The organism is Streptomyces sp. NPDC059166, from assembly GCF_042755185.1.
Classification (GTDB): domain Bacteria; phylum Actinomycetota; class Actinomycetes; order Streptomycetales; family Streptomycetaceae; genus Streptomyces.
Genome location: NZ_JBHZCI010000033.1, coordinates 1 through 97,052, shown reverse-complemented (window position 1 = coordinate 97,052; position 97,052 = coordinate 1). Strand labels below are relative to the sequence as shown.

The window sequence follows — 97,052 nt, the reverse complement described above, 5'->3', positions numbered from 1 at the left end:
GGCCGGTACCGGCGCACGTGCCGGACGCCGCCGCACGGTACCGGCCCACGTGCCGGACGCCGCCGCACGGTACCGGCCCACGTGCCGGACGCCGCCGCACGGTACCGGCGCACGTGCCGGACGCCGCTGAACGGCACCGCCGCACCACCCCGCTGCGCGGGCCGGCTCGGCCCACGCGCCGGACCGGCCGGGCTGACCCGGCGGGCGGTCGGATCCCTGCTCCGTTCCTGCTGCCGCCGCTCCGCCCCTCGGCGCTCTCCACCGCCACGACCAGCGGCTCCGCAGCAACCCGGATCGGCGTTCCGTGGCGGACCCGGGTTCCGTTCACGACCGTTCCGCAGGCCGCCGCGAGGTGTTCATCCGGGGTTCGCGCCGGGGACGCCGTGGCGTGGCAGCCTCCCCTCTGCCGAGCCGTTCGCACGGCCCGCCGGGCGAGACCGGTGCGGGCGCCGCGATGTCGGCCGCGCCAGGGCGAGACCGGTGCCGGCCGTGGGAGAAGTTGAGGGGTACGGACATGGAGAGTGTCACCGCGGGATTCGCCGGTGCGACCTTCGTGCTGTTCGGTGCCGCGCTCCTCGTCTGGACAGGGGCGCGAACGGTCCGTCGCGCGCCGGTGGCACTCGGTGTGAGCCCCGTCGCTTCCACCGCTCTGGCCACGCTCTTCGGCGTACTCTTCCTCGTCCTCGGCGTGTGGTGCCTCACCCGCATCTGATCCACTTCGCCGGCAGCTGCGGGGCCCTCCGCGCGACCGCCCCGCAGCTCCGCCGAGAGCACCTCCGAACCCGCCGACGGCACGACCGCACGGGGCGGACCGGGCAGTCCGGGCGGCAGGAATGGCGGAAGTCGGGTTACCGTTCGAGTGGCCGTTGCGGGCTTTTGCCGTTTGACACGGGGGCGGGTTGTACCGTCACACTCCGCAGCGACAGCACCGCGGGCAGCCAGAGCGCCGCCCGGATGCACACGAGTGCCGACCGGAGAGAAGAGCGAAGTTGTCCCCGACCAGCGAGACCGCAGGCCGCCGACTCGTCATTGTCGAGTCGCCTGCCAAGGCGAAGACGATCAAGGGCTACCTCGGCCCCGGATACGTCGTCGAGGCGAGCGTCGGGCACATCCGCGACCTGCCGAACGGCGCCGCCGAGGTGCCGGACGAGTACACCGGTGAGGTGCGCCGCCTCGGTGTGGACGTCGAGAACGACTTCCAGCCGATCTACGTCGTCAACGCTGACAAGAAGGCCCAGGTCAGGAAGCTGAAGCAGCTCCTCGCCGAATCCGACGAACTCTTCCTCGCCACCGATGAGGACCGCGAGGGCGAAGCCATCGCGTGGCACCTGCAGGAAGTTCTCAGGCCCAAGGTCCCCGTCCACCGGATGGTCTTCCACGAGATCACCAAGGACGCGATCCGTTCCGCCGTGGCCAATCCGCGTGAGCTCAACCAGCGCATGGTCGACGCCCAGGAGACCCGCCGCATCCTCGACCGCCTCTACGGCTACGAGGTCTCGCCGGTCCTGTGGAAGAAGGTCATGCCGCGGCTCTCCGCGGGCCGTGTCCAGTCCGTGGCGACCCGTCTGGTCGTCGAGCGGGAGCGGGAGCGCATCGCCTTCCGCTCCGCCGAGTACTGGGACCTGACCGGGACCTTCGCCACCGGCCGTACCGGCGACGCCTCCGACCCCTCGACGCTCACCGCCCGCCTCAGCGCGGTCGACGGGCGCCGTATCGCCCAGGGCCGTGACTTCGGCGCCGACGGGCAGCTGAAGCAGGGCTCGGCCCAGACGCTGCACCTGGACGAGGCCAACGCCCGCGCACTGGCCGCGGCGCTCGCCGATTCCGCCTTCACGGTCCGTTCCGTGGAGTCGAAGCCCTACCGCCGCTCGCCGTACGCGCCCTTCCGCACGACGACCCTCCAGCAGGAGGCGAGCCGCAAGCTGGGCTTCGGGGCCAAGGCCACGATGCAGGTGGCGCAGAAGCTGTACGAGAACGGCTTCATCACCTACATGCGTACGGACTCCACGACCCTCTCGGACACCGCGGTCGCCGCGGCCCGGGCCCAGGTCACCCAGCTGTACGGTGCGAACTACCTGCCCGACAAGCCGCGCACGTACGCCGGCAAGGTCAAGAACGCCCAGGAGGCGCACGAGGCGATCCGCCCCTCCGGCGACCGCTTCCGCACCCCGGCCGAGACGGGCCTCACCGGTGACCAGTTCCGTCTGTACGAGCTCATCTGGAAGCGGACCGTCGCCTCCCAGATGAAGGACGCCACGGGTAACTCCGTCACGGTGAAGATCGGCGGCCGGGCGAGCGACGGCAGGGACGCCGAGTTCTCCGCCTCCGGCAAGACGATCACCTTCCACGGGTTCATGAAGGCGTACGTCGAGGGCGCCGACGACCCGAACGCCGAGCTGGACGACCGCGAGCGCAGGCTGCCGCAGGTCGCCGAGGGCGACGCGCTGACCGCCGACGAGGTCACTGTCGACGGACACGCGACCAAGCCTCCGGCCCGGTACACCGAGGCCTCGCTGGTCAAGGAGCTCGAAGAGCGTGAGATCGGCCGTCCGTCGACGTACGCGTCGATCATCGGGACGATCCTGGACCGCGGGTACGTGTTCAAGAAGGGCACGGCCCTCGTGCCGTCGTTCCTCTCGTTCGCCGTGGTCAACCTGCTGGAGAAGCACTTCGGCCGGCTCGTCGACTACGACTTCACCGCTCGTATGGAGGACGACCTCGACCGCATCGCGCGGGGCGAGGCCCAGTCCGTGCCGTGGCTGCGCCGCTTCTACTTCGGCGCCGGCGACGACACCCTGGGCGCGGGCGCGGCCTCCGACGCGGGCAACGGTGACGGCGACCACCTCGGCGGTCTGAAGGAACTCGTGACCGACCTGGGCGCCATCGACGCCCGGGAGATCTCCTCGTTCCCCGTCGGCAACGACATCAAGCTCCGCGTCGGCCGCTACGGCCCGTACATCGAGCGTGGCGAGAAGGACTCCGAGGGTCACCAGCGCGCGGACGTCCCGGACGACCTGGCGCCCGACGAGCTTTCGGTCGAGCTCGCGGAGGAGCTGCTGGCGAAGCCGAGCGGCGACTTCGAGCTCGGCGCCGACCCGGTGAGCGGCAACCAGATCATCGCGAAGGACGGACGGTACGGTCCGTACGTCACCGAGGTCCTGCCCGAGGGCACGCCGAAGACGGGCAAGAACGCGGTGAAGCCGCGGACCGCCTCGCTCTTCAAGTCGATGTCCCTCGACACAGTGACCCTGGCGGACGCGCTCAAGCTGATGTCGCTGCCGCGGGTCGTCGGTGAGGACGCCGAGGGCGTCGAGATCACCGCGCAGAACGGCCGGTACGGCCCGTACCTCAAGAAGGGCACCGACTCCCGGTCGCTGACCTCGGAGGATCAGCTCTTCGACATCACGCTCGAAGAGGCCCTCGCGATCTACGCGCAGCCGAAGCAGCGCGGCCGGGCCGCAGCCAAGCCGCCGCTCAAGGAGCTGGGCACGGATCCGGTGAGCGGTGCCCCGGTGGTGGTGAAAGACGGCCGCTTCGGCGCGTATGTCACCGACGGCGAGACCAACGCGACCCTGCGGACCGGCGACAGCGTCGAGGAGATCACGCCGGAGCGCGGCTACGAGTTGCTGGCGGAGAAGCGGGCCAAGGGCCCGGCCAAGAAGAAGACGGCGAAGAAGGCCCCGGCCAAGAAGACGGCCGCGAAGAAGACCACGACGGCCAAGAAGACGACCGCGAAGAAGACCACGGCGGCGAAGAAGACGACGGCCAAGACGACGGCGGCGAAGAAGACGACCGCGAAGAAGGCCACTGCGACGGCGAAGCGGGCTGCCGCGGAACCGTCCGAGGAGAGCTGACCGGGCGCGGAACGCCGCCGGGCCGAGACAGGAAGCGCGGCGGAGCCCGCAGATCCGGCACGGGCGGCCCGGGCCGTGGGAGCGGGCTCCGGATGCCGGCCGTACCCGAACGCCGGACGGGCCGGGGGACCCCCCGGCCCGTCCGGCGGTCCTGTGACCTGCGGACCGTGTTTCCGTGGGCATATGTTCGGACGCGGCCCCCGGTCACCTCACCGCTCCCGATAGGCTGGGCGGATGACGCGAGCCGAGCAGCCACCGGTCGTGAGCCCCACCTCCGACACACTTGCCGCAGACTCACGCGAGCGCGCCGTACGAGCCCTTCTGCGTGTTCCCCCGCTCCGGCGGTTGTGGAGCGCCCAGCTCGTCGGCAGTATCGGCGATTCACTCGCCCTTCTCGTGCTTGTGCTGCTGTCGCTGCAGGCGGCGGTCCTCGAGGGCTCATTCGGGCACGGATACCGCGGAGCGGCTTTCGCCGTCGCCGCGGTGTTCGGCGCCCGCATCCTTTCCACCGTGCTCTTCGGAGCCGTACTCCTGGGGCCCCTGACGGCCCTCGTCGCGCCGGGCGGTCCCGTCGACCGGCGGTGGCTGATGATCGGGGCGGACGGGCTTCGGCTCGCGCTGCTGGTCGTCGCGCCGCTGTGGATCGACTGGGTGCCCGACAAGGCGCTCATGATGATCCTCGTCACCGTATTCGTCGCCGGTGTCGCCGAGCGGCTCTGGTCGGTGGCCAAGGAGAGCGCGGCACCCGCGCTCCTTCCCCCACCGCCCCCCGAGGGCGCCGCGGTGCGCCCGCTGCCGGACCACCTCGACGCCCTGCGCAGGCTCTCCCTGCGCACGAACTTCCTGGCGGTCCCCACGGCCGCCGCCGTGCTCGTGGTCGCCGCTCTCATCGGTGAACTGCTCGGCACCGGCTTCGAATGGTTCTCCTTCCACCAGGCGGCCCTCGGGTCGTACGTCGCGGCGGGGCTCTTCTCCGCCTCCGTCTCGACCCTGTACTTCCTCGAACTCCCGAACACCCGCACACCCCGTCCGCGCTCGCCGCTGGAGGGTCTGCGCAGGCCGGCTGCCGGTGCCGGATCCGACAAGGGCCGCACAGGGAGCATCCCGCTGGTCGTCGCCGTGTGCGCGCTGGTGGCCGGTGCGATCTCCGCCGCCGGTGCCGTCTCGGTGCTGCACGCGGCAGACCTCGGTGGCGGCCCCGCCACCTTCGCCCTGCTGATCCTGGTCCTGACCGGAGGGACCGCGCTCGGCATCCGTACGGCACCCAAGGTGCTCCCCGCTCTGTCCCGACGCCGCCTGCTGGCCCTGGCCACCGCCGTCACCGGGGTGGCGCTCCTCGCGCTGGGCCTGGTGCCCGACACCGCGACCGGGCTGCTGATCGCCCTGCTCGCCGGATACGCGGCGGGGGTCGCCGCGCACATCGGGCACGCGATCATCGACCAGGAGGCCGAGGCTCCCCGCCAGGCCAGGGTCACCGAGCACCTCCAGGCCGTCGTCCGGCTGCTGATCGCGCTCGGCGCGGTGGGCGGACCGCTGCTGGCCGGAGCCATCGGGCGCCACCGGCTCGGTTCGGGGGACTTCGTCTTCGCGCACGGCGGCGCGGCCTTCGCGCTGATGCTGATCGGTGCCCTGCTGCTGCCCGTCGCGGTCATCGTCCTCGCGAAGACCGACGACCGGTCCGGTGTACCGCTCCGCCGCGACCTCCGTGAGGCGCTGCGCGGCGGTGATCCCGCGGTCGCACCCGCGGGGAACGGTTTCTTCCTCGCGCTCGAGGGCGGCGACGGAGCCGGCAAGTCCACCCAGGTGGAGGCGCTCGCGGAGTGGATCCGGGCCAAGGGCCACGAGGTCGTCGTGACCCGGGAACCGGGCGCCACCCCGATCGGCAAGCGGCTGCGTTCGATCCTGCTGGACGTCTCGTCGGCCGGCCTGTCGAACCGGGCCGAGGCACTGCTGTACGCCGCCGACCGGGCCGAGCACGTGGACTCCGTGGTCCGTCCCGCGCTGGAGCGCGGCGCGGTCGTGATCTCGGACCGGTACATCGACTCCTCCGTCGCCTACCAGGGCGCGGGCCGCGACCTGGCCCCCACGGAGATCGCACGGATCTCGCGCTGGGCCACGAGCGGTCTGGTGCCGCATCTGACGGTGCTCCTGGACGTCGATCCGGAGACCGCGCGGGAACGGTTCACCGAGGCCCCCGACAGGCTCGAGTCCGAGCCGGCCGACTTCCACCGGCGGGTGCGGTCGGGCTTCCTGACCCTCGCCGCCGCCGACCCGGCCCGCTACCTCGTGGTGGACGCCGGACAGGAACCCGAAGCGATCACCACGGTCGTGCGCCACCGGCTCGACCACCTCCTGCCGCTCTCCGAGGCCGAGATCAAGGCCAAGGAGGAGGCGCGCAAGGCCGCCGAGGAGGAGGCCAGGCGCAAGGCCGAGGAGGAGGCCGCCCGCAAGGCCGAGGAGGAACGCCTGGAGCGTGAGCGGCAGGCACAGCTGGCCAAGCTCCGTGCCGAGGAGGAGGAGCGCAAGCGCCGCGAGGAGGAAGAGGCGCGGCAGCGCGAGGCCGAACGGCAGGCGGAGGAGGCCCGGCAGCGCGCCGAGGACGCCCGCCGCCGGGCGGAGGAGGAGCGGGCCCGGATCGAGGCCGAGGACCGGGCACGCGAGGCCGAGCAGGAGCGGCTGCGGCGCCAGGCGCAGGAAGAGGCGAGGCTCCGCAAGGAGGCCGAGGAACTGCGCCTGGAGAAGCAGCGCAGGGCCGAGGAGGCGCTGATCCGCTCGGAGGAGACGCGCCGCCGGGCCGAGGCCGAGGCGGCCGCCAGGGCCGAGGAGGAGGCCGCCGCGCAGCGGTCGCACGACTCGGGGCGTCCGGATGCCGGGGAGCCCGGCAGGGCTGCCGGTTCCTCCGGTTCTTCGTCCGGTTCCTCCGCGTCCGACAACGAGTTGACCGTCCCGACGCCGGTGGTGAACCCGAACGAGATCACTCAGCCGGTGCCGGTCGCCAGGCCCGACCGGCCGGCGCGTGACGCGGACGAGACGGCGGTGCTCCGTCCGGTGCGCGACGCGGACGAGACGGCGGTGCTGCCCCCGGTACGGGACGAGGCCCCCGCGGACCGTGTGCCGCCCGGTGTGTTCCGTGACGAGCGCTCCGCATCCCCGGCCGAGGGCGAGAACGAGCGCACGCGTGAACTGCCGCAGATCAGCGATGATCCCCGGGCCGGACACGCGGACCAGGAGACGCGGGGCCGTCAGCAGCGGCCGCGCTCCGACTGGGCGGAGGAGACGCCGCTCGACGATCTGCCGTCCCTCGCCGACGAGCTCCTCGGCGGGCACGACGACGACCAGGACGACACGGGCCGGGGCGGGCGGCGGCCGCGCCGCTGACGTGGCCGCCCTGCCCACCGGGCGTACCGGGCCCGCCCCGGAGGGCGGCCCGGTGCGGATCGGGGCGGCAGGGCGGACTACGCCGGGATTGTCAGACGCTTCCCGCACAATGGGGAGGCGTCGGCGGTCCCGGCGTCTCCGTGTCGGGCGCCGTGACGCACCACCTGTCCCAGACACGACACACCACGCCATCGGAAGGGCGGTGACCATGACCGTATGGGACGACCTGGTCGGACAGGACCGGGTGCAGGAGCAGCTCGGTGCCGCCGCCAGGGACGCCGATGCGCTCGTCACCGCGGATTCCGAGGGGAAGCCGGTCCCTCCGGGATCGAAGATGACCCACGCCTGGCTGTTCACCGGACCGCCCGGTTCCGGTCGATCCACCGCCGCCCGCGCCTTCGCCGCCGCGCTCCAGTGCACCAGCCCCGACCGCGCTCTCGGCGGCGCGCCGGGCTGCGGGTTCTGCGACGGTTGCCACACGGCGCTGATCGGTACGCACGCCGACGTCGAGGTGATCCGCACGGACCTCCTCTCCATCGGTGTGAAGGAGACCCGTGAGCTGGTCCGCCGTGCTCAGCTGTCCCCCGCGGTGGGGCGCTGGCAGGTCATCGTCATGGAGGACGCCGACCGGCTGACCGAGGGCGCCGGGAACGTCCTGCTGAAGGCGGTGGAGGAGCCCGCGCCGCGGACGGTCTGGCTGCTCTGCGCCCCGTCCCTGGAGGACGTGCTGCCCACGATCCGGTCCCGGTGCCGCCACCTCACACTGCGTACACCGCCCGTCGACGCCGTGGCCGATGTCCTGATCCGGCGGGACGGCATCGATCCCGAGCGGGCCGCGTCCGCCGCCCGCGCCACCCAGGGGCACATCGGCCGGGCGCGCCGCCTGGCCACGGACGAGCGGGCACGCGCCCGCCGGGCAGCGGTGCTGAAGGTCCCGCTGCGGGTCCATGACGTGGGGGGCTGCCTCAAGGCCGCCCAGGAGCTGATCGACACCGCCACGGACGACGCGAAGCAGCTGGCCGAGGAGGTCGACGTCAAGGAGACGGACGACCTGAAGGCGGCGCTGGGCGCTGCCGCCGGCGGCCGGATGCCGCGGGGGACGGCGGGCGCGATGAAGGAGCTGGAGGACCGGCAGAAGCGCCGCAGGACGCGTACGCAGCGCGACAGCCTCGATCTCGCGCTGAGTGATCTCACCGGCTTCTACCGCGATGTGCTCGCCCTGCAGCTCGGTTCGGGGATCGCGTTGGCCAACACCGACGTGCGGGACGCCCTCGACCGGGTCGCCGAGGACTCCACCGCCGAGCGCACCCTGCGCCGCATCGAGGCGGTGATCGCCTGCCGCCGCGCCCTCGACCGGAACGTCGCGCCACTGCTCGCGGTGGAGGCGATGACTGTGGCGCTCCGGGCGGGCTGACCGCCGGGAGCACCGGGTGTGGCGCCCGACCGCCACGGTCCGGCGGTAGTCCGTACGGGTGGACGACGCACGCGAATTCACCCGTTTGAGCAGGGAATCGGTTCAGTCGTCGGGCGGCGGCTACGCTCCGGGAATGGACTCCAGGCGCCTGCTCCGCACCTTCGCCACCGCACTCGGTACTGCCGGCCTCCTCGTCTCCGGCTGCAGCAGCGGAGGTTCGGCGCCCAGCGCGTCGGCGACGGGATCTGCGGCGACGGAGGAACTTCAGCCCTACTACGGCCAGAAGCTGAGCTGGCGGGACTGCGGCGTCGAGGGCTTCCAGTGCGCCACGATGAAGGCCCCGCTGGACTACGAGAAGCCCGGCGGCGGCGACATCGACCTCGCGGTCTCCAGGAAGAAGGCCACCGGGCCGGGCAAGCGCATCGGTTCCCTGCTGGTGAACCCCGGCGGTCCGGGTGGCTCGGCCATCGGCTACCTCCAGGGCTACGCGGCCATCGGGTACCCGGCGCCGGTCCGGGCGAGGTACGACATGGTGGCCATCGATCCGCGGGGCGTGGCGCGCAGCGAACCGGTCGAGTGCCTCACCGGCAAGCAGATGGACGCCTACACACAGGTGGACCAGACGCCCGACGACGATGCCGAGATCACGAAGCTGACCAACGCCTTCGAGACCTTCGCGAACGGCTGCGAGAAGCGTTCGGGTGAGATCCTCCCGCACGTCTCCACGGTCGAGACGGCGCGCGACATGGACATCCTGCGTTCGCTGCTCGGTGACGAGAAGCTGCACTATGTCGGAGCCTCGTACGGCACCTTCCTCGGAGCGACGTACGCCGACCTGTTCCCCTCGCGGGTGGGACGCCTGGTTCTCGACGGGGCGATGGACCCGTCGCTTCCCGCGATCGACATCAACCGGGACCAGACCGCGGGTTTCGAGGCGGCCTTCCAGTCCTTCGCCGCGGACTGCGTGAAGCAGTCGGACTGCCCGTTGGGCACGACCTCCACCGAGGACGCCGCCGCAGCACTGAAGAAGCTGTTCCGCGATCTGGACGCCCAGCCCGCTCCGACCGGTGAGAGCCGGAAGCTGACCGAGTCCCTGGGAACCACAGGCGTCATCGCCGCGATGTACGACGAGGCCGCCTGGCCGCAGCTCCGTGAGGCGATCGCCGGCGCGCAGCGCGGAGACGGCTCGGGGCTCCTCGCCCTGGCCGACGGCTACTACGAGCGCGAGCCCAGCGGTAAGTACGCCAATCTGATGTTCGCGAACGCTGCCGTGAACTGCCTGGACCTAGCACCTGCCTTCACAGGGCCCGAAGCGGTGCGGAAGGCGCTCCCGGATTTCGAGAAGGCGTCCCCCGTCTTCGGCGAAGGCTTCGCCTGGGCGGCTCTCAACTGCACCTCCTGGCCCGTCGAGCCCACGGGCACTCCGCACCGCACGGATGCCAAGGGCGCCGCCCCGATCGTCGTGGTCGGCACGACCCGCGACCCCGCCACCCCCTACAGGTGGGCCGAATCCCTCGCGGAGCAGCTCTCCTCCGGTTCCCTGCTGACCTACGAGGGCGACGGGCACACGGCGTACGGCCGGGGCAGCGACTGCATCGACACGGCGGTCAACACCTACCTTCTGGACGGCACCCCGCCGAAGAACGGCAAGAAGTGCGGCTGACCAGCATGGACGGTGGAGCCGGAGGGTGGTGCGGAGCACTCCCGGAAACTGTGTAGACTTGGCGTCGCTGCTGATCGCACCATGGTGTGACAGAGCGTGCCGCCTTAGCTCAGATGGCCAGAGCAACGCACTCGTAATGCGTAGGTCTCGGGTTCGAATCCCGAAGGCGGCTCCATCGAAACCCCAGGCCGGAGGACTCCTGCCTGGGGTTTCCTGGGTTCTCGGCCCTGTGCCGGCGGGACCACGGGGTTCCGGGGCCTCAGAGGGCGGCGATGACCTCGGCGGACGTCATCGGCAGGGAGAACATCGGGTAGTCGTAGGCGAGTGCGTTGTCGTGCTCCTCCTGGGAGGTGGCGGCCACGCAGTCCTGGAGGGTGATGACCCGGAAGCCGTTCTCGTACCCGGTGCGCATCGTGGACTCGACGCAGCAGTTGGTGAGGAAGCCGCCGAGGATGATCGTCTCGATGCCCTTGTTCCGGAGGATGAAGTCGAGGTTCGTGCTGGCGAAGGTGTCGAGGCCCCGCTTGCCCTCGATCACGATGTCGCCGTCGACCGGAGCGAGGTCGTCCACGATCGCCGCGCCCCAGGTGCCCTTGATGAAGGCCGATCCGTCCACGACGCCCTTGAGGATGCCGTAGGGGCTGCGCGCCAGTTCGCCGTAGCCGGGGGCGAAGGTGATGGGGGCGTGCATGACGGTGACACCGGCGGCGCGCGCCGCCTCGGCCAGGGCCACCGTGTTCGCGAGCATGCCGGTCTTCTCCATCACTCCGGACACGGCTCTGTTGAGCACCCCGCCCGTGCTGGTGAAGTCGTTCTGGTACTCGATCAGGATGAGCGCGGTCTTCGCCGGATCGATGCGGAATGTCTCGGACATGTCGGCTCCTTGGCGTGCGGGGACTCATCAGCGACATCGCACAGCTTGCCCGACAAGAGGGGTAAGTGTCCGCGTAACGCGTCAGCTCCGGCGGCGGATCGCCGAAGCGCGTGGTGGGCGGCCCCGGCTCGCTGCTCCCTATGCTGCGGCTGTGCGCGGGAGCGCATGGCGGGTCGGGCCGGGTGATGGGGACGCTTGTGGGTGACGCGGGGTACGGGGATCCGGTGGCCGGTGCCGAGCCGGGCGGCCTGCCCAGTGCGCTGGTGCGTCCTGACCGGCTCGCCGCCCGGCTCGGTGGTACGTCCCCTGGGGCGCTCAGCAGGGACCAGGCCAACAGCCCGAGCCCGGTGAGCAGCACCGCGATACCTGCGAGCAGACGGCTCGGCGGGAGGTCCCGGGGGTCCACGGCGGGTCACCGCTCCCGGGCCCCGGGGCCCTCACCGAGCCGTACGACGAGTGCCGCCGCCCGTCCGACCGCGTCGGCCTCCCGCGGGGTCAGTCCGGGGTCCGCGGCGCGCAGGACGGTTGCGCGGTCGAGCGCCTCGGCGGGTATGCCGCCGTCGTCGTCGAACCGGGACAGCAGCGCCGTCAGCAGTGCGCGCACCCGTTCGCCGTCGGATGCGCGTGTGAGGGACACCTGGGCCAGGATCAGCGCCGTCATGGCCCGGTCGAGGGCGGGAGGTCCCTCGGACGCCGTCAGCCAGTCGATGACCACGGCGCCCTCGGGGGTGAGGACCACGTTCTCCGGGTGCAGGTCCATGTGCAGGATCCGGTGCCCGGGGTCCTGGGACAGCCGGGCGGGTATGGAGTGCAGTTCACGCAGGAGGCGTGCCATCAGTTCCGCGCCCTCGTCCGGGGTGAGGGTGCCCGCCAGGAGTGCCCCGGCCAGCGTGGGTCCGGTCAGCCGTTGCAGTACGAGGTCCATGGGCCGCGCGTCGTCGGCCGGTGGGCCGATGCGGGGCACCGGGAAGCCGGTGGCGGAGAGGTACGCCATCACGGCGAGTTCGCCGGTGGTGTCGATGCCGTTGCGGTATCGGCGCAGGACCCAGGTGCCGTCGAGTTCGTACACGTCGGCGGTGCGTCCCGAGCCCAGGAGCGGGCCTGTATGCATGGGGGGAACCTAACCCGCGCGGTCCTGCCCCGGGGAGTCGCCGGCGGGGCGGAGTCAGGCGCCCGCGAACGGCGGCCTCGGCCGGCCCGGAGGTCAGGGAACTGAGACCGGACGTCAGGGCACTGGGAGCAGCCCCTGCCGTCCGGGGGCGAAGGCGGCGCTGGGGCACCCCATAACGCCGTGACAGGGGGTGGAAGGGATCTCCTGCGCCGAGGCGCGCCCGGCTACTTTTTCGGCATTCCCCACTCGCGGTCTCCGCTCCCCCGGAGCCCGACGCCCCCGAACCCAAGGAGAGTGACGTGGAGACAACCGTGCTCCGCAGACGCGCCTTCGCCACCGGAGCCGCCGCCGTGGCCGTCGGCGCGCTCGCCCTCGCCGGCCTGACCGGTGTCGCCTCGGCCGACCCTGTCCAGGGCGCCGCGCCCACCGCAGACCGCCTCTCACCCGGACTGCTCGACGCCATGTGGCGGGACCTCGGGCTGGACGCCACGCAGGCGAAGGCCCGGATAGCCGACGAGCACCGCGCGGCGGCCGTGGCGGCGGCGCTGGAGAGGTCCCTCGGCACGGACTTCGCCGGAGCCCGGCTGAGCGGTGGCACCGCCGTCCTCACCGTCTCGACCACCGATCGCTCCGACGTCGGGCGGATCACCGCCGCAGGTGCCCGTGCCGAAGTGGTCGCCCACAGCCTGGGCCGCCTGGAGGCCGCTCAGGCGGCCCTGGACGCGGTGGCGCGTGAGAAGGCCCCGAAGGACGTACCTTCCTGGTACGTCGACATCAGCGGGAACCGCTTGGTGGTGAACGCCGCGGTCCCGCGTGCGGCGGACCGTCTCCTTGCCGCGGCGGGTGTCCCCCGCGACCTGGTGCGGATCGAGCGGTCGGACGAACAGCCCCGTGCCCTCGCGGATCTGCGGGGCGGTGACGCGTACTACATGAACGGTTCGGGCCGCTGTTCCATCGGCTTCCCCGTCAAGCGGGGCACCCAGAACGGCTTCGTCACCGCCGGACACTGCGGGACGGCCGGTGTCACCACCAGCGGGGTCAACCAGCAGGCGCAGGGAACCTTCCAGGGCTCCACCTTCCCCGGCCGCGACTACGCGTGGGTCGCCACCAACAGCAACTGGACGCCTCGCCCCCTGGTCAACGGGTACGGCAACGGCGACGTGACCGTCACCGGGTCCACCCAGGCCGTGGCCGGCTCCTCCGTCTGCCGCTCCGGTTCCACGACGGGTTGGCACTGCGGCACCATTCAGCAGCACAACAGCAGCGTCACCTACCCGGAGGGCACCATCACCGGGGTGACCCGGACCAGTGTCTGCGCCGAACCCGGTGACTCCGGCGGCTCGTTCATCTCCGGAAGCCAGGCCCAGGGCGTCACCTCCGGCGGCTCGGGCAACTGCTCCCAGGGCGGTACGACGTACTACCAGCCGGTCAACCCGGCGCTGTCCGCCTACGGGCTGACCCTCGTCACCAGCGGTACGCCGACCGACCCGCCCACCGACCCGCCGACCGACCCGCCGACCGAGCCGGGCGGCACCTGGGCCGCCGGCACCACCTACGCCGCCGGCGCGGTGGTCACCTACGGTGGCGCGAGCTACCGCTGCCTGCAGGGGCATCAGGCCCAGGCGGGCTGGCAGCCGCCGAACGTCCCCGCGCTCTGGCAGCGGATCTGACACACCCGGACGAGGGCTCGTCGCCGTACCCCGGAGGGCAGCGTCCAGGGACGGAGACGGGCCCGCAGGCGCGGTCATCCGGTGTCGGACGGGCCCGTGGGCGAGGGCACTTGGTGTCGGGCGGGCCCGCAGGCGCGGTCATCCGGTGTCGAACGGCCCCGCAGGCGCGGTCACTTGGTGTCGGACGGGTCGGCGGCGCGCCGTCACTTGGCGTCGGAGTACCGCTCGACGACCGCCGTGGTGAACGGGAACCGCACGGGCGTCTCCCCGAAGGCGATCCGCCCCGCCAGCTCACCGGCCTCCCGGATCGCCTCCACCACCCTGGGGGCCTCATCGGCCGGGCAGTGCACGATCACCTCGTCGTGCTGGAAGAAGACCAGCTCCCCGCGCATCCCTTCCACGGCCAGCGTCCGCCGCAGCGCCGCCAGGAGCAGCAGGGCCCATTCCGCCGCGCTGCCCTGGACCACGAAGTTGCGGGTGAAGCGTCCGCGCGCCCTGGTGTCCGACGAGGCGTATCCCGGCGTGAAGCCGTAGCCGCCGGTCTCTCGCGCGGAAGGTGCCTCCTCGCTCTCCTGGGGGATGCCGGCCTCCCCGGCCTCCTCGGCACCGACGGCGGGCGGGCTCGTGCGTCCCAGCCAGGTGCGGACGAGCCGTCCCTCCTCCCCGGCCTTCGCCGCATCGTCCACATACGCCACCGCCAGGGGGAACCGCCGCCGCAGCGCCGCGAGGTTCTTCAGCCCGTCGCCCGAGGTCTGGCCGTAGACGGCCCCCAGCAGGGCCAGCTTGGCGTGGTCGCGGTCGCCGTGGAACGCCCGGTCGGACAGGGCCTTGTAGAGGTCGCCGTCCTGTCCGGCGACCTCCATCAGCCCCGGGTCGCGGGAGATCGCGGCGAGGACCCGCGGCTCCATCTGGTCGGCGTCCGCCACGACCAGGCGCCAGCCGTCGTCGGCTACGACCGCCTGACGTATCACCTTCGGAATCTGCAGGGCTCCGCCGCCGTTGGTCGTCCAGCGCCCGGTGACCGTGCCTCCGGGCTGGTACTCCGGCCGGAAGCGGCCCTCACGGACCCAGCCCTGGAGCCAGCCCCAGCCGTGCGCCGTCCAGACGCGGTACAGCTTCTTGTAGCGGATCAGCGGTTCGACCGCCGGGTGGTCGACGTCCTCCAGTTCCCAGCGCCGGGTCGATCTCACCTTGATCCCCGCCTGGGCGAAGGCCTTCACCACGTCGGCGGGCAGATCGGGGCGCACCCGTCTGCCGAAGGCCGCCGACACCTCCTCCGCCGCCTCGGCCAGCAGGCGTGGCTCGCCGCCGCCCGCGTACCGCTCGCCGAGCAGGCCGGTCAGCACCTCCCGGTGCACGTCGGCCCGCCAGGGGAGGCCCGACCGGTTCATCTCGGCGGCGACCAGCATGCCGGCGGACTCCGAGGCCGTGAGCAGCCGCATCCTCGCGGGGTGCGTGGCCGCCTCGTGGCGGCGCGACTGCTCGGCGTAGACCTCCAGGAGCGCCTCGAAGGGCAGGTCGGTCCCGGAGCCCGGATCGAAGAGGTAGGACTGCGAGCCCGGCTCGGCCGAGCGGGGCGGCGGATCGGGCGGCACCGGTGCGTTGCGCAGCCGCGCCCACGCGGCCGCGGCCGAGCGGGGTTCCCCGAGCCGGCCCTCGTGGCCGAGGAGCAGGAGCTCGGCGCACTCGATGTCGTAACAGCGCTCGACCCTGACGCCGGCCGCGAGCAGCCGGGGGTAGACCCCGGCGGTCGAGCGCCAGACCCAGCGGCCCACGTCGGGGCGGGAGCGGACGGACTCGACGAGGTCGGGTTCGGCCAGGACCGGACCGGCGGGCAGGCCCTCAGGTGTCAGCGGCGCCAGGAGCGCACCCCCGCCCTCCGCGACGGCCAGAGCCCAGCGTTCGGTCATGGGGCCGAGTCTCGCACCGGCCACTGACAGCGCCCCGGCTCACCGGGCGCCCCGCCGTGCGGGCGTACCCGGCCGCGCCGGCCGGCGCGGCCGCGCAGGGCCTTAACCTGGCCGGATGGAATCGGTGACCGACCGGGCGTGTGCCGCGGCCCTGTACTCGGACGGCGACGCGGGCCTGGACACGGGCGCCTCCCTCCTCGCCGCGGACCCGTCGTCCGACGCGGAGCTGCACCGCCGGGGCGAGGAGTTCCTCCGGCGTGCCTGGGCGCGCGGCTGGCAGCCCGCCGACGTCGTACGGACCGTCCGTCGCGAGCTGGACGAGGGCGGGGCGGCGCTCGTCTCCGCACTGGTCACGGCGGAGACCGCCGGATACGGGCAGCTCCCGCCGCGCTGGCCGGAGCAGCTGGCCGCCATGCCGGCCCCCGCGCTCCGCAACCGCCCGGACCGTTTCACCTACTGCTCCGCGCTGCTGGAGCTGTACCGCCTCCTGCTGCGCCTCCCCGTCATCGAGCCCGTCGGGCCGGCGCCGGGGGCGGCGGCGGGGGATCCGTACAGGCCGCCCGTCCACGGCGAGTCCCGGATGCTGACCAGGATCCGGGCGCTGCTCGCCAAGGCGGAGGCGACCGGATTCCCCGAGGAGGCGGAGGCGCTCACCACCAAGGCACAGGAGCTGATGGCCCGCCACAGCATCGACGAGGCGGTCCTCGCCGCCCGCTCGCACGACGCCGCGACGCCGGGCGCCGTACGCATCGGGGTGGACCCGCCGTACGAGAGCGCGAAGGCGGTCCTGCTCGATGCCGTGGCCTCGGCGAACCGCTGCCGTGCGGTCTGGAACAGCGATCTCGGCTTCACCACGGTCGTGGGGTTCGAGCCCGACCTGGAGGCGGTGGAGCTGCTCTTCACCTCCCTGCTGGTCCAGGGGACGTCCGCGATGACGAAGGCGGAGGCAGGCCAGAGAGCGGGCGGACGCAAGCGGACCAAGACCTTCCGGCAGTCCTTCCTGCTGGCGTACGCCCAGCGTCTGGGCAGCCGTCTCGCGTCGGACACCGCACGGGTCACCGCCGCGGCGGGATCCGAGGCCGGTTCGGGCGGCGATGCGCCCGACGGCGGGCTGCTGCCGGTCCTGGCCGCCCGGGACGTCGCCGTCACCGACACCGCGGAGCGGATGTTCCCCCGGACCACCACCACGCGTCTGCGCGGGGCCACGGACGCCGAGGGGTGGAGCCACGGCACGGCCGCGGCGGACCGCGCACGGATGGGCGGATCAGGGCCGGAGATCCGGCGCTAGGGTTTTTCGTTCGGATCAGGCCGGATCAGGGTGCGGGGCCCGGAGCCGTGCATCGCGAGGCGGAGCAGGGAGGCGACGCTCGCGTCGGGGACCGGCGACAACACCGCGAGGTGCGGCACCGGGGCACGCGAGCCCGGCATGATCCGAACGAGAGGCCCTGGGTCCCACCGAGGGGCATAAGCCCGAGTTGTCCGGAAATCCGGATAGGCTCGGCCCATGAGCTGGCTCCGGGCGCTGAAGGAGACAGCCCGCTCAGGGTTGACCATCGAGCGGCGCCGTCTCGAACCGCTCGTCGCGTTGCGTGGAGCCGCGGGCCTCGCCCTCGTGATCGGGATCAGTTTCCTGCTGTTCGGGCCGGTGACCGCCGTGGGTTCCGCGTTCGGCGCGTTCCAGGCCGCGATCGCCACCTTCCAGCGCAGCTGGCGTCCCCGGCCCGTCCTCGCCCTGGTCTCCGGGGCCAGCCTCGCCGTCTCCACGTTCGTCGGGTATCTCACCGTGACCCACACGGTGCTCTTCCTCGCCCTGCTGGTGCTCTGGACGTTCGCCGCAGGGATGGCCTGGGCGGCGGGCCCGACGGGGGGCATCATCGCGGGCTCCAACGTCGCGATCATGCTGGTCACGGTCACCCTGCCCACGTCCGTGGCCGACGCGGCCCTGCACGCGCTGACGATCGCGTTCGGCGGGCTCGTCCAGGCGGCGCTGATCGTGCTGTTCCCGGTACGCCGGTGGGGCGCCCAGCGGGACGCGCTGGCCGACGCGCTGGCCGCCGAGGCCGACTACGCGCGCAGGCTGCGCGACGACCCCGTAGCGCCCTTCGACCCCGTCCCGCTGATGACCGCGCGCAGTGCCGCCGCCGTCACGCCCCGGCAGGCACGCAACCGTCCCGCCGACCTGCACGGAGCGCGAGGGGTGGCCGAACGGCTGCGGCCGGTTCTCGCCTCGCTGGCGGATCCCGCCCTGGGGGTGCCGGCGGAGGGGCCCGAACGCTACTGGGTCTGGGAGATCCTCGGCTCCGCCGGGTCGCTGCTGGACTCCGCGTCCCGGGCGGTACGCCACGGCGACCCGGTGCAGCTGGAGGAGACCGCCCTGTCCGTACTGAAGTCACCGGACACCGACGTCATCCTCACCGGCCCGCCCCGCCGCGCCGCCGACCGGCTCGTCTCCCTGCTGGCCGACGTCGTCGAGATCGCAGAGGGCACCGGGACCGACGACCGGACGCCCGGCGAACCGCTCGTGCCGCACCGCCGCCGGCCCACCCTGCTGAAGCTGGTCCCGGTCGTCTACCGCTCCGTCCGACGGGAGATGCGACGCGGGTCGATGATCCTCCGGCACGCCGAACGGGTGACCGCGGTGGCCGCGGCGGGCTATGTCATCGGCACCGCGCTGCCCCTCGGCCACGGCTACTGGGCGCCCATGACCGCGGTGATGGTGATGCGCCCTGAGTTCACCCAGACGTACTCGCGCTCGGTGGCCCGTTTCCTGGGCACCGTGGTCGGCGTGGCCGTCGCGGGCGCGGTCGTCCAGGCGGCCCCGGCGGTGGGGGTCTCGGCCCTGCTCGCCGTGGTCAGCGCGGGGCTGATGTACCTGCTGATGCGCACCGGATACGCGGTCGGGCAGGTGTGCGCGTCGGCCTACGTCGTGTTCCTGCTGGGCATGGCCGGCGACGACTGGTCGCAGAACGTCGTGGAACGGGTCGTCCTGACCCTCCTCGGCGGGCTGCTCGCCATGCTCGCCTACGCCGTGTACCCCGCCTGGGAGACCCCGAGGCTCCGTGACCGGCTGGCCGGCTGGGTGACCACGGACGGACGGTACGCCGCCACGGTCCTGGACAGGTACGCGGACCCCTCGTCCCGGAGCCTGGACGAGGTGCGGGCCGCCCTGCTCACCACAAGGGAGGCCCGCATGGTGTGGCAGGAGGCGCTGGAGCGGGCCCAGCTCGAACCGGTCCGCCATCGCGGGATCTCCCGGACGTCCGCCGCCGACGCGCAGGACGCGCTCGCCCAGTTCGGCCGGGTCGCGATGCTGATGGAAGCCCATCTGCCCGCCGCGTCCGCCACACCGGTGCCCGAGGCGGCGGAACTGTCCGATGCGCTGCGCCTGGCCACCGAGGAGGGGGCCAAGGCGGTGCGGGAGCGCCGGGTGCCGGACTGGGAGCCGGTGCGGGCGGCGCTGGCCCGGCAGGCCGGGGCTCAGGGGCCTCCGCCCGACTCCTTCGTGCGCAACGGCGCCATCCTGCTCCTGCGGGCCCTGGAGGACTTCTCCCGCGCCCTGGAGATCAGCAGCGGACGGGCCTGAGACCCGTCAGGGCGACGGAGGCCCACTCGGTGTGCTGCCGCCGGGGTCGGTCTTCGTCAGGGGGTCCTCGGTCCCGCCGTCCCAGGCGACCACCAGTTTCCTCCCGTCGTTGGATCCGACGGTTCCGCGGGTCCGGTCGGTGTCCCCGTCGAGGCACTCGAGGGTGAACACCACCGCGCCCCTGTCCTTCACCTCGCCCTGGCACAGGTGCGGCCCGGCCGCGAGGGCCACCTTGCCCGAGGTGACCGACAGGGCGACGGGCTCCCCGCCGGACGTCCCGGTCCAGCTGCCCTGGAGCGCCGCGATGTCCGGGGCCGCCGTCGCCGTGTCCTCGCCGCCGCCCACCGGGGGCGCGCTTCCCGTCGAGGCCGGCCCGAGGTCCGGGTCCGGCCGGGCGGAGGGGGAGTCACCTCCGCAGGCGGTCAGGGTGAGAGCCGACAGGAGACCGGTGGCGACGAGGGCACCGGAGCGTTGGAGGCTGTCCAATGGAGTTTCCTCTCGTCAGGATTCCCGGCCCGGAGTCGGCGCCAAGCTACCAGGGCGTATCGAACAACGCGGTGCGACGGGAGCCGAATTGGCGATCCGTTCGTCTGTTACCCATAGAGGCGGAGGAAGGGTGGGCACCCGGGCGGAAAACCTGTAATCACCCGCGCACCGCCCGTGCACGTGCATCTGCTCATGCATCGGCATATGAACACAGCTATGATCCGTGGTAGTTGACTTTTGCACCTTGCAACTCGGGAGCGTCCTGTGCACCACGTGTACAACGGCATGGCGGCCACAGAGCTTCGCGGAGTCGTCTGGCAGAAGAGCAGGCACAGCAACTCCCAGGGTTCATGCGTGGAGTTCGCGAAACTGCCCGGGGGGAATGTGGCGATGCGGAACTCGCGCCACCCCGACGGGCCGGCGCTCGTCTATACGCCGGCGGAGATAGAGGCGCTGCTTCTGGGCGCCAAGGACGGGGAGTTCGACCACTTGGCGACCGGCGCCTGAGCGCGGGTGCGGCCGTTCCGGCCAGAGCGTGCGGCAGACCGGCCGGGGCGTGCGGCGGACGGTCCCCGGTGGGGCCCGCGGTACCCGGGGTGCCCGGGGTGCCGCGGGGCCGTCGGTCGGAGGGAGCCGGTCAGAGGGAGCCGGGAAGCGCGTCCAGCGTGACGCACTCGGGTATCGGGGCGGGGTGGTCGGTCAGCCGGAAGAGAGCCCAGACCACCTTGCCGAGCCCGCCGTCGGGCGCCTTGTCCCCGACGGGCACGGGGGAGGGGTGCCAGCCCCAGGAGTCGCTGAAGGACTCGACGAGGAACAGGCCCCGGCCCGACTCCGCGGAATCGGGCGCCTCCCCGGCGACCGGCCCCCGCTCGCTCGGGTCACGTACCGCGCACACCAGGCGTGAACTCCAGCGCATGAGGTGCAGGCGCACGGTGTCGTCCTGGCGTTCCCGGGCGGCCTCCGAGGGCAGGGCGTGCCGGAGGGCGTTGGTGACCAGCTCGGACACGACCAGCGCGACGTCGTCGAAGTGGTCACCCAGGTCCCAGGAGCACAGGGTCGTACGGGTGAACCGCCGCGCCCCGCGAACCGCTTCGTACCGGGCCGGAAGCGTGCAGGACGCCGATCCCGCGACCGCCGACGGGTCGATGGGGGGAAGGCCCTGCCGTAACGGCTCGAGCATCGTCGATCCATTCGTCCCCATGCGAGGCACTCCCGGGATTCGCGGCTGTAGCGGCACTGCTTCTGGCGGGCACTGCGGGTACAGCGGCACAACACGAACGAGCACGCAGGTGCGCAGGGGCCATGGTTCCGAATGCGCACGGCAGATGCAAGGGCAGATGCACGTGCACGTGACGGTTCTGACCGGAACCGTGCCGTTAAGGGATCATTTCTTCCGCTTCATAGTTTTGAAGCTTTCGGAAAGTCTTCCCGTCTCTGTAATCGAATGAGTACGGGCTGAAGCGTTTTGGTGGCAGAATCCGCCTCCGGGGTTCGGGGGAACCCCGGTGCACGGGAAGCGATGGGGAGGGTCGGTAAGCCGGTGTCGGCAGGCGAGTCGAGTGGTTCTGTGGTGCGGCGCATCCTGCTGGGCTCACAGCTCAGACGTCTGCGCGAGTCGCGCGGCATCACCCGTGAGGCGGCCGGCTACTCCATCCGCGCCTCCGAATCGAAGATCAGCCGCATGGAGTTGGGACGGGTGAGCTTCAAGGCCAGGGACGTCGAGGACCTTCTCACGCTCTACGGTGTCACGGACGACGCGGAGCGGGACTCGCTCCTCGGTCTCGCCCGTGAGGCCAACGTGGCGGGCTGGTGGCACAGTTACGGGGACGTGCTGCCCGGATGGTTCCAGACGTATATCGGTCTGGAGGGGGCGGCCTCGCTCATCCGGATCTACGAAGTCCAGTTCGTCCACGGGCTGTTGCAGACCGAGGCCTACGCCCACGCGGTGGTCGCCCGGGGCATGCCCGGCGCGTCCGCGGCCGAGATCGACCGCCGGGTCGCGCTGAGGCTGGCGAGGCAGAAGGCGCTCGTCTCCGAGCGGGCTCCCCGGTTCCACGCCGTCCTCGACGAGGCTGCGCTGCGTCGCCCGTACGGCGACCGCGAGGTGATGCGCGCGCAGTTGAGGCATCTCATCGACATGTCGGAGCAGCCGAACATCACGCTCCAGGTGATGCCGTTCAGTTTCGGCGGTCACGCCGGGGAGAGCGGCGCTTTCACCATGCTGCGTTTCCCGGAATCCGATCTGTCGGACATCGTCTATCTGGAACAGCTGACGAGCGCTCTCTATCTGGACAAGGCCGAGGAAGTCGCCCAGTACGAAAAGGCCATGGTCCGGCTCCACGAGGACAGCCCGGGCCCGGACGAGAGCCGGGATCTTCTTCGCGGACTCCTCCAACTGGTCTGATCCGACAGTACGATGGGCCTCCGACAGGAGTCTGCGCCTGCAGTAAGGGATTGCATGTCCTTCCTCAGTGAACTGGCCCACCAGTACATCGACGGTGAGTGGCTGACCGGCGACGGTGAGTGGGACATCATTGATTTCGATCCCCGCGACGGCGAAAAACTCTGTTCCATCACCGTGGCCACGACGGCGCAGGTCGATTCGGCCTACCGTGCGGCGGAACGCGCGCAGTCCGCATGGGCCGGCGCCGGTCATTCCGAACGCCGCGCCGTTCTGGAGAAGGCCGCACTGCTGCTGGACGAACGCCGAGACGAGACAGCCGAATTGCTGGTCGCCGAAGCCGGTGTCTCCCGGGCCGCCGCCGAGCACGAGATACGTGCCACGGGCCGTCTCCTCCGGGCGGCCGTGCGGCTGACGGACGAAGCCGTGGCGGAACTCCTGCCGTCGCTCGGCGACGGCAGGGAGAACCGGGTCCACCGTGTGCCCGTCGGGGTCGTGGGTGTGATCGGAGCCTGTGACCTCCCCCTCGCGGTGACGGTCAGGACGGTGGCTCCCGCCCTCGCCCTGGGCAACGCCGCGGTGGTGAAACCGCATCAGAGCGCCCCGGTCGCCGGCGGGACTCTCGTCGCCCGGATCCTCGAGGACGCGGGGCTGCCCGCCGGGCTCCTCAACGTGCTGATCACCGACAGCTCGGAGATCGGGGACAGCTTCATCGAGCACCCCGTGCCCAAGGTCCTCTCCTTCACCGGCTCGGAACGTGTCGGGCGCCGTGTCGCCGCTGTCGCGGCCGGACTGTTCAAGCGGACCGTCCTCGACCTGGCGGGCGGGAGCGCCCTGGTCGTCCTGGACGACGCCGACCTCGACCAGGCCGTGCGTGCGGCCGTCCACGGCCGCTCCCGCTTCCGGGGGCGGAGCGGTGAGGCCGCCGCCGGACGCGTACTGGTGGACCGGACGGTGGAGGCCGAGTTCACCCGCCGGTTCACCGCCGCGCTGTCCGCCCTTCCCACCGGCGACGCGTACGGCCGGGAGTCCGGGGGCGAGCCGTCCGCGCCGGTGTCCTTCGACGGCGAGGACGAGGCGCTACGCGTCGTCAACGACGGACCCCGCGGCCTCTGCGGCGCGGTCCACACGGCGGACACCGAGCGCGGCGTGCGGTTCGCCCGCCGGATATCCAGGGGCGGTGTGTTCCACGTCAACGGTCCTGTCGTCCACGACGATCCGGCGGTGGCCTTCGGCGGCGAGACGGGGTCCGGGACGGTACGTCTGGACGGTTCGGCGGCCAGGGACGCCTTCACCACCCGCAAGTGGATCTCCGTGCAGCACGGGCGAACGTCCTTTCCCTTCTGACCCGCCGGATGGCGGACCGTATCCGACCTGATGGGGCCGTACGTTGACCGGGAAGTCGGTCGGCACGTCACAGGAGGCGCCCTCATGGTCACCCACGTTCCCGCAGAGAAGCCCGGAGACGAGCGCGGAGCCCTCCTCGCCTTCGTCGAGGCCCAGCGAGGGGCTGTGCGGCGATCGGTTCTCGGCCTCACCGAGGAACAGGCGGCGAGCCGTCCGGGCGTGAGCGAGCTCTCCCTCTCGGGGCTGCTCAAGCACGTCGCCGAGATGGAGCTGAACTGGCTTCGGCTCGCTCAGCGGCGTCCGAACGAGAGGCAGCGCGACGAGGCGACCTGGGGAGACAGTTTCCGGCTCGTGGGTGAGGAGACGGTCCCGGAGACGCTGGAGTTCTGGGCGCGGGTGGCGGCGGAGACGGAGTCGTTCATCCGCGACGACGTCGCGAGCATGGACGACACCTTCCCCCTCCCCCCGGCCCCCTGGTACCCGCAGGACGAGCACTGCTCGATGCGCTGGCTGCTCGTCCATCTCGTCGAGGAGATCGCCCGCCACGCGGGCCACGCCGACATCCTCCGCGAGACGCTGGACGGCAGGACCGCGCTCGACCTGGTCGCGGAGGAGGCCCGGAGCTGAAGCGACCGCCGCCGAGCGCTGCTCCAGGCCCGGGCCCCCGGCTCAGTGGTGGAACGCCGTGCCGGCCCCCTTGTCCCGGCTCAGCGGGTGCGCCTGTTCCCTCAGCTCCGGCAGCAGACCGCGCAGGTCGTCCAGGAGCAGCTCGGCGAGGTCCGAGGAGAAGCCGTTGCGGCAGACGACGCGCAGTACCGAGAGGTCCTGGCGGTTCGCCGGGAAGGTGTACGCGGGGACCAGCCACCCGCGCTCGCGCAGCCGCCGCGACACGTCGAAGACGTCGTAGGCCCGCACCTCCGGTGCCGTCGTCACCGCGAAGACGGGGAGTTCGTCGCCGCGCGTCAGCAGCCGGAAGTCCTCCAGGGCCTCGAAATCCCCGGCCAGCCGCATCGCGATGTCCCGGGACGCCTGCTGCACCGCCCGGTAGCCCTCCCTGCCCAGCCGGAGGAACGTGTAGTACTGCGCGACCACCTGCGCTCCGGGGCGGGAGAAGTTCAGGGCGAAGGTCGGCATGTCGCCGCCGAGGTAGTTGACCCGGAACACCAGCTCCTCGGGCAGTTCGGCCTGTGAGCGCCACAGCGCCCACCCCACGCCCGGGTAGACCAGCCCGTACTTGTGCCCGGAGGTGTTGATGGAGGAGACCCGGGGGAGCCGGAAGTCCCACACCAGGTCCGGGTCGAGGAACGGTGCCACCATGGCCCCGGACGCCCCGTCCACATGTACGGGTACGTCGAGCCCGGTGCGCTCCTGGAGGTCGTCGAGCGCCGCGCAGAGCTCCGCGATCGGCTCGTAGGAGCCGTCGAAGGTGGAGCCGAGGATCCCCACCACGCCGATGGTGTTCTCGTCGCACAGTTCGGCGGCCGCCTGCGGGTCCAGATGGAAGCGTTCCCCGTCCATCGGCACCTGGCGGGGCTCGACCTCCCAGAAGGTGCAGAACTTCTCCCAGCAGACCTGGACGTTGACGCCCATCACCAGGTTGGGGCGGGCGGACGACGGATAGCGGTCGGTGTTCCTCGCGGCCCAGCGGCGTTTCAGCGCCATCCCCGCCAGCATGCAGGCCTCGCTGGAGCCGGTGGTGGAGCAGCCCACGGCCGCTGAGGGGTCGGGGGCGTTCCAGAGGTCGGCGAGCATCGCCGTGCAGCGCCGCTCCAGCTCGGCGGTCCTCGGGTACTCGTCCTTGTCGATCATGTTCTTGTCCCGGCACTCACCCATCAGCACGCCTGCCTGGGGCTCCATCCAGGTGGTGACGAAGGTGGCGAGGTTGAGCCGGGAATTGCCGTCGAGCATCAGCTCGTCGTGCACCAGCCGGTAGGCCGTCGAAGGCGGGAGCGGGCCGTCCGGGAGGACGTGCGTCGGGGGAGCCGCGACCATCGGCGCGGTCGGGTCGGCCTCCCCGAAGAACGGGTTGAGGGCCAGTCTGCGGTGCTCGTCGGAGGGAGCGGGCTTGCCGTGCGAACCCTGGTGGAGCGGCATCGAAGGGTGTCCCCTCAGTTCTCGGACGCGAGTCCGGTCTTGATGGCCCGGGTGAACTTCACGACGCGCTCCGCCTGGACCCGTGCGGCGGTCAGGGTCTGCTCGGCGACCGGGATGTCGCCCTGCCCGGACACGTGGGAGGTGCCGTACGGATTGCCGTCGACGAACTTCGAGGGATCGGTGTAGCCGGGAGCGACGAGGATGCCGCCGAAGTGGTGGATCGTGTTGTACAGCGCCAGCAGGGTGGACTCCTGGCCCCCGTGGGCGGTGCTGCTCGCGGTGAAGCCGCTGTAGACCTTGTCGGCGAGCTTGCCCGCCTGCCAGAGCCCGCCGAGCGTGTCGAGGAACTGCTTGAGCTGGGCCGCCACGTTGCCGTAACGGGTGGGCGTGCCGAGGATCACCGCGTCCGCCCATTCCATGTCGTCCGGCGAGACCTCGGGGATGCCCGCCGTGGCCCTCGCGTGCTCGGCCCAGGCCGGATTGGCGTCGATCGCTGCCTGAGGTGCGAGTTCGGCGGCCTTGCGCAGCCGCACCTGGGCGCCCGCGTTCTCGGCGTCCTTCGCGATGGCCTCGGCGATGGCGGAGATGGTGCCGGTGGAGGAGTAGTAGATGACGGCGACGTTCACGGACGTGGGCATGGAGGACTCCGGAGCGGTGGAAGTGTGGGGTGGGGAGTGCCTGTCAGGAGCGCGGGTCAGGACCTGCTGATCACGGCGGCCGTGCCGTAGGCGCAGACCTCGGTGCCCACGTCGGCGGCCTCGCTGACGTCGAAGCGCATCATCAGCACGGCGTTCGCCCCGCGGGCCCTGGCCTGGTCGACGAGCCGCTCCATCGCCTGGTTGCGGGTCTCGACGAGCGTCTTGGTCAGTCCCTTGAGTTCGCCGCCGATCATCGACTTCAGTCCGGCGCCGATCTGACTGCCGAGATGGCGGGAGCGGACGGTGAGTCCGAACACCTCGCCGATGACCTGGGTCACCTGGTGGCCGGGCACGTCGTTCGTGGTGACGACCAGCACATCCGCCTGGGGGGTCTGTCCGCCGCCGAAGTCCTCGATGCTCATGGTGTGGCACCTCCTGACCAGAAGCCTGGCGCCGGTCCGGCCGGTGCGCATCCCCGCTTACGCCGGTGGAACCCAGCCGTCCTCTCCGGCGTTGATAGCTTGGGACGGCCACGCAGCCGCCGCACATCGACCGACCCTGGAGCCCGGACCCTTGAATACGCTTGCGCTCGGCCCGAGCTGGCTGGACCCGGATTACCTGCTCAACACCTTCGGGCTCCCCGGCCTCCTGCTCATCGTGTTCGCCGAGTCGGGGCTGCTCATCGGCTTCTTCCTCCCCGGCGACTCCCTGCTCTTCACCACGGGTCTCCTGGTGACGACCGGCGACCTGAAGTACCCCCTGTGGCTGGTGTGCGTCCTGGTCGCGCTGGCGGCGATCATCGGTGACCAGGTCGGCTACCTCTTCGGCCGCAAGGTGGGGCCCGCCCTCTTCAAGCGCCCGGACTCCCGGCTCTTCAAGCAGGAGAACGTCGAGAAGGCCCACGAGTTCTTCGAGAAGTACGGCCCGAAGTCGCTGGTGCTGGCGCGCTTCGTCCCCATCGTCCGTACGTTCACGCCGATCATCGCCGGTGTGAGCCGGATGAACTACCGCTCGTTCATCACCTTCAACATCATCGGCGGTGTGCTCTGGGGCGTCGGGGTCACGCTGCTCGGGGCGGCTCTGGGCCAGATCGACTTCGTGCACCAGAACATCGAGATGATCCTGATCCTCATCGTGCTCGTCTCGGTGGTTCCGATCGCGATCGAGTTCCTGCGGGCGCGCAGCAGGTCGAAGAAGGAGGGCGCCGATGGCCAGGAGGGCCGTGGCCCCTCCGACGGCGCCCCGGGTTCCGGCCCGCGGGACGGGGCGGGCGACGGCGGCCAGGACTCCACCGCCCACCGCTTCAGGAACGAGCAGGCGGCCCCCTTCGGCGGCGGAGGGTACGCCGCGGACCAGTACGGCCAGGGCGGCGGGTACGACACCCGGGACACCGCCCTCGGCGCCCCCCAGGGCGGCGCCCCGTACGGAGGCGCGCAGGACGGCCGGCAGGCTCCGTACGGCGGCCAGTACGGCCAGTACCCCCAGCAGGGGCAGCAGGCTCCGTACGGACAGCAGGGCCAGGCGGGCGGGTACGGCGCGGCGGGCCAGTACGGACAGCAGGGCCAAGCGGGCGGGTACGGCGCGGCGGACCAGTACGGACAGCAGGGCCAAGCGGGCGGGTACGGCGCGGCGGACCAGTACGGACAGCAGGCCCGGCAGGGCCAGTACGGCCCCGCCGACCACCACGGTCAGCAGGGCCAGGCGGGCCACTACGGGCAGCAGGGCCAGTACGGCGGCCAGGCGGACCAGTACGGCCGGCAGGACCAGTACGGCCGACCGGGTGAGTACGGCGCGGTTCAGGGCGCTCCGTACGGCGGTGCACATGACGGTGGATACGGCGTCGCACGTGAGGGCGGATACGGCGATGCCCGGCAGCCCGGCCCGTATGCCGAGGGCGCGGACGGCCAGGACGAGGACCCCGGCCGGTACGGGCGGCAGAACGGTCGCTGACCGCGCGCCCGCACAGCCGCGGCGCTCCGGACCCCTGAGGGGGCCCGGGGCGCCTTTCGTCCGTCAGAAGCCCCTGGTCCGCTTCGCGGCCCGGCGCGCCCCGCCCTCGACCGCACCCGGCACCCGCATGAAGAGCCGGGAGATCTCGCTCCCGAGATTGACCCCGATGGCGATCGCCAGCGCGGTCGCCACGGCCGTGGAGAGCGAGGCGAGTCCGGTGTCCACCTGGTTCTGCGCGACGCCCAGCAGACCGAAGTACGTCGCGGAACCGGGCAGCAGCGGGCCGATGGCCGCAGTGATGTACGGCAGCGACGAGTTGAAGCGGTAGCGGGAGAGCAACTGGCCGAACAGGCCGACCAGCCCGGCCGCGACCGCCGTGGCGGCCACCGGGGAGATCCCGCCGGTGCGGGACATCGCTCCGAAGATCACCCAGGCCACACCCCCGTTGAGGGTCACCGCCAGCACCGTGGACCGCTCCTGCTGGAGGAGGACCGCGAAGGCCAGCGTCAGCGCCATCGCGGCCAGGATCTGGATTCCCGGCCTGTCGTTGGCCACCAACCGTTCCTCCGGGTTGAGCGCCGCACCGAGCTGGACCCCGAGGTAGAGCATCAGCAGCACACCCGCCACGATGCCGATGACCAGGTACATGACCTCAAGGAGCCGGGCCCCCGCGGTCAGGTAGTAGCCGGTCAGGCCGTCCTGAACCCCGGCGACCAGCGCCCGCCCCGGCAGCAGGGCGAACAGCCCACCGGTGATCACCGCGGAGGGCCGTACGTCGGTCGAGTGGGTCAGGGTGAGAGCGATGCCCATCGCCGCCGGAGGCATGGCCGCCACGGTGAACTGGTAGAACTCCGGCAGTCCTCGGCCGGCGCACAGCCAGGCCAGCCGGTCACCGAGCATCGCACCCGCCGCCGCCACCAGGAAGACCAGCACCCCACCGCCCACCAGCATCGAGGCCGAGCCGGCGAGCAGCCCCGCGGCGGCCGTCAGCACCCACCCGGGGTACGGGTGGCGGTTACGGCGGATCTCGGCGAGACGCCGGTAGGCCTCCTCCAGCGAGACCTCGACGTGCTCCGCGGTGGTGATGTCGTCGATCAGCCGGAACACCGCGGCCAGCCGGGTGTAGTCGGTGCCCCTCCGGCGTACCGTGCGGCTCGCCGTCACCGGGTCGTCGACCAGGGAGGGCTGGTGCGAGATGGACAGCAGCGTGAAGGTCACCGTCGGCTCGCAGCGGTCGAGCCCGTAGGAGTGCGCCACCGCGAACATGGCCGCCTCGACGTCCTCGGCCCCCTCGCCGCCGGCGAGCAGCAGCTCGCCGATACGCAGCGTCAGGTCGAGGACGCGTGGTACCGCGGGCCCGGAGTCGTCCGTCTTCTGGATGCTCTCGGGGGCCGGACGCTCGAACACCGGCATCCGCAGCATGGTCCGCATCCGGTCCTGCCAAGGTGCCTCCTTGGTGAGCCGGACCATCGGGATGCCGTGCGCGGGGGTGAAGGTGGGCGGCTGCTGCTGCGCGTTGTACCCGCTCGGAGGGACGAAGGCGGACGACAGCGTGTCGGAGCCCGAGCCGCTGCCCGGGCCGGAAGCGGAACCCTGACCAGGGCCGGACGGCGCCGACGGGTCCGTCTGCACGCCCGCCGGAAGAGCGAATTCCGACGTCGGGTGGTCGTCGTCGGAGGGGGCTGTCGGCTGCTCCACACCGGCGGGTGGGACGAACGCGCTGCGCGCCTCGTCGGACTGGGGCTTCTGGTCCTCGGGACCGCCCTGTTCCGCCACCACTCGACCTCGTTCCTGCTCGACCGCCCGTTCCGGGTGCGCTTCTGCCCAGTATGAGCACGGTCATGGGCCGTCACACGCGACGGGCGGCGCACCGGTGAAGGTGCGCCGCCCGTCGTCCGTACGGTCAGCGGGGCCGCCAGGCCCTCAGCGCCGCGATCCCCCGTCCCCCGCCCTCAAGCGGAATCCGGGGAGAAGCGGTGTCAGTGCTTGCCGCCCTGCGCCTCGAGGCGCTTGTAGGAGGCCTCGATCTCGGCCTCGGCCTCGGCGCGGCCGACCCAGTCGGCGCCCTCGACGGACTTGCCGGGCTCCAGGTCCTTGTAGACCTCGAAGAAGTGCTGGATCTCCAGGCGGTCGAACTCCGACACGTGGTGGATGTCGCGCAGGTGCTCCACCCGGGGGTCGGACGCGGGGACGCACAGCAGCTTGTCGTCGCCGCCGGCCTCGTCGGTCATCCGGAACATGCCGATGGCGCGGCACTTGATGAGGCAGCCCGGGAAGGTCGGCTCGTCCAGGATGACCAGCGCGTCCAGCGGGTCGCCGTCCTCGCCGAGGGTGTTCTCCACGAACCCGTAGTCGGCCGGGTAGCTGGTCGAGGTGAAGAGTCGACGGTCCAGGCGGATCCGACCGGTCTCGTGGTCCACCTCGTACTTGTTCCGCGAACCCTTCGGGATCTCGATGGTGACGTCGAACTCCACGGGTGGCTCCTCCATGATCAACACATACGACTGGTGGTTAAGTGTCCCTCACGCAGACGAGTGCTCGCGAAAGGGGCTGGTCAACGGTGGCCGAGCCGGTGGAACGACCCACGGACGAACCGTTGAACAGGTGGGGCGGGTGGAAAACCCCGAAGTACCTGAAGCGCGGGAGCGGACCGGACGACCTGCGGCTCGTCGCGGGTTCCGCGGTGCTGGGCCTGGTGGTCGCCGCCGGTGCCGTCCTCGCCGCCGGTCCCTGGGACTCCGGTCAGCGTAAGGCCGAGCGGGACCTGGTGGCCGTCCAGCGGCGCGCAGGTGGCGCACATCACCAGGAGCGGGCGCCCGACGGGCCTGCGCCCGCCCCCAGCGCACCGGCCGTCCTCGGCGCCCTCGGCGTCTCGGAGGGGCTCACCACCGCGGCGGGCACGGGCAGTCTGAAGGCCGCTCTGGCTCCTCTCCTGGACGTCCCCGCGCTCGGCACCGTACGCACCGGCGTCGTCATCGACACCGCCACCGGCAAGCAGCTGTACGCGCGGGGGGCCGGCACGCCCATGACCCCGGCGTCCACGGTGAAGATCGCCACCGCCGCCGCCGCGCTCTCGGCGCTCGGCCCCGACCACCGGATCGCCACCGAGGCCGTGCTCTCGCCGGACTCCCGGACACTCACCCTCGTCGGCGGCGGCGACCCCACCCTGGACGCGACGGCTCTGCGGGCCCTCGCCAGGGACACCGCCAAGGCCCTGCGGGACGGCGGGACCACGTCCGTCCGGCTGACGTACGACACGTCGCGGTACTCGGGCCCGGCCCTCCACCCCATCGGCCCCAACGAGAACATCGCGCCCGTCAGCGCGCTCATGGCCGACGAGGGCCGGCTCGACGAGAGCCGCAAGGGCCCGGCCCCCCGCTCCGGCGACCCGGCCGGCGACGCCGCACGCACCTTCTCCGGCCTGCTGGAGGACGCCGGGGTCACGGTCCGGTCCGCCCCCGCGTCCGGACGCGCCGCGCCGGGGTCCCGGACCACGGCCACCCACCTGTCGAAGCCGCTCTCCGCCCTCGTCGAACGGGCACTGACCAACAGCGACAACGACATCGCCGAGGCCCTGGCCAGGCAGACCGCGCTGAAGGCGGGCGAGCCCGCGTCCTTCGCCGGAGGGCGCCGCGCGGTCACCGCGACGCTGAAGGCCCTGGGCCTCCCCCTGGCCGGGACCCGGTTCGCGGACGGAAGCGGGCTCGACCGCGCGGACAAGGTGACGGCCGACGTCCTGGCCCGGCTGCTCGCGCTCGCCGCGGCGCCTGACCACCCCGAGCTCGGGCCCGTCCTCTCCGGCCTGCCCATCGCGGGATTCAGCGGGACGCTGGGCGACCGATACACCGCCACCTCCCCGGCGACCGGCCTGGTCAGGGCCAAGACCGGCACCCTCACAGGGGTCAACAGCCTCGCCGGGACAGCGGTGGACGCCCAGGGCCGGCTGCTGTCCTTCGCCTTCCTCGCCTCGGGAACCACGTCCCCCGGCGAGGCGGAGGCCTCACTCGACACACTGGCCACGACTCTCACCGAGGGCGGCCGGTGAGCGGCTGACACCCCACCACGGAGCGACCTCCTCACGTACGGTTGACGCATGACGAGCATCGGTGGTGCCGAGATGGTCGACTGGAATCTCGCGGTCGCGACCGCGACCCGGTTCGTGCGGCCGGGTCCCGAGATCAGCCGCGAGGAGGCCCGCGCGGTCGTCGCGGAGCTCCGCAGGCATGCCAAGGCCTCGGAAGAGCACGTCCGTTCGTTCACCCGGATGATCCCGGAGGGCCACGAACCCGAGGACACCCCCGTCCTGGTCGTCGACCGGGCGGGCTGGATCAGGGCCAACGTCGCGGGCTTCCGCGAGCTGCTGCGCCCTCTTCTGGGCAAGATGCAGGACCGTCGCGGCAGCGGCCCCGGCAACGCGGTGCTCGGCGCGGTCGGCGGCAAGGTCACCGGCGTCGAACTCGGCATGCTGCTCTCGTTCCTGTCCTCCCGCGTCCTCGGGCAGTACGAGACCTTCGCCCCGGCGACCCGGGAGTTCCCCGCGTCCTCCAAGGGCGGAGGACGGCTCCTGCTCGTCGCCCCCAACATCGTCCACGTCGAGCGGGAACTCGAGGTCGACCCGCACGACTTCAGGCTCTGGGTGGCGCTCCACGAGGAGACCCACCGCACGCAGTTCACCGGCGTCCCCTGGCTCCGCGACCACCTGCAGGGTGAGATCCAGGCTTTCCTCGACGAGACCGACGTCGACCCGATGACCGTCCTGGAACGCCTCAGGGAGGCCGTGCAGGCCTTCTCCGGCGGCAGCCGCCCGGAGGGGGAGCGCGGGGAGGAGGGCGACGACGCCGGGCGCAGCCTCGTCGAGATCGTCCAGACACCCTCCCAGCGGGAGATCCTGGGGCGGCTCACCGCGGTGATGTCGCTGCTCGAAGGGCACGCGGACTTCGTGATGGACGGGGTGGGCCCCGACGTGGTCGCCTCCGTCGGCGAGATCAGGGAGAAGTTCCAGCAGCGCAGGGCGCGCGGCGCGGGACGTCTGGACCTGGCGCTGCGCAAGCTCCTGGGGCTGGACGCGAAGCTGCGCCAGTACCGCGACGGCGAGAAGTTCGTCCGTGCCGTCGTCGACGAGGTGGGGATGGACGGGTTCAACCGGGTGTGGACCTCGCCCAACACCCTTCCCACCAAGGCGGAGATCGCGGCGCCCGCGGAGTGGGTGGCACGGGTGCACCGCAAGGCCGATTCCTGATACGGATCCGGTCCGGCGGCAAGGAGATTGCCTCTCCAATCACCCATCCGGGGGACCATGGAGGCATGGGAGGGCGTGCAATGCTCGATGAACAGCTTGGCTCTGTCACCATCGACGCACTCTGAGTGACGGGACTCCGTCCCGCGCGCTCCGAGGCAGCCCCCGAAACTCCACCCGAAGGGCACCGGACATGGGTCCCCATCCTGCGGTCGCGGCGATACGCCTGGCGGTCCGCCGCGTACTCCACGACGTCGTCGCCGAACACAACCGTCACATCGAACAGGCCGGGCGCGCCGAGTTCGCCGAAGCAGGGGCCGGGGGACGGTGTTCCACGCTCCCCGAGCGGCCCGGCACCCCGCTGGTGCTCGTCGCCTGCTCCGGCGGCGCCGACTCCATGGCCCTGGCCTCGGCGCTGGCCTTCGAGTCGCGCAAACTGCCGGTCCGGGCCGGCGGCGTCACCGTCGACCACAACCTCCAGCCCGGCTCAGGGCTCCGCGCCGACGAGGTCGTCGCCCGCCTCGCCGAGATGGACCTCGACCCCGTCGAGGCCGTCGCCGTGCACGTCGGACGCGAGGGCGGGCCCGAGGCCGCCGCGCGGGACGCGCGCTACGCCGCTCTGGACGCCGCCGCCGAGCGCCTCGGAGCCGCCGCGGTCCTCCTCGGACACACCCGTGACGACCAGGCCGAGACGGTCCTGCTGGGCCTCGCCCGAGGGTCCGGCATCCGTTCGCTCTCCGGGATGGCCGCCGCGTCCGGTCCCGCGGGGCGGTACCGGCGGCCCTTCCTCCAGCTCGACCGGCAGACCGCCCGCAAGGCCTGCATGGTCCAGTCGATCCCCGTCTGGGACGACCCCCACAACATCGACCCGGCCTACACCCGCTCCCGGTTGCGTCACGAGGGCCTGCCCGCGCTCGAGAAGGCGCTGGGGAAGGGTGTGGTGGAGGCGCTCGCCCGTACGGCCCAGCTCTCCCGCGACGACGCGGACGCCCTGGACACCTGGGCCGCCGACGCCGCCCGCTCGGTGTACGACGACGCCGGTCACCTGGAGTGCGGCAAGCTCTCCGTCCTGCCGCCCGCGGTACGCCGCCGGGTGCTGCGCCGCGCCGTGATCGACGCCGGATCCCCGGCCGGTTCGCTCTTCGCCCGCCACATCGAGGAAGTCGACCGGCTCATCACCGGCTGGCGCGGCCAGGGGGCCATCAACCTGCCCGGCCGCGTCGAGGTGCGGCGGCAGGGTGGCAGACTGGTGATCCGGCAGAGCTGAAGCGCGGCTGAAGTGCAGGCGAGACGCCGTTCCGGCCCGGGCGAGAGTCCCGGTCCGGCGGGGCAGAGAAAGAGATGCGGGTGAACGAGAAGGACATGGGCACCGACCTCCAGTCGGTGCTCCTCACCAAGGAAGAGATCGACGCGAAGCTGGTCGAGCTCGCGGCGAAGATCGACGCGGAGTATGCGGGCAAGGACCTCCTCATCATCGGTGTGCTCAAGGGCGCCGTGATGGTCATGGCCGATCTGGCCCGCGCGCTGTCCACTCCCGTCACCATGGACTGGATGGCCGTCTCCTCGTACGGCGCCGGAACCCAGTCCTCGGGCGTCGTCCGGATCCTCAAGGACCTGGACACCGACATCAAGGGCCGGCACGTCCTGATCGTCGAGGACATCATCGACTCGGGCCTGACGCTGTCCTGGCTGCTGACCAACCTCGGCTCGCGGGAACCCGCGAGCCTGGAGGTCTGCACCCTGCTGCGCAAGCCGGAGGCGGCGAAGGTCGCGATCGACGTGAAGTGGGTCGGGTTCGACATCCCCAACGAGTTCGTCGTCGGTTACGGGCTCGACTACGCCGAGAAGTACCGCAACCTCCCCTTCGTCGGGACGCTCGCCCCGCACGTCTACGGCGGCTGACCGGCCTCCCTCCGCGGACCGGCCGAACCCGGCCGGAGTTCCGGGAACCCTCGTGGTCGCCGGGCCGTTGGAGCCTTCGAAGACAGGTTTGCCGGACGTCCCCTGCGGTCACGGGTGACAATGCTGGGGTACCGTCCGAAGAACAGTCTTTTCTCACAGCAGCATTTACCTACGGGCAGGAGGGACGGGGCGACTTCGCTCCGTATGGATGGACGTGAAGCGATACTTCCGTGGGCCGGTCATGTGGATCGTGCTGGCCGTCCTCGCCGTGGTCGTGCTGATGCAGGTCGTCGGCTCGTCCGGCGGCTACAAGACGGTGGACACCGGCAAGGTGATCCAGGCGATCAGTAAGAACCAGGTGGAGCAGGCCAAGCTGACCACCGGTGACGAACAGATCCTGAAGATCGAGCTGAAGGACGGCCAGAAGCTCCAGGGCGAGTCCGGCAGCAAGTTCCAGGCGAGCTACATCGGCAATCAGGGCGTCGAGCTCGCCGACACCCTGCAGAAGAAGTTCGAGAGCGGTGACATCGAGAAGGGTTACACCGTCTCGCCGTCGAAGCAGTCCCCGTTCGTCTCGATCCTTCTCTCGCTGCTGCCCTTCGTCCTGATCGTGGTCGTCTTCCTGTTTCTGATGAACCAGATGCAGGGCGGCGGCTCCAAGGTCATGCAGTTCGGCAAGTCCAAGGCCAAGCTGATCACCAAGGACACGCCGAAGACGACGTTCGCCGACGTGGCGGGGTCGGACGAGGCGGTCGAGGAGCTCCACGAGATCAAGGAGTTCCTCCAGGAGCCGGCGAAGTTCCAGGCCGTCGGCGCCAAGATCCCCAAGGGCGTCCTGCTCTACGGGCCGCCCGGTACGGGCAAGACCCTGCTCGCCCGCGCGGTCGCGGGTGAGGCCGGCGTCCCGTTCTACTCGATCTCCGGTTCCGACTTCGTCGAGATGTTCGTCGGTGTCGGTGCCTCCCGTGTCCGGGACCTCTTCGAGCAGGCCAAGGCGAACGCCCCGGCCATCGTCTTCGTCGACGAGATCGACGCCGTCGGACGCCACCGCGGCGCCGGCATGGGCGGCGGACACGACGAGCGCGAGCAGACGCTCAATCAGCTGCTCGTCGAGATGGACGGCTTCGACGTGAAGGGCGGCGTCATCCTGATCGCCGCCACCAACAGGCCGGACATCCTGGACCCGGCGCTGCTGCGTCCCGGACGCTTCGACCGGCAGATCGCCGTCGACCGGCCGGACATGCAGGGCCGTCTCGAGATCCTGAAGGTCCACCAGAAGGGCAAGCCCGTCGCGGAGGACGTGGACCTCACCGCGGTGGCGCGCCGTACGCCCGGCTTCACCGGTGCCGACCTGTCGAACGTGCTGAACGAAGCCGCGCTCCTGACGGCGCGCAGCGACAAGAAGCTGATCGACAACCACATGCTCGACGAGGCCATCGACCGCGTCGTGGCGGGTCCGCAGAAGCGGACCCGGATCATGTCCGAGAAGGAGAAGAAGATCACCGCGTACCACGAGGGCGGACACGCCCTGGTCGCGGCGGCCTCCCCCCAGTCGGACCCGGTCCACAAGATCACGATTCTCTCCCGCGGCCGCGCCCTCGGTTACACGATGGTGCTTCCGGAAGAGGACAAGTACTCCACCACGCGCAACGAGATGCTCGACCAGCTGGCGTACATGCTGGGCGGGCGCGCGGCGGAGGAGCTGGTCTTCCACGACCCGACGACCGGTGCGGCGAACGACATCGAGAAGGCCACCGCCACGGCCCGCGCGATGGTCACGCAGTACGGCATGACCGAGCGTCTCGGTGCGATCAAGTTCGGTGGGGACAACACCGAGCCGTTCGTGGGCCGGGAGATGGGCCACCAGCGCGACTACTCGGAAGAGGTCGCGGCGCTCGTCGACGAAGAGGTCAAGAAGCTCATCGAGACCGCCCACAACGACGCGTGGGAGATCCTCGTCGAGAACCGCGACATCCTCGACGCCCTGGTCCTCGAACTCCTCGAGAAGGAGACGCTCGGCAAGGAGCAGATCGCCGAGATCTTCGCTCCGATCGTGAAGCGCCCGGCCCGTCCGGCGTGGACCGGTTCCGCCCGGCGGACCCCGTCCACCCGTCCGCCCGTGCTCTCTCCCAAGGAGCTCGCCCTCACCAACGGCTCCGCCAACGGTTCGGGTACCCCGGAGATCGCGCCGAAGGACATCACCAAGAACACCGGCTCCTCCACGGAGGCGCTCCCCGAGGATCGCCCGGAGAGCTGAGCCGACCGGTGTGGCCCCTGTCACGGGGGCTTCACCAGGCCCGGAATGGATGCCGCGCCCCCCAGGTTCTAGCCTGTGGGGGCGCGGCTTTTTCGTCGGGACCGTGCGGTGCCCGTCCCCGTCAGCGAGGTCCGGGCGGGCCGCGCATGCGATCGCACACAGGAACGAGGCACAGATGACCGACCCGGTGACGCTGGACGGGCAGGGCTCGATCGGCGTTTTCGACCAGAAGCGGGCCGAGTCCGCCGTACGTGAACTGCTCATCGCCGTCGGGGAGGACCCTGACCGCGAAGGGCTCCGGGAGACACCCGGCCGTGTGGCACGTGCGTACAAGGAGATATTCGCGGGCCTTCACCAGGAGCCCGAGGACGTCCTGACGACCACCTTCGACCTGGGCCACGACGAGATGGTGCTGGTCAAGGACATCGAGGTCTTCAGTACCTGCGAGCACCACCTCGTGCCGTTCCGCGGCGTGGCGCACGTCGGGTACATCCCGGCGACCTCGGGCAAGATCACGGGCCTGTCGAAGCTCGCCAGGCTCGTCGACGTCTACGCGCGGCGCCCCCAGGTGCAGGAACGGCTCACCACGCAGATCGCCGAGTCGCTGATGGCGATCCTGGAACCGCGCGGGGTCATCGTGGTCGTCGAGTGCGAGCACATGTGCATGTCCATGCGCGGTATCCGCAAGCCGGGGGCCAAGACGCTCACCTCGGCCGTCCGTGGTCAGCTGCGCGATCCGGCGACGCGTGCCGAGGCGATGAGCCTCATCATGGCGCGCTGACCAGGACGTACAGGGAGGTACAGGACCTGATCCGGAGGACCGGCGCGGCGGCGCCCGGCCCCTTCGGCGGGGGGATTCGACCGATGGGCCCCGGCCGTGCGGCCGGGGCATCAGGAAAGGAACCCCATGTCCTTCACCCACGTGCTCGCGGTGGCACCCGTGATGGCCATCGAGCCGGCCGTCGAGTGGTACGAGCGGCTGTTCGGCCGCCCTGCCGACGCCAGGCCCATGGACGGCCTGGCCGACTGGCACGTCTCCCCGCACGCCTGGCTCCAGGTCTTCCAGTCGCCCGAGCAGGCCGGGGGCACCCTCGTGAATCTGGCCGTCGACGATCTCGACCGGACCCTCTCGGAGCTCGCCGGCCGGGGAATCACGGCGGGTGAGACCCTGCCGGGGTCGCGAGGGGTGCGGTTCGCCGCCGTTCACGATCCCGACGGCAACCGGATCACCCTCGTCGAGAACCCCGTGGCTGACTGAGGAGCGTTCCGGCCCGGTCCGCTCAGGCGGCCGGCGCGGCGTTCCCGTCGTCGTCGCCGTCCTCGGGGAGCTTGCAGACGCGCTCCAGGAAGAAGGCGGCGGCGACGACCGCGATGCCGGCCAGGACGGCGAAGCCGGCGTAGACGGCCTGGTCCCTGCGGGGCGGTACGTCGAGGGATCCCAGCAGGAAGACGGCCGTGCCGCCGTACATCCCGGTGACCAGCGCGGCGACGAGCGCGCTCGCCTGGCCGAAGACCACGGCGCGCGCGGCCATCATCGGCTCCACGCCCTTCGCCCCGGGGCGGCGCTCCCGCTGGGCGCGCAGCCTCGCCCTGATGGACAGGGCAGCGGCGAGCAGGACCACGGCGATCACGGCCAGCACGATGGGCGCGGCGAGCGGCACGCTCGGCAGTGTCCCCAGGGCGTCCCAGAGGCGCGCCGCGCCCCAGGACAGCACGCCGGCTCCGGCGAGGAGTCCGGCGAGGAGCCCGAGCCGTAGTTGCTTCACCGAGAGTGCCGCCCTTCGCCTTTGCCCGTGTCGTCCGCCCGTGGTGGGCCGCCCGTGGTGGGCCGCCCCTGAGCCTAACGACTACTCGGGGAGACGGAGTTCCAGGTCCGGGCGGGGGAGCACTCCCTCACGGCCCACGCTTGCCAGCAGGTCGGCGACCGGCCCGGCGCCCGGGAGCTGGGCCTCCGGGTCCACGTCGTGCCAGGGGGCGAGCACGAAGCCACGCTCGCGGGCACGCGGGTGGGGGAGGGTCAGCAGCGGGTCGTCGGAGATCACGTCGGCGTAGGACACGATGTCGACGTCGATGGTGCGCGGACCCCAGCGCTCCTCACGGACCCGGTCGAAGGCCTCTTCGATGGCCTGACCGCGCTCCAGCAGGGAGGAGGGCGGCAGGGTCGTCTTCACGACGATCACCGCGTTGAAGTAGGACGGCTGGGTGCCGGGGTCGACGCCCCACGGTTCCGTCTCGTAGACCGGGGAGACGGCCTTGACCCGGAGGCCCGGCGTGTCCTCCAGGGCGTCGATGGCGCCCTGGAGCGTCTCCAGCCGGTTGCCCAGGTTCGAGCCGAGGGAGATCACGGCGCGTTTGGGGTTGGAAAGGGTGACGTCCGCCGCGTCCACCTGCTCGACGACTGCTGCGGGAACCGGCTGTACGGTCGGGTCGCTCTGCCCTTCGGTGGAAAATGCAGTCATGCTCGGCTCCGGGTGATGGTGATGGTCACGTCGTCGAAGGGGACGGTGATCGGGGCGTCCGGCTTGTGGACGACGACCTCGACCTCCTGGACCCCCTCGTGCTTGAGGCACTGCTGCGCGATGCGTTCCGCGAGGGTCTCGATCAGATCGACCGGTTCACCCTCGACGACGCCCACGACCTCCTCCGCGACGACGCCGTAGTGGACGGTCTTCGACAGGTCGTCGGCGGCAGCCGCGGGGCGGGTGTCGAGTCCGAGCACCAGATCCACGATGAATGTCTGGCCGTCCTCCCGTTCCTTGGGGAAGACGCCGTGGTGCCCACGGGCCTTGAGGCCGCGCAGCGCGACACGATCCACGCGAATCACTCCTGCTGTTCGTCGTCTCTTGAGGCACCTGGCCGCGTGCGGGCGGACCGGTGCCTTCTTTCGAATCTACCCGCGAGCACCGACCGGTCCCGCTCGCGGGTGCGCGGACCTGCCCGGCAGAGGGCTGGTAGCCGCGTATACCCGGTGATCGGGGGGCTCAATCCCGGCAGTCCGGCCTGCCTGGTCAGGCGGTCGGTTCCTCGTCGTCCTCCTCGTCGGAGTCGGCGAGCACGGGGGAGCCGTGGTGGGACCAGAGCTTCCAGCCCTCCGATGTGCGCCGGAACACATTGGTGGCGACGACGAGCTGGCCGACGAGCGGACCCAGCGAGTTTCCCTCCTCGGCCGGACCGCCGCTGAGGATGTTCTCGGTGCAGGTGACCAGAGCCGTGTCACCGGTCATCGACACCCCGACGTCGGTCAGGAAGAACTGGATGTACTCGGTGTTCGCCATGATCAGGGCGTAACTCCGCAGCACCTCGCCCCGGCCGGTGAGCACCGGCCAGCCGGGGTGGACGCAGGACACGGTGAGGTCCTCGCCGGGGAGCCAGAGGCCGGAGAGCTCGTCGAGGTCTCCGCGTTCCATCGCCTCGTAGAAGGCGGTGTTCGCCTGCTCGACCGCCGCGATGTCGGCGGCCGCCTCCTCGTGCTCGTCGCGCGGGGCGCTCACGCCGCTCCCTCGACGGCACGGGCGACCCGGACCGCGTCCGCGGTCGGGCGTACGGCGTGCACCCGGACGGCCCAGGCGCCCGCGGCTGCCGAGAGGGCGGAGACCGCGGCCGTCGCGGCGTCGCGTTCACGGGCGGGCGGCGGGGCGGCGCCGTCGGCCGCCAGGACGTGGCCGAGGAACCTCTTGCGGGAGGCGGCGACGAGCAGCGGCCTGCCGAGGTCGCGCAGACGGTCCAGGTGTGCGACGAGAGCCAGGTCCTGGGCGGCGTCCTTGGCGAAGCCGAGCCCCGGGTCGATCACCAGCCTCGCGGGATCCACGCCGCCCCCGATCACGGCCTCCATCCGCTGCCCGAGCTCGGCGACGACCTCGCCGACGACGTCCTCGTAGACGGCACGGCTGTTCATGGACTCGCTGAAGCCCCGCCAGTGCATGACGACGAACGGAACCTCGGCGGCGGCCACGACCGGGATCATGTCCGGGTCGGCGAGTCCGCCGCTCACGTCGTTGACCAGGACGGCCCCGGCTGCGACGGACTGCTCGGCGACGCGCGCCCGCATGGTGTCCACCGAGATGGTGACGCCCTCGGAGGCCAGGCCCCGCACCACGGGAATGACCCGGCGCAGTTCCTCCTCCTCGTCCACCCTGCTCGCGCCCGGCCGGGTCGACTCGCCGCCGACGTCGATCAGGTCAGCCCCCTCGGCCGCCAGTTCGAGGCCGTGCTTGATCGCCGCCGTGGTGTCGAACCAGTGGCCTCCGTCGGAGAAGGAGTCGGGCGTCACATTGACGACGCCCATGACCGCGCAGCGGTCCCACTCCGGCAGACCCCGCACCGTTCCCCGTCCTCGCAACGTACTCATGCGACCAGCCTAAGCGCCGGTCGGCGGTCCCCGGCGGGCGCGCGACGGGGCCCGCGCCTCCGCCGGCGGGCGGGTGCGGTCCAAGGCGCCGGGCGCGTCCGGCATTCGGTGGCCTCCCCCGGGCGGGTCGCCGACGACGGCGCACCGGACGGGCCGCCCCGGTTCGGACGGGTTGCGGAACCGGCACGGGCGGCCGGCGGGGGCGCGCGGCCTCCCGGCAGCGGGGTCCGGCGGTGACTTCCGGCGGCGCTTCCCCCGCGGGAGGGAGGTCCTGCCCGCGGGGCGGTGCCTCACACGGAGCTCACCCCGGTGACGGAATCGACGGCGATCCCGGCGCGCGGTACGTCCTGGGCGTCCGCGCCGATCGAGCGGCGCAGCGCCTCGTGGAGCCGGGCAGGTGTCAGCACGCCGAGGAAGCGGCCGGTGCCCTCCTCGTCGGTGACGGCGATCCATCCCGCGTCGTGCTGGAGCATGGTGGCGAAGGCCTGCTTGAGGGGCGCGCCCAGCGGAAGCCATGCCTCCATGCGGCGCGCGTGGTCCCTGACCGTTCCCCCCGCCCCCTCCGTGCCACCCGCCGGGATCCAGCCGTGCAGGGTGTCCTGGGCGTCGAGGACGACCGCCCAGCGCGCTCCGGCGGCCTTCAGCCGCGCCGTCGCCTCCGGCAGCGGATCGTCGAGGTGCACGACCGGCGGCTGGTCCAGGTCGCTCTCCTCGACGGGCGTGACCGAGAGGCGCTTCAAGCCGCGGTCCGCCCCGACGAAGTCGGCCACGTAGGGGGTGGACGGGGCGCCGAGCACCGTGGCCGGGGTGTCGAACTGCTCGACACGGCCCTGTCCGTACACGGCGATCCGGTCGCCGAGCCGGACCGCCTCCTCGATGTCGTGGGTGACGAAGAGGACGGTCTTGCGGACCTGTGCCTGAAGTCTCAGGAATTCGTTCTGCAGCCTTTCCCGGACGACCGGGTCGACAGCGCCGAAAGGCTCGTCCATCAGCAGGACCGGCGGGTCCGCGGCCAGTGCCCTTGCCACGCCGACGCGTTGGCGCTGACCACCGGAGAGCTGTTCCGGATAACGGTCCCCGTGGACGGACGGGTCGAGTCCCACGAGGTCCAGGAGCTCGGCGGCGCGCCTGCGTCCCTTTTCCCTTCCCCATCCCAGGAGATGGGGAACGGTGGCGGTGTTCTCCAGCACCGTCTTGTGCGGGAAGAGGCCGACCTGCTGGATCACATAGCCGATGCGGCGGCGCAGCCGGACGGGATCGACGGTCGATATGTCCTCGCCGTCGAGGAATATCCGTCCCTCGGTCGGTTCGGTCAGCCGGTTCACCATTTTCATGGTGGTGGTCTTGCCGCATCCGGAAGGCCCGACGAGCGTGACCAGTTCACCCTCGGCGACCTCGAAGGAAAGGTCGTCGACGGCGGTGGTGCCGTCCGCGTACCGCTTGGTGACGTGCTCGAATCGGATCATGATTCCCCATTGTGGCGCGGGTCCTGTGAAGGCCATGTTGCCGGAACACGACAGCCTCGGCGATTGTCGGTGGTCGGGGATAGGGTCACCAACGACCGGACACGGTACGGAATCACGAGGGCAGCAGGGGGTGGGGGCGGATGGCCGATCGGAACTGCCTGGTGACGAACGACTGGATCTGCGGCGAGTATCTGCGCTCCCGCAGCCACGAGTTGACCGATGCGACGCTCCAGCACATCTGGATCACCGCGGTATCGGTGCTGATCGGGCTCGCGGTCGCCTTTCCGCTCGCTCTGCTCGCGCGCCGCGGAAGGCATTTCGCGGGCCCGGTGCTGGGGCTGACCACGGTGCTCTACACCGTGCCGTCGCTCGCCATGTTCTCGTTGCTCCTCCCGCTCTTCGGGCTGTCGGCCGCGCTCGTGGTCACCGGGCTCGTGCTCTACTCGCTGACGATCCTCGTGCGCAACATCCTCGCCGGGCTCGAAGCGGTCCCGCAGGAGGCGAGGGAAGCGGCGCGCGGCATGGGATACGGGCCCGTCCGCCTGCTGTTCGAGGTCGAACTGCCCCTCTCCCTGCCCGCACTGATGGCCGGGCTGCGCATCGCCACGGTGTCCACGGTCGCGCTGACGACCGTGGGCTCCCTCGTCGGCAAGGGCGGTCTCGGCAACCTCATCGAGGACGCGCTGCCCAGCCTCTTCAAGGCACAGGTGCTCACCGCGTCCGTCCTCTGCGTGCTGCTCGCGGTGGCCGCGGACCTGCTCCTGCTCGGCGTGCAACGCCTGCTCACGCCCTGGACCCGGATACGGAGGCCCGCCGGGGCCGCTGCCGGGGCGGGCATCGCGAAGACGGAGGCCGGCTGATCCATGGGAGTCGTCGAAGAGGCGTGGGTCTGGCTCACGACCGGGGCCAACTGGTCGGGGGAGGGCGGTGCGGCGCACCGGCTCGCCGAGCACCTGTACGTGAGCGGGATCGCCCTCGCGGCGGCGTGTGTGCTCGCGCTGCCCGTCGCCCTGTACCTGGGGCACGTGGGCAAGGGCGGCGGGCTCGCCGTCAACATCTCCAACGTGGGCCGGGCGGTGCCGGTCTTCGCGGTTCTCGCCCTCTTCATGCTGACGCCCTTGCGGAACTCCGGCTATCTGCCCACGGTCATCGCGCTGGTGCTCTTCGCCGTACCCCCGCTGCTGACCAACGCCTACGTCGGGATGACGGAGGTGGACCGGTCGGTGCTGGAGGCGGCACGGGGCATGGGGATGTCCGGGGGGCAGCTGTTCCTCCGGGTCGAACTCCCCCTCGCCTACCCCATGATCATGACCGGGCTGAGGTCGGCGGCGGTCCAGGTGATCGCCACTGCCTCGATCGCGGCGATGGTCGGCCTCGGCGGACTGGGCCGGATCATCACCGCCGGGTTCAACACCTACGACACGGCGCAGGTCTTCGCGGGCGCCGTCCTCGTCGCCCTCCTGGCCCTGGTGGTGGAGGGCGTGCTCGTGGTGCTCGACCGGCTGCTGTCGCCCCTGCGCCGCCGCCGGACCACCTGAGCGGCCCATCTCGGACTGTGCACACCATCATTCGCGGACGGAGAACAACATGAGCAGGACCTCGCGCATAGCGGGAGCGGTCATCGGCGCGGTCGCGCTGGCAGGGTCGCTCGCCGCCTGCGGCGGCGACAGCCTGGAGAAGGAGGGCGGTTCGGGCAAGGGCTCCGACGCCGGCGCCGGGAAGGGCTCGCTCGTGGTGGGTGCCGCCGGCTTCACGGAGTCCAAGGTGCTCGCCGAGTTGTACGCCCAGGTCCTGGGCGACGCCGGATACGACACCTCGGTCACCACGGTGAAGAACCGCGAACTCTACGAACCCTCCCTGGAGAAGGGGGAGATCGACGTCGTCCCGGAATACGCGGCCACGCTCGCGGAATTCCTCAACGCCAAGGTCAACGGCGCCCAGGAGGCGGAGAAGAAGCCGGTCGCCTCGGGCGATGTGACCGCCACGGTGGCCGCTCTGGAGAAGCTCGCCACCCCGCTCGGTCTGAAGGTCCTCCCGGCGGGCGAGGCGGTCGACCAGAACGCCTTCGCGGTGTCGAAGGAATTCGCCGACAAGAACAGCCTCCGCACGCTTTCCGATCTCGGCGCGTCGAAGATCAAGGTGAAGATCGCGGCGGGCGACGAGTGCGAGGTGCGCCCCTTCTGCGCGCCCGGGCTGAAGAAGACCTACGGCATCGACGTCACGGGCATCGACCCCAAGGGGGTCGGCACACCCCAGTCCAAGCAGGCGGTCAAGGACGGCAAGGACCAACTGGTCCTCACGACCACCACGGACGCGGTCCTCGACTCCTACGGGCTGGTGTTCCTGGAGGACGACAAGAAGCTGCAGAACGCGGACAACGTCCTTCCGGTTCTCAATGCGAAGGACGCGGGCTCTCCGGAGATCGCCGAAGCGCTCGGGAAGCTCACCGGAGTTCTCACCACCGAGGACCTGGCGGAACTCAACCGCAAGGTCGATGCCGAGCGTGCCAAGCCCGCGGACGCGGCCGCCGACTATCTCCGCTCCAAGGGGCTGATCAAGAAGTAGGAAAGGCGTGGTCGAGCGTCGGCGGGGAGGCCGCCGGGAGCCGGACAGGTAACCGGCGGGGAACAGATTGCCGGGTGGCCTCCCAACCGACTCGTACGCACGGTAAATTTCGAGCCATGCCACGAGGACGCCACCGCCATTCGCCGCCCCTTCACAGAATCCTGCCCCCCGCCGTGCTGGCCGGGGCGCCGGTGGTCTGTGCCGCCGGGGCCTGGCTCCTCGCGGAACCCGTCGCGCTGCGCGCCCTGGTGGCCGTGACGGCGGCAGCCGCCGTCACCGGCGCCTGCATGATGCGGGCCTGGGACCGGGCCGCGGGGCTGCGCGTCGCGGAGCTGACCCGCGCCCGGGCCGGCGACGAGTGGAAGGCGGAGGAGCGCATAGCCGAGCTCGAGGGAGACCTCGAGGAGTCCAGGGAACTGCGCACCCGGCTGGAGACCAAGCTGCGTCGCAAGCGGGTCGAACTGGCCGGTCTGCGGGGCGAACACGCGGCGCTGCTGCGCCGGTACGCCACCGCCGAGACGGAGCGGGCCAGTGCCCTGGAGGGCCGCAGACAGCTCGCCATCGAGGCGTCCGCGCCGCGCGAGCTGATGCCCGCGACGTCCACACCGACTCCCGGCGCGTACGCGCGCGCCGCCCAGGCGCTCCAGGACCTGACGCGCAACGCAGCCCTCCAGGAGGCGCGCCGCACCGCCGAGCTGGCCAGGAGCCGGGACATCGCCGAACGGTCGGCGGAGCGGGACACGGAGGCCGGCGGCCCCCGGGGAAAGCACGCGGCGGCCGGCGGAGCGGGTGACCTCCAGCACCGCCGCCCTCAGGCAGCCCTCCCCGCGGCACAGCCGTCCTCCGCCCCCGTGAGGTCTCCACGCGCCGCGCAGGCCGCGTCCGCGGTCGTCCCGTACGCGGCTGCCCGCAGGCACCTGGTGCCCCAGGGGAGCTTCGACTTCTTCGGCACCCAGAAGGCGAACGCCGCGATCGAGTCCGTGCAGAACGAGGACCTCGCCGACGTGGTGGGCGAGGAGGCGCTGGCGGCGCACCGCACGGGCGCGGCCGACAACAAGGCGGTCGGCAAGGTCATCGACCTGACCGCGCACGACGAGACCGAGCAGCTGGACGTCGTGCAGCTGCGGAGCGCGATCTCGTCCTGACCGCGGCGGGCCCGCCCCGGCGGGCGGTGCCGGGCTACTTGTCGATGTCGCCGACGACGAAGAACAGAGAGCCCAGGATGGCCACCATGTCGGCGACGAGCGTGCCGGGCAGCAGCTCGGTGAGCGCCTGGATGTTGTTGAACGAGGCGGAACGCAGCTTCAGCCGGTACGGGGTCTTCTCGCCCGTGGACACCAGGTAGTAGCCGTTGACGCCCAGCGGGTTCTCGGTCCAGGCGTAGGTGTGGCCCTCCGGCGCCTTCAGTACCTTGGGCAGCCGCTGGTTGATGGGGCCGGGCGGAAGCTCCGCCATCCGGTCGAGGCACGCGTCGGCCAGGTCGAGGGCGTTGTGCGTCTGCTCCAGCAGGCACTCGAAGCGGGCCAGGCAGTCGCCCTCGGTCCGGGTGACGACCTTCAGGGTGTCCCGCAGTTCCCCGTACGCGAGGTACGGCTCGTCGCGCCGCAGGTCGAAGTCGACCCCGGAGGCGCGGGCGATCGGTCCGGACACCCCGTAGGAGTGCACCGCCGCGGCGGACAGCACGCCCACCCCGCGGGTCCGGCCCCGGAAGATCTCGTTTCCGAGCACCAGCCGGTCGTACACGTCCATCCGTGAACGCACGGACGCCACGGCGTCCCTGGCCCGGCCGAGCCAGCCGGCCGGGAGGTCCTCCTTGAGGCCGCCGACCCGGTTGAACATGTAGTGCATCCGGCCGCCGGAGACCTCCTCCATCGCGGCCTGGAGCTCCTCGCGCTCACGGAACGCGTGGAACATCGGGGTGATCCCGCCGAGTTCGAGCGGGTACGAACCGAGGAACATCAGATGGTTCAGGACCCGGTTGAGCTCCGCGAGCAGCGTCCGCGTCCAGACGGCGCGTTCGGGGACCTCCATGCCGAGCATCCGCTCGACGGCCATCACGACCCCGAGCTCGTTGGAGAACGCCGACAGCCAGTCGTGGCGGTTGGCGAGCATGATGATCTGCCGGTAGTCACGGGCCTCGAAGAGCTTCTCCGCGCCCCGGTGCATGTAGCCGATGACAGGCTCGGCCCGCTGGATGCGCTCACCGTCCAGGACGAGCCGCAGCCGGAGCACCCCGTGGGTGGAGGGATGCTGCGGACCGATGTTCAGCACCATGTCGGTGCTCTCCGCCGCGCCGCCGATGCCGATCGTCGTCTCCGTCATGCGGGACAGTATCCCTCCTCGCGTCCGGGCACCCGCCGGCGCAGCCAGCCGAAATCGCCCAGCCCGCCGCGTGCCGTGAGCTCGGCGGCCTCACCGGCGGACGCGAGCGCGCGCACGTAGCCGGCCGGGTCGGCCGACGCCCTTGCCAGCGGCGGCCGTTCGCCGCTGACGCCCAGCTCCCTCAGCGCGGTCCGCTGATCGGTGAGCTCGGCCCCGCCCCCCACGGCGGCCGCGCAGGCGTCCAGTGCGACGTGGGAGGTCAGATCGCAGCTCCCGTCGGGCACGGGCGCCACCTCGCGCCCGTCACGGAACCCGGTGAGGGTCCCGAACGGCGGCCTCGCGTCCCGTACATGGGCGTAGTCGACGGCCACGGCCGTCCCCGCGGCCAGCGTGGACACGGCCGAGGCCCAGGCCTCGTCCCGGGGCCTGCCGATCTCCGCCCGCTCTCCCGGGCGGTTCAGCGGCCACCAGCGGCTGAGCCACCGGGCGTCCTCGCCGGTCACCGGATCGCCCAGCCGCTCCGCGCCGTCGGCCGTCCGTACGAGGACGTAGCGCGGCACCCCGTCCGCGTCCGCCTCGGCGATGTCGGTGGGGACGTTGTCCAGCCACTCGTTGGCGAAGAGGAGCCCGCGGACCCCCCGGGGCGGCTCGGAGAGCCATTCGACGGCCGGGTCAAGACCCGGGGGCCGGGGGGCGATCTCCACGGCGCAGGCCCGCACGGTCAGACCGGGGGCCGGATCCTCCTCCCGCAGCGCGGCCAGCACCCCGGTCAGCAGTTCGCCGCGCCCCGCTCCCATGTCCACCAGCGCGACCGAGTCGGTGTCGAGCTCCCGGGCCGTCTGGGCAAGGAGGCGGGCCACGGCGCCGGCGAACAGCGGCGAGGCGTGGACCGAGGTACGGAAGTGGCCGGCCGGGCCCTCCGGGCGCCGGTAGAACCCCGCCTCCCCGTAGAGAGCCGTCTCGGAGGCCTCCCGCCAGCGGCACCAGTCATACGTCACGTAGGCAAGTCTCCACCTTGGGGAGTAGGGTCCCGGAACCCGGATCGGCCCTCCGGCTGACCCCGGCACCGATCAGCTGTCCCTACGCTGGGTGACGTGCAGCGCTTCTACGAGTTCATCCGCAGACACCCGACGGGCGTCGACACCCTCTGGGCTGTCCTGCTCCTCGGGGTCTCCGGCGTGTCCATCGTGGCGGACCAGGAGAGCAGCGGCAGCGAGCGCGTGGCGGCCGTGCCGATCGCCGTGGGGCTCTGCACCGTGGTCGCGCTGCGCCGCCGGGCGCCGGAGCGGATGCTGCTGCTCGCGATCCTGATGGGGCTCGCCCAGCTGGCCTTCGGGGTGCGGCCCCGGGTGCCCGACTTCGCCATGCTGGTGATCACGTACACGGTGGCCACGGTCGGGGAGCGCCGGGCCGCGCGGCTCGCCCTCGGATGCGCCCTGACCGCCGCCGGGCTGTCGCGGCTGCGCTGGCCCGACGAGGCGCCCACGGGCGGCTGGGTGCAGACGACCGGTTACGTCGTCATCATGACCGTGCCGTTCGTCCTCGCCTGGGTGCTGGGCGATTCGATACGCACCCGGCGGGCCTACTTCAGCCAGCTCGAGGAGCGGGCCGCCCGGCTGGAGCGGGAGCGTGAGGCGCAGTCGAAGGTGGCCGTCGCCGCGGAGCGCGCCCGTATCGCCCGTGAACTCCACGACGTCGTGGCGCACAACGTCTCGGTGATGGTGGTCCAGGCGGACGGCGCCGCATATGTCATGGACTCGTCCCCCGATCAGGCCCGGCAGGCCCTGGAGACCATCTCCGGAACCGGCCGCCAGGCGCTCGCCGAGATGCGGCGGCTGCTCGGGGTGCTGCGCACCGGGGACACGGAGGAGAGCGGGGAGTACGTCCCCCAGCCCGACGTCGAGCAGATCCAGGAACTCGTCGGCAAGGTCCGGGAGACGGGTCTCGCGGTCGACTTCAAGATCGAGGGGACTCCGCGGCCCCTGCCCAGCGGGGTCGAACTGACGGCGTACCGCATCGTCCAGGAGGCGCTCACCAACACCCGCAAGCACGGCGGCCCGGACGCCGGGGCGAGCGTGCGGCTGGTCTACTTCGACGACGGACTCGGGCTGCTCGTCGAGGACGACGGGCGCGGAGCGCCGCACGAGCTCTACGAGGACGGCGGGGCGGACGGCGCGGGCCAGGGGATGATCGGCATGCGCGAGCGCGTCGGTATGGTCGGCGGGACCCTGGACGCCGGACCGCGTCAGGGCGGCGGCTTCCGGATCAGCGCGCTGCTCCCGCTCAAGCCGGCCGGTCCGTGAGTGCCGGCCTCTCGAACAGACGGCAGGCCGGGACAGTGGCAGAAGGACGGGGAACCCCATGACCATCCGCGTGATGCTCGTCGACGACCAGGTGCTCCTGCGCACCGGCTTCCGGATGGTGCTCGCCGCCCAGCCGGACATGGAGGTCGTCGCGGAGGCCGGTGACGGCGCCGAGGCGATCGAGGCCCTGGCGTCCACCGCCGTCGACGTCGTCCTGATGGATGTGCGCATGCCGCGTCTGGACGGCGTCGAGGCGACCCGGCGCATCCGGGCGCGGACCGATCCGCCCAAGGTGCTGATCCTGACCACCTTCGACCTGGACGAGTACGCCTTCTCCGGGCTCAAGGCCGGGGCCAGCGGATTCATGCTCAAGGACGTGCCGCCCGGCGAACTGCTCTCCGCCATCCGGTCCGTGCACAGCGGGGACGCGGTGGTGGCGCCCTCCACGACCCGCCGGCTGCTCGACCGGTTCTCACCGATGCTCCCGAGCGGCAAGGAGGAGCCCCGGCTGGGGCACGTCGGAAAGCTGACCGAGCGGGAGCGCGAGGTGATGCTGCTGGTCGCGCAGGGCCTCTCGAACGGCGAGATCGCGGGACGTCTGGTGCTGTCCGAGGCGACCGTGAAGACGCACGTCGGCCGCATCCTGACCAAACTCGCCCTGCGGGACCGCGTCCAGGTGGTCGTCCTCGCGTACGAGACCGGGCTCGTCCGGGCGGGCGGCGGGGCCGTCTGACCGCGGCAGCCCCCCGATCCGGATCAACGGGCCGTTCGGCGGCGGCATCAGGCACATCCGCCTGGACCGAGGCGGCCACCGCCGGCGGGAGGATCCCCGGAACCGTCCCGCTCCGGCCGAACCGCCGCGCGGGTGGTTCCGAGCGCGGGCGTGCGTGGCGCGCCGGGGTCAGGCTGGAGCCATGGACAGCGTTCAGCAGCACATGCTCGACAGTGTGCGCGCCGCTCAGCACGGCGAAGGGCCGCCCCCGCACCCCGGAACCCACGACCGCGAGATCCTGAGCCTGATCCGGCGGCGGGTACGCGCCTGGACGGCCGCGCACCGGCCGCCCCTCCCCTGAGGGCCCGGTGACCCGCGCGCTACGGCAGCCGCGCCACGAACCCCGCCACCGCCTCCTCCACGTCGGCGGCCGTCCACTCCAGTCCCGGAGCCGCCACGGTGACCTCGGTGTACGAGAGTCCGGGCGGCCCGGACGGTGCCGCGGACCAGCGGCGGAAGAGCGTCACGCCCGTCTCCTCGGCCTGCCTCACCGATGCCTCGTCCAGTACGGCGGCGCCGTAGGGCAGCCAGACCTGGAACTGGTGGGTGTGCGGCGGCTCGGGGTGCACGCGGAACCAGGGCACCGCGGAACCGGTGAAGCCTTCCGCGAGAGCGGAGGCGACCACCTTCGCGTGGGCCACGTACGACGGCAGCCTGGGGAGTTCGCGCTCCAGGCCCAACAGGGCGGAGAGCGCGGCCGGATACTGCTGGAAGACCTGCCCGCCGTAACGGTGGCGCCAGGTGCGCGCCTCGTCGACGAGGGATTCCGGGCCTGCCAGTACCGCGCCGGACAGCCCGTCGAGGGACTTGTAGAAGGAGACGTAGACGCTGTCCGCGAGGGCGGCGATCTCAGGGAGACCGCGTCCGAGATGGGAGGCGCACTCCCAGAGCCGCGCGCCGTCGAAGTGCACCACCGCGTCCCGCTCCCGTGCGGCGGCCGTGGACGCCTCCAGCTCCTCCCAGGACGGCAGGACGAAGCCCGCGTCCCGCAGCGGGAGTTCCACCATCAGGGTGCCGAAGGGCTCGGGGAAGTCCCGGATCTCGTCCGCCGTGGCCTGGCGGGGCGCGGTCGTGGGATACACGGTGCGCAGCCCGCTCACCTCGGAGAGAGCGGACCGCTCGTGCACCTCCGGGTGGGAGAGCGGGTGCAGGGCCACGGCCGGGTCCTTGGTACGGCCTGCCCAGCAGCGCAGCGCGACCTGCTGGGCCATCGTGCCCGTCGGGAAGAAGGCGGCCGCCTCCATGCCGAGGAGGGCGGCGGTACGCCGCTCGACCTCGGCGACGACGCCGTCGCCGTACACATCCGTCCACTCGTCCAGGTCGTGCACCGTCCCCGCGTCGGCGGCCAGCGCGGCGAGCCGGGTGGCCAGGGTGTGGTCGGCCGAAGCCCTGGCCAGCACCCTGGTGGACCGCTGCCAGGCGCTCAGCCTGCGGTGACGTCGTTTCTGTTCGTCCGTGTCTCCCATGGGACGATCATCGCCCGGGCCGTCGCCGCCGCCCACCCCGGGCTCCCTCTCCGTCAAAAGTTATCCACAGGGTGTGGATGATCTGGGGGTGTGCCGAAACGCTGGCGTAGCATGCAGAGAAATCGTCCGGTACCCCCCGCGGACTGGAACGGAAGGCCATCGCCGCGTGAACGCATCAGTTTCGAAGGAAGCCCTCGACGCGAGGGACCGTCCCGCCCGCCTCACCGTGGGAGTCGTCGGCGCGGGACGGGTCGGCCCCGCCCTCGCCGCCTCGCTGGCGCTGGCCGGGCACCGGCCGGTCGCCGTGTCGGGCGTCTCGGACGCGTCCGTGCGCCGGGCCGCCGCCCTGCTCCCCGACGTCCCCCTCGTACCCCCCGCCGAGGTCCTCGCGCGCGCCGAACTCGTGCTCCTGACCGTCCCCGACGACGCGCTGCCCGGTCTGGTCGAGGGCCTCGCCGAGACCGGTGCGGTCCGGCCGGGCCAGCTCCTCGTCCACACCTCCGGCCGGTACGGGACGAAGGTGCTCGACCCCGCTCTGCGGGCCGGGGCCCTCCCGCTCGCGCTGCATCCCGCGATGACCTTCACCGGCACCTCCGTCGACGTCCAACGGCTCGCGGGCTGCTCCTTCGGTGTCACCGCCCCCGAGGAGCTGAGGCTCGCCGCCGAGGCGCTCGTCATCGAGATGGGCGGCGAGCCCGAGTGGATCGCCGAGGAGTCCCGCCCGCTCTACCACGCGGCTCTGGCGCTCGGGGCGAACCACCTGGTCACCCTGGTCGCGCAGTCCATGGAGCTGCTCCGCACCGCGGGTGTCGGCGCGCCCGACCGGATGCTCGGGCCCCTGCTGGGGGCGGCGCTCGACAACGCCCTGCGTTCGGGGGACGCCGCGCTGACCGGCCCCGTCGCCAGGGGCGACGCGGGTACGGTCTCCGCCCACATCCGGGAGTTGCGGGCGCACGCCCCGCAGACGGTCGCCGGCTATCTCGCGATGGCCCGCGCCACGGCCGACCGGGCACTCGACCACGGCCTGCTCAAGCCCGAGTCCGCGGAGGACCTCCTCGGCGTGCTCGCCGACGGCGGCGCCGCGAACGGAACGAACGGAACACACGGCCCGGACGGTTCGGGGCCTGGGGAGAAGCGATGAACACCGCACCCGCGACCCTGCTGCGCTCGACCGCGGAACTGGAGGCCCTCGGCCGGGCGGACGGGGCGGTCCGCGCCGTCGTGATGACGATGGGCGCGCTCCACGACGGCCACGCCACGCTGATCCGCGCGGCGCGTGCCGCAGCCGGCCCCGAGGGGCAGGTCGTCGTCACGGTCTTCGTCAACCCGCTGCAGTTCGGTGAGGCCGCCGACCTCGACAGGTACCCGCGGACCCTGGACGCCGATCTCGCCGTGGCCTCCGCGGCGGGTGCGGACGCCGTCTTCGCCCCCTCCGTCGAGGAGGTCTACCCCGGCGGCGAGCCCCAGGTCAGGATCACAGCCGGACCCATGGGCGAACGGCTGGAAGGCGCCTCCCGCCCGGGCCACTTCGACGGGATGCTCACCGTCGTCGCGAAGCTCCTGCACCTGACCCGGCCCGACGCCGCGTTCTTCGGGCAGAAGGACGCCCAGCAGCTGGCCCTGGTCCGAAGGATGGTCCGCGACCTCGACTTCGGCATCGACATCGTCGGCGTACCGACCGTCCGGGACCCGGACGGCCTCGCGCTCTCCAGCCGTAACCGGTTCCTCTCCCCCGAGGAGCGGCGTACGGCACTCGCCCTGCCCCGGGCCCTGTTCGCCGCCCGTGACCGGCTCGTCGCCCAGCAGACGCTGCACGCCCGCGCCCGCACGCTCCCGGAGCGCGACGGCCGGGCTGCCGCTCTCACCCGGCTGGGAGAGGCCCGAGCCGCCGCCGACTCCCAGGCCGTCGCCCTGGCCAGGCCGACGGTCGCGCCCTCCGCGGTCCTGGCCGCGGCCCGAGCCGTGCTCGACGAGGCGGCCGGCGAAGAGGTGCCGCTCACCCTCGACTACGTCGCACTCGTGGACCCGGCGGACTTCGCGGCGGTCCCGGACGACCGTGTCAGCGGGGACGTCGTCCTCGCCGTCGCGGCGCGGGTGGGAGACACCCGCCTGATCGACAACATCCCGCTGACGCTCGGAGCGCTGACATGACCGGAATACGGCTGACCGCCCCCGCCCCCGGCTGGGCCATCGACGCCGACGTCGTCGTGGTCGGCTCCGGCGTGGCCGGTCTCACCACCGCTCTGCGCTGCGCCGCCGCCGGACTCGCGACCGTCGTCGTCACCAAGGCCCGCCTCGACGACGGATCCACCCGCTGGGCGCAGGGCGGCATCGCCGCCGCCCTCGGGGAGGGCGACACCCCGGGACAGCACCTCGACGACACCCTGGTCGCCGGGGCGGGCCTGTGCGACGAGGCGGCGGTGCGCACCCTGGTCACGGAAGGGCCCGACGCCGTACGCCGCCTGATCGAAACCGGCGCGCACTTCGACACCACGGACACCGGGGACATCGCCCTGACCCGGGAGGGCGGTCACCACCGCCGTCGGATCGCGCACGCGGGCGGGGACGCGACGGGCGCCGAGATCTCCAGGGCCCTCGTCGAGGCCGTCCGCTCCGCCGCGCTGCGCACCATCGAGAACGCCCTGGTCCTGGACCTGATCACGGACGAGGACGGCCGGACGGCGGGCGTCACCCTCCACGTCATGGGCGAGGGCCAGCACGACGGCGTCGGCGCGGTGCGCGCCCCCGCGGTGGTGCTCGCCACGGGCGGCATGGGGCAGGTCTTCTCCGCCACCACCAACCCGTCCGTCTCCACGGGCGACGGGGTGGCCGTCGCCCTGCGGGCCGGCGCGGAGGTGTCCGACCTCGAGTTCGTGCAGTTCCACCCGACCGTCCTCTTCCTCGGCGCGGACTCCGAGGGCCAGCAGCCGCTGGTCTCCGAGGCGGTGCGCGGCGAGGGCGCCCATCTCGTCGACGCGTCCGGCACGCGCTTCATGCTCGGGCAGCACGAGCTGGCGGAGCTCGCCCCGCGCGACATCGTCGCCAAGGCCATCACCCGTCAGACGCACCTCCAGGGCACCGAGCACATGTACCTCGACGCCCGTCACTTCGGCGCCACGATGTGGGAGCGGCGTTTCCCGACGATCCTCGCCGCCTGCCGCGCCCACGGCATCGACCCGGTGTCGGAGCCGATCCCGGTGGCCCCGGCCGCCCACTACGCCTCGGGCGGTGTGCGGACGGACCTGCGCGGCCGCACCACGGTGCCGGGCCTGTACGCCTGCGGTGAGGTCGCCTGCACCGGGGTGCACGGGGCGAACCGGCTGGCGTCCAACTCCCTCCTGGAGGGCCTGGTGTTCGCCGAGCGGATCGCGGCCGACATCGTCGAGGGCCCGCGCCCGGCCACCTCGCGGACCGGTCCCGTGCCGGCTGCCGGGACGGGCACCGTCCCGCTCCTCGCGGCGGAGTCGCGGACGGCGATCCAGCGGATCATGAGCAGGGGCGCCGGGGTCATCCGCACCGCCGGCAGCCTCGCCACCGCCGCCGCCGAACTGGAGGCGCTGCAGCGCGCCGCCGCCGAGGACGGCGACCCCAAGGACGCCGTGCCCGGGGTGGAGTCGTGGGAGGCGACCAACCTCCTGCTCGTCTCCCGGGTCCTGGTCGCCGCGGCCAGGGAACGCGAGGAGACCCGCGGCTGCCACTGGCGTGAGGACCGGCCCGACCGCGACGACGCCGCCTGGCGCCGCCACCTCGTCGTACACCTGGGCGCCGACCGGCAGCCGGTCGTCCGCGCCACGGACGGCGCCGCGTTCCCGCCCGTACGGTCCGCGGACCCCGCAGTCGTGGGGCCCGCGGACACCGAACCGCCCGCCCGCCTTCGCACCGACCCCGCCGAGGAGCAGTGACCGTGAGCACGCCCGAAGAGAATCCGCGCCCCACACCCGTGGACGTCCCGCTGATCCACATCGGCGCCCCCGCCGAGCCCGGGGGCTGCGGCGACGGCTGCGGCTGCGGTGACGGATACGACCCCGACGGACTGGAGTGCGGCCTGGATCCCGCCCTCGCCCAGCTCCTCGCCGAGGCCGGGCTGGACCCCGTCCAGGTCGAGGACATCGCCCATGTCGCCATCGAGGAGGACCTCGACGGCGGCGAGGACGTCACCACCGTGGCGACCGTCCCCGAGGACGCCGTCGGGACCGGTGACTTCACCGCCCGTGAGGCGGGCGTGGTCGCCGGCCTGCGGATCGCGGAGGCGGTCCTCTCGATCGTCTGCACCGACGAGTTCGAGGTCGAGCGCCACGTCGAGGACGGCGACCGCGTCGTCGCCGGCCAGAAGCTCCTCACGGTCACCACCCGCACGCGCGACCTGCTCACCGGGGAGCGCAGCGCGCTCAACCTGCTCTGCCGGCTCTCCGGGATCGCCACGGCGACCCGCGCCTGGGCGGACGTCCTGGAGGGCACGAAGGCCGCGGTCCGCGACACCCGCAAGACCACCCCGGGGCTGCGCGCGCTGGAGAAGTACGCGGTGCGCTGCGGCGGAGGGGTCAACCACCGCATGTCGCTGGTGGACGCCGCGCTGGTCAAGGACAACCACGTGATCGCGGCCGGCGGTGTGGCCGAGGCGTTCCAGCGGGTCAGGAAGGCATTCCCCGAGCTCGCGATCGAGGTCGAGGTCGACACCATGGAGCAGGTCACCGAGGTGCTCGACGCCGGGGCGGACCTGATCCTGCTGGACAACTTCACCCCCTCCGAGACCGCGGAGGCGGTCGCTCTCGTCGGCGGCCGGGCGATGCTCGAGTCCTCGGGCCGGCTCACCCTCGACTCCGCGCGCGCCTACGCCGAGGCGGGCGTCGACTACCTGGCCGTCGGCGCGCTCACGCACTCCTCGCCGATCCTCGACATCGGCCTGGACTTCAGGGACGCGGCGGCGACCGACGGGGCAGACGCCTGATGCTGCTCACCATCGACGTGGGCAACTCCCACACCGTCCTCGGACTGTTCGACGGCGAGGAGATCGTCGAGCACTGGCGGATCTCCACGGACTCCCGCCGTACCGCCGACGAGCTCGCCGTCCTGCTCCAGGGCCTGATGGGCATGCACCCGCTGCTCGGCGTCGAACTCGGCGACGGCATCGAGGGGATCGCGATCTGCTCGACCGTCCCCGCCGTGCTGCACGAGCTCCGCGAGGTCACCCGCCGCTACTACGGCGACGTGCCCGCGGTCCTGGTGGAGCCGGGCGTCAAGACCGGTGTGCCGGTCCTGATGGACAACCCGAAGGAGGTCGGCGCCGACCGCATCGTCAACGCGGTCGCCGCCGTGGAGCTCTACGGCGGCCCGGCGATCGTCGTCGACCTGGGCACCGCCACCACGTTCGACGCCGTGTCGGCACGGGGCGAGTACGCGGGCGGGGTGATCGCGCCCGGTATCGAGATCTCGGTGGAGGCCCTCGGCGCGAAGGGGGCCCAGCTCCGGAAGATCGAGCTCGCGCGGCCCCGGAGCGTGATCGGCAAGAACACCGTCGAGGCCATGCAGTCCGGGATCGTGTACGGCTTCGCCGGGCAGATCGACGGTGTGGTCGAGCGCATGAAGAAGGAGCTGGCGGCCGACCCGGACGAGGTCACCGTCATCGCGACCGGGGGCCTTGCTCCGATGGTGTTGAAGGACTCGACCGTCATCGACGAGCACGAGCCCTGGCTGACGCTCATCGGACTGCGTCTCGTGTACGAGCGCAACATCGCCCGGATGTAGTCCGTGCCCGTGCGACCTGCGGGAACGACCGGCGGCGCGGCACCCTACGCCGCGCCGCCCGGCGGTTAGTTAAGCCGATTTTGTCCATTTAGCACGTATTGTCGCTCCATGCCCACGCCCTACGGATCACGCGGCGGCATGGCGTTCAGTGCGGACGAGCTCCGGGTGCTCCGACGTGCTCTCGCCAACGCCCTCCACCCCACGCCCCTGCCGGACGAGGACGTCCAGGACTGCCTCCGGCTCGCCGAGGCGGTGGACGAGGCGGCGAGAGAGGCCGGCCGGCTGCGCGCCTTCCTCCTCGCCGATCTCGCCCGCTACCGCGACGCCCTGCCGGGTTCCCTCAGCGGTTATCTCGAACTGCTCCAGGACGCTCTCGCGGCCGGGTACGACCCCCGGCCCGACGACCTCGCGGCGCTCCGCGCACTGCGGGGCGGTCCGGTCGCGGCAGCGCTGCTGGAGCGCTGCCAGGTGCTCGCGGAGCGCTCCGTGCGGGCGCGCCTCGCCGGGCGTACCGCGCAGGTCGCGCCCCCCGCGCCGCGCGGCAGGCTGCTCGCCCTGCCCGGCGGCCTCGCGGCGGCCGAGGAGCCCGAACGGCCGCGGACGCCGCAGCCGGCCCGCCCGGCGGCTCCGGGGGAGCGCCCGGCGCCCAAGCCGTCGGAGGTCTTCCCGCCTCGCCGCAGGCCCGCCCCCGCACCCTCTCCCCAGGAGGAGCGCGCCGTGTCCTGAGCGCGTCCGGAGCGCGCCGTGCCCGGGCACGGCGCGCTCCACCCGCTCGATGCCCGGAATGCCTGGCTCGCTACTCTGGACGGCATGGACTACGTATCCGCGCTCGTTCCCCCCGTGGTGATGGCCGTGTTCTTCATCGGCCTCGTCAGGACGATCATCAAGAGCCAGGGCGGCCCGAACAAGGCCAAGGAGGACGCCGCCGTCGACGCGGCGCTCGCCCGCGCCGAGTCGGCCCGCCAGGCTCCGCGGCCCGAGGGCGTCTGACCCGGACCAGCACGAAGGGCGCACGGCTCCTGGGAGCCGTGCGCCCTTTTGCGGTGCCGGAATTATCCCATTCCAGACATCTAGCACTAGGGTGATGGTGTGCCCCGCCAATTGGGAGAGCTGGAAGACACCGTGATGACACGGGTCTGGCAATGGAACCGCCCGGTCACCGTGCGGGAAGTTCTCGAGGACCTTCAACAGGAACGGTCCATCGCGTACACGACCGTCATGACGGTAATGGACAATCTCCATCAGAAGGGCTGGGTCCGCCGGGAAGTGGATGGCCGGGCTTATCGATATACGGCCGTCTCCACCCGCGCGGCATACGCGGCCGCACTGATGAACGAAGCCTGGGCGCAGAGCGACAACCCGGCGGCCGCGCTGGTCGCCTTCTTCGGCATGATGTCCGAGGATCAGCGCGAGGCGCTGCGCGATGCGATGAAGGTCGTGGCGCCCACCGTCCCCGAACCCTCCGGGAGTCGTCCGGACGGCGGGGCGGCGGCCGATGAGGCGCCGTCGGACGGCGGGCGATAGCGTCGGGGGATGTCCTCAGAGCAGTCGCAAACCGAGCGCCGTCCCGAGTCGCAAACCGGAGCTCGCATCCTGCCGGAAACCGGATCTCCCTCAGATCTTCATACCGGCCCGTCGGTGAATAGGCCGGCCATCACCGTCCGCCGGGCCAGGACGAGCGATGTCGCGTCGGTCCGGGGACTCCTTGACGGCTACGTCTCCCAAGGCATCCTGCTCGACAAAGCGACGGTGACCCTTTACGAGGACATCCAGGAGTTCTGGGTCGCCGAACGCGACGAGGACGGCAGGGTCATCGGGTGCGGCGCACTGCACGTGATGTGGGAAGACCTCGCCGAGGTCCGTACCCTCGCCGTCGACCACGCCATCAAGGGTGCGGGAGTGGGGCACCAGGTACTGGACAAGCTCCTGCAGACCGCGCGCTGGCTCGGAGTGCGCAGGGTTTTCTGCCTGACGTTCGAAGTCGACTTCTTCGCGGCGCACGGCTTCACCGAGATCGGGGAGACTCCGGTCGACGGAGATGTCTACAGCGAGCTGCTGCGTTCCTATGACGAGGGTGTCGCCGAGTTCCTGGGTCTCGAACGAGTGAAGCCGAACACCTTGGGCAACAGCCGGATGCTTCTGCACCTGTGAACGCCGGAACACCTCGGAACCCTATGTCCGAATCGCGCACGTTTCCCGCGTTCCTGCACTCCTGAACCTCTCCCAGGGGTTTGTGTTTTCCGGGGAAAAGCGGTTTCCTTTCCGCGTACTGCATTTTCGATGAAAGGAAATCCGGTGGCGCAGAAGGTTCAGGTCCTTCTTGTTGATGACCTCGACGGTGGCGAGGCGGACGAGACCGTGACGTTCGCTCTGGATGGCAAGACGTACGAGATCGACCTCACGACGGCCAATGCGGACAAGCTCCGTGGCCTTCTCGACCCGTACACCAAGAGTGGCCGTCGCACCGGAGGCCGTGCAGCCGCCGGCCGTGGCAAGGGGCGTGCCGCCGGCGGTGGCAACAAGGACACCGCCGAGATCCGCCGGTGGGCCCGCGAGAACGGCCACAATGTGAATGACCGCGGCCGTGTCCCGGCCGAGATCCGTGAGGCTTACGAGAAGGCCAACGGCTGATCCGTCGGCCGATGGGTCCGCAGATCGTCACGGGCGAGCGCGAGCCGGACCCGGTGGCACTCGGTCGCCGCCGCGTCCACGAGTCGTACGAGATCGGGAGCATCCCCACCCCTGCTCCCGAGGCCGCCGAGGGCCGGGAGCGAGGCGTCCACCTCCTGGCGCGACCCCGGGGGCCGCAGCCAGACGACGGCCCCCGGCGGGCCGGCCGCAGCGCCGGGAGGCACCGGGGCGTCGATGTGCCCGCCGTGACCGACTGCGCGGAGGTCGAGGGCGATCCCGCCCCACTCGAGCCAGTCCAGGAGGCCCGGCACCTCGTCGGCGCTGCCCGGAGCCACCAGCATCAGCATCCGCTGTCCCGCCAGTGCCACCGGACCGGTGGGGCCGACCCTGAGCAGCGCCGCGTGACCTGCCGCGGCCGGTAGCTCCAGGACGTCGAAGCACGGCCCCGTCAGCAGCCGCGGCGGTGAGGTGCCCGCCGTGGGCCAGTCCAGTTCGTCCGCGTACCACTGGGCGCGGACGCCGGACGCCGGCGACGAGCGGGGCGGCGGGACGAGGGAGGCCATGTCCGATGAACCGCCGAACCGGCCACGGGGTTACGCCCCGTCGGCGACCGATCGCTCCGGGTGCCCGTCTCGGGGGCGCGTCGCAGCGGCAGGCGGCGCGAAGTTGTTCGCCCGTAGCGGAGGGAACGGGGGTGCGCCGCATGGACTGTCGGTGGGTGCGGGTAAGACATCCCTAGTGGGAAGGGGCGACACGCGGGCAAAAACGTCTCACGTTCGCCATCGGCGTACTGGCGAAAGGGCTATCTGCCTGGCCTGCGGGAACATCGTCTCGCACCATCGGGTTGGAGGAGTTGTCGGCGTTCGGGGCGGGCGATCCCCCGGGAAGCAGGGCCGGGTGTCGGCAGTTGAAATGAGCGGTCCCCGCTTGCGGGACTAAGCTGCGGAAGGACAGGGAGGGGACCGACCCCTTACTGCCTGACCGCTCTGAGGAGCGATTAACGATGTTCGAGAGGTTCACCGACCGCGCGCGGCGGGTTGTCGTCCTGGCTCAGGAAGAAGCCCGGATGCTCAACCACAACTACATCGGCACCGAGCACATCCTCCTGGGCCTGATCCACGAGGGTGAGGGTGTCGCCGCTAAGGCCCTGGAGAGCCTCGGGATTTCGCTCGAGGCGGTCCGCCAGCAGGTGGAGGAGATCATCGGTCAGGGCCAGCAGGCCCCGTCCGGGCACATCCCCTTCACTCCCCGGGCCAAGAAGGTCCTGGAGCTGTCGCTCCGTGAGGCCCTTCAGCTCGGCCACAACTACATCGGCACCGAGCACATCCTGCTCGGCCTGATCCGCGAGGGCGAGGGTGTCGCAGCCCAGGTCCTCGTCAAGCTGGGCGCCGACCTGAACCGGGTGCGGCAGCAGGTCATCCAGCTGCTCTCGGGCTACTCGGGAGGCAAGGAGGCGGCCACCGCGGGCGGCCCCGCGGAGGGCACGCCCTCCACGTCCCTGGTGCTCGACCAGTTCGGCCGGAATCTCACCCAGGCCGCTCGCGAATCCAAGCTCGACCCGGTCATCGGGCGCGAGAAGGAGATCGAGCGGGTCATGCAGGTGCTGTCCCGCCGTACGAAGAACAACCCGGTCCTCATCGGCGAGCCCGGCGTCGGCAAGACGGCGGTCGTCGAGGGCCTGGCACAGGCCATCGTCAAGGGCGAGGTGCCCGAGACCCTCAAGGACAAGCACCTCTACACCCTCGACCTCGGCGCGCTGGTCGCCGGCTCCCGCTACCGCGGTGACTTCGAGGAGCGTCTGAAGAAGGTCCTCAAGGAGATCCGCACCCGCGGCGACATCATCCTGTTCATCGACGAGCTCCACACCCTGGTGGGTGCGGGCGCCGCCGAGGGCGCGATCGACGCCGCGAGCATCCTCAAGCCCATGCTGGCGCGAGGCGAGCTCCAGACCATCGGTGCCACGACGCTCGACGAGTACCGCAAGCACCTGGAGAAGGACGCGGCGCTCGAACGCCGTTTCCAGCCCATCCAGGTCGCGGAGCCGTCGCTGCCGCACACCATCGAGATCCTCAAGGGCCTGCGCGACCGCTACGAGGCCCACCACCGTGTCTCCATCACGGACGAGGCGCTGGTCCAGGCCGCCACCCTGGCCGACCGGTACATCTCGGACCGCTTCCTGCCGGACAAGGCGATCGACCTGATCGACGAGGCCGGCTCCCGGATGCGCATCCGCCGGATGACCGCGCCGCCGGACCTCCGCGAGTTCGACGAGAAGATCGCGGACGTCCGCCGCGACAAGGAGTCGGCCATCGACTCCCAGGACTTCGAGAAGGCGGCTTCGCTCCGTGACAAGGAGAAGCAGCTGCTGGCGGCGAAGGCCAAGCGGGAGAAGGAGTGGAAGGCCGGCGACATGGACGTCGTCGCCGAGGTCGACGGCGAGCTCATCGCCGAGGTCCTGGCCACGGCGACCGGCATCCCGGTCTTCAAGCTGACGGAGGAGGAGTCCTCCCGTCTGCTGCGCATGGAGGACGAGCTCCACAAGCGCGTCATCGGCCAGAAGGACGCCATCAAGGCCCTCTCGCAGGCGATCCGCCGTACGCGAGCCGGCCTGAAGGACCCGAAGCGCCCCGGTGGCTCGTTCATCTTCGCCGGCCCGTCCGGTGTCGGTAAGACGGAGCTCTCCAAGACGCTCGCCGAGTTCCTCTTCGGCGACGAGGACGCGCTGATCTCCCTCGACATGTCGGAGTTCAGCGAGAAGCACACGGTTTCCCGTCTCTTCGGTTCGCCCCCCGGATACGTGGGCTACGAAGAGGGCGGCCAGCTCACCGAGAAGGTGCGCCGCAAGCCGTTCTCCGTCGTCCTCTTCGACGAGGTCGAGAAGGCCCACCCCGACATCTTCAACTCCCTTCTCCAGATCCTGGAGGACGGTCGCCTGACCGACTCCCAGGGCCGGGTCGTGGACTTCAAGAACACGGTCATCATCATGACGACCAACCTCGGGACCAGGGACATCTCGAAGGGCTTCAACCTGGGCTTCGCGGCCCAGGGCGACGTCAAGACGAACTACGAGCGGATGAAGGTCAAGGTCAACGAAGAGCTCAAGCAGCACTTCCGGCCCGAGTTCCTCAACCGTGTCGACGACACCGTCGTCTTCCACCAGCTCACCGAGGAAGACATCATCCAGATCGTGGATCTGATGATCGCCAAGGTGGACGAGCGCCTCAAGGACCGCGACATGGGCATCGAGCTCAGTGGCGAGGCCAAGTCGCTCCTGGCGAAGAAGGGCTACGACCCCGTGATGGGCGCCCGGCCGCTGCGCCGGACGATCCAGCGCGAGATCGAGGACGTCCTCTCCGAGAAGATCCTCTTCGGCGAGCTCCGTCCCGGTCACATCGTGGTCGTGGACACCGAGGGCGAAGGGGACGAGAAGAAGTTCTCGTTCCGAGGCGAGGAGAAGTCGGCACTGCCCGACGTCCCGCCGATCGAGCAGGCTGCGGGCGGCGGCCCGAACCTGACGAAGGACGCGTGAGGCGCGTCGTGTAGCGCCTGAGCACAAAGGGCCTGCCCCGGACCGGAAACGGTCCGGGGCAGGCCCTTTTCCTGCGTTCCGCGCCCTTCCCGGGGCGGGGGCCGTGGAGCCGGAGACCTGCGGCGCGTGGGCGCGAGGGTCCGGGCAGCGAAGCCCGTGCGCGGGCGGCGGCGGGTGCCCGTGGGCGGGATCCACCGGCCCGCGGGCCTCGGACGCGTGTCCGCCGGGACGGTGTGTCGGCCGGGATGGTGCGTCAGACCACGGCGAGCCGGTCCACCAACAGCTCCACCCTCTGCGCGGCGTCCTCGGGCAGCAGCCTTCCTGTCCGGGTCAGAGTCGCCAGGCCGTGCAGGGACGCCCAGAACACCTCGGTGAACAGCGCCGGATGGACACCGTCCCCTGCGACCTCGCCCAGGCTCTCCAGGAGCGAGGCGAAGGCGTCCTTCAGCGGTGCCGGGGTGTCCTCCCGCGCGTATGCCAGGCCGCCGTCGAGTTGGAACAGGGCGTCGTAGACCGCCGGGTTGCGTGCGGCGAAGTCGAGGTAGACGCGGGCGAGGGCGGTGACCCGCTCGCGTGGGCCGTCCGCGGCGGAGGACGCGGCCCGCACCGTCGAGGCCAGCTCGGCGGCGCCCTCCAGGGCGACGGCGCCGATGATCTCGCGCTTGCCGCGGAAGTGGCTGTAGAGGACGGGCTGGCTGTACTCGATGCTCTCCGCGAGCCGGCGGGTGGTGACCGCGTCCCAGCCCTGCCGCTCGGCGAGCTCGCGGGCCGTCGCCACGATGAGGCGTTCGCGCTCCGCCCGTTCGCGCTGTTTGCGTTCCTGTACCGACATGCCTCACATCCTAGCACCGCTAGACAAGCGAGCGGCAGCAGTACTAGCGTTGCCTTGTCATCTAGCAGCGCTAGATCCCAGGAGGGATCATCATGCTCAACGCACTCGAGGTGTTCACCACCGTGGTCGTCGGCCTGATGGTGGGGGTGGAGTTATCCGTCGCCTTCGTCATGAACCGGATCTTCGACGCCCTCCCCGAGGACGGCGGCCAGCTCGCCCGTTCTCACGGGGGCCGGATGCTCGGCGCGCTCATGCCGTTCTGGTACATCGGCTCGGTCCTCCTCGGCGCGGCGTGGGCCGTCGCCGGATGGAGCCGTCCCGGCGCCGGGTTCGTCGTCATCGCCGTCGCGCTGCTGATCGTGAGCGTGATCATGTCGGTCCTGCTGCTCGTCCCGATCAACAACCGGGGCAAGACGTGGACCCCCGAGAACCGGCCCGCGGACTGGAAGGAGCAGACGAAGCGCTGGGACAGCTACCACTACGTCCGCGTCGCCGTCATCGTCGCCGCCTTCACGTTCCTGGTCATCGCCCTCGTCTGAGCCCGACATCCGCAAGGGGGAGAGCAATGTCGCTGAAGAAGATCAACACCGTCCTGGCAGTCGCCTTCATCCTCTTCATCCTCTGGTTCGGGTCGGAGTTCATCCTGCGGCCGGAGGTGGTCGCACCGGGCTTCGGTCTCCCGAACCAGCCGTCCGGCGACGGCGGCGGCTTCCTGATCGTCAAGGGGACCCGTGACGTCGTACTGGCTCTGGTCCTGGTTGTCCTGCTGGCGGCGGGCCACCGCCGGGCGCTGGGCTGGGCCCTGCTGGTGGAGGCCCTCGCCGCGTACGGGGACATGGCCAACGTGCTGGCCCATCACGGCTCCGTCGCCACCGCGCTCGGCGTCCACGGCCTGACCGCGACACTGATGGTGGTCAACGGCCTGCTGATCATGCGCGAGACCCGCAGGTCCGAGGCGCGGGACTCTGCCGGGCCCGACGGATCGATCGCGATTCGACGAGCGTCCCGGTCGCGCGTCGAGGGCGGACTGTCCGGGTGAGGTCACCGTGCCCGGTCCGCCGCCCCGGTGGGCGGGTGCGGCCGACCGGCCGGGTGCCGGCGGTCGCGGGGCCGGGTGTCCCGGGCGTCCCAGGTACCGACTGTCCTGGGTGCCGACTGTCCTGGGTGCCGGCGGTCCTGGGTGCCGGCGGGCCGCGGTCCTGGCCCCGGGTGTCGGTGGCGGTGGCCCCCGGCGATCGGGGGTCATGGGCATCTCCGGCCCCCGAGCTTCCGGGTGCCGGCCGGTCGGCCTGTTCGGGCTGGCCGGTCTGCGTATTCGGCTCGTTCTTCAGGGGTCCTGCGCCCCGTACCTGTGGGTCGGCGCTCCAGGAGTCCAGGACCCCGGCCGGTGGTGTCCCCGGATCCCGGCGGCTTCTCGGCCCCCGGAACCCTGCGACCTCGCCCCGCGACCTCGCCCTCCGGGCCCCGGGCCTCACCCCCCGGGCCCTCGGCCTCCGGGTCCCTGGCCTCCGGGCCGCCCCGGCCCCCGGGCCTCACCCCCCGGGGGCCCGAACCCCAGGCGCCGCGCTGTCCCGCCCCGCCTCCGGCCCCGGCCCCGGCCCCTCGGCCCTCGGCCCTCGCCCTCCGGCCCTAGCCCCCGGATCGCCGGGAGGCCGAGGGGACGGGGGCCGGGGGCCGGGGTGCAGGCGTTCCGGGGCTCGATTCGGCCTGGGGTCGAAGGTCCCGAAACGGGCAGGCTTCCGACCCACCGGCGGTGACAAGGCGCACAGGCCGTTTCGGGCCTACTAGGCGCCGTAGGAGCGGGTGTGCTCGCCGTTTATGGGACCTTCGGCCCGCTTATTGGTCGGCTATTGAGGTTTAGACCGATATGGGCGCTATGCGGTGCTGTGGCCAGGGGAAACGCTGGTCACGCCCTGATCCGAACCTGCTTCGCGACGGCCCTCAGGACGGTCGACAGGCCCGTTCGAGGCGGTTCGCGGCACTGAATTCCCGCCCTTCCGACTACGGCTTTTGTTCGTAGATGGGGGGTTTGAGTGTTGTCCGGGGTGCGGGTTACCAAGGATGAGCAAGCCCGGTCGAGCACTGGGTCCAGTCACCCCGGAGGTTCTCCCCGCATGTCGAAGCGCGTTACGTTCCAGCACTCCCGCCGCCCGTCCATGTCCCGCGTCAGTGGCGCCGTCGTGGCCGCCGGCCTGGGAGCGTCGATGGTGTTCGGTGCGGGCGCGGCGTTCGCGTCCGGCACGACGGGCACCGCGGACACCGCGGCCCTCGCCGGCGCGGCCACCGCGGACTCCGTCGCCAAGCAGGCGTCCGCCCAGAGCAAGGCCGCCGCCAAGGCGAAGTCCGACAAGGCCGACAAGAAGAAGGCCGCGAAGAAGAAGGCCTCCGCGTGGGAGGCCCCGGTCGACCACTACGTGCTGAGCGCCACCTACGGCACCGGCGGTGCCCGCTGGGCCCACAAGCACTCCGGCCAGGACTTCGCGGTGCCGATCGGCACCAAGGTCGAGGCCGCGCACACCGGCCGTGTCGTCAAGGCGGGCCCGAACGGTGCCGGTGACGGCCCCGCGTACGGCAACGCCATCGTGATCAAGCACGCCAACGGCAAGTACTCGCAGTACGCGCACCTGTCGAAGATCGAGGTCAACGTCGGCGACCGTGTGAAGACCGGCGACGAGATCGCCCGGTCCGGCAACACCGGTAACTCCAGCGGTCCGCACCTGCACTTCGAGATCCGGACCACGCCGAACTACGGTTCCGCGCTCGACCCGGTGCAGTACCTGAACTCCGTCCACGTCCACGTGTGACGCGGACCCCGTAGCCGCTAGCCGGCCGCGGAACCCGGGCCCTGGGCCCTGGTCACCAGCTCGATGGCGACCTCGAGAGCAGCCGCGCGCTTCTCCTCGGGGTCGCCTTCGGCGTCCCTGAGGGCCAGCATCCCGGCGTGCAGAGTGATGAGTGCGCTGAGGCACCGCACCTGGTCGGTCAGTGGTGCGTCGGGGTCCCTGAGCAGGTCGACGAGCCCCATGGTCCGCTGCTTGACGGTGTGGCCGACGCTCAGGTCCCGCACCGCCGCCTGGTTCTCCTGCATGAAGACGAAGAGCGGTTCGGCCTTGCTGAGCGCCTCGCTGTAGCGGACCAGGATCTCCTTCTTCGTCTCCAGGGTGCGCGGCTGTTCCCTGCCCCACGCCAGGAGCTCTTCGACGGGCCGGTTCAGGTCGTCGAAGATGCTGATGAGGATGTCTTCCTTGGTCTTGAAGTGGTAGTACAGCGCCGCCTTGGTGACCTGCAGCTTCTCCGCGATCTCGCGGAGCGAGGTCTTCTCGTACCCCTGCTCGGCGAAGAGGTCCAGGGCGACGTCCTGAATGCGCTGGCGGGTGTTGCCCCTGCGCGGCTGCGGCGTGCTGCCCATGCGACTCTCCCAAGAACTTACTTGACGCCCGGCTAGTTACGGGTCTACTTTCCTCAGTGTAGTCAACTAGCCGGGCGGCAAGTAAGTGCTGGGGGCCGGCGGACCGGGCGAATCAGGGGACCAGGGGAGCGCATCATGACGGATCTCAAGAAGGGGACGGCCGAACCGGCCGCCCCGCAGGCACGCAGCGTCAGAGTGGTGGTCCTCGCCCTGATGATCACGATGCTGCTGGCCATGCTCGACAACCTGATCGTCGGCACCGCGATGCCGACGATCGTCGGTGACCTGGGAGGCATGGAGCACCTGTCCTGGGTGGTCACCGCCTACACCCTCGCGACCGCCGCCTCAACCCCGATCTGGGGCAAGCTCGGCGACCTCTACGGACGCAAGGGCGTCTTCCTCACGTCCATCGTGATCTTCCTGGCCGGCTCGGTGCTGAGCGGCATGGCCCAGGACATGGGCCAGCTGATCGGCTTCCGCGCGATCCAGGGACTCGGCGCCGGCGGCCTGATGGTCGGTGTCATGGCGATCCTCGGCGACCTGGTGCCGCCGCGGGAGCGGGGCAAGTACCAGGGCATGATGGCCGGCGTCATGGCGATCGCCATGATCGGCGGACCGCTGGTCGGCGGCGTGATCACCGACCACCTCGGCTGGCGCTGGACCTTCTACATCAACCTGCCGCTCGGCGCCGTCGCGCTGGCGATGGTCACCGCCGTCCTCCACCTGCCCCGGAAGGAGCGGTCGACCGCGAGGATCGACTACCTGGGCGCCGCGCTGCTCACCGTGGGCATCACCGCGATCGTGCTGGTCACCACCTGGGGCGGCACCGAGTACGCCTGGGGCTCCGCCGTGATCATGGAGCTCATCGCCCTCGGCGTGGCCTCCCTCGTCGGCTTCCTCTTCGTCGAGACCAAGGCCGCCGAGCCGATCATGCCGCTGCACATCTTCCGCAGCCGCAACTTCAGCCTGATGTCGCTGATCGGCTTCATGGCCGGTTTCGTGATGTTCGGTGCGGTGCTCTTCCTCCCGCTGTACCAGCAGTCCGTCCAGGGCGCGACGGCGACCAACTCCGGGCTGCTGCTCCTGCCGATGCTCCTCTCGATGATGGTCGTGTCCCTCGTCGCGGGGCGGATCACCACGAGCACCGGGAAGTACAAGGTCTTCCCGGTCATCGGCAGCGTCCTGATGGTCGCGGGCCTGTTCCTGCTGTCCACCATGGACACCGGCACCACGCGTCTGACCTCGGGTGTCTTCATGGCCGTGCTCGGTGCCGGCATGGGCTTCCTCATCCAGATCACGATGCTCGTGGCGCAGAACAGCGTGGAGCTCAAGGACATGGGCGTCGCCTCGTCCGCGACCACCCTGTTCCGTACGCTCGGCAGCTCCTTCGGAGTCGCGATCATGGGTGCCCTCTTCACCGGACGGGTGCAGGACGAGATGGCGGTACGCGGCGGTGGCGCGGCCACCGAACGATCGGCGCAGCTGGACGACGCGAGCCTGGCGAAGCTGCCCGAAGCGGTGCGGGACGCCTACGAGTACGCCGTCGCCTCCGGCACGCACATCGCCTTCCTCGTCGGTGGCTCGGTCGCGGTGCTGGCCCTGGTGGCCGCGTTCTTCGTCAAGGAGGTACCGCTGCGGGGCACCGCGAAGCCGGAGGCCACCTCGGACGAATCGGACGGTACCGGTCCCGCGGCCGCGCGTGTGGCGGCGAAGGAGTCCCAGACGGCCTGAGCATCCGGCAGGCGCAGTGGCCCCGGGGGCGTACCGCCCCCGGGGCCACTCGCCGTTCCCGTCCTCAGACCAGGTCCTCGGGGCGCAGGACGGGGAAGCTGCCGGTGCTCGTCGGTGCGTGTTCGGGCAGCCACAGCACGGCGACGGCCCCGCCCGCTCCTCCGGTCTCCTCCGTCGTCCCGGCGTTGCGGAAGGTCAGCCGCGCCCCCAGGACCCGCGCCTGTCCCGCGGCGATGGTCAGCCCGAGACCGTGGCCGTGGCCGGCCCGGTCGGTGCTCCCGGTGCGGAACCTGCTCGGACCCTCCTGGAGCAGTGCCTCCGGGAACCCGGGCCCGTGGTCGCGGACCCGGACCACCCGGCCCTCGACCGTGACCTCGACCGGACCCGCCCCGTGCCTGGCCGCATTGCCCAGCAGGTTGCCGAGGATGCGCTCCAGCCGCCGCGGATCGGTGGACACCCAGGACTCGTGCACGACCCGTACCCCGATCTCCGGATCCAGCAGCCGGACGCGCCGGGCGACGAATTCCCCCAGCGGCAGGTCCTGCAGCTCGGCCCTCTCGGAGGCGCTGTCCAGCCGGGCGACCTCCAGCACGTCCTCCACCAGGGTCCGCAGCGCCTGCGCCCGGTCCCGTACGAGCTCGGTGGGCCGGCCCGGGGGCAGCAGCTCGGCGGCGGTGAGCAGTCCGGTCACCGGGGTGCGCAGTTCATGGGCGATGTCCGCGGTGACCCGGCGTTCCGCCTCGATCCGCCCGTTCAGCGCGTCCGTGAGGGCGTCCACAGCACGGGCGAGCTCGTCCGTCTCGTCCCGTACGACGCCGCCGACGGCCTCCCGGACGCGTACCTCCGTGTTGCCCTCGGCGACCCTGCCGGCCGCAGCCGCCGCCTTGCGCAGCCTCCGGGACAGCTGGCCGCCGATCAGCACCCCCAGCGCGCAGCCGCCGAACACGACCGACACCGACCCGATGACCAGGGCGCGGTCGAGGTCACCCAGGATCATGGAGCTGCGGTCGGCGAACCGGGTGTGGAGCGACAGGATGTCGCCGTTGGCCAGCGGGACGGCGGCCCATACGTCCGGCACCCCGTCGCCGTACTCGTCGACGTGGGTGGCCCGCCGGTGTTCCCGCACCTGTGCGCGCAGGCTCGCCGGCATCGACGGGTCGTTGATCTTGGAGCCGAACTTCGGCGAGGGCTTCTGCGTGTTCGTCGCCTCGTACAGCCGCTGGGCGAACAGCAGCCGCTCCAGCTGCACCTCGCGTGCGTTCTCCAGCATGGACACCCGCGCGGCGTTGTGGACGACGAGGCTCAGCGCGAGGGCGACGAGCGCTCCCACGGCCGCGATGGCGATGCTGATCTTCCAGCGGACGCCTGTCCTCAGGGCGGGCCGTCGGATGCGCGGAGGCGCGGGCCGCCTCGCGGCGGGAAGGGCCGGCCGCCTCATGCGCGGGAGCGCGGGCCGCCTCATGCGCGGAGCTTGTAGCCGAAGCCGCGGACCGTCTCGATCCGGTCCTGGCCGATCTTGGTGCGCAGGCGCTGCACGTGGACGTCGACCACCCGGGTGTCACCGCCCCAGCCGTAGTCCCAGACGCGTTCCAGCAGCCGGTCCCGGGAGAGCACGGTGCCGGGTGCCGAGGAGAACTCGAGCAGCAGCCGCATCTCCGTCGGTGTCAGACCGACGTGCGCGCCCCCACGGCGCACCTCCATGCCCTCGGTGTCGATCTCCAGGTCTCCGAAGACCAGCGCACCGCTCTCCCCGGGCGCCCCGCCGGTGCCGGAGCCCGCCCCGCCGTCGCCGGCGGCGTGCCCGAAGCGGCGCAGCACGGCACGGATACGGGCGACGAGCACCGCCCCGTCGAAGGGCTTGGTGACGTAGTCGTCGGCTCCGGCCTCCAGTCCGAGCACCACGTCGATCGCGTCGGCACGGGCCGACAGCATGATCACCGGCACGGTCGACTCGTCGCGGATGCGCCGGCAGAGGCTGACCCCGTCGAGGCCCGGCACCATCACGTCCAGCAGGGCGATGTCGGGGCGGTCCGACCGGAAGGCCTCCAGGCCCTGAAGCCCGTCGGACACCGCGGTGACGGTGAAGCCGACCCGCTCCAGTGCGAGCTGGGTCGCCTCACGGATGACGTCGTCGTCCTCGACGAAGAGGACATGGGTATCGGCCATGGGTACGGCTCTCAGTTCTGCGCCGTCTGCGGTGCGGGGAGTGCGCCCTCCCCGCTGCCGACGGCCCGGTTGAAGTCGTTGTGCACCCGGTCGGTCTCGGTGAACCGGCCCGATGACCAGTGGTACGTGACGACGTCCTCCCCGGAGGGGTAGGCCACCGAGTCCTTCGACCCGTACACCTGCGTCGTCACCACCAGGTCGCCCCGGTCGATAGTGCCGTACACCGCGGGGACCTCGGCGGCGAAGACGTTCGTGTACGAACCGTCGGAACGCTGCCGGTAGACGTAGGTGCCGATGCCCACCGAATCGCCGCAGTTCATCACGTTGACCACGACGTCGGCCCGGGGGCCGCCGGTGACGTCACCGTACGAGGTGTCGACCGGGTACTCGTCACCGCTGCAGGGCTTCAGGTCGTCCTTGAGCCGCTTGCTCACCTTGGGGTCGTTCTTGACGAGCGTCACCGCATCCGCCCGCGGGCCGGGCTCGGCCGTCCCCGAGGGGGCCGGGCTCGAAGGCACCGTGGCCCGGACGGCCTGCTGCGTGCCTGCCGGGCCCTCGTCACGCGTGCCCGTACCTCCGGTGGAACAACCGGCGCAGAACAGGCCGAGGGCGGCGAGCCCGGCCGCCGCCGCGCCCCCCGCCACGAGACCGGCCGCGCGTCTTCCCCGGCCCGCCGTCCCGTCCCCGCTGCCGCCGCTCAGGCCGCGCACCGCTCCCGCCCCCGCTCGTCGTGGCGCCTGTCCGGCTGTGCCGGTATCCGCGCCGCTGCCACCCCCTCGGCCTCGCGGCTCAGGGCCGCACGGTCCTCGAGCTCCTGGCGCAGGCGTGCCAGGGCGCGGTGCAGCGTGCTCTTCACCGTACCCGCGGACATGCCGAGCGCCGCCGCCGTCTCCTCCGTGCTCATCTGCTCCCAGTGTCGCAGTACGACGACACTGCGCTGCTTGGGAGCCAGCACCCCGAGGATGTCCATGAGCAGGGCGCGGTCGGCCCGCTGCTCGGAACCGTCGTCGACGCTCGCGTCGGGCAGCTGGTCGGTGGGTACCTCGTCGAGCTTGCGGGCGCGCCACCACTCGGTACGGGTGTTGATCATGACGCGTCGGAGATAGGCGTCGGCGAGGGACTTGTCGGCGATGCCGTCCCATCGCCCGAGCGTGCGCACCAGGGCGGTCTGCAGCAGGTCCTGGGCGTCCACGGGGTCGGCCACGAGCCGGCGGGCGCTGCGCAGCAGCGCGTCCTGCCGGGTGCGCACGTACTCCTCGAAGCCGAGCACCTCGCCCTGCGTCATCACAACCGCCTCCGTCCCCGTGGATCCCCGTGTGCCGCCGGGCGGATCGTTCCGTTCCGACGTCGGCAGACGTTACGGAGGCGTTGTCACGAGGGTGTGCGGAGCAGCCGTACGCGGACGCACGGCTGTCCATCGGTTGTGTAACAGCCGATGGACAGCCGGGTCGGGGCCGGTCAGGTCAGAGGCAGCCGGTAGCGGCCGTTCGCCAGGGGTTCGACCAGCCCGTCGGCGACGAGCCCGTCCAGGGCGCGAGCCCGCTGCACGGGCTCCTCCCACACGGAGTCCAGCGCGGACTGGGGGACCGGGGTGACGGCGTCCCGCAGCACCGCGAGCAGCCGGCCCCGCACCTGCCGGTCCGTACCGGCGTAGGTCTGGCCGCGACGGGGCGGACCCTGGTGGGCGGGCTTCCCGGCGAGCCGCCAGGCGCACTGGTCCGCGATGGGGCAGCGCGAGCAGTCCTCGTTCTTCGCGGTGCACACCAGGGCCCCGAGCTCCATGGTGGCCGCCGCCCAGCCGGCCGCCCGCTCGTCCTCCTCGGGGAGCAGGGCGCGGGCCAGCTTCCGCTCGGCGGCGGTGGTCGCGTTCGGCGGGTACTGGATGCCGGTGGCCGCCCGGGCGAACACCCTGCGGACGTTCGTGTCGAGGACGGCGTGGCGCTGCCCGTAGGCGAAGGAGGCCACGGCAGCGGCCGTGTACTCCCCGATCCCGGGCAGTGCGAGCAACTGGCCGTGCTCGCTCGGCACGTCACCGCCGTGGCGTTCCGTTATCGCCTGCGCGGCCCCGTGCAGGCGCAGCGCGCGGCGCGGGTAGCCGAGCCGGCCCCAGGCGCGGACGGCTTCTCCCGGTGCGTCGGCGGCAAGGTCCGCGGGACGGGGCCAGCGGGCCATCCACTGCTCGTAGACGGGGAGGACCCGGTTCACCGGAGTCTGCTGCAGCATGAACTCGCTCACCATCACACCCCAGGCGCCCGCTTCGGGGCGGCGCCAGGGCAGGTCGCGGGCGTTCTGCTCGAACCACCCGATGACGGGGGCATGGAGGGAGGCGGGGGGCGTCTGTGTCGAAGTCGTGGCAGTCATCGCACCTACGATCCTGGCACGGAAGCGGGGGGCTTCGGGCACGGCTGTGGGGGTGTCGGCCAGGCTGGGGGCCCAGGGGGTGGTAACGCCACCCGTTCTGACCCCTCGCGCCGGCTGAGGGAGCACGCGAGCCGGGCAAAGCGGCTGGAAGCGCCCGGGAACGTCCGTCCCGTGATGATGATCCGGAAAACTTGTCGATCAGAGCGGCGGTTGGGGGCCGGAGTTGGCCTGGATCTCTCGTACAGTTCGGTTCGTGGGATCTATGCGCAATCCGGTCGGGCCGCTTCCCTCCAGCATCTACTGGCGTCGGAGAGCAGTGGCCGTGCTGGTGGTCGTGCTGCTCGCGGCGCTGGTCGCATGGGCCGTCACCTCGGGTGGCGGTGGCGGCGGAGGCAAGGACGACGGGAAGCCGGGCGGCTCCGCCCCCGCCCCGTCGATCACCCCGGGGCCGTCGAGTTCGGACCCGGTGGTCGGCCAACCCCCGGGCGGACGCGACGAGTCGGGCGCCGGAGGCACCGGTGGCGGTACCGGCTCCGGCGGCGGTGAGTCCGGGACGGGGGGATCGGGTTCCACGGGTTCCGCAGGGTCCACGGGTTCCACGGGTGCCGGCTCGGCCGGCGGGAGTGCGGGATCGGGCACCGGTGGGTCCCCGGGTGAGCAGGTGCCCGCCGGATCGGCGCTTCCCAACTGCCCCGCGTCCGCAATGCGGTTCGGCCTGAAGACCGACCTCAGCTACGGGCCGGACGACAAGCCCGAGTTCCGGCTGAGCGCCACCAACACCTCGGCGGCCGACTGCAAGGCCGACTTCGGTCCGAAGAGCGCGGTGCTGACGATCACCGAAGCCGGTGACGACGACGAGAAGGTGTGGTCCTCCGAGGACTGCCCGAAGAACGGCGGCGCCGTCTTCCTGAGGGTCCCGGCCGGCGCGACGGTCGTCCACACCGTGAAGTGGGACCGCAAGGGCAGCGCGCCCCGGTGCGAGACCCCGACCGTCCGGACCGCCGCCCCCGGCACGTATCTCCTGGAGGCCGAGGTCCCCGGCGGGACGGTCGAGCGGGCGTCCTTCGTCCTGGCCAAGGACTGACGGCCGGGGCCTGGTGCGCCCCGGGAGGACCCGGCGGGAGGCACCCGGCCTCACGCGAGCGGGCCTCCCCGGGCCGTGCCGCCGGCTCCGCGTGCCTCCCGGGGATCACGGGACGGCACCGACGGGCGCGCTCGGGAACGCCCCCGTCCGGCGCGGGCGGAGCCCGTCCGCACGGGGAGCAGCCGCCCGCAGGCTGACCGGAAAGCGATGTCCGCCCTCGTGCTCCGGCTGTACGTTGTCCGCGTCCCGCATTTCGTGCCGCTTCCCGGCCGACGTTCCACGCGCCTTCACGCCGAGACGGCACCGGGAGGCCTGAGTTCGCCTCGGGCGCGGCGGAACACCCGAGGGCCGTCCCGCAAGCCCGTTCGGCTTCCGGCTTCCTCCGCGGTGACGGGCATCCCCTCCCTCCGATTCCGATTCCCCATCCGGACAGGACACGCACATGAAGTACCGCGTCATCGGCGGCGATCCGAGCACACGCCGCGAGGTCAGCGTGGTCAGCCTCGGCACCATGCTCTTCGGGACGGCGACCGACGAGGCGACGTCCTTCGCCCTTCTCGACCGTTTCGTCGAGGCGGGCGGAACCTTCGTCGATACGTCCAACAACTATTCGTTCTGGGTAAACGGGACGCAGGGCGGTGAGAGCGAGGAACTGCTCGGCCGCTGGATCCGCAGTCGCGGGATCGGTGACGAGATCACCTTCGCCACCAAGCTGGGCGCCCGCCCGAACGCTCCCTCCACCGGATTCAGCCTCGACATCGAGGGGCTTTCGGCCAAGGTGGTCCGGGAGTCCGCCGAGCGCAGCCGGGACCGGCTCGGGATCGAGCGGATCCACCTGCTCTACGCGCACGTCATGGACGAGAGCACCCCGCTGGAGGAGACCGTCGAGGCCTTCGGAGGTGTCGTCGAGGACGGCATCGCCGGCCTGCTCGGCGCCAGCAACCACTGGGCGTGGCGGATCGAGCGGGCGCGGGCACTCGCGGCGGCCGCGGGACTGCCCGGGTACGAGGTGCTCCAGCACCACCACAGCTACCTCCGCCAGCGCATGGACGTCCCGAGCCTGCGCTCACCCGACGGCAACCAGGGCCTCGTCAGCGGCGACCTGCTCAGTTACGTCCGGGCCAACCCCTCGATCACCCAGGTCGCGTACACGCCCCTGCTCTCCGGCGCGTACGTCCGCGACGACAAGCCGCTGGGGCCCGGGTTCGAGCACGCCGGCACCCCCGCCCGGCTCGCGGCCCTGGCCGAGGTGGCCGAGGAGACCGGAGCGACCGCCAACCAGGTCGTCCTGGCGTGGCTCCTGGGTGGGGACATCCCGGTCCTTCCCCTGGTCGGAGCGTCGTCGGTGGCGCAGCTCGACGAAAGCCTGGCCGCGGTGGACCTGGAACTGACCCCCGAGCAGCGTACGAAGCTGGACTCCGCGAACTGAGCCCGACGCTTCCCGCCACCACGCCCGAGCCCCGCCGGTCGGAACCGGCGGGGCTCGGGTGCGTGAGGCCGCGGGAGCGCTCAGACGTAGCGTTCGGGTGCGTGAGGCCGCGGGGGGCTCAGACGTAGCGTTCCAGGATCGAGGACTCCGCCAGCCGGGAGAGCCCTTCCCGCACGCTCCGGGCCCGGGCCTCGCCGACGCCGTCGACGGCCTGGAGGTCGTCCACGCTCGCGGCGAGCAGCTTCTGCAGGCCGCCGAAGTGTTCCACCAGCCGTTCGATGATCGCCCCGGGCAGCCGGGGGACCTTCGCCAGCAGCCGGTAGCCGCGGGGGGAGACCGCCGAGTCCAGCGTCTCGGGGGAGCCGCTGTAGCCCAGCGCCCTTGCCACCACGGGCAGTTCGAGGAGCTCGGTGTGGGTCAGCGTGTCCAGGTCGGCCACGGCCTCGGCGACCGTGCGGGCCCGCTTCGCCGTGGGCTCCGGGACGTAGTCGCGTACGACCAGCTCCCGCTCCGGCTCGACCCCCGCGATCAACTCGTCCAGCTGGAGGGCGAGAAGGCGGCCGTCGGTGCCCAGCTCCACGACGTACTCGGCGATCTCGGTGGCGATCCGGCGCACCATCTCCAGGCGCTGCGAGACCGCGGTGACGTCCCTGACGGTGACCAGGTCCTCGATCTCCAGCGCGGAGAGCGTCCCGGCCACCTCGTCCAGCCTGAGCTTGTACCGCTCCAGGGTCGCCAGTGCCTGGTTGGCGCGGGACAGGATCGCGGAGGACTCCTCCAGGACCCGCCGCTCGCCGTCCACGTACAGGGCGATGAGGCGCATCGACTGCGAGACGGACACCACCGGGAAGCCGCAGGCCTTGGACACCCGGTCCGCGGTGCGGTGACGGGTGCCCGTCTCCTCGGTGGGGATGGAGGCGTCCGGGACCAGCTGGACACCGGCCCTCAGGATCTTGGTCATGTCCTTGTCGAGGATCATCGCGCCGTCCAGCTTGCACAGTTCGCGCAGGCGCGTCGCGGTGAACTCGACGTCGAGGACGAATCCGCCGGTGCACATGGATTCGACGGTCTTGTCCATGCCGAGGACGATCAGACCGCCGGTGTTCCCGCGGAGGATGCGCTCCAGGCCGTCACGGAGGCCGGTGCCCGGCGCGACCGCGCTCAGCGAGGCGCGCATCAATGCCTCGTTCCCCGTGCCTTGGCCGGACTTTCCGGGCGTTGCTGCCCGGTCGTTGGCTGCCACTGCACTCCTCCGGTCACAGGTTTGCGGCGCCCTTGCGTCCCTCATACCGTCGTACGGGCGGGCGAGACCAGGGCAAAGTCTACCGGCGTGCGCCGTCCTCCTGTGGTCCGTCCGGCCGAGAGCGGCGCGGGAGCGCCCTGAGGGCGTCGCCCATGTCGGCCACCTCCGTCACCTTCATACCCGCCGGAACCTGCCCCGGATCCCTGGGGACCAGGGCGTGCTTGAACCCGAGGCGGGACGCCTCCGCGAGCCTCCGCTGGACCCCCGTCACCCTTCTGACCTCGCCCGCGAGGCCCACCTCGCCGATCGCGACCAGGTTCTTCGGGAGAGGTGTGTCACTGGCCGCGCTGGCCAGGGCGAGCGCGATCGCGAGGTCCGCGGCGGGTTCGGTGAGCTTCACGCCGCCCACCGTCGCGCTGTAGATGTCCCGCTTGCCGAGCGCGCTGATCCTGCCCCGCTGCTCCAGGACGGCCAGCATCATCGAGACCCGGGAGGTCTCCAGGCCCGAGGTCGTGCGCCGGGGCGAGGGGATCTGCGAGTCGACCGTCAGCGCCTGCACCTCGGCCACCAGCGGGCGCTTGCCCTCGAGGGTGACCGTCAGGCAGGTGCCCGGGACGGGCTCGTCGCGGCGGGTGAGGAAGAGCCCCGAGGGGTCGGCCAGGCCGGTGATGCCCTCGTCGTGCAGCTCGAAGCAGCCGACCTCGTCCGTCGCGCCGTAGCGGTTCTTGACACCGCGTACGAGCCGCAGGCGCGCGTGCCGGTCGCCCTCGAAGGACAGCACGACGTCGACGAGGTGCTCCAGCAGGCGCGGGCCCGCGATCGCGCCCTCCTTGGTCACATGGCCCACCAGGAGCGTCGACATGCCGCGCTCCTTCGAGGCGCGGATGAGGGCTCCCGCGACCTCGCGCACCTGGGCCATGCCCCCGGGCGCGCCGTCGATCTCGGGCGAGGCGACGGTCTGCACGGAGTCGAGGACGAGGAGGGACGGCTTCACCGCGTCCAGGTGCCCGAGGACCGCGGAGAGGTCCGTCTCGGCGGCCAGGTAGAGGTGGTCGTCGATCGCGCGGATGCGGTCGGCGCGCATCCGCACCTGACTCGCGGACTCCTCGGCCGTGACGTAGAGCGTGCGGTGGTCCTCGCTCGCCGCCTTGGCGGCCACGTCGAGCAGCAGCGTCGACTTGCCGACGCCGGGCTCGCCCGCGAGCAGTACGACGGCGCCGGGGACCAGGCCCCCGCCGAGTACCCGGTCGAGCTCGCCGACACCGGTCGAGCGGGCCGCGGCCTGCCTGCTGTCGACCTGGCCGATCGGCAGGGCGGCGCTGGAGACCCGGCCGGCCGCCGTCGTGCGGACCGCGGGCGCACCGCCGAACTCCTCGACCGTCCCCCATGCCTGGCACTCGGGGCAGCGGCCGAGCCATTTGGCGGTCGTCCAGCCGCACTCCGTGCAGCGGTAGGACGGCCGGTCCTTCGCGGATTTCGTACGGGCAGCCATGGCCTCACCGTATCGGTGGGGTCCGACAGCGCCCGCCTCCGGGCGTCGCGGGCGGAACGGGTGACCGGTTCGGCAGGTCCGAGGCGATCCGGGATTCCCGTCCCCTTTCGACGGAGACCGTCACCCGTAAGGATTAAATGCCGCAAAGTGCCATCAGGGTTGCCCCGGTCTCTGCCTACGGTCGCAAGGTGACGAGCAGCAGGCTGGAGCCACCCACGCACACAACCGGCGCACACCGGGCGCGGCGTCGCGCGGCACCTCCTTCGGCGCGGAGTTCGCCCGCACGTTACGAGCCCTACCTCGACGGCCTGTTCACCTACTGCCTCTCGGTGCTCTGCGATCACGAGGCGGCCACCGAGGCGCTCGGCTCGGTCCTGGCGATCGCGGAACGGCAGGACGGCCGGTGCCCCCAGGCCGAGGAGGAACGTAAATCCTGGCTCTACGCCCTGGCCAGATGGACGTGCCTGCGCGCTCTCGCCGAGCAGCGCCGAGGACGTCAGGCGCACCGTCGGCCACCCCGGCCCGCCACGCCGCACGAGAGGTCGCCCCGCGGGGCCCACGGCACCCCGGAGGAAGCAGCCGGCACCGGCGGCGCCCAGGAGTCGCCGGCTGCCGAGGCCCGACGCCGTGAACTCGCGCAGCTCGCCTGGCCGGAAGCGGCGGGGACCACCCCCGAGCAGCGCGAGGCCCTGGAGCTCGCGGTACGCCACGGCCTCACCCCGCGGGCGGTCGCCGCGGTGCTGGGGCTGGATCCGTGCAGCGGCCGGGAGCTCCTGGCGGGCGCCGCCTGCGAGCTGGAGCGGACCCGGGCCGCCCTCGCCGTCGTGGAGAGGGGCGACTGCCCGTCCGTCGCCCGGCTCACCGCCACCCGGCAGGTGCTGCTCTCCACGGCTCTGCGCAGGGAACTCGTCCGCCACGTCGACGACTGCCCCCGCTGCCGTCGCGCCGCCGAGCGGGCCGGGGCAGCCGGCCCCTGGCCGGGCGCCACCGTCACCCCCGCCGCCGTGCTGCCGGTCGTCGAGGCTCCCCGCCCCTCCGTGCGGGTGGCCCTCACCCACGCACGGCGTTCACGGTCCGGCGCTCCGCGCTTCGGCCGGAGCGGTTTCCCGCTGGACCCCAAGGACCACGCCGCGCGCAGGGACCGCCTCCGCGCCCGGGTCGTGACGACGACGGTCGTCGCCACGGTCGTCGCGGCGCCGGTCATCGCGCTCTGGGCCGCCTACCGGGGCGCACCGCAGACCGGGGAGGGACGGGACACCTCGGTCGCCGCGACCGAGACGGACGCCGAGCCCGGCAGCGGGAGCGAGCCGTACGACCGCTACGAGAACGCCGGCAACGCCCGCCCGGAGGACGACGGCGGTTTCACGGAGGAGTCCCGGGCTGAGGTGTCGGCGGAGGTGGTCAGCGTCACCCGGCGCGGAGCGGTTGCGGGCGCACCGACGGTGTCCGCACACACCTCGGGCGACCGTACGGTGATCACCCTGACCGCGACGGGCGATCGGGCCGTCACCTGGTCGGCGCGGGCGGACGCCCCGTGGCTGCGCCTCAGCCGTACGTCGGGCACCCTCGCCCCCGGCCGGAGCACCACCTTCGTCGTCCTCGTCGACCGCGCGGCCCAGCCGCACGGGCCCTGGAACGCGAGGGTTCTGCTCTCACCGTCCGGCTCCGCGGTGTCGATCACCGGCCGCGGGCCGGCCGCGCCGCGCCCCGGCAGCCCGGGACCCGCTCCCGATCCGTCGTCGGAGAGCCCGCGCCCCCCGCACTCCACCCCGCCGGCGTCGCCGTCCCCGACCCCGGACCCCACCGCGCCCACGGGTTCACCGGACCCGACCCCCGCACCGACCGGTACACCGACGGATCCGGGATCACCCGGGCCCACGGTCTCGCCCACCGGTGGCGCCACCGAACCCACGCCCTCCGGCCCGGCGGACGGCGAGAGCGAGCCGCCCGCGCCCGGGAGCTGACACGAGGCGGCGGACCGGCCGCGGGGCGGGGCGCCGGTGCGCCCTCGGCCACCCGGCCGGACCGGGCCCGCCGCGGAGGGCGGGCGTTTCCCGCCGCGGGCCGTCAGGCCGGGTCGGCCGGGTGCGGTGCCATCGGGAGCAGCGACGCCAGCCGCTGCTCGCACAGCTCGACCAGCCGGTCGTAGGCCTCCTTGCCCATCAGCTCGATGAGCTCGGGGCGGTAGGACACGTACACCGGCTCGCCGGCCCCGTGCGCGGAGGTCGCCGAGGTGCACCACCAGTGGAGGTCGTGGCCGCCCGGACCCCAGCCCCTGCGGTCGTACTCCCCGATCGAGATCTGCAGCACGCGTGTGTCGTCGGGCCGCTCGATCCAGTCGTAGGTCCGGCGGACCGGCAGCTGCCAGCACACGTCGGGCTTGGTCTCCAGCGGCTCCTTGCCCTCCCGGAGCGCGAGGATGTGCAGGGCGCAGCCCGCGCCGCCCGCGAACCCGGGACGGTTCTGGAAGATGCAGGACCCCTCCCAGCGCCGCGTCTGGCGCTCACCGTCCTCGTCGACGCCGACCCAGCCCGTCTCCGCGCCGACGTCGTGGAACTGCCAGACGTCCGGGGTGAGCCGTGCGACGTGACCCGCCACCCGCTTCTCGTCGTCCTCGTCCGAGAAGTGCGCCCCCAGGGTGCAGCAGCCGTCGTCGGCGCGGCCGGCCTGGATGCCCTGGCAGCCACTGCCGAAGATGCAGTTCCACCTGGACGTCAGCCAGGTCAGGTCGCAGCGGAAGACCTGCTCGTCGTCGGCGGGGTCGGGGAACTCGACCCAGGCCCGCGCGAAGTCGAGCCCCTTCTCGTCGGGTCCGTCGGGCCCCGTTGCTTCCGGCTGCGGCATCTCCTGCTTCGTTTTCTGCTGCTTCGCGGCTTTGTCCGGCTTCGCCTTTTTCGTCTTTGGCACGAGCCCAGAGTAAGCCGCATCGACATCCTCGCCGCCCTTGAAGGGCGGCGGTTCCCGCCTACCGCGCCGTTGAGGGCTGGGGCGTCGGGTGGGTTCCTGCTTCGCCGCACGGCGCCGGAACACGTTCCGGTCCTGCCCGCGCTCGACAGGCCGACACGGCCGGTCCGGCAGCCTTGGCGACGTCGACCGCCGCGTTGACGTCCCGGCCCAGGACCGCCCCGCACGCCCCGCACGTCCGCACACGGACGCGCAGCGGGTTCGGGCCGTGCTTCACGCCGCGCTGCGAGCACACCTGGGAGGCCGGCTCGAAGCGGCCGATCTTCACGAAGGTGCGCCCGTACCGGACCGGGCTGAGGTGAACGGTGCGGATCCGTGCACACAGCCGAGGTCGGAGCAGCTCTTCGATTCGCTTCACCACCGGGCCGAAGCCCGGTGCACTGCGAACAGTCCCGGTAGCGTTCCCGTATGAGACTCGGAGTCCTCGACGTGGGGTCGAACACGGTGCACCTGCTGGTGGTCGACGCGCACCCCGGTGCCCGCCCGCAGCCCGCGCACTCGCACAAGGCGGAGCTGCGGCTCGCCGAACTCCTCGACCCGGAGGGGTCGATCGGCCCGGTGGGAGTGGAACGGCTCGTCACCACGATCGCCGGGGCGCTCCAGGCGGCCGAGGACAAGGGCTGCGAGGACGTGCTGGCCTTCGCCACGTCGGCGGTCCGCGAGGCGGGCAACGCGGACCAGGTCCTGGCGCGGGTACGGGACGAGACCGGCGTCGAGCTGGCCGTCCTCAGCGGTGCGGAGGAGGCCCGGCTCACCTTCCTCGCCGCCCGCCGCTGGTTCGGCTGGTCGGCGGGAAAGCTGCTCGTCCTGGACATCGGCGGAGGCTCGCTGGAGATCGGGTACGGCATGGACGAGGAACCGGACGCCGCGGTGTCGCTTCCGTTCGGCGCCGGACGGCTCACCGCCGGCTGGCTGCCCGGAGACCCGCCCGACCCGGCGGACGTACGCGCGCTGCGGCGCCACGTACGCGCCGGAATCGCCCGTACGGTCGGGGAGTTCACCCGCCTGGGACCGCCCGACCATGTCGTCGGGACCTCCAAGACCTTCCGGCAGCTCGCCCGGATATCCGGAGCCGCTCGTTCCGCGGAAGGGCTCCACGTGCAGCGCGTCCTCACCCGCAAGGCCCTGGAGGAGTGGGTGCCGAAGCTGTCGTCGATGACCGCCGAGCAGCGCGGCACGCTGCCCGGGGTCACCGAGGGCCGCGCCCCGCAACTCCTCGCCGGCGCCCTCGTCGCCGAGGGCGCCATGGATCTGTTCGGCGTGGAGGAGCTGGAGATCTGCCCCTGGGCGCTGCGCGAAGGAGTCATCCTGCGCCGCCTCGACCACCTGCCTCCGCGGCAGGCGGCGCTGACCGGCTGAACCCCGGCCGCACCTCATGGGCCTTCTCACTTTCAGCCGGGCTCCCTCGGCTGTACGCGGCACGGCCCGTACCCTGTCCACGTGGCAGAACCAGTGGTGCGCATCCCGGATGCGAAGGTCGCCCTGTCTACGGCCTCCGTCTATCCGGAGTCCACGGCGACGGCCTTCGAGATCGCCGCGCGCCTGGGCTACGACGGTGTCGAGGTCATGGTCTGGACGGACCCCGTCAGCCAGGACGTCGAGGCGCTGAAACGGCTGTCGGACCACCACCAGGTGCCGATTCTCGCCGTGCACGCCCCCTGCCTGCTGATCACCCAGCGGGTCTGGTCCACCGATCCCTGGGTCAAGCTCCAGCGGGCCAGGGCCGCGGCCGAGGAGCTCGGCGCGTCGACGGTGGTCGTCCACCCGCCCTTCCGGTGGCAGCGCAACTACGCCCGTGACTTCGTGAGCGGGATCTGGCGCATGGCGGACGAGACGGACGTGCGCTTCGCGGTGGAGAACATGTACCCGTGGCGCTACCGGGACCGCGAGATGCTCGCGTACGCACCCGCGTGGGACGTCAGCAACGACGACTACCGGCACTTCACCGTGGACCTGTCGCACACCTCGACCGCGCGCACGGACAGCCTGGCCATGGTGGACCGCATGGGCGACCGCCTCGCCCACGTCCACCTCGCCGACGGCAAGGGTTCCGGCAAGGACGAGCACCTGGTTCCCGGCCGCGGTGACCAGCCCTGCGCGGAGCTCCTGGAGAGGCTGGCCCGCACGGGGTTCGACGGCCATGTGGTCATCGAGGTCAACACCCGGCGCGCCATGTCGTCGGCCGAGCGCGAGGCGGACCTCGCGGAGGCGCTCGCCTTCACCCGCCTCCATCTGGCCTCCCCGACGCGGGCGCCACGCCCGTGACGCCCGGCGCGGACGGCGCGGCCCCGCGCCGCCGGGGGCGGCCGGCGCGCACGGAGAGCGGTGCGGGGCCCGACGCCAGGACCCGCATCCTGGAAGCCGCCCGTACGGAATTCGCCCGGCGCGGCTACGACAAGACCTCGGTCCGGGCCGTCGCCAGGGCGGCCGGCGTGGACGCCGCCCTGGTCCACCACTACTTCGGCACGAAGGACGAGGTCTTCGGCGCGGCGATCGAGGTCTCCTTCGAGCCCGCCCTCGCCCTTCCCGAGATCCTCGACGGCCCCGAGGAGGACATGGGGGAGCGGCTCGCCCGCGTCTTCATCGGCGTATGGGAGAACCCGGCCTCCAGGGCTCCGCTGCTGGCCATCCTCCGGTCGGCCCTCACGCACGAGGCGGCTGCGAAGGTGCTGCGCGGGTTCGTGCTGAGCCGGCTGCTGGAGCGCGTGGCGGCGGAGCTCGACGTGCCCGACCCGACCTTCCGTGCAGAGCTCGCCGCCTCGCACATGATCGGCATCGCGGTCCTGCGGTACGTCGTCCAGGCCGAACCACTCGCCTCGGCCGACCCCGAGAAGATCGTCGCCATGGTGGCGCCGACGCTCCAGCGGTATCTCGCCGACGGCTGAGTCCGGCGTTTGCTGGTGCGAGTTCTGCTTCCGCGACGGGCGTCGCGGTTACTTCACAACGCTGTCGCGGATCGGTGTCGGGCCCTGTTCAGCGCCGGATCCCGCTGCTTGTCTGTGCGAAGCCGGTGAACGGCCGGGACCGATTGCTGACGACAACCACGGGGGAGCCGGACATGACGACACGAAGCGGGCGGACGACGGACGAGGGCCGCGCAGCCGCACCTTCCCGCAGACAGCTGCTGCGCATGGCGGGCGCCGGCCTCGGCCTGGCCCTCGCAGGGGCGCTGACGGCCTGCGGTCCGGAGGAGGTGGATGCCAACGGAGGCATGGAGGGTCCGAAGCCCGGGAAGAGCGGCGGAGGTTCCACGGCCACCCCGGCCGCGGGAGGCGCGCCCCGCGTCCTGTGGCAGCAGGAGGCCTCGGTGGGGACCCTCGGCAACCAGGAGGTGCTGGCCGTCGTCGGGAACGTGGTCCTGGTCGCCGGCGATCCGCTGGTCGGCCGTGACATCGCCACCGGCAGGCAGCTCTGGTCACGCAAGGGCGTCGCGACGCCCGGCGCGCGGCTGATCATGGGCGGCGGCACCCTCTACCTGGCCAGTGGCGAGTACGACGGCGATGTCGTCGGTCTCGACCCGGCCACCGGCGAGGAGACGTGGCGCAGCAGCCTGGGCGGGCGCTACGACCAGCCGCGGCCGGTGGGAGCCGACGAGGACCGGGTCTATGTGATCGCCGGCATCCTGGAGAAGGACTTCACCTCTCCCACCAACGTCATCGCCGCCATCGACGTGCGCACCGGCAAGGCCGTGTGGAGCGAGCGGCGCGACGCGGGGACGGAGGAGTACGGGATCACCTCGGCGGTCCTCGGCGACCGGCTCGTCTACACGGACCACAAGAAGAACCTGACCGTCCGTGACACCGCGACCGGACGCCAGCTGTGGACGAAGAAGATCAGCCGTTCCAACTTCGACAGGATCGCCGTGCACGAGGGCCTCGTGTACGTCTCCGACAGCAGGAACCTGCGCGCGTGCTCCCTGGAGGACGGCGGTGAACGCTGGTCGCTGAAGACCGACGAGTTCGCCATGTTCCTCGGCCCGAGCGTCGTCGACGGGACCCTCTACGTCTCGGACAGCACGCACGCCGTATGGGCCGTCGACGCGGCGACGGGCAAGCAGCGGTGGCGCACCACCGCCCTGCTCGACGTCTCCGTACCGGTCCAGTTCGTCAAGGCCGGTGACACGCTGTTCGGCGCGACGCAGTTCGACAAGAACGGTGGTGTCCAGGCGTACGACGCGGGGACCGGGAAGCTCCGCTGGACCTTCAACGACGGGCAGCGCTCGGAGGACCAGTGGTACGTGGCGGCCGCGGGCGACCGGCTCGCGGCCCTGCACGGCGACCGCGTCCAGGCCCTGCCGGCAGGGTGAGCGCCGACCGGGCGACCGTCACCGGAGTGCCCGCCCACTGGGCAGCCCGTCCCGCATAACGGACGGGCTGTCCAGATCTTGGCACGAGGGGCGTACGCTCGTAGACAGTCTTTTCTGTCGAAGGAGCGAGAGACGATGCCCCAGCTGAGGTCCCGCACTGTCACCCACGGCCGCAACATGGCGGGCGCCCGCGCCCTTATGCGGGCGTCCGGCGTAGCCAGTGAGGACATCGGTAAGCCGATCGTCGCGGTGGCCAACTCCTTCACGGAGTTCGTGCCGGGCCACACCCACCTCGCCCCCGTCGGCCGGATCGTCTCCGAGGCGATCAAGGCCGCGGGCGCGGTGCCCCGCGAGTTCAACACCATCGCGGTGGACGACGGCATCGCCATGGGCCACGGCGGCATGCTCTACAGCCTGCCCTCGCGCGACCTCATCGCCGACAGCGTCGAGTACATGGTCGAGGCCCACTGCGCCGACGCCCTGATCTGCATCTCCAACTGCGACAAGATCACCCCCGGCATGCTGATGGCCGCGATGCGCCTCAACATCCCCACGGTGTTCGTCTCCGGCGGCCCGATGGAGGCCGGCAAGGCCACCCTCGTCGACGGCACGGTCCGCAAGCTGGACCTGGTCAACGCGATCAGCGACGCGGTCGACGAGAGCATCTCCGACGAGGACATCCTCCGGATCGAGGAGAACGCCTGCCCCACGTGCGGCAGCTGTTCCGGCATGTTCACCGCCAACTCGATGAACTGCCTGACCGAGGCGCTCGGCCTCTCCCTCCCCGGCAACGGCTCGGTCCTCGCCACGCACACCGCCCGCAGGGCGCTGTACGAGAACGCCGGCCGCACGGTCGTCGACATCACCAGGCGCTACTACGAGCAGGACGACGAGACCGTCCTGCCGCGCTCCATCGGCACACGCGCCGCGTTCGAGAACGCCATGGCGCTGGACATCGCCATGGGCGGTTCGACCAACACGATCCTGCACCTGCTGGCCGCGGCCGAGGAGGCTCAGCTCAGCTACACCCTCGACGACATCAACGAGGTCTCGCGCCGCGTTCCGTGTCTGTCGAAGGTCGCCCCCAACGTCGCCCCCGGCGGCACGTACTACATGGAGGACGTCCACCGCGCGGGCGGCATCCCCGCCCTGCTGGGCGAGCTGCACCGCGGCGGGCTGCTCAACGAGGACGTGCACTCGGTCCACTCCGACTCGCTCGCCGAGTGGCTGAAGGACTGGGACGTCCGCGGCGGCTCCGCGACCCCCGAGGCCGTGGAGCTCTGGCACGCGGCCCCCGGCTGCGTCCGCTCCGCGACCGCCTTCTCGCAGTCCGAGCGCTGGGACACCCTGGACGTGGACGCGGCCGGCGGCTGCATCCGCGACCTGGAGCACGCGTACTCCAAGGACGGCGGGCTCGCGGTCCTCAAGGGCAACATCGCCGTGGACGGCTGCGTCGTGAAGACGGCGGGCGTCGACGAGTCGATCTGGACCTTCGAGGGGCCGGCCGTCGTCTGCGAGTCGCAGGAGGACGCCGTCGACAAGATCCTCCGCAAGGAGATCACGCACGGCGACGTCGTCGTCATCCGCTACGAGGGTCCGCGCGGCGGCCCCGGCATGCAGGAGATGCTCTACCCGACGTCCTTCCTCAAGGGGCGCGGCCTCGGCAAGACCTGCGCGCTCATCACCGACGGGCGCTTCTCCGGCGGCACGTCCGGCCTCTCCATCGGCCACGCCTCGCCCGAGGCGGCGGCCGGCGGCGCGATCGCACTGGTCGAGGACGGCGACCGGATCCGGATCGACATCCCCAACCGCTCCATCGAGCTGCTCGTCCCCGAGGCGGAGCTCGCCACCCGCCGCGAGGCGCTGAACGGCGTCTACGCGCCGAAGAACCGCGACCGCAAGGTCTCGGCGGCCCTGCGCGCCTACGCCGCGATGGCGACGAGCGCGGACCGCGGAGCCGTCCGCGACGTCTCCAAGCTGGGCTGACCTCCGCGACCCGAGGACCCCGCCCCCTGGTCTCACCAGGCGGCGGGGTCCTCCGCGTCCACCGCGAAGACGGATCCGTCCGGTGCGGTGCCGATGACACCGCGCCCCAGGACGACGGGGGCGGGCAGGTACCAGGCATGGCCGAGCTTCCCCGCCCTCAGCCGTGGGCGGGTCTGGCCCAGGAGGGTGCCGTGCTCGGTGTCCACGGCGAGCAGCCGCCCGTCCGCGGCGGAGAAGTACAGCCGGCCGTCCGCTCCGAGGACCGGCGCCGAGGTCGTCCCCACCGCCGTCTCCAGCCGCCACCGCTCGACCGGCACGGCACCCGGCCGGACGTCGACGGCCAGCAGCGTCCCACCCCGTTCGAGCAGCAGGGCGGTGTCCCCGTCCACCACGGTCTCCGGGCCGTTCATCCGGAAGGGCAGCGTCACGCGGGTCGTCCGGCGGGACTCGGGGTCGTGACGGACGAGCCCGGTCGTCTGCGACCTCTCGTTCACCGCGGTCAGCACGAGCGCACCGCCCGAGGTCCCGGCCGGGGTGAGCTGACCGTCCAGCCTGTGCTGCCACACGGTGCGGCCGGTGGCCGCCTCGACCGCGGTGACCAGGGTGCCGGAGCCCCGCGCCGAGCCCTCGTAGGCGTACGCGAGCCCGGTGCGTGCGTCGTACAGGGCCAGGCCCGGCCGTTCGTGACCCGGAACGGCGTGGTGCCACGTCGGCTTGCCGGTGGCGGCGTCGAGGGCCTCGACCGTCCCGTCCCGCCGGACGGCGAGCAGGAGGTCACCCGCCGGCAGGGGCGTGTCGGCGTACGCGGAGAGACCGGTGTGCCACAGCTCGGTCCCGTCGTCGGGCGCGTACGCCCGGAGTTCCTCACCGGCCGTGACGGTGCAGGCCTTCTCGCCGTACACCGCGCCGACCGGGGCGGAGTCCTCCGGCGAGGGTGCGGCCGGACGGGACCAGACGGTCCTGCCGTCCTTCGGATCCAGCATCGCCGCGCCGGCACCCGACCGGACGCAGAACAGCGCCGGCTCCGCACCGCTCCTCGGCGTACAGGCCGGAGCCGAACCCCCGGCGGGCAACGTCGTCCGCCACGGTGCGAAGGCAGCCGGCCGCACATCGGCCGCGGAAGGCCGTGCACCGGGCGTCCCGGAGGCCCACGACCACAGTCCCGCGGCGCCGCACAGCGTCGCGACGGCGACGGCCGCGAGGGCGAGCAGCCGCCGGCCGGAGCGCGGGCTCCCCGTCGGCAGCCCGTCCGCGGCCCGCACATGGGTGGTGCCCCCCGCGGCTTCGGGGTTCACGACGGGGACCGGCCTGCGCTGAGCGGGGATGAAGGCGGCGGCCACGTACGACGGAGGGTGCAGTGCGGCCATGATCTCGCCGGGGGTGGGGCGCTCCGCCGGGTCCTTGGCCAGACACCGTCCCACCAGAGGAGCGAGGCCGTCGGGCAGCCCCGTCAGGTCGGCCTCGTCGTGCACCACCTGGTAGGCGGCGAGATAAGGGCTGTCGGAGTCGAAGGGCCCCCGGCCGGTCGCGGCGTGGACCAGCACCGCCCCGAGCGCGAACACGTCCGCCGCCGGCCCGACCTCGCGTGGACGCTGGAACTGCTCGGGCGCCATGTACGGCGGCGACCCGATGAGCCGGCCCGTCTCCGTACGCACGTCGCTGTCGTACGGCCGGGAGATCCCGAAGTCGATGACCTTGGGACCGGAGTCGGGCAGCAGGACGTTCCCCGGCTTGAGGTCCCGGTGGACCACTCCGGCCCGGTGGATGTCGCGCAGCGCCTCGGCGAGGCCCGCGGTGAGCCTGCGCAGCCCGGCCGGGCTCATCGGGCCGTTCCGCTTCACCTGCGCGGCGAGCGTCGGGCCCGGCACGTAGAGGGTGGCCATCCAGGGCAGCGCGGCGTCCGGATCGGCGTCCACGACCGGTGCGGTGAAGGCCCCGCTGACCCTGCGCGCGGCAGCGACCTCCTGACGGAAACGCGCCCTGAACTCAGGGTCCGTCGCATGCTGCCGGTGCACCACCTTGACCGCGAGCTGCAGCCCGGAGGCGGAGCGCGCCAGGTGTACGACACCCATGCCGCCCGCACCGAGACATGCCTCGAGCCGGTACTGCCCGGCGTACTCAGGATGCTCCGCTTCCGGATGTGATCCGGTCCCCTGCAGCGGCGGCACCGCCCACCCCCGTGTGTCCGTGCGCAAGCGCGACGCACGGAGCCTAGTCGATGGTGTGTGCGATGAGGGTGACGGTTGTTAGCCTGCGCGTCACACGCGTCACCTTCACACGCGAAACTTTCAACGGGGGAGGCCCACATGGGTGTTGAGGAGAACGCCGTCACCACGGCGACCACGGACGACGGGACGGCGGCGGGAGAGGTGTCGGCGCTCGCCGCGGATGTGGTCGTCTACCCGATCGCCCCCGGCTACCGGGTCAACGTCCGCCGGGGACCGGGCACGCAGTACGGAATCGTCAGGACGCTGCCCTACGGGATGAGCGTCCCGGTGTACTGCCAGAAGCCGGGGGAACGGGTGACGGGCCCCTACGGCACGTCGAACCTCTGGGACAACATCGCCAACGGCCAGTTCGTCTCCGACGCCTACGTCAAGACGGGCAGTGACGGCTACATCGCTACGCGCTGCGACTGACCGCACGACGGCGGCACGCCGACGCGAACGCCATCCGCCCTGGGACAATCGATCCCGTGAGCGAGAACAGCGAGACCCCAGCAACGCCGGCGCCCGCGGGAAGCACGACGCCCGGCCCGCGGCCCGAACCCCTCCGTCTCTTCGGTACGACCTGGGTCGACCACGACGGTGGGTACGGGCTGCGGCGCGCGGCCGCCACGATCGGCTCGCTCGTCGCGGCCGTCGCCTCCTGCTTCGTCCTGCGCTTCGCCTACCAGGGCCTGGAGATCGCCGACGTCGGCGGCCTGGTCGGCACGCTCGTCGTGCTGATGTTCGCGGTCTGCAGCGCCATCGCCTTCCGCAAGACCTGGGAGGGCTTCACCCGCCGCCCCGCGGACCCGGCCGCCGAGGACCGCCTGCGCGGCCTCAAGGCGATCGGGTTCATCGGCTCGCTCCTCGCCTACTTCATCCGCTCGTTCACGGAGGCGCCCGGCGAGAAGCTGCGGCGCGCGGAGTACGAGACGGCCCTCACGCGGTACGAGAAGCGCCGCTCCTCACGCACCGGGAACCCCGCTGCCCGCAGGACCTCGAAGGGCAGGAACCCCCGGCGCCGGTGAAGCCCGCGTGATCCGACCCGCCGACGAAACGTTGCCTGCATGATGAACGCATGCCCGCAACCACGCCCCGCGCCCTGTCCTTCGACACCGCCGCCGCACGGTACGCCGCCTACCGGCCCGGCTACCCACCCGCGCTCCTCGACACGGTCGAGGAACTGACCGGCCGCCCGCTGCACGGCTCACGCACCGCGGACGTCGGCGCCGGGACCGGCATCGCCACCCGGCTGCTGCTCGCCCGGGGGGCCAGGGTCACCGCGGTCGAACCCGGCCCCGGCATGGCCGCCGAGCTGCGCCGGTCGCTCCCGTCGGTCCCGGTGGTCCGGGGCGACGGGAACCGCCTCCCCCTGGCCGCCGCGTCGGCCGACCTGATCACCTACGCCCAGTCCTGGCACTGGACCGACCCCGAACGGTCCCTCCCCGAGGCGCTCCGCGTGCTGCGCCCCGGCGGAGCCCTGGCCCTCTGGTGGAACGTCTCCGACCACACCGTCCCCTGGATCGCCGACCAGGACGCCCGGCTGCACGCCCATCTCGGCGCGGGCGAGAGCGTGCACGGCACACCGGCGGGATCCGGCACGCGGAATCTCGGAAGCCTCCCCGACGCCGGCTTCACCCGACGAGTGCTCCGCTGGTCCCGGACGGTTCCCGTCGACACCCACCTGGCCAACCTCGCCACCCACTCCGCGTTCCTCGTACGCGACGGCGACGGCGGCGGGTCCACCCGCCGGTTCCTCACCGAGGAGCGCGCCCGCCTGACCGAGGTCTTCCCCGAGGGGACGGTCGAGGAGAGCTACGTGGTCGAGCTGGCGGTACTCCGGCGCTGACCCTTCGGGCACGCGGCATCCCTTGACGGGGCCCGTGCGCCGGGACCATATTCATCACATGATGAATTCTCCGCGTGTCGCGCATGCGGTCGACGCCCGCGCCCTCACCGTCGTACGGGGAGACCGGACGGTCCTGCGCGGACTCGACTTCACCGTCGAGCCGGGCGGGATCACCGGGCTCCTCGGCCCGTCCGGCTGCGGCAAGTCCACGCTCATGCGCGCGGTCGTCGGCACCCAGGCCAAGGTCTCCGGCACGCTCGACGTCCTCGGCCACCCCGCGGGCCACCCGTCGCTGCGGCCCCGCGTCGGCTACGTCACCCAGGCCCCGTCCGTCTACACGGACCTCAGCGTCCGACAGAACCTCGACTACTTCGCGGCGGTACTCCAGCCGGGCCGCGCACACCGCGCCTCCCGAGAGGAGGCCGTCGCCCGTGCCATCGGCGACGTCGACCTCACCAGCCACGCGGACGCCCTCGCCGGACGGCTCTCCGGCGGCCAGCTCAGCCGGGTCTCCCTCGCCGTCGCCCTGCTGGGCACCCCTGAGCTCCTGGTCCTCGACGAGCCGACCGTCGGACTGGACCCCGTGCTCCGCCGGGACCTGTGGGACCTCTTCCACACCCTGGCCGCCGACCGGGGGACCACCATCCTCGTCTCCTCGCACGTCATGGACGAGGCCGAGCGCTGCCACCGGCTGCTCCTCATGAGGGAGGGCCGGATCCTCGCCGACGACACCCCCGACGCCCTCCGCACCCGCACCTCGTCCGCCACCGTCGAGGAGGCGTTCCTCCACCTCGTCGACGAAGCCGCCGCCGACGAAGCAACTGCCGACGCCGCCTCCGCCCGCCAGGAGACCACCCGATGAGCACCGACGCCCCCGCGCTCTCCCCGGCCCGCACCCTCGCCACCGCCGGCCGTGTGCTGAGCCAGCTCCGCCACGACCCCCGCACCATCGCGCTGCTGCTGGTCGTGCCGGTCCTGATGATCACCCTGCTCCGCTACGTCTTCGACGGCGACCCGAGGACCTTCGACTCCATCGGCGCCTCGCTGCTCGGGATCTTCCCGCTGATCACGATGTTCCTCGTGACCTCGATCGCCACCCTCCGCGAACGCACCTCGGGCACCCTCGAACGCCTCCTCGCCCTGCCGCTCGGCAAGGGCGACCTGATCGCCGGATACGCCCTGGCCTTCGGCGCCGTGGCGGTCGCCCAGTCCCTGCTGGCCACCGCCATATCCGTATGGGCGCTCGGGCTCGACGTCGTCGGATCCCCCTGGCTGCTGCTCCTGGTCGCCCTCCTCGACGCGCTCCTCGGCACGGCCCTCGGGCTGTTCGTGTCGGCCTTCGCCGCCTCCGAGTTCCAGGCCGTCCAGTTCATGCCGGCCGTGATCTTCCCGCAGCTGCTGCTGTGCGGTCTGTTCGTACCCCGCGACCGGATGCACCCCGTCCTGGAAGCCGTCTCGGACGTCCTGCCGATGTCGTACGCCGTCGACGGGATGAACCAGGTCCTCACCCACACCGACGTCACGGCCGACTTCTACCGCGACATCCTGATCGTCGCCGGCTGCGCCCTGCTCGTCCTGTGCCTGGGCGCGGTCACCCTCCGCCGCCGCACCACCTGACGCCACGGTGCGAGGATGGCGCCCACGACCAGTGCCCCGCACCGCCCCGGAGGATGAACCGCATGCCCCAGACAGTCGCAGTCCTCGGTACGGGAAAGATCGGCGAAGCCCTGCTCAGCGGGATGATCCGGGCCGGCTGGCGGCCCGCCGACCTGCTGGTGACGACCCGCCGTCCCGACCGGGCCGAGAAGCTCCGCAACCGCTACGGAGTCGAGGCGGTCACCAACGCCGAGGCCGCCAAGAGCGCCGACATCCTGATCCTGGCGGTCAAGCCGCAGGACATGGGCACGCTGCTCGCGGAGCTCGCCCCCCACGTCACCCCCGACCGCCTGGTCATCAGTGCCGCCGCGGGCATCACGACCGGCTTCATCGAGGACAGCCTCGCCGACGGAACCCCCGTCGTGCGGGTCATGCCGAACACCCCCGTCCTGGTGGACGAGGGGATGTCGGTCATCAGCGCCGGCAGCCACGCGACCGCCGAGCACCTCGGCCACGCCGAATCGATCTTCGGCGGGGTCGGCAAGACCCTGCGGGTGCCCGAGTCCCAGCAGGACGCGGCCACCGCGCTCTCGGGATCAGGCCCCGCCTACTTCTACTTCCTCGTCGAGGCGATGACCGACGCGGGCATCCTGCTCGGCCTGCCCAGGGCCCAGGCCCACGACCTGATCGTCCAGGCGGCCATCGGCGCCGCGGTCATGCTCCGCGACAGCGGCGAACACCCGGTGAAGCTCCGCGAGGCCGTGACCAGTCCGGCCGGCACGACCATCAGCGCGATCCGTGAGCTCGAGAACCACGGTGTACGAGCCGCGCTCATCGCCGCCCTCGAAGCAGCCCGGGACCGAAGCCGCGAGCTGGCCACAGGTAACGGCTGAGCCGTCGCGCGCCGAGCCGGGCACCGGTCCCGCGCCGCGCGCCCACGCAGTCCGGGCCACCGCCGCGCAGCTCACGGCAGTGGCCCGGAGGCCGCCGCTGACACCCCGTCCACGAGGCGGGCAGCGCACCCGCCCGGTCCTCGCGGAGGGGGGTTGACACGCCCCACCGGGATCCGTAGTGTTCTCCGAGTTGTCCGACGTGAGCGCCGACTCCGGTCGGTCCCCGGACAGCCATTCCGCAGTAACCACTCGAAACAAGCGACATCTGTCGCCTGCTTTTACGTGCGCACGTGCGAAATGAGGAATCAGCGTTCGAAGGAAACCCCGATTAGCGTCGGGGCCGGGGATTCCGCTAAAGTCTCACTCGTCGGAAGGGCCCAACGGCCCGGATGGCGAACCCCGCTGACTGGGAATCAGGCCCGAAAGGATCTGATAGAGTCGGACTCGCCGGAAAGGGAAACGCGAAAGCGAAGAACTGGAAAGCGAAACAGTATGAACCCGCTTCGGCCGGGAATCGGACACGAAAGAGTCTGATAGAGTCGGAAACGCAAGAACGAAGGGAAGCGCCCGGAGGGCCCCGGTGAAACGG

At 71.9% G+C, this 97,052-nt stretch carries 88 protein-coding genes and 1 tRNA gene; 57 read left to right on the top strand and 32 right to left on the bottom strand.

Annotation, left to right across the window (positions count from 1 at the left end; all coding sequences use genetic code 11):
- The first annotated feature begins 514 nt into the window (after positions 1-514).
- From ACFXOA_RS23805 to ACFXOA_RS23780, 6 genes are all read left to right on the top strand, one after another.
- Entirely contained in the window at positions 515-712 is a 198-nt protein-coding gene (locus ACFXOA_RS23805) for a hypothetical protein (protein WP_385032058.1), read from the top strand.
- Between the two features lie 277 nt (positions 713-989).
- Positions 990-3,854: a type I DNA topoisomerase gene (topA, locus tag ACFXOA_RS23800; protein WP_385032055.1), complete on the top strand. Its 2,865-nt coding sequence runs from the start codon at positions 990-992 to the stop codon at positions 3,852-3,854.
- A gap of 234 nt (positions 3,855-4,088) precedes the next feature.
- Positions 4,089-7,232 (top strand): dTMP kinase, encoded by a 3,144-nt coding sequence (gene tmk, locus ACFXOA_RS23795; RefSeq protein ID WP_385032052.1) that lies wholly within the window; start codon positions 4,089-4,091, stop codon positions 7,230-7,232.
- Positions 7,233-7,440: 208 nt separating this feature from the next.
- Positions 7,441-8,646: a DNA polymerase III subunit delta' gene (locus ACFXOA_RS23790; protein ID WP_385032049.1), complete on the top strand. Its 1,206-nt coding sequence runs from the start codon at positions 7,441-7,443 to the stop codon at positions 8,644-8,646.
- Between the two features lie 133 nt (positions 8,647-8,779).
- Complete coding sequence (locus ACFXOA_RS23785) at positions 8,780-10,309, top strand: alpha/beta hydrolase (protein WP_385032046.1); 1,530 nt, start codon at positions 8,780-8,782, stop codon at positions 10,307-10,309.
- Between the two features lie 98 nt (positions 10,310-10,407).
- A tRNA-Thr gene (locus ACFXOA_RS23780) sits at positions 10,408-10,484 on the top strand.
- 84 nt (positions 10,485-10,568) lie between these two features.
- Here ACFXOA_RS23780 and ACFXOA_RS23775 read toward each other — a convergent pair.
- Both ACFXOA_RS23775 and ACFXOA_RS23770 read right to left on the bottom strand, forming a co-directional pair.
- Positions 10,569-11,183 (bottom strand): cysteine hydrolase, encoded by a 615-nt coding sequence (locus ACFXOA_RS23775; RefSeq protein ID WP_385032043.1) that lies wholly within the window; start codon positions 11,181-11,183, stop codon positions 10,569-10,571.
- A gap of 412 nt (positions 11,184-11,595) precedes the next feature.
- Positions 11,596-12,294: a phosphotransferase gene (locus tag ACFXOA_RS23770; RefSeq protein WP_385032040.1), complete on the bottom strand. Its 699-nt coding sequence runs from the start codon at positions 12,292-12,294 to the stop codon at positions 11,596-11,598.
- A 299-nt stretch (positions 12,295-12,593) separates the two neighbouring features.
- On the opposite strand from ACFXOA_RS23770, the gene ACFXOA_RS23765 reads away from it, so the two are divergent.
- Positions 12,594-13,964 (top strand): carbohydrate-binding protein, encoded by a 1,371-nt coding sequence (locus ACFXOA_RS23765; protein ID WP_385032037.1) that lies wholly within the window; start codon positions 12,594-12,596, stop codon positions 13,962-13,964.
- Positions 13,965-14,167: 203 nt separating this feature from the next.
- Here the strand turns inward: ACFXOA_RS23765 and ACFXOA_RS23760 are convergent, their stop codons facing one another.
- Positions 14,168-15,874: a bifunctional 3'-5' exonuclease/DNA polymerase gene (locus tag ACFXOA_RS23760; protein WP_385032034.1), complete on the bottom strand. Its 1,707-nt coding sequence runs from the start codon at positions 15,872-15,874 to the stop codon at positions 14,168-14,170.
- A gap of 115 nt (positions 15,875-15,989) precedes the next feature.
- Between ACFXOA_RS23760 and ACFXOA_RS23755 the strand changes: the two genes are divergently transcribed.
- On the top strand, positions 15,990-17,162 hold the full coding sequence (locus ACFXOA_RS23755) for a DUF2786 domain-containing protein (protein WP_385032031.1): 1,173 nt from the start codon (positions 15,990-15,992) through the stop codon (positions 17,160-17,162).
- Positions 17,163-17,378: 216 nt separating this feature from the next.
- Positions 17,379-19,457, top strand: a complete 2,079-nt coding sequence (locus ACFXOA_RS23750; protein WP_385032028.1) for an FUSC family protein — start codon at positions 17,379-17,381, stop codon at positions 19,455-19,457.
- Between the two features lie 6 nt (positions 19,458-19,463).
- Here ACFXOA_RS23750 and ACFXOA_RS23745 read toward each other — a convergent pair whose 3' ends face one another.
- The gene (locus ACFXOA_RS23745) at positions 19,464-19,943 is read right to left on the bottom strand and encodes a hypothetical protein (protein WP_385032025.1); all 480 of its coding nucleotides are present in this window, start codon (positions 19,941-19,943) and stop codon (positions 19,464-19,466) included.
- Between the two features lie 264 nt (positions 19,944-20,207).
- Between ACFXOA_RS23745 and ACFXOA_RS23740 the strand changes: the two genes are divergently transcribed.
- The gene (locus tag ACFXOA_RS23740; RefSeq protein WP_385032076.1) at positions 20,208-20,450 is read left to right on the top strand and encodes a DUF397 domain-containing protein; all 243 of its coding nucleotides are present in this window, start codon (positions 20,208-20,210) and stop codon (positions 20,448-20,450) included.
- Positions 20,451-20,580: 130 nt separating this feature from the next.
- Here the strand turns inward: ACFXOA_RS23740 and ACFXOA_RS23735 are convergent, their stop codons facing one another.
- Entirely contained in the window at positions 20,581-21,144 is a 564-nt protein-coding gene (locus ACFXOA_RS23735; RefSeq protein WP_385032022.1) for an ATP-binding protein, read from the bottom strand.
- A 318-nt stretch (positions 21,145-21,462) separates the two neighbouring features.
- Here ACFXOA_RS23735 and ACFXOA_RS23730 point away from each other — a divergent pair, with 318 nt between their 5' ends.
- From ACFXOA_RS23730 to ACFXOA_RS23720, 3 genes are all read left to right on the top strand, one after another.
- On the top strand, positions 21,463-22,347 hold the full coding sequence (locus tag ACFXOA_RS23730; protein WP_385032019.1) for a helix-turn-helix domain-containing protein: 885 nt from the start codon (positions 21,463-21,465) through the stop codon (positions 22,345-22,347).
- Positions 22,348-22,401: 54 nt separating this feature from the next.
- Positions 22,402-23,691: an aldehyde dehydrogenase family protein gene (locus ACFXOA_RS23725; RefSeq protein ID WP_385032017.1), complete on the top strand. Its 1,290-nt coding sequence runs from the start codon at positions 22,402-22,404 to the stop codon at positions 23,689-23,691.
- 84 nt (positions 23,692-23,775) lie between these two features.
- Positions 23,776-24,318, top strand: coding sequence for a DinB family protein (locus tag ACFXOA_RS23720; RefSeq protein ID WP_385032014.1), 543 nt, complete (start codon positions 23,776-23,778; stop codon positions 24,316-24,318).
- Positions 24,319-24,360: 42 nt separating this feature from the next.
- Here ACFXOA_RS23720 and ACFXOA_RS23715 read toward each other — a convergent pair whose 3' ends face one another.
- From ACFXOA_RS23715 to ACFXOA_RS23705, 3 genes are read right to left on the bottom strand one after another with little or no spacing between them, the layout of a single operon-like run.
- Positions 24,361-25,785, bottom strand: coding sequence for a glutamate decarboxylase (locus ACFXOA_RS23715; protein ID WP_385032010.1), 1,425 nt, complete (start codon positions 25,783-25,785; stop codon positions 24,361-24,363).
- A gap of 14 nt (positions 25,786-25,799) precedes the next feature.
- On the bottom strand, positions 25,800-26,423 hold the full coding sequence (gene wrbA, locus ACFXOA_RS23710; RefSeq protein ID WP_385032007.1) for an NAD(P)H:quinone oxidoreductase: 624 nt from the start codon (positions 26,421-26,423) through the stop codon (positions 25,800-25,802).
- A 56-nt stretch (positions 26,424-26,479) separates the two neighbouring features.
- A complete protein-coding gene (locus ACFXOA_RS23705) occupies positions 26,480-26,845 on the bottom strand; it encodes a YbjQ family protein (protein ID WP_385032004.1) in 366 nt (121 codons plus the stop codon).
- Positions 26,846-26,996: 151 nt separating this feature from the next.
- On the opposite strand from ACFXOA_RS23705, the gene ACFXOA_RS23700 reads away from it, so the two are divergent.
- Positions 26,997-28,373, top strand: a complete 1,377-nt coding sequence (locus ACFXOA_RS23700) for a DedA family protein (RefSeq protein ID WP_385032001.1) — start codon at positions 26,997-26,999, stop codon at positions 28,371-28,373.
- Between the two features lie 63 nt (positions 28,374-28,436).
- On the opposite strand, the gene ACFXOA_RS23695 is transcribed toward ACFXOA_RS23700, so the two are convergent.
- Positions 28,437-30,152 (bottom strand): threonine/serine exporter ThrE family protein, encoded by a 1,716-nt coding sequence (locus ACFXOA_RS23695; RefSeq protein WP_385031998.1) that lies wholly within the window; start codon positions 30,150-30,152, stop codon positions 28,437-28,439.
- 200 nt (positions 30,153-30,352) lie between these two features.
- Positions 30,353-30,847, bottom strand: coding sequence for an inorganic diphosphatase (locus ACFXOA_RS23690; RefSeq protein WP_037691000.1), 495 nt, complete (start codon positions 30,845-30,847; stop codon positions 30,353-30,355).
- An 86-nt stretch (positions 30,848-30,933) separates the two neighbouring features.
- On the opposite strand from ACFXOA_RS23690, the gene dacB reads away from it, so the two are divergent.
- The 7 genes from dacB to ACFXOA_RS23655 all read left to right on the top strand — a co-directional run bounded on the left by dacB (position 30,934) and on the right by ACFXOA_RS23655 (position 39,026).
- Entirely contained in the window at positions 30,934-32,418 is a 1,485-nt protein-coding gene (gene dacB, locus ACFXOA_RS23685) for a D-alanyl-D-alanine carboxypeptidase/D-alanyl-D-alanine-endopeptidase (RefSeq protein ID WP_385031996.1), read from the top strand.
- A 48-nt stretch (positions 32,419-32,466) separates the two neighbouring features.
- On the top strand, positions 32,467-33,612 hold the full coding sequence (locus ACFXOA_RS23680; protein ID WP_385031993.1) for a zinc-dependent metalloprotease: 1,146 nt from the start codon (positions 32,467-32,469) through the stop codon (positions 33,610-33,612).
- Between the two features lie 190 nt (positions 33,613-33,802).
- The gene (gene tilS, locus ACFXOA_RS23675) at positions 33,803-34,876 is read left to right on the top strand and encodes a tRNA lysidine(34) synthetase TilS (RefSeq protein WP_385031990.1); all 1,074 of its coding nucleotides are present in this window, start codon (positions 33,803-33,805) and stop codon (positions 34,874-34,876) included.
- 74 nt (positions 34,877-34,950) lie between these two features.
- On the top strand, positions 34,951-35,511 hold the full coding sequence (gene hpt / locus ACFXOA_RS23670; RefSeq protein ID WP_385031987.1) for a hypoxanthine phosphoribosyltransferase: 561 nt from the start codon (positions 34,951-34,953) through the stop codon (positions 35,509-35,511).
- 208 nt (positions 35,512-35,719) lie between these two features.
- Positions 35,720-37,768: an ATP-dependent zinc metalloprotease FtsH gene (gene ftsH, locus ACFXOA_RS23665; protein ID WP_385031984.1), complete on the top strand. Its 2,049-nt coding sequence runs from the start codon at positions 35,720-35,722 to the stop codon at positions 37,766-37,768.
- Positions 37,769-37,943: 175 nt separating this feature from the next.
- Positions 37,944-38,549, top strand: a complete 606-nt coding sequence (gene folE / locus ACFXOA_RS23660) for a GTP cyclohydrolase I FolE (protein ID WP_362546432.1) — start codon at positions 37,944-37,946, stop codon at positions 38,547-38,549.
- A 126-nt stretch (positions 38,550-38,675) separates the two neighbouring features.
- Positions 38,676-39,026, top strand: coding sequence for a VOC family protein (locus ACFXOA_RS23655; RefSeq protein ID WP_385031979.1), 351 nt, complete (start codon positions 38,676-38,678; stop codon positions 39,024-39,026).
- 22 nt (positions 39,027-39,048) lie between these two features.
- Here ACFXOA_RS23655 and ACFXOA_RS23650 read toward each other — a convergent pair whose 3' ends face one another.
- The 6 genes from ACFXOA_RS23650 to ACFXOA_RS23625 all read right to left on the bottom strand — a co-directional run bounded on the left by ACFXOA_RS23650 (position 39,049) and on the right by ACFXOA_RS23625 (position 43,582).
- The gene (locus ACFXOA_RS23650; protein ID WP_385031976.1) at positions 39,049-39,534 is read right to left on the bottom strand and encodes a DUF3180 domain-containing protein; all 486 of its coding nucleotides are present in this window, start codon (positions 39,532-39,534) and stop codon (positions 39,049-39,051) included.
- Positions 39,535-39,615: 81 nt separating this feature from the next.
- Positions 39,616-40,227 (bottom strand): 2-amino-4-hydroxy-6-hydroxymethyldihydropteridine diphosphokinase, encoded by a 612-nt coding sequence (gene folK / locus ACFXOA_RS23645; protein WP_385031973.1) that lies wholly within the window; start codon positions 40,225-40,227, stop codon positions 39,616-39,618.
- Complete coding sequence (gene folB / locus ACFXOA_RS23640; protein WP_385031970.1) at positions 40,224-40,583, bottom strand: dihydroneopterin aldolase; 360 nt, start codon at positions 40,581-40,583, stop codon at positions 40,224-40,226. The genes folK and folB overlap by 4 nt, the downstream gene beginning before the upstream one ends.
- Before the next feature lie 193 nt (positions 40,584-40,776).
- The gene (locus tag ACFXOA_RS23635; protein ID WP_385031967.1) at positions 40,777-41,259 is read right to left on the bottom strand and encodes a nuclear transport factor 2 family protein; all 483 of its coding nucleotides are present in this window, start codon (positions 41,257-41,259) and stop codon (positions 40,777-40,779) included.
- Entirely contained in the window at positions 41,256-42,053 is a 798-nt protein-coding gene (gene folP, locus ACFXOA_RS23630; protein ID WP_385032073.1) for a dihydropteroate synthase, read from the bottom strand. The genes ACFXOA_RS23635 and folP overlap by 4 nt, the downstream gene beginning before the upstream one ends.
- A 353-nt stretch (positions 42,054-42,406) precedes the next feature.
- On the bottom strand, positions 42,407-43,582 hold the full coding sequence (locus ACFXOA_RS23625) for an ABC transporter ATP-binding protein (protein ID WP_385031964.1): 1,176 nt from the start codon (positions 43,580-43,582) through the stop codon (positions 42,407-42,409).
- Between the two features lie 140 nt (positions 43,583-43,722).
- Between ACFXOA_RS23625 and ACFXOA_RS23620 the strand changes: the two genes are divergently transcribed.
- The 4 genes from ACFXOA_RS23620 (at position 43,723) to ACFXOA_RS23605 (ending at position 47,292) form a co-directional block, all read left to right on the top strand.
- On the top strand, positions 43,723-44,442 hold the full coding sequence (locus ACFXOA_RS23620; RefSeq protein ID WP_385031961.1) for an ABC transporter permease: 720 nt from the start codon (positions 43,723-43,725) through the stop codon (positions 44,440-44,442).
- A 3-nt stretch (positions 44,443-44,445) separates the two neighbouring features.
- The gene (locus ACFXOA_RS23615) at positions 44,446-45,120 is read left to right on the top strand and encodes an ABC transporter permease (protein WP_385031958.1); all 675 of its coding nucleotides are present in this window, start codon (positions 44,446-44,448) and stop codon (positions 45,118-45,120) included.
- Between the two features lie 49 nt (positions 45,121-45,169).
- Positions 45,170-46,147: a glycine betaine ABC transporter substrate-binding protein gene (locus ACFXOA_RS23610; RefSeq protein WP_385031955.1), complete on the top strand. Its 978-nt coding sequence runs from the start codon at positions 45,170-45,172 to the stop codon at positions 46,145-46,147.
- Positions 46,148-46,263: 116 nt separating this feature from the next.
- A complete protein-coding gene (locus ACFXOA_RS23605) occupies positions 46,264-47,292 on the top strand; it encodes a hypothetical protein (protein WP_385031952.1) in 1,029 nt (342 codons plus the stop codon).
- A 34-nt stretch (positions 47,293-47,326) separates the two neighbouring features.
- Here ACFXOA_RS23605 and ACFXOA_RS23600 read toward each other — a convergent pair whose 3' ends face one another.
- Together ACFXOA_RS23600 and ACFXOA_RS23595 are read right to left on the bottom strand one after the other, a co-directional pair.
- The gene (locus tag ACFXOA_RS23600; RefSeq protein WP_385031949.1) at positions 47,327-48,469 is read right to left on the bottom strand and encodes an NADH-quinone oxidoreductase subunit D; all 1,143 of its coding nucleotides are present in this window, start codon (positions 48,467-48,469) and stop codon (positions 47,327-47,329) included.
- Complete coding sequence (locus ACFXOA_RS23595) at positions 48,466-49,467, bottom strand: SAM-dependent methyltransferase (RefSeq protein ID WP_385031946.1); 1,002 nt, start codon at positions 49,465-49,467, stop codon at positions 48,466-48,468. The genes ACFXOA_RS23600 and ACFXOA_RS23595 overlap by 4 nt, the downstream gene beginning before the upstream one ends.
- A gap of 96 nt (positions 49,468-49,563) precedes the next feature.
- Here ACFXOA_RS23595 and ACFXOA_RS23590 point away from each other — a divergent pair, with 96 nt between their 5' ends.
- The 3 genes from ACFXOA_RS23590 to ACFXOA_RS23580 all read left to right on the top strand — a co-directional run bounded on the left by ACFXOA_RS23590 (position 49,564) and on the right by ACFXOA_RS23580 (position 51,845).
- Positions 49,564-50,772: a sensor histidine kinase gene (locus ACFXOA_RS23590; protein ID WP_385031943.1), complete on the top strand. Its 1,209-nt coding sequence runs from the start codon at positions 49,564-49,566 to the stop codon at positions 50,770-50,772.
- Between the two features lie 58 nt (positions 50,773-50,830).
- The gene (locus tag ACFXOA_RS23585) at positions 50,831-51,505 is read left to right on the top strand and encodes a response regulator (protein ID WP_385031939.1); all 675 of its coding nucleotides are present in this window, start codon (positions 50,831-50,833) and stop codon (positions 51,503-51,505) included.
- A 181-nt stretch (positions 51,506-51,686) separates the two neighbouring features.
- Entirely contained in the window at positions 51,687-51,845 is a 159-nt protein-coding gene (locus tag ACFXOA_RS23580) for a hypothetical protein (protein ID WP_362546477.1), read from the top strand.
- Positions 51,846-51,864: 19 nt separating this feature from the next.
- Here ACFXOA_RS23580 and ACFXOA_RS23575 read toward each other — a convergent pair whose 3' ends face one another.
- Positions 51,865-53,010: a threonine aldolase family protein gene (locus tag ACFXOA_RS23575; protein ID WP_385031935.1), complete on the bottom strand. Its 1,146-nt coding sequence runs from the start codon at positions 53,008-53,010 to the stop codon at positions 51,865-51,867.
- Between the two features lie 166 nt (positions 53,011-53,176).
- Between ACFXOA_RS23575 and ACFXOA_RS23570 the strand changes: the two genes are divergently transcribed.
- From ACFXOA_RS23570 to ACFXOA_RS23525, 10 genes are all read left to right on the top strand, one after another.
- Positions 53,177-54,151 carry a Rossmann-like and DUF2520 domain-containing protein gene (locus tag ACFXOA_RS23570; RefSeq protein WP_385031932.1) on the top strand — a complete coding sequence of 325 codons (975 nt, stop codon included), beginning with the start codon at positions 53,177-53,179 and terminating at the stop codon, positions 54,149-54,151.
- On the top strand, positions 54,148-55,161 hold the full coding sequence (panC, locus tag ACFXOA_RS23565; RefSeq protein ID WP_385031929.1) for a pantoate--beta-alanine ligase: 1,014 nt from the start codon (positions 54,148-54,150) through the stop codon (positions 55,159-55,161). Before ACFXOA_RS23570 ends, panC begins: the two co-directional genes overlap by 4 nt.
- Entirely contained in the window at positions 55,158-56,912 is a 1,755-nt protein-coding gene (locus tag ACFXOA_RS23560) for an L-aspartate oxidase (protein WP_385031926.1), read from the top strand. Before panC ends, ACFXOA_RS23560 begins: the two co-directional genes overlap by 4 nt.
- 2 nt (positions 56,913-56,914) lie before the next feature.
- Complete coding sequence (nadC, locus tag ACFXOA_RS23555) at positions 56,915-57,958, top strand: carboxylating nicotinate-nucleotide diphosphorylase (protein WP_385031923.1); 1,044 nt, start codon at positions 56,915-56,917, stop codon at positions 57,956-57,958.
- Positions 57,958-58,755, top strand: coding sequence for a type III pantothenate kinase (locus tag ACFXOA_RS23550; protein WP_385031920.1), 798 nt, complete (start codon positions 57,958-57,960; stop codon positions 58,753-58,755). The genes nadC and ACFXOA_RS23550 overlap by 1 nt, the downstream gene beginning before the upstream one ends.
- Before the next feature lie 138 nt (positions 58,756-58,893).
- Positions 58,894-59,481: a hypothetical protein gene (locus ACFXOA_RS23545; protein ID WP_385032070.1), complete on the top strand. Its 588-nt coding sequence runs from the start codon at positions 58,894-58,896 to the stop codon at positions 59,479-59,481.
- A gap of 84 nt (positions 59,482-59,565) precedes the next feature.
- Positions 59,566-59,745 (top strand): hypothetical protein, encoded by a 180-nt coding sequence (locus tag ACFXOA_RS23540; RefSeq protein ID WP_099173596.1) that lies wholly within the window; start codon positions 59,566-59,568, stop codon positions 59,743-59,745.
- 99 nt (positions 59,746-59,844) lie between these two features.
- Positions 59,845-60,279: a BlaI/MecI/CopY family transcriptional regulator gene (locus ACFXOA_RS23535; RefSeq protein WP_385031916.1), complete on the top strand. Its 435-nt coding sequence runs from the start codon at positions 59,845-59,847 to the stop codon at positions 60,277-60,279.
- 9 nt (positions 60,280-60,288) lie between these two features.
- Entirely contained in the window at positions 60,289-60,906 is a 618-nt protein-coding gene (locus ACFXOA_RS23530) for an amino-acid N-acetyltransferase (RefSeq protein ID WP_385031913.1), read from the top strand.
- 144 nt (positions 60,907-61,050) lie between these two features.
- On the top strand, positions 61,051-61,386 hold the full coding sequence (locus ACFXOA_RS23525) for an Lsr2 family protein (RefSeq protein ID WP_385031910.1): 336 nt from the start codon (positions 61,051-61,053) through the stop codon (positions 61,384-61,386).
- Here the strand turns inward: ACFXOA_RS23525 and ACFXOA_RS23520 are convergent.
- Positions 61,365-61,949 carry an SCO3374 family protein gene (locus ACFXOA_RS23520; RefSeq protein ID WP_385031907.1) on the bottom strand — a complete coding sequence of 195 codons (585 nt, stop codon included), beginning with the start codon at positions 61,947-61,949 and terminating at the stop codon, positions 61,365-61,367. The genes ACFXOA_RS23525 and ACFXOA_RS23520 overlap by 22 nt on opposite strands.
- A 440-nt stretch (positions 61,950-62,389) precedes the next feature.
- Between ACFXOA_RS23520 and ACFXOA_RS23515 the strand changes: the two genes are divergently transcribed.
- On the top strand, positions 62,390-64,915 hold the full coding sequence (locus tag ACFXOA_RS23515) for an ATP-dependent Clp protease ATP-binding subunit (RefSeq protein ID WP_385031904.1): 2,526 nt from the start codon (positions 62,390-62,392) through the stop codon (positions 64,913-64,915).
- A 253-nt stretch (positions 64,916-65,168) separates the two neighbouring features.
- Here the strand turns inward: ACFXOA_RS23515 and ACFXOA_RS23510 are convergent, their stop codons facing one another.
- The gene (locus ACFXOA_RS23510; protein WP_385031900.1) at positions 65,169-65,747 is read right to left on the bottom strand and encodes a TetR/AcrR family transcriptional regulator; all 579 of its coding nucleotides are present in this window, start codon (positions 65,745-65,747) and stop codon (positions 65,169-65,171) included.
- Between the two features lie 92 nt (positions 65,748-65,839).
- Here ACFXOA_RS23510 and ACFXOA_RS23505 point away from each other — a divergent pair, with 92 nt between their 5' ends.
- From ACFXOA_RS23505 to ACFXOA_RS23495, 3 genes are all read left to right on the top strand, one after another.
- Positions 65,840-66,286 (top strand): anthrone oxygenase family protein, encoded by a 447-nt coding sequence (locus tag ACFXOA_RS23505; protein ID WP_385031897.1) that lies wholly within the window; start codon positions 65,840-65,842, stop codon positions 66,284-66,286.
- A 26-nt stretch (positions 66,287-66,312) separates the two neighbouring features.
- Complete coding sequence (locus ACFXOA_RS23500; protein ID WP_385031894.1) at positions 66,313-66,786, top strand: DUF4267 domain-containing protein; 474 nt, start codon at positions 66,313-66,315, stop codon at positions 66,784-66,786.
- 1,075 nt (positions 66,787-67,861) lie between these two features.
- Positions 67,862-68,551, top strand: a complete 690-nt coding sequence (locus ACFXOA_RS23495; RefSeq protein WP_385031892.1) for a M23 family metallopeptidase — start codon at positions 67,862-67,864, stop codon at positions 68,549-68,551.
- 17 nt (positions 68,552-68,568) lie between these two features.
- Here the strand turns inward: ACFXOA_RS23495 and ACFXOA_RS23490 are convergent, their stop codons facing one another.
- Positions 68,569-69,156, bottom strand: a complete 588-nt coding sequence (locus tag ACFXOA_RS23490; RefSeq protein WP_385031889.1) for a TetR/AcrR family transcriptional regulator — start codon at positions 69,154-69,156, stop codon at positions 68,569-68,571.
- Positions 69,157-69,291: 135 nt separating this feature from the next.
- Between ACFXOA_RS23490 and ACFXOA_RS23485 the strand changes: the two genes are divergently transcribed.
- Positions 69,292-70,887, top strand: coding sequence for an MDR family MFS transporter (locus ACFXOA_RS23485; RefSeq protein ID WP_385031886.1), 1,596 nt, complete (start codon positions 69,292-69,294; stop codon positions 70,885-70,887).
- 64 nt (positions 70,888-70,951) lie between these two features.
- On the opposite strand, the gene cseC is transcribed toward ACFXOA_RS23485, so the two are convergent.
- The 5 genes from cseC to ACFXOA_RS23460 form a co-directional block, all read right to left on the bottom strand.
- Positions 70,952-72,277 carry a two-component system sensor histidine kinase CseC gene (gene cseC, locus ACFXOA_RS23480; protein WP_385032067.1) on the bottom strand — a complete coding sequence of 442 codons (1,326 nt, stop codon included), beginning with the start codon at positions 72,275-72,277 and terminating at the stop codon, positions 70,952-70,954.
- A 68-nt stretch (positions 72,278-72,345) separates the two neighbouring features.
- Entirely contained in the window at positions 72,346-73,053 is a 708-nt protein-coding gene (cseB, locus tag ACFXOA_RS23475) for a two-component system response regulator CseB (RefSeq protein WP_385031883.1), read from the bottom strand.
- A gap of 11 nt (positions 73,054-73,064) precedes the next feature.
- Positions 73,065-73,763, bottom strand: coding sequence for a hypothetical protein (locus ACFXOA_RS23470; protein WP_385031880.1), 699 nt, complete (start codon positions 73,761-73,763; stop codon positions 73,065-73,067).
- Positions 73,751-74,338 carry a SigE family RNA polymerase sigma factor gene (locus ACFXOA_RS23465; protein WP_385031877.1) on the bottom strand — a complete coding sequence of 196 codons (588 nt, stop codon included), beginning with the start codon at positions 74,336-74,338 and terminating at the stop codon, positions 73,751-73,753. Before ACFXOA_RS23465 ends, ACFXOA_RS23470 begins: the two co-directional genes overlap by 13 nt.
- Positions 74,339-74,511: 173 nt before the next feature.
- Positions 74,512-75,414 (bottom strand): A/G-specific adenine glycosylase, encoded by a 903-nt coding sequence (locus tag ACFXOA_RS23460; RefSeq protein ID WP_385031873.1) that lies wholly within the window; start codon positions 75,412-75,414, stop codon positions 74,512-74,514.
- A gap of 262 nt (positions 75,415-75,676) precedes the next feature.
- Between ACFXOA_RS23460 and ACFXOA_RS23455 the strand changes: the two genes are divergently transcribed.
- Together ACFXOA_RS23455 and ACFXOA_RS23450 are read left to right on the top strand one after the other, a co-directional pair.
- On the top strand, positions 75,677-76,498 hold the full coding sequence (locus ACFXOA_RS23455; RefSeq protein WP_385032064.1) for a hypothetical protein: 822 nt from the start codon (positions 75,677-75,679) through the stop codon (positions 76,496-76,498).
- A gap of 442 nt (positions 76,499-76,940) precedes the next feature.
- A complete protein-coding gene (locus ACFXOA_RS23450) occupies positions 76,941-77,927 on the top strand; it encodes an aldo/keto reductase (protein WP_385031870.1) in 987 nt (328 codons plus the stop codon).
- A gap of 118 nt (positions 77,928-78,045) precedes the next feature.
- On the opposite strand, the gene disA is transcribed toward ACFXOA_RS23450, so the two are convergent.
- Together disA and radA are read right to left on the bottom strand one after the other, a co-directional pair.
- Positions 78,046-79,170: a DNA integrity scanning diadenylate cyclase DisA gene (gene disA, locus ACFXOA_RS23445; protein ID WP_385031867.1), complete on the bottom strand. Its 1,125-nt coding sequence runs from the start codon at positions 79,168-79,170 to the stop codon at positions 78,046-78,048.
- 79 nt (positions 79,171-79,249) lie between these two features.
- Positions 79,250-80,662 carry a DNA repair protein RadA gene (gene radA, locus ACFXOA_RS23440; protein WP_385031864.1) on the bottom strand — a complete coding sequence of 471 codons (1,413 nt, stop codon included), beginning with the start codon at positions 80,660-80,662 and terminating at the stop codon, positions 79,250-79,252.
- 137 nt (positions 80,663-80,799) lie between these two features.
- Between radA and ACFXOA_RS23435 the strand changes: the two genes are divergently transcribed.
- Positions 80,800-82,626 carry a hypothetical protein gene (locus ACFXOA_RS23435; protein ID WP_385031861.1) on the top strand — a complete coding sequence of 609 codons (1,827 nt, stop codon included), beginning with the start codon at positions 80,800-80,802 and terminating at the stop codon, positions 82,624-82,626.
- A gap of 103 nt (positions 82,627-82,729) precedes the next feature.
- Here ACFXOA_RS23435 and ACFXOA_RS23430 read toward each other — a convergent pair whose 3' ends face one another.
- Positions 82,730-83,569: a hypothetical protein gene (locus ACFXOA_RS23430; protein ID WP_385031858.1), complete on the bottom strand. Its 840-nt coding sequence runs from the start codon at positions 83,567-83,569 to the stop codon at positions 82,730-82,732.
- A gap of 58 nt (positions 83,570-83,627) precedes the next feature.
- Positions 83,628-83,984, bottom strand: a complete 357-nt coding sequence (locus tag ACFXOA_RS23425; RefSeq protein ID WP_385031855.1) for a zinc ribbon domain-containing protein — start codon at positions 83,982-83,984, stop codon at positions 83,628-83,630.
- A gap of 50 nt (positions 83,985-84,034) precedes the next feature.
- On the opposite strand from ACFXOA_RS23425, the gene ACFXOA_RS23420 reads away from it, so the two are divergent.
- The 5 genes from ACFXOA_RS23420 to ilvD all read left to right on the top strand — a co-directional run bounded on the left by ACFXOA_RS23420 (position 84,035) and on the right by ilvD (position 89,918).
- Positions 84,035-84,985: a Ppx/GppA family phosphatase gene (locus ACFXOA_RS23420; RefSeq protein WP_385031852.1), complete on the top strand. Its 951-nt coding sequence runs from the start codon at positions 84,035-84,037 to the stop codon at positions 84,983-84,985.
- A gap of 81 nt (positions 84,986-85,066) precedes the next feature.
- The gene (locus ACFXOA_RS23415; RefSeq protein WP_385031849.1) at positions 85,067-85,891 is read left to right on the top strand and encodes a sugar phosphate isomerase/epimerase family protein; all 825 of its coding nucleotides are present in this window, start codon (positions 85,067-85,069) and stop codon (positions 85,889-85,891) included.
- Complete coding sequence (locus tag ACFXOA_RS23410) at positions 85,888-86,511, top strand: TetR family transcriptional regulator (protein WP_385031846.1); 624 nt, start codon at positions 85,888-85,890, stop codon at positions 86,509-86,511. Before ACFXOA_RS23415 ends, ACFXOA_RS23410 begins: the two co-directional genes overlap by 4 nt.
- A gap of 173 nt (positions 86,512-86,684) precedes the next feature.
- A complete protein-coding gene (locus ACFXOA_RS23405) occupies positions 86,685-87,932 on the top strand; it encodes a PQQ-binding-like beta-propeller repeat protein (RefSeq protein ID WP_385031843.1) in 1,248 nt (415 codons plus the stop codon).
- A 135-nt stretch (positions 87,933-88,067) separates the two neighbouring features.
- Positions 88,068-89,918, top strand: a complete 1,851-nt coding sequence (gene ilvD, locus ACFXOA_RS23400; RefSeq protein WP_385031840.1) for a dihydroxy-acid dehydratase — start codon at positions 88,068-88,070, stop codon at positions 89,916-89,918.
- Positions 89,919-89,950: 32 nt separating this feature from the next.
- Here ilvD and ACFXOA_RS23395 read toward each other — a convergent pair whose 3' ends face one another.
- Positions 89,951-92,086: a PQQ-binding-like beta-propeller repeat protein gene (locus tag ACFXOA_RS23395; RefSeq protein ID WP_385032061.1), complete on the bottom strand. Its 2,136-nt coding sequence runs from the start codon at positions 92,084-92,086 to the stop codon at positions 89,951-89,953.
- A 138-nt stretch (positions 92,087-92,224) separates the two neighbouring features.
- Between ACFXOA_RS23395 and ACFXOA_RS23390 the strand changes: the two genes are divergently transcribed.
- The 6 genes from ACFXOA_RS23390 (at position 92,225) to proC (ending at position 96,463) form a co-directional block, all read left to right on the top strand.
- On the top strand, positions 92,225-92,557 hold the full coding sequence (locus ACFXOA_RS23390; RefSeq protein ID WP_385031837.1) for an SH3 domain-containing protein: 333 nt from the start codon (positions 92,225-92,227) through the stop codon (positions 92,555-92,557).
- Between the two features lie 56 nt (positions 92,558-92,613).
- Positions 92,614-93,153 (top strand): hypothetical protein, encoded by a 540-nt coding sequence (locus ACFXOA_RS23385; RefSeq protein WP_385031835.1) that lies wholly within the window; start codon positions 92,614-92,616, stop codon positions 93,151-93,153.
- Between the two features lie 50 nt (positions 93,154-93,203).
- Positions 93,204-93,974, top strand: a complete 771-nt coding sequence (locus ACFXOA_RS23380; RefSeq protein ID WP_385031832.1) for a class I SAM-dependent methyltransferase — start codon at positions 93,204-93,206, stop codon at positions 93,972-93,974.
- 58 nt (positions 93,975-94,032) lie between these two features.
- The gene (locus ACFXOA_RS23375; RefSeq protein WP_385031829.1) at positions 94,033-94,836 is read left to right on the top strand and encodes an ABC transporter ATP-binding protein; all 804 of its coding nucleotides are present in this window, start codon (positions 94,033-94,035) and stop codon (positions 94,834-94,836) included.
- Positions 94,833-95,591, top strand: coding sequence for an ABC transporter permease (locus tag ACFXOA_RS23370; protein ID WP_385031826.1), 759 nt, complete (start codon positions 94,833-94,835; stop codon positions 95,589-95,591). The genes ACFXOA_RS23375 and ACFXOA_RS23370 overlap by 4 nt, the downstream gene beginning before the upstream one ends.
- Positions 95,592-95,653: 62 nt before the next feature.
- Complete coding sequence (proC, locus tag ACFXOA_RS23365) at positions 95,654-96,463, top strand: pyrroline-5-carboxylate reductase (RefSeq protein ID WP_385031823.1); 810 nt, start codon at positions 95,654-95,656, stop codon at positions 96,461-96,463.
- Positions 96,464-97,052 lie beyond the last annotated feature (589 nt).

What these genes read in the sequence shown, in the direction of transcription:
- ACFXOA_RS23805 (WP_385032058.1), top strand. Translation starts at nt 515, where the DNA reads ATGGAGAGTGTCACCGCGGGATTCGCCGGTGCGACCTTCGTGCTGTTC.
- tmk (WP_385032052.1), top strand. Translation starts at nt 4,089, where the DNA reads ATGACGCGAGCCGAGCAGCCACCGGTCGTGAGCCCCACCTCCGACACA.
- ACFXOA_RS23790 (WP_385032049.1), top strand. Translation starts at nt 7,441, where the DNA reads ATGACCGTATGGGACGACCTGGTCGGACAGGACCGGGTGCAGGAGCAG.
- ACFXOA_RS23785 (WP_385032046.1), top strand. Translation starts at nt 8,780, where the DNA reads ATGGACTCCAGGCGCCTGCTCCGCACCTTCGCCACCGCACTCGGTACT.
- ACFXOA_RS23775 (WP_385032043.1), bottom strand. Translation starts at nt 11,183, where the DNA reads ATGTCCGAGACATTCCGCATCGATCCGGCGAAGACCGCGCTCATCCTG.
- ACFXOA_RS23770 (WP_385032040.1), bottom strand. Translation starts at nt 12,294, where the DNA reads ATGCATACAGGCCCGCTCCTGGGCTCGGGACGCACCGCCGACGTGTAC.
- ACFXOA_RS23760 (WP_385032034.1), bottom strand. Translation starts at nt 15,874, where the DNA reads ATGACCGAACGCTGGGCTCTGGCCGTCGCGGAGGGCGGGGGTGCGCTC.
- ACFXOA_RS23755 (WP_385032031.1), top strand. Translation starts at nt 15,990, where the DNA reads ATGGAATCGGTGACCGACCGGGCGTGTGCCGCGGCCCTGTACTCGGAC.
- ACFXOA_RS23750 (WP_385032028.1), top strand. Translation starts at nt 17,379, where the DNA reads ATGAGCTGGCTCCGGGCGCTGAAGGAGACAGCCCGCTCAGGGTTGACC.
- ACFXOA_RS23735 (WP_385032022.1), bottom strand. Translation starts at nt 21,144, where the DNA reads ATGGGGACGAATGGATCGACGATGCTCGAGCCGTTACGGCAGGGCCTT.
- ACFXOA_RS23730 (WP_385032019.1), top strand. Translation starts at nt 21,463, where the DNA reads ATGGGGAGGGTCGGTAAGCCGGTGTCGGCAGGCGAGTCGAGTGGTTCT.
- ACFXOA_RS23725 (WP_385032017.1), top strand. Translation starts at nt 22,402, where the DNA reads ATGTCCTTCCTCAGTGAACTGGCCCACCAGTACATCGACGGTGAGTGG.
- ACFXOA_RS23720 (WP_385032014.1), top strand. Translation starts at nt 23,776, where the DNA reads ATGGTCACCCACGTTCCCGCAGAGAAGCCCGGAGACGAGCGCGGAGCC.
- ACFXOA_RS23715 (WP_385032010.1), bottom strand. Translation starts at nt 25,785, where the DNA reads ATGCCGCTCCACCAGGGTTCGCACGGCAAGCCCGCTCCCTCCGACGAG.
- wrbA (WP_385032007.1), bottom strand. Translation starts at nt 26,423, where the DNA reads ATGCCCACGTCCGTGAACGTCGCCGTCATCTACTACTCCTCCACCGGC.
- ACFXOA_RS23705 (WP_385032004.1), bottom strand. Translation starts at nt 26,845, where the DNA reads ATGAGCATCGAGGACTTCGGCGGCGGACAGACCCCCCAGGCGGATGTG.
- ACFXOA_RS23680 (WP_385031993.1), top strand. Translation starts at nt 32,467, where the DNA reads ATGACGAGCATCGGTGGTGCCGAGATGGTCGACTGGAATCTCGCGGTC.
- tilS (WP_385031990.1), top strand. Translation starts at nt 33,803, where the DNA reads ATGGGTCCCCATCCTGCGGTCGCGGCGATACGCCTGGCGGTCCGCCGC.
- hpt (WP_385031987.1), top strand. Translation starts at nt 34,951, where the DNA reads ATGCGGGTGAACGAGAAGGACATGGGCACCGACCTCCAGTCGGTGCTC.
- ftsH (WP_385031984.1), top strand. Translation starts at nt 35,720, where the DNA reads ATGGACGTGAAGCGATACTTCCGTGGGCCGGTCATGTGGATCGTGCTG.
- folE (WP_362546432.1), top strand. Translation starts at nt 37,944, where the DNA reads ATGACCGACCCGGTGACGCTGGACGGGCAGGGCTCGATCGGCGTTTTC.
- ACFXOA_RS23655 (WP_385031979.1), top strand. Translation starts at nt 38,676, where the DNA reads ATGTCCTTCACCCACGTGCTCGCGGTGGCACCCGTGATGGCCATCGAG.
- folK (WP_385031973.1), bottom strand. Translation starts at nt 40,227, where the DNA reads ATGACTGCATTTTCCACCGAAGGGCAGAGCGACCCGACCGTACAGCCG.
- folP (WP_385032073.1), bottom strand. Translation starts at nt 42,053, where the DNA reads ATGGGCGTCGTCAATGTGACGCCCGACTCCTTCTCCGACGGAGGCCAC.
- ACFXOA_RS23625 (WP_385031964.1), bottom strand. Translation starts at nt 43,582, where the DNA reads ATGATCCGATTCGAGCACGTCACCAAGCGGTACGCGGACGGCACCACC.
- ACFXOA_RS23620 (WP_385031961.1), top strand. Translation starts at nt 43,723, where the DNA reads ATGGCCGATCGGAACTGCCTGGTGACGAACGACTGGATCTGCGGCGAG.
- ACFXOA_RS23615 (WP_385031958.1), top strand. Translation starts at nt 44,446, where the DNA reads ATGGGAGTCGTCGAAGAGGCGTGGGTCTGGCTCACGACCGGGGCCAAC.
- ACFXOA_RS23610 (WP_385031955.1), top strand. Translation starts at nt 45,170, where the DNA reads ATGAGCAGGACCTCGCGCATAGCGGGAGCGGTCATCGGCGCGGTCGCG.
- ACFXOA_RS23605 (WP_385031952.1), top strand. Translation starts at nt 46,264, where the DNA reads ATGCCACGAGGACGCCACCGCCATTCGCCGCCCCTTCACAGAATCCTG.
- ACFXOA_RS23600 (WP_385031949.1), bottom strand. Translation starts at nt 48,469, where the DNA reads ATGACGGAGACGACGATCGGCATCGGCGGCGCGGCGGAGAGCACCGAC.
- ACFXOA_RS23585 (WP_385031939.1), top strand. Translation starts at nt 50,831, where the DNA reads ATGACCATCCGCGTGATGCTCGTCGACGACCAGGTGCTCCTGCGCACC.
- ACFXOA_RS23580 (WP_362546477.1), top strand. Translation starts at nt 51,687, where the DNA reads ATGGACAGCGTTCAGCAGCACATGCTCGACAGTGTGCGCGCCGCTCAG.
- ACFXOA_RS23575 (WP_385031935.1), bottom strand. Translation starts at nt 53,010, where the DNA reads ATGGGAGACACGGACGAACAGAAACGACGTCACCGCAGGCTGAGCGCC.
- panC (WP_385031929.1), top strand. Translation starts at nt 54,148, where the DNA reads ATGAACACCGCACCCGCGACCCTGCTGCGCTCGACCGCGGAACTGGAG.
- ACFXOA_RS23560 (WP_385031926.1), top strand. Translation starts at nt 55,158, where the DNA reads ATGACCGGAATACGGCTGACCGCCCCCGCCCCCGGCTGGGCCATCGAC.
- ACFXOA_RS23550 (WP_385031920.1), top strand. Translation starts at nt 57,958, where the DNA reads ATGCTGCTCACCATCGACGTGGGCAACTCCCACACCGTCCTCGGACTG.
- ACFXOA_RS23545 (WP_385032070.1), top strand. Translation starts at nt 58,894, where the DNA reads ATGGCGTTCAGTGCGGACGAGCTCCGGGTGCTCCGACGTGCTCTCGCC.
- ACFXOA_RS23540 (WP_099173596.1), top strand. Translation starts at nt 59,566, where the DNA reads ATGGACTACGTATCCGCGCTCGTTCCCCCCGTGGTGATGGCCGTGTTC.
- ACFXOA_RS23530 (WP_385031913.1), top strand. Translation starts at nt 60,289, where the DNA reads ATGTCCTCAGAGCAGTCGCAAACCGAGCGCCGTCCCGAGTCGCAAACC.
- ACFXOA_RS23520 (WP_385031907.1), bottom strand. Translation starts at nt 61,949, where the DNA reads ATGGCCTCCCTCGTCCCGCCGCCCCGCTCGTCGCCGGCGTCCGGCGTC.
- ACFXOA_RS23515 (WP_385031904.1), top strand. Translation starts at nt 62,390, where the DNA reads ATGTTCGAGAGGTTCACCGACCGCGCGCGGCGGGTTGTCGTCCTGGCT.
- ACFXOA_RS23510 (WP_385031900.1), bottom strand. Translation starts at nt 65,747, where the DNA reads ATGTCGGTACAGGAACGCAAACAGCGCGAACGGGCGGAGCGCGAACGC.
- ACFXOA_RS23505 (WP_385031897.1), top strand. Translation starts at nt 65,840, where the DNA reads ATGCTCAACGCACTCGAGGTGTTCACCACCGTGGTCGTCGGCCTGATG.
- ACFXOA_RS23500 (WP_385031894.1), top strand. Translation starts at nt 66,313, where the DNA reads ATGTCGCTGAAGAAGATCAACACCGTCCTGGCAGTCGCCTTCATCCTC.
- ACFXOA_RS23495 (WP_385031892.1), top strand. Translation starts at nt 67,862, where the DNA reads ATGTCGAAGCGCGTTACGTTCCAGCACTCCCGCCGCCCGTCCATGTCC.
- ACFXOA_RS23490 (WP_385031889.1), bottom strand. Translation starts at nt 69,156, where the DNA reads ATGGGCAGCACGCCGCAGCCGCGCAGGGGCAACACCCGCCAGCGCATT.
- ACFXOA_RS23485 (WP_385031886.1), top strand. Translation starts at nt 69,292, where the DNA reads ATGACGGATCTCAAGAAGGGGACGGCCGAACCGGCCGCCCCGCAGGCA.
- cseB (WP_385031883.1), bottom strand. Translation starts at nt 73,053, where the DNA reads ATGGCCGATACCCATGTCCTCTTCGTCGAGGACGACGACGTCATCCGT.
- ACFXOA_RS23465 (WP_385031877.1), bottom strand. Translation starts at nt 74,338, where the DNA reads ATGACGCAGGGCGAGGTGCTCGGCTTCGAGGAGTACGTGCGCACCCGG.
- ACFXOA_RS23460 (WP_385031873.1), bottom strand. Translation starts at nt 75,414, where the DNA reads ATGACTGCCACGACTTCGACACAGACGCCCCCCGCCTCCCTCCATGCC.
- ACFXOA_RS23455 (WP_385032064.1), top strand. Translation starts at nt 75,677, where the DNA reads ATGCGCAATCCGGTCGGGCCGCTTCCCTCCAGCATCTACTGGCGTCGG.
- ACFXOA_RS23450 (WP_385031870.1), top strand. Translation starts at nt 76,941, where the DNA reads ATGAAGTACCGCGTCATCGGCGGCGATCCGAGCACACGCCGCGAGGTC.
- radA (WP_385031864.1), bottom strand. Translation starts at nt 80,662, where the DNA reads ATGGCTGCCCGTACGAAATCCGCGAAGGACCGGCCGTCCTACCGCTGC.
- ACFXOA_RS23435 (WP_385031861.1), top strand. Translation starts at nt 80,800, where the DNA reads ATGCCGCAAAGTGCCATCAGGGTTGCCCCGGTCTCTGCCTACGGTCGC.
- ACFXOA_RS23420 (WP_385031852.1), top strand. Translation starts at nt 84,035, where the DNA reads ATGAGACTCGGAGTCCTCGACGTGGGGTCGAACACGGTGCACCTGCTG.
- ACFXOA_RS23405 (WP_385031843.1), top strand. Translation starts at nt 86,685, where the DNA reads ATGACGACACGAAGCGGGCGGACGACGGACGAGGGCCGCGCAGCCGCA.
- ilvD (WP_385031840.1), top strand. Translation starts at nt 88,068, where the DNA reads ATGCCCCAGCTGAGGTCCCGCACTGTCACCCACGGCCGCAACATGGCG.
- ACFXOA_RS23390 (WP_385031837.1), top strand. Translation starts at nt 92,225, where the DNA reads ATGGGTGTTGAGGAGAACGCCGTCACCACGGCGACCACGGACGACGGG.
- ACFXOA_RS23380 (WP_385031832.1), top strand. Translation starts at nt 93,204, where the DNA reads ATGCCCGCAACCACGCCCCGCGCCCTGTCCTTCGACACCGCCGCCGCA.
- ACFXOA_RS23375 (WP_385031829.1), top strand. Translation starts at nt 94,033, where the DNA reads ATGATGAATTCTCCGCGTGTCGCGCATGCGGTCGACGCCCGCGCCCTC.
- ACFXOA_RS23370 (WP_385031826.1), top strand. Translation starts at nt 94,833, where the DNA reads ATGAGCACCGACGCCCCCGCGCTCTCCCCGGCCCGCACCCTCGCCACC.
- proC (WP_385031823.1), top strand. Translation starts at nt 95,654, where the DNA reads ATGCCCCAGACAGTCGCAGTCCTCGGTACGGGAAAGATCGGCGAAGCC.